Source organism: Chthonomonas calidirosea T49 (assembly GCF_000427095.1).
Classification (GTDB): Bacteria; Armatimonadota; Chthonomonadetes; order Chthonomonadales; family Chthonomonadaceae; genus Chthonomonas; species Chthonomonas calidirosea.
Genome location: NC_021487.1, coordinates 807,400 through 922,742, shown reverse-complemented (window position 1 = coordinate 922,742; position 115,343 = coordinate 807,400). Strand labels below are relative to the sequence as shown.

General features: G+C 53.4%; 85 protein-coding genes (2 of these 85 only partly in view). 54 read left to right on the top strand and 31 right to left on the bottom strand.

What is annotated here, in order from left to right:
• Window positions 1-692, bottom strand: partial view of a chorismate synthase gene (gene aroC / locus CCALI_RS03910; RefSeq protein ID WP_016482174.1) — the 5' portion only. The gene continues 499 nt to the left of window position 1, outside the view; the window shows 692 of its 1,191 coding nt (coding positions 1-692); it begins with the start codon at window positions 690-692; its stop codon lies off the left edge, out of view.
• A gap of 372 nt (window positions 693-1,064) precedes the next feature.
• On the opposite strand from aroC, the gene CCALI_RS03905 reads away from it, so the two are divergent.
• The 8 genes from CCALI_RS03905 to CCALI_RS03870 all read left to right on the top strand — a co-directional run bounded on the left by CCALI_RS03905 (window position 1,065) and on the right by CCALI_RS03870 (window position 8,710).
• The gene (locus CCALI_RS03905; protein ID WP_016482173.1) at window positions 1,065-1,373 is read left to right on the top strand and encodes a DUF167 domain-containing protein; all 309 of its coding nucleotides are present in this window, start codon (window positions 1,065-1,067) and stop codon (window positions 1,371-1,373) included.
• Between the two features lie 8 nt (window positions 1,374-1,381).
• On the top strand, window positions 1,382-1,645 hold the full coding sequence (gene purS, locus CCALI_RS03900; protein WP_016482172.1) for a phosphoribosylformylglycinamidine synthase subunit PurS: 264 nt from the start codon (window positions 1,382-1,384) through the stop codon (window positions 1,643-1,645).
• Complete coding sequence (gene purQ / locus CCALI_RS03895; protein WP_016482171.1) at window positions 1,642-2,373, top strand: phosphoribosylformylglycinamidine synthase subunit PurQ; 732 nt, start codon at window positions 1,642-1,644, stop codon at window positions 2,371-2,373. Before purS ends, purQ begins: the two co-directional genes overlap by 4 nt.
• A gap of 373 nt (window positions 2,374-2,746) precedes the next feature.
• Window positions 2,747-3,859, top strand: a complete 1,113-nt coding sequence (locus tag CCALI_RS14830; RefSeq protein ID WP_156415915.1) for a C40 family peptidase — start codon at window positions 2,747-2,749, stop codon at window positions 3,857-3,859.
• Window positions 3,860-3,996: 137 nt separating this feature from the next.
• Window positions 3,997-4,941: a DUF2231 domain-containing protein gene (locus tag CCALI_RS14825; RefSeq protein WP_016482169.1), complete on the top strand. Its 945-nt coding sequence runs from the start codon at window positions 3,997-3,999 to the stop codon at window positions 4,939-4,941.
• A 36-nt stretch (window positions 4,942-4,977) separates the two neighbouring features.
• Window positions 4,978-6,249 carry a Gfo/Idh/MocA family protein gene (locus CCALI_RS03880; protein WP_016482168.1) on the top strand — a complete coding sequence of 424 codons (1,272 nt, stop codon included), beginning with the start codon at window positions 4,978-4,980 and terminating at the stop codon, window positions 6,247-6,249.
• Between the two features lie 59 nt (window positions 6,250-6,308).
• On the top strand, window positions 6,309-7,643 hold the full coding sequence (locus CCALI_RS03875; RefSeq protein WP_016482167.1) for a Gfo/Idh/MocA family protein: 1,335 nt from the start codon (window positions 6,309-6,311) through the stop codon (window positions 7,641-7,643).
• 86 nt (window positions 7,644-7,729) lie between these two features.
• Window positions 7,730-8,710 carry an FAD:protein FMN transferase gene (locus CCALI_RS03870; RefSeq protein ID WP_016482166.1) on the top strand — a complete coding sequence of 327 codons (981 nt, stop codon included), beginning with the start codon at window positions 7,730-7,732 and terminating at the stop codon, window positions 8,708-8,710.
• A gap of 399 nt (window positions 8,711-9,109) precedes the next feature.
• Here CCALI_RS03870 and CCALI_RS03860 read toward each other — a convergent pair whose 3' ends face one another.
• From CCALI_RS03860 to CCALI_RS03845, 4 genes are all read right to left on the bottom strand, one after another.
• Complete coding sequence (locus CCALI_RS03860) at window positions 9,110-11,239, bottom strand: 4Fe-4S binding protein (protein ID WP_016482164.1); 2,130 nt, start codon at window positions 11,237-11,239, stop codon at window positions 9,110-9,112.
• Window positions 11,240-11,271: 32 nt separating this feature from the next.
• Window positions 11,272-12,306 (bottom strand): DUF362 domain-containing protein, encoded by a 1,035-nt coding sequence (locus CCALI_RS03855; RefSeq protein WP_016482163.1) that lies wholly within the window; start codon window positions 12,304-12,306, stop codon window positions 11,272-11,274.
• Window positions 12,307-12,329: 23 nt separating this feature from the next.
• Window positions 12,330-13,280 (bottom strand): DUF6599 family protein, encoded by a 951-nt coding sequence (locus tag CCALI_RS03850; RefSeq protein WP_016482162.1) that lies wholly within the window; start codon window positions 13,278-13,280, stop codon window positions 12,330-12,332.
• A 108-nt stretch (window positions 13,281-13,388) separates the two neighbouring features.
• Window positions 13,389-14,030 carry a hypothetical protein gene (locus tag CCALI_RS03845; protein WP_016482161.1) on the bottom strand — a complete coding sequence of 214 codons (642 nt, stop codon included), beginning with the start codon at window positions 14,028-14,030 and terminating at the stop codon, window positions 13,389-13,391.
• A gap of 286 nt (window positions 14,031-14,316) precedes the next feature.
• On the opposite strand from CCALI_RS03845, the gene CCALI_RS14820 reads away from it, so the two are divergent.
• From CCALI_RS14820 to CCALI_RS03830, 3 genes are all read left to right on the top strand, one after another.
• On the top strand, window positions 14,317-15,102 hold the full coding sequence (locus CCALI_RS14820) for a sugar phosphate isomerase/epimerase family protein (protein WP_016482160.1): 786 nt from the start codon (window positions 14,317-14,319) through the stop codon (window positions 15,100-15,102).
• A 122-nt stretch (window positions 15,103-15,224) separates the two neighbouring features.
• The gene (locus CCALI_RS03835; RefSeq protein ID WP_172636623.1) at window positions 15,225-16,256 is read left to right on the top strand and encodes a sugar-binding protein; all 1,032 of its coding nucleotides are present in this window, start codon (window positions 15,225-15,227) and stop codon (window positions 16,254-16,256) included.
• Window positions 16,257-16,271: 15 nt separating this feature from the next.
• The gene (locus CCALI_RS03830; protein WP_016482158.1) at window positions 16,272-17,291 is read left to right on the top strand and encodes an ABC transporter permease; all 1,020 of its coding nucleotides are present in this window, start codon (window positions 16,272-16,274) and stop codon (window positions 17,289-17,291) included.
• Between the two features lie 44 nt (window positions 17,292-17,335).
• Here the strand turns inward: CCALI_RS03830 and CCALI_RS03825 are convergent, their stop codons facing one another.
• Window positions 17,336-18,337 carry an isocitrate dehydrogenase (NAD(+)) gene (locus tag CCALI_RS03825; RefSeq protein WP_016482157.1) on the bottom strand — a complete coding sequence of 334 codons (1,002 nt, stop codon included), beginning with the start codon at window positions 18,335-18,337 and terminating at the stop codon, window positions 17,336-17,338.
• Between the two features lie 129 nt (window positions 18,338-18,466).
• On the opposite strand from CCALI_RS03825, the gene hemL reads away from it, so the two are divergent.
• From hemL to CCALI_RS03790, 7 genes are all read left to right on the top strand, one after another.
• Window positions 18,467-19,774 carry a glutamate-1-semialdehyde 2,1-aminomutase gene (gene hemL / locus CCALI_RS03820; protein WP_016482156.1) on the top strand — a complete coding sequence of 436 codons (1,308 nt, stop codon included), beginning with the start codon at window positions 18,467-18,469 and terminating at the stop codon, window positions 19,772-19,774.
• Window positions 19,771-20,289 (top strand): hypothetical protein, encoded by a 519-nt coding sequence (locus tag CCALI_RS03815; protein WP_044948838.1) that lies wholly within the window; start codon window positions 19,771-19,773, stop codon window positions 20,287-20,289. The genes hemL and CCALI_RS03815 overlap by 4 nt, the downstream gene beginning before the upstream one ends.
• A 271-nt stretch (window positions 20,290-20,560) precedes the next feature.
• Window positions 20,561-23,113 (top strand): DNA gyrase subunit A, encoded by a 2,553-nt coding sequence (gyrA, locus tag CCALI_RS03810; protein WP_231729998.1) that lies wholly within the window; start codon window positions 20,561-20,563, stop codon window positions 23,111-23,113.
• A 75-nt stretch (window positions 23,114-23,188) separates the two neighbouring features.
• Window positions 23,189-23,971 carry a serine O-acetyltransferase EpsC gene (gene epsC / locus CCALI_RS03805; RefSeq protein ID WP_016482153.1) on the top strand — a complete coding sequence of 261 codons (783 nt, stop codon included), beginning with the start codon at window positions 23,189-23,191 and terminating at the stop codon, window positions 23,969-23,971.
• Between the two features lie 40 nt (window positions 23,972-24,011).
• Window positions 24,012-25,547 carry a VanW family protein gene (locus CCALI_RS03800; protein ID WP_016482152.1) on the top strand — a complete coding sequence of 512 codons (1,536 nt, stop codon included), beginning with the start codon at window positions 24,012-24,014 and terminating at the stop codon, window positions 25,545-25,547.
• A 201-nt stretch (window positions 25,548-25,748) separates the two neighbouring features.
• The gene (locus CCALI_RS03795) at window positions 25,749-26,741 is read left to right on the top strand and encodes an ABC transporter ATP-binding protein (protein ID WP_016482151.1); all 993 of its coding nucleotides are present in this window, start codon (window positions 25,749-25,751) and stop codon (window positions 26,739-26,741) included.
• A 124-nt stretch (window positions 26,742-26,865) separates the two neighbouring features.
• The gene (locus CCALI_RS03790; RefSeq protein WP_016482150.1) at window positions 26,866-27,795 is read left to right on the top strand and encodes a cobalamin-binding protein; all 930 of its coding nucleotides are present in this window, start codon (window positions 26,866-26,868) and stop codon (window positions 27,793-27,795) included.
• On the opposite strand, the gene CCALI_RS03785 is transcribed toward CCALI_RS03790, so the two are convergent.
• Together CCALI_RS03785 and smc are read right to left on the bottom strand one after the other, a co-directional pair.
• Window positions 27,785-28,612: a twin-arginine translocation signal domain-containing protein gene (locus tag CCALI_RS03785; RefSeq protein WP_016482149.1), complete on the bottom strand. Its 828-nt coding sequence runs from the start codon at window positions 28,610-28,612 to the stop codon at window positions 27,785-27,787. The genes CCALI_RS03790 and CCALI_RS03785 overlap by 11 nt on opposite strands.
• Window positions 28,590-32,201 carry a chromosome segregation protein SMC gene (gene smc, locus CCALI_RS14815; RefSeq protein ID WP_016482148.1) on the bottom strand — a complete coding sequence of 1,204 codons (3,612 nt, stop codon included), beginning with the start codon at window positions 32,199-32,201 and terminating at the stop codon, window positions 28,590-28,592. The genes CCALI_RS03785 and smc overlap by 23 nt, the downstream gene beginning before the upstream one ends.
• A 303-nt stretch (window positions 32,202-32,504) precedes the next feature.
• Here smc and CCALI_RS03775 point away from each other — a divergent pair, with 303 nt between their 5' ends.
• Window positions 32,505-34,730 (top strand): hypothetical protein, encoded by a 2,226-nt coding sequence (locus CCALI_RS03775; protein ID WP_016482147.1) that lies wholly within the window; start codon window positions 32,505-32,507, stop codon window positions 34,728-34,730.
• A 253-nt stretch (window positions 34,731-34,983) separates the two neighbouring features.
• Here the strand turns inward: CCALI_RS03775 and CCALI_RS03770 are convergent, their stop codons facing one another.
• Window positions 34,984-37,596 carry a glycoside hydrolase family 3 C-terminal domain-containing protein gene (locus CCALI_RS03770; protein WP_016482146.1) on the bottom strand — a complete coding sequence of 871 codons (2,613 nt, stop codon included), beginning with the start codon at window positions 37,594-37,596 and terminating at the stop codon, window positions 34,984-34,986.
• A gap of 280 nt (window positions 37,597-37,876) precedes the next feature.
• Here CCALI_RS03770 and CCALI_RS03765 point away from each other — a divergent pair, with 280 nt between their 5' ends.
• The 3 genes from CCALI_RS03765 (at window position 37,877) to CCALI_RS03755 (ending at window position 43,279) form a co-directional block, all read left to right on the top strand.
• On the top strand, window positions 37,877-40,372 hold the full coding sequence (locus CCALI_RS03765; RefSeq protein WP_016482145.1) for a carboxylesterase family protein: 2,496 nt from the start codon (window positions 37,877-37,879) through the stop codon (window positions 40,370-40,372).
• Between the two features lie 162 nt (window positions 40,373-40,534).
• Window positions 40,535-42,178 carry a nitrite/sulfite reductase gene (locus CCALI_RS03760; protein WP_016482144.1) on the top strand — a complete coding sequence of 548 codons (1,644 nt, stop codon included), beginning with the start codon at window positions 40,535-40,537 and terminating at the stop codon, window positions 42,176-42,178.
• A 339-nt stretch (window positions 42,179-42,517) separates the two neighbouring features.
• Complete coding sequence (locus CCALI_RS03755; protein WP_016482143.1) at window positions 42,518-43,279, top strand: FliA/WhiG family RNA polymerase sigma factor; 762 nt, start codon at window positions 42,518-42,520, stop codon at window positions 43,277-43,279.
• On the opposite strand, the gene CCALI_RS03750 is transcribed toward CCALI_RS03755, so the two are convergent.
• A complete protein-coding gene (locus CCALI_RS03750) occupies window positions 43,272-46,385 on the bottom strand; it encodes an AfsR/SARP family transcriptional regulator (RefSeq protein WP_016482142.1) in 3,114 nt (1,037 codons plus the stop codon). The two genes, CCALI_RS03755 and CCALI_RS03750, sit on opposite strands and share 8 nt — an antisense overlap.
• 481 nt (window positions 46,386-46,866) lie before the next feature.
• On the opposite strand from CCALI_RS03750, the gene CCALI_RS03745 reads away from it, so the two are divergent.
• Complete coding sequence (locus CCALI_RS03745) at window positions 46,867-48,129, top strand: AI-2E family transporter (RefSeq protein WP_016482141.1); 1,263 nt, start codon at window positions 46,867-46,869, stop codon at window positions 48,127-48,129.
• A gap of 62 nt (window positions 48,130-48,191) precedes the next feature.
• Here CCALI_RS03745 and CCALI_RS03740 read toward each other — a convergent pair whose 3' ends face one another.
• Entirely contained in the window at window positions 48,192-48,443 is a 252-nt protein-coding gene (locus tag CCALI_RS03740) for a helix-turn-helix domain-containing protein (protein ID WP_052572323.1), read from the bottom strand.
• Between the two features lie 358 nt (window positions 48,444-48,801).
• Between CCALI_RS03740 and CCALI_RS03735 the strand changes: the two genes are divergently transcribed.
• Window positions 48,802-49,290, top strand: a complete 489-nt coding sequence (locus tag CCALI_RS03735) for a BlaI/MecI/CopY family transcriptional regulator (protein ID WP_016482140.1) — start codon at window positions 48,802-48,804, stop codon at window positions 49,288-49,290.
• A 59-nt stretch (window positions 49,291-49,349) separates the two neighbouring features.
• On the opposite strand, the gene CCALI_RS14810 is transcribed toward CCALI_RS03735, so the two are convergent.
• Window positions 49,350-50,054: a DUF1326 domain-containing protein gene (locus CCALI_RS14810; protein ID WP_016482139.1), complete on the bottom strand. Its 705-nt coding sequence runs from the start codon at window positions 50,052-50,054 to the stop codon at window positions 49,350-49,352.
• 385 nt (window positions 50,055-50,439) lie between these two features.
• On the opposite strand from CCALI_RS14810, the gene CCALI_RS14805 reads away from it, so the two are divergent.
• From CCALI_RS14805 to cysS, 11 genes are all read left to right on the top strand, one after another.
• Entirely contained in the window at window positions 50,440-51,600 is a 1,161-nt protein-coding gene (locus CCALI_RS14805; RefSeq protein ID WP_016482138.1) for a rhomboid family intramembrane serine protease, read from the top strand.
• Between the two features lie 393 nt (window positions 51,601-51,993).
• Window positions 51,994-57,132, top strand: a complete 5,139-nt coding sequence (locus CCALI_RS03720; RefSeq protein ID WP_016482136.1) for an FtsX-like permease family protein — start codon at window positions 51,994-51,996, stop codon at window positions 57,130-57,132.
• A gap of 54 nt (window positions 57,133-57,186) precedes the next feature.
• Window positions 57,187-59,229, top strand: coding sequence for an OPT family oligopeptide transporter (locus tag CCALI_RS03715; RefSeq protein ID WP_016482135.1), 2,043 nt, complete (start codon window positions 57,187-57,189; stop codon window positions 59,227-59,229).
• A gap of 42 nt (window positions 59,230-59,271) precedes the next feature.
• Entirely contained in the window at window positions 59,272-60,120 is an 849-nt protein-coding gene (locus CCALI_RS03710) for a hypothetical protein (protein WP_016482134.1), read from the top strand.
• 67 nt (window positions 60,121-60,187) lie between these two features.
• A complete protein-coding gene (locus CCALI_RS03705) occupies window positions 60,188-61,210 on the top strand; it encodes a hypothetical protein (RefSeq protein ID WP_016482133.1) in 1,023 nt (340 codons plus the stop codon).
• An 11-nt stretch (window positions 61,211-61,221) separates the two neighbouring features.
• Window positions 61,222-61,737, top strand: coding sequence for a PqqD family protein (locus tag CCALI_RS03700; RefSeq protein WP_016482132.1), 516 nt, complete (start codon window positions 61,222-61,224; stop codon window positions 61,735-61,737).
• A complete protein-coding gene (locus tag CCALI_RS03695) occupies window positions 61,734-62,357 on the top strand; it encodes an ABC transporter permease (protein WP_044948836.1) in 624 nt (207 codons plus the stop codon). Before CCALI_RS03700 ends, CCALI_RS03695 begins: the two co-directional genes overlap by 4 nt.
• Window positions 62,358-62,414: 57 nt before the next feature.
• Complete coding sequence (locus CCALI_RS03690; protein WP_016482131.1) at window positions 62,415-63,158, top strand: ABC transporter ATP-binding protein; 744 nt, start codon at window positions 62,415-62,417, stop codon at window positions 63,156-63,158.
• A gap of 13 nt (window positions 63,159-63,171) precedes the next feature.
• Window positions 63,172-64,386 carry a PEP-utilizing enzyme gene (locus CCALI_RS03685; protein WP_016482130.1) on the top strand — a complete coding sequence of 405 codons (1,215 nt, stop codon included), beginning with the start codon at window positions 63,172-63,174 and terminating at the stop codon, window positions 64,384-64,386.
• On the top strand, window positions 64,383-65,372 hold the full coding sequence (locus CCALI_RS03680; protein WP_016482129.1) for a D-2-hydroxyacid dehydrogenase: 990 nt from the start codon (window positions 64,383-64,385) through the stop codon (window positions 65,370-65,372). The genes CCALI_RS03685 and CCALI_RS03680 overlap by 4 nt, the downstream gene beginning before the upstream one ends.
• A 191-nt stretch (window positions 65,373-65,563) precedes the next feature.
• Window positions 65,564-66,934 carry a cysteine--tRNA ligase gene (gene cysS, locus CCALI_RS03675; RefSeq protein ID WP_016482128.1) on the top strand — a complete coding sequence of 457 codons (1,371 nt, stop codon included), beginning with the start codon at window positions 65,564-65,566 and terminating at the stop codon, window positions 66,932-66,934.
• Between the two features lie 113 nt (window positions 66,935-67,047).
• On the opposite strand, the gene CCALI_RS03670 is transcribed toward cysS, so the two are convergent.
• The 3 genes from CCALI_RS03670 to CCALI_RS16845 form a co-directional block, all read right to left on the bottom strand.
• Window positions 67,048-69,771, bottom strand: a complete 2,724-nt coding sequence (locus CCALI_RS03670; RefSeq protein ID WP_016482127.1) for a bifunctional YncE family protein/alkaline phosphatase family protein — start codon at window positions 69,769-69,771, stop codon at window positions 67,048-67,050.
• Between the two features lie 213 nt (window positions 69,772-69,984).
• The gene (locus CCALI_RS03665; protein WP_016482126.1) at window positions 69,985-71,403 is read right to left on the bottom strand and encodes an alpha/beta hydrolase family protein; all 1,419 of its coding nucleotides are present in this window, start codon (window positions 71,401-71,403) and stop codon (window positions 69,985-69,987) included.
• Between the two features lie 34 nt (window positions 71,404-71,437).
• Window positions 71,438-71,842, bottom strand: a complete 405-nt coding sequence (locus CCALI_RS16845; RefSeq protein ID WP_155850469.1) for an SdpI family protein — start codon at window positions 71,840-71,842, stop codon at window positions 71,438-71,440.
• A gap of 171 nt (window positions 71,843-72,013) precedes the next feature.
• On the opposite strand from CCALI_RS16845, the gene CCALI_RS03655 reads away from it, so the two are divergent.
• The 4 genes from CCALI_RS03655 (at window position 72,014) to CCALI_RS03640 (ending at window position 76,605) form a co-directional block, all read left to right on the top strand.
• Complete coding sequence (locus tag CCALI_RS03655; RefSeq protein WP_044948834.1) at window positions 72,014-72,772, top strand: HAD family hydrolase; 759 nt, start codon at window positions 72,014-72,016, stop codon at window positions 72,770-72,772.
• A 226-nt stretch (window positions 72,773-72,998) separates the two neighbouring features.
• Window positions 72,999-73,835 (top strand): homing endonuclease associated repeat-containing protein, encoded by an 837-nt coding sequence (locus CCALI_RS03650; RefSeq protein ID WP_052572322.1) that lies wholly within the window; start codon window positions 72,999-73,001, stop codon window positions 73,833-73,835.
• A gap of 36 nt (window positions 73,836-73,871) precedes the next feature.
• A complete protein-coding gene (locus tag CCALI_RS03645) occupies window positions 73,872-74,528 on the top strand; it encodes a hypothetical protein (protein ID WP_016482122.1) in 657 nt (218 codons plus the stop codon).
• A gap of 262 nt (window positions 74,529-74,790) precedes the next feature.
• A complete protein-coding gene (locus CCALI_RS03640) occupies window positions 74,791-76,605 on the top strand; it encodes a hypothetical protein (protein WP_155850468.1) in 1,815 nt (604 codons plus the stop codon).
• Between the two features lie 3 nt (window positions 76,606-76,608).
• Here the strand turns inward: CCALI_RS03640 and hflX are convergent, their stop codons facing one another.
• Entirely contained in the window at window positions 76,609-77,889 is a 1,281-nt protein-coding gene (gene hflX / locus CCALI_RS03635) for a GTPase HflX (RefSeq protein WP_016482120.1), read from the bottom strand.
• 158 nt (window positions 77,890-78,047) lie between these two features.
• On the opposite strand from hflX, the gene CCALI_RS03630 reads away from it, so the two are divergent.
• Window positions 78,048-79,583: a galactokinase gene (locus tag CCALI_RS03630; RefSeq protein WP_016482119.1), complete on the top strand. Its 1,536-nt coding sequence runs from the start codon at window positions 78,048-78,050 to the stop codon at window positions 79,581-79,583.
• 3 nt (window positions 79,584-79,586) lie between these two features.
• Window positions 79,587-80,660 (top strand): DUF3187 family protein, encoded by a 1,074-nt coding sequence (locus CCALI_RS03625; protein WP_016482118.1) that lies wholly within the window; start codon window positions 79,587-79,589, stop codon window positions 80,658-80,660.
• A 28-nt stretch (window positions 80,661-80,688) separates the two neighbouring features.
• Here the strand turns inward: CCALI_RS03625 and CCALI_RS03620 are convergent, their stop codons facing one another.
• A complete protein-coding gene (locus tag CCALI_RS03620) occupies window positions 80,689-81,411 on the bottom strand; it encodes a cysteine hydrolase family protein (RefSeq protein WP_016482117.1) in 723 nt (240 codons plus the stop codon).
• Between the two features lie 233 nt (window positions 81,412-81,644).
• Between CCALI_RS03620 and CCALI_RS03615 the strand changes: the two genes are divergently transcribed.
• Window positions 81,645-82,073, top strand: coding sequence for a heavy metal-responsive transcriptional regulator (locus CCALI_RS03615; RefSeq protein WP_016482116.1), 429 nt, complete (start codon window positions 81,645-81,647; stop codon window positions 82,071-82,073).
• Window positions 82,074-82,823: 750 nt separating this feature from the next.
• Here CCALI_RS03615 and CCALI_RS03610 read toward each other — a convergent pair.
• Both CCALI_RS03610 and CCALI_RS03605 read right to left on the bottom strand, forming a co-directional pair.
• Complete coding sequence (locus CCALI_RS03610; protein ID WP_016482115.1) at window positions 82,824-83,765, bottom strand: tetratricopeptide repeat protein; 942 nt, start codon at window positions 83,763-83,765, stop codon at window positions 82,824-82,826.
• Window positions 83,766-83,787: 22 nt separating this feature from the next.
• Complete coding sequence (locus CCALI_RS03605) at window positions 83,788-85,110, bottom strand: UDP-glucose dehydrogenase family protein (protein ID WP_016482114.1); 1,323 nt, start codon at window positions 85,108-85,110, stop codon at window positions 83,788-83,790.
• A gap of 389 nt (window positions 85,111-85,499) precedes the next feature.
• Between CCALI_RS03605 and motA the strand changes: the two genes are divergently transcribed.
• The 4 genes from motA to CCALI_RS03585 all read left to right on the top strand — a co-directional run bounded on the left by motA (window position 85,500) and on the right by CCALI_RS03585 (window position 90,730).
• Entirely contained in the window at window positions 85,500-86,378 is an 879-nt protein-coding gene (gene motA / locus CCALI_RS03600; RefSeq protein ID WP_016482113.1) for a flagellar motor stator protein MotA, read from the top strand.
• A 21-nt stretch (window positions 86,379-86,399) separates the two neighbouring features.
• Window positions 86,400-87,203: a flagellar motor protein MotB gene (locus tag CCALI_RS03595; RefSeq protein WP_016482112.1), complete on the top strand. Its 804-nt coding sequence runs from the start codon at window positions 86,400-86,402 to the stop codon at window positions 87,201-87,203.
• Between the two features lie 76 nt (window positions 87,204-87,279).
• Window positions 87,280-88,641 carry a dihydrolipoyl dehydrogenase family protein gene (locus CCALI_RS03590; protein ID WP_016482111.1) on the top strand — a complete coding sequence of 454 codons (1,362 nt, stop codon included), beginning with the start codon at window positions 87,280-87,282 and terminating at the stop codon, window positions 88,639-88,641.
• A gap of 259 nt (window positions 88,642-88,900) precedes the next feature.
• Complete coding sequence (locus CCALI_RS03585) at window positions 88,901-90,730, top strand: hypothetical protein (RefSeq protein ID WP_044948831.1); 1,830 nt, start codon at window positions 88,901-88,903, stop codon at window positions 90,728-90,730.
• On the opposite strand, the gene CCALI_RS03580 is transcribed toward CCALI_RS03585, so the two are convergent.
• Both CCALI_RS03580 and CCALI_RS03575 read right to left on the bottom strand, forming a co-directional pair.
• The gene (locus tag CCALI_RS03580) at window positions 90,727-92,487 is read right to left on the bottom strand and encodes an ArnT family glycosyltransferase (RefSeq protein WP_172636622.1); all 1,761 of its coding nucleotides are present in this window, start codon (window positions 92,485-92,487) and stop codon (window positions 90,727-90,729) included. The two genes, CCALI_RS03585 and CCALI_RS03580, sit on opposite strands and share 4 nt — an antisense overlap.
• A gap of 247 nt (window positions 92,488-92,734) precedes the next feature.
• Window positions 92,735-93,802, bottom strand: coding sequence for a Gfo/Idh/MocA family protein (locus tag CCALI_RS03575; RefSeq protein WP_016482108.1), 1,068 nt, complete (start codon window positions 93,800-93,802; stop codon window positions 92,735-92,737).
• A gap of 353 nt (window positions 93,803-94,155) precedes the next feature.
• On the opposite strand from CCALI_RS03575, the gene CCALI_RS03570 reads away from it, so the two are divergent.
• Window positions 94,156-94,407 carry a hypothetical protein gene (locus CCALI_RS03570; RefSeq protein ID WP_016482107.1) on the top strand — a complete coding sequence of 84 codons (252 nt, stop codon included), beginning with the start codon at window positions 94,156-94,158 and terminating at the stop codon, window positions 94,405-94,407.
• A gap of 220 nt (window positions 94,408-94,627) precedes the next feature.
• Here the strand turns inward: CCALI_RS03570 and CCALI_RS03560 are convergent, their stop codons facing one another.
• From CCALI_RS03560 to CCALI_RS03525, 8 genes are all read right to left on the bottom strand, one after another.
• Window positions 94,628-95,410: a biotin--[acetyl-CoA-carboxylase] ligase gene (locus CCALI_RS03560; RefSeq protein WP_016482106.1), complete on the bottom strand. Its 783-nt coding sequence runs from the start codon at window positions 95,408-95,410 to the stop codon at window positions 94,628-94,630.
• A 41-nt stretch (window positions 95,411-95,451) separates the two neighbouring features.
• Entirely contained in the window at window positions 95,452-96,345 is an 894-nt protein-coding gene (gene nadC / locus CCALI_RS03555) for a carboxylating nicotinate-nucleotide diphosphorylase (RefSeq protein ID WP_016482105.1), read from the bottom strand.
• On the bottom strand, window positions 96,342-97,142 hold the full coding sequence (locus tag CCALI_RS03550) for an STAS domain-containing protein (protein ID WP_016482104.1): 801 nt from the start codon (window positions 97,140-97,142) through the stop codon (window positions 96,342-96,344). The genes nadC and CCALI_RS03550 overlap by 4 nt, the downstream gene beginning before the upstream one ends.
• Window positions 97,139-99,232: an APC family permease gene (locus CCALI_RS03545; protein WP_016482103.1), complete on the bottom strand. Its 2,094-nt coding sequence runs from the start codon at window positions 99,230-99,232 to the stop codon at window positions 97,139-97,141. Before CCALI_RS03545 ends, CCALI_RS03550 begins: the two co-directional genes overlap by 4 nt.
• A 144-nt stretch (window positions 99,233-99,376) precedes the next feature.
• On the bottom strand, window positions 99,377-100,348 hold the full coding sequence (locus CCALI_RS03540; RefSeq protein ID WP_016482102.1) for a cation diffusion facilitator family transporter: 972 nt from the start codon (window positions 100,346-100,348) through the stop codon (window positions 99,377-99,379).
• 39 nt (window positions 100,349-100,387) lie between these two features.
• The gene (locus CCALI_RS03535; protein ID WP_016482101.1) at window positions 100,388-101,044 is read right to left on the bottom strand and encodes a hypothetical protein; all 657 of its coding nucleotides are present in this window, start codon (window positions 101,042-101,044) and stop codon (window positions 100,388-100,390) included.
• 128 nt (window positions 101,045-101,172) lie between these two features.
• Window positions 101,173-102,543 carry a flotillin family protein gene (locus tag CCALI_RS03530; protein ID WP_016482100.1) on the bottom strand — a complete coding sequence of 457 codons (1,371 nt, stop codon included), beginning with the start codon at window positions 102,541-102,543 and terminating at the stop codon, window positions 101,173-101,175.
• A 37-nt stretch (window positions 102,544-102,580) separates the two neighbouring features.
• Window positions 102,581-103,195, bottom strand: coding sequence for a hypothetical protein (locus CCALI_RS03525; protein ID WP_016482099.1), 615 nt, complete (start codon window positions 103,193-103,195; stop codon window positions 102,581-102,583).
• A gap of 346 nt (window positions 103,196-103,541) precedes the next feature.
• Here CCALI_RS03525 and CCALI_RS03520 point away from each other — a divergent pair, with 346 nt between their 5' ends.
• The 4 genes from CCALI_RS03520 to CCALI_RS03505 all read left to right on the top strand — a co-directional run bounded on the left by CCALI_RS03520 (window position 103,542) and on the right by CCALI_RS03505 (window position 110,299).
• The gene (locus CCALI_RS03520; protein ID WP_016482098.1) at window positions 103,542-104,663 is read left to right on the top strand and encodes a sugar phosphate isomerase/epimerase family protein; all 1,122 of its coding nucleotides are present in this window, start codon (window positions 103,542-103,544) and stop codon (window positions 104,661-104,663) included.
• A gap of 26 nt (window positions 104,664-104,689) precedes the next feature.
• On the top strand, window positions 104,690-106,009 hold the full coding sequence (locus CCALI_RS03515) for a TolB family protein (RefSeq protein ID WP_016482097.1): 1,320 nt from the start codon (window positions 104,690-104,692) through the stop codon (window positions 106,007-106,009).
• Between the two features lie 4 nt (window positions 106,010-106,013).
• The gene (locus CCALI_RS03510; RefSeq protein ID WP_016482096.1) at window positions 106,014-107,537 is read left to right on the top strand and encodes a M61 family metallopeptidase; all 1,524 of its coding nucleotides are present in this window, start codon (window positions 106,014-106,016) and stop codon (window positions 107,535-107,537) included.
• Between the two features lie 101 nt (window positions 107,538-107,638).
• Window positions 107,639-110,299 (top strand): MGH1-like glycoside hydrolase domain-containing protein, encoded by a 2,661-nt coding sequence (locus CCALI_RS03505; RefSeq protein WP_016482095.1) that lies wholly within the window; start codon window positions 107,639-107,641, stop codon window positions 110,297-110,299.
• Window positions 110,300-110,301: 2 nt separating this feature from the next.
• Here the strand turns inward: CCALI_RS03505 and CCALI_RS03500 are convergent, their stop codons facing one another.
• A complete protein-coding gene (locus CCALI_RS03500) occupies window positions 110,302-110,856 on the bottom strand; it encodes an HDIG domain-containing metalloprotein (RefSeq protein WP_016482094.1) in 555 nt (184 codons plus the stop codon).
• A gap of 153 nt (window positions 110,857-111,009) precedes the next feature.
• Between CCALI_RS03500 and cobA the strand changes: the two genes are divergently transcribed.
• From cobA to CCALI_RS14795, 3 genes are all read left to right on the top strand, one after another.
• The gene (cobA, locus tag CCALI_RS03495; RefSeq protein WP_016482093.1) at window positions 111,010-112,602 is read left to right on the top strand and encodes a uroporphyrinogen-III C-methyltransferase; all 1,593 of its coding nucleotides are present in this window, start codon (window positions 111,010-111,012) and stop codon (window positions 112,600-112,602) included.
• 3 nt (window positions 112,603-112,605) lie between these two features.
• A complete protein-coding gene (gene hemB / locus CCALI_RS03490; protein WP_016482092.1) occupies window positions 112,606-113,601 on the top strand; it encodes a porphobilinogen synthase in 996 nt (331 codons plus the stop codon).
• A gap of 138 nt (window positions 113,602-113,739) precedes the next feature.
• Window positions 113,740-115,089 carry a GAF domain-containing sensor histidine kinase gene (locus CCALI_RS14795; RefSeq protein ID WP_016482091.1) on the top strand — a complete coding sequence of 450 codons (1,350 nt, stop codon included), beginning with the start codon at window positions 113,740-113,742 and terminating at the stop codon, window positions 115,087-115,089.
• 95 nt (window positions 115,090-115,184) lie between these two features.
• Here CCALI_RS14795 and CCALI_RS03480 read toward each other — a convergent pair whose 3' ends face one another.
• Window positions 115,185-115,343, bottom strand: the 3' portion of a protein-coding gene (locus CCALI_RS03480) for a 3-keto-disaccharide hydrolase (protein ID WP_016482090.1). It continues 624 nt past the right edge of the window; 159 of the gene's 783 nt are visible here — the last part of the coding sequence; the start codon falls outside the window, past its right edge — the gene reads right to left on this strand; its stop codon occupies window positions 115,185-115,187.

Genomic DNA, 115,343 nt, shown 5'->3' with positions numbered 1-115,343 from the left:
CTACCCAATCCCGGAGGGCAGTTAAGAGCGACGACCTCAAAAATGCCGCCGAGCGTATCTCGCGATCCCTCCTGCATGCACTTATCAATAGCCGCGATCATTTGAGCCTCTGCTTCAGGGTCAGCGCATCGTACCGGCGACTCCTCGGCGCGTGCAGCTATCGCATGATAGTCTATTGGGGGAGAGAAGTGGGCATGGATGCCACCGATGGCCACAACGTGGCTCAGTACTTCGATGCCAGCGACGTCGAGCAAGGCACGACAAATGGCGCCTAGCGCTACAAGTGCGGCGGTGTTGCGGGCGCTGGAACGTTCAAGAATGGTTCGTAGGTCGTTGGAGTGGTATTTCAGCATACCGGCGAAGTCGGCATGGCCGGGGCGTGGTCGGGTGACGGGAGGGTCTGGATTTTCAACGGGAGTGATGGACATGCGTTCACGCCAGTTCTCCCAGTCGCGGTTGCGCACAAGCAGGGTTATTGGGCCACCCATCGTACGCCCGTAGCGTACTCCGGACAGGATTTCAACCGTGTCGCTCTCGATCTGTTGCCGCGCCCCACGGCCGTAGCCTCCTTGGCGGCGTTTTAGCTGCTTGTTGATCGCGTCGAGGTCAATAGGCAGATTGGCAGGCAACCCTTCAATAATAGCGGAAAGCGAAGGGCCATGCGATTCACCACCGGTCAGAAAGCGAAGCACAAGGACAATATCCTTTCAAATCACTAGTTCGTTTTTCTTCTGTGCAGAATCTACCCTATTCCTCAAAAAAGAGCAAGAGAAGAGAACATGACGCCTCCGCTGAGACCAAGTGTTACCCTCTACGCCCCATCGCAGCAGGTCCGTCGTGCTCGCTGTCGTCTCCTACCTGCTCTACTCCTATTCCGATTGGAGCGCTGCCAAAGGTAGGAGCGCTTGTCTCAAGGAAGGATGGCGTTGTGGAGTGTCGAAGGCGGCAAACAAGGGACGGAGTTAGGGTATAAACTGGCATACGATTTTTGTAGCCATCGCCTTGGCGATGGTTGAGGTGTTAAAGGGATGTCTCGTTAAACAGGGATAGAAAGATTTGCTTCGATGCCGACGGGAAAAGCCTCTAAAGGGTACACTATCTTAAAAATCCGCTTAACTCCTCGCAGCGACCGCAATGCGATAGAACGATACGAGGAGGGCAAGCTGTATGCTCGTGTAACGGCCTCACCAGTGAAAGGGGAAGCCAATCGTGCTTTGCTGCTTCTATTAGCCGAGGCACTAGAGGTTCCGAAGTCCCATATGGAACTCATCGCCGGCACGACAGCGCGAGAGAAAGTAGTGCGTATAGAGGGGATAGAGGCAGCAGAGCTTTACGAAAAGCTACAACGATGCCTAAAGAGCGAAACAGATTAGGAGAGAAGATGCCTCAGGTTAAAGTGATCGTAACGTTGAAGCCGACCCTGTTGGATGCACAGGGAAGGGTGGTGAAGGAGGCCCTTCATTCGCTAGGTTATACAGAGGTCGAGCAGGTTCGAATGGGCAAGTATTTGGAGCTTCAGGTTGACGCACAAGAGGCGAACGACCGGCGGGTATTGGAGAATCGCATCCGCGAGATGTGCGATAGGCTTCTGGCCAATCCGGTAACAGAGGACTATCGTTTTGAGATAGAGGAGGTTCCCGTATGACGACGGTCTCTTCTCCTGCACGCCGTCATGGCGTGAGAAGGGCAACACCACGCTTTGCTGTTGTGCAGTTTCCCGGATCGAACTGCGATCAGGATGCCTATTTCGCGATACGCGATGTGTTTGGCTGTCCGGTCGAATACGTGTGGCATGCGGAGCGCACATTGAGAGGGTTTGACGTGGTGATTCTGCCGGGAGGATTCTCGTATGGCGACTATTTACGTGCTGGAGCTATTGCGCGTTTTGCGCCCATTATGGAGGCGGTAAGGCGACATGCAGAGCGGGGAAAGCCGGTGTTGGGGATATGCAATGGTTTTCAGATTCTTTGTGAGGCCCATCTGTTGCCGGGGGCGCTTGTGAGGAATATCGGATGCCGTTTTGTTTGTAAATATGTAACGCTTCGAGTGGAGAACGTGAACACGCCCTTCACAAACGCCTATCGGGTAGGGCAGCAGGTCCGAATTCCCGTTGCCCACGGTGAAGGACGCTATGTATGCAGCCCAGAGACTTTAGAGGAGTTGAACCGCCAAGAGCGCGTTCTCTTTCGGTATGCGGGTTCGTTGGAGAACCCGAACGGTTCTATGGACAATATTGCTGGTATTGCGAACGAAACATTTAATGTGCTTGGGATGATGCCTCATCCCGAACGCGCTGTGGAGAGATTACTGGGTTCTGTGGACGGACGAGGGGTTTTCGAGTCGTTAATAGCGGCCGCCGTCGCTAGGGCATGACGGGCAGAATGCATAAGCTTGGCAGACGTCGGTAACCGGAGAGGGCTCGGCTTTCTTCCGTTGTGTGAAAAATGCGTCATTGGAGGGTTGACAGGAAAGGGAGTTTGGGTTAAAATAGCTCCATCGAAGCCACAAGCTAAGAGCGAAGAGGAGCCGTAGTCAGTGCTGCCTCTCTACGAGTGCGGTGCGTGATCCACTCGCACTGCGCAGCTATCTCCAAGAAGAACGTTCTCCGGGACGCCAAATTCCGCGCGAATTCGCGTGCCCTAACCACTGGGAGGAGGGTTTTGTGCCTTTTCTCTCGAGCGAATCGCCTCCCTAATGAAAGCGATTTCTACGGGGCGGCAATCTTCAAGAAAAGGAGTTCACGAGATTGAGCAGACGTCTGAGAAGAAGGATGCCGGCAGCCGTTTCGGCCACCGCACTTGTTGGTAGCCTTGCTGCCCATCCCGCTTTGGCGCTCCACCGTGAGCCGCTTCAGCACAATGAGACACTAACGGCCTTTGCCCACCGCCATCACTGTACCCTTCACGACCTCCTCGCTCTTAATCATATAAAGGACATGCGTCATGTGCCCGATGGGGCGATGCTATTAGTGCCTCCTCCAGAAAAGAGGGTTCATCTTGCAAGTCAACTTCATGCGGCGCGCCTTATTCATGGTGACCAGATATGTGTGCGGCTTGGACCGGGACGAAGCTATCTTCGCACCGCGCTGTTAGATAACAATGTGCCGGTTGTTGTGACAGCAAAGCGAAACGGTTGGGCACAGATCGCCTTTCATAATGGCTCTTGGGGATGGGTGGAGGCTCGGTATCTCCACGCTCCGGTAGGGGTTCAAATGGCGCGCTTACACCGTCATCCGGAACATACCCTTCAGAGGGAGCATTCCCATGAGGAGATCGCGCATGAATCCTCCAAAAGGCACCACCCACATCCGCTTCACGTAGCAAAGGTGCATTCCAAGCATCTGTCTCATTTGGCTGAGAGGCATATGCATCATCACACACAACAAATTGCCTATCATGAGATCTCCCATCGCCGACATCACAAACAGTCCTCATCGCACGGTTCTGACCATACGCTGCTCGCTCATGCCTCTCTTCGTGCGGGTCTAGTTCGTTCGGCTCTAGCTTATCGTGGCACACCCTACGTCTACGGTGGGTCGGGGAGAGGCGGCTTCGACTGCTCGGGCTTTGTACGCTACTTGTATCTCAAGCGAGGGATTGATCTCCCGCACAATGCGGCGGAGCAGTTTCATATGGGCAAACCGGTGAGCCGCAAAGATCTCAAGCCTGGGGATCTCGTGTTTTTCCACACGGTGACGCCGGGTATATCTCATGTTGGGATGTATATTGGCAACGGACGGTTCATTCACGCCTCTAGCCGTCGGGGTGGTGGCGGAGTGCGCATAGATAGCCTCGATGAGAGCTACTATGCCCATGCCTATCGTGGGGCGCGACGCATCATTCGCCACCATGGAGATTAGAATAGCTTGCAGATTTGCACGGATGGGCGTTCCTTAAGGCGGAACGCCCCTTTCACTTTTTTCCGTAACATTTTTCTGGAATTGGCATCTTACAGAAGGGAATAGAGCCGATTTTAGTCCTCAACTAGGAAAAATTGGTGGCGAATAGAGCACAAATACAAAAAGCCGCTTGGTGGCTTGCGCTGGTTCTCATAGAGCTGCTACTCTTTAGTGGATTTCCTCTTGTAAACGCGTGGGCGCGTCCTCAGTTTCCACCGATCGTCATCGAGACCTATCATCTGGTGCCAGGTAGCACAGATTATAACGCTGCAAAAAACTGCACGCTATGTCATGTCCCTTCCGGGCCTCCTGAACGCAATCCCTATGGAAAAGATGTGCAGCGGGCTCTTGAACGTGCCGGTGCTACCATGCTGACACCGGCCATTTTGCACTCTATTGACAATCTCGATTCGGATGGGGATGGCTACACGAACGCACAGGAGTTCGCTGCAGACACGCTGCCGGGTGATCCGAATAGTCATCCGAATGGTCCAGTGAGAGTCGGAACTTCAGCGAGCAACTCTGCACGGCATGTGCGGGGTAATATATCTAGTGATCGGGCAGATGCAACGTCACAGGAAGGCGCAACGGGGGCAGCATCGTCGGCGGGGAGCTGGGTGCAAAAGATACTCTTCCCGCCTCATGCGCACCATCCGGAACTGGTTCATTTCCCGATAGCCCTTTTCATTTTTGGTTTTTTGCTTGATCTGTTAGGGCTTAAAAGAAATAATGAGGCGCTTCATCGTGCCGCATTTTATAATCTTCTTGGAGCTGCGATCATGGCTCCAATCACGATGATCACGGGGTTGTTGGCATGGCAATTTGTGCTTAACGGAGAGCCTTTGAAAGGGACGGTATTATATCATCTTGTGTTCGCCTCAGTGACCACCCTTCTCCTTTGGGGATTGGTGGGCTTGCGGGTCAAGCAAAAAGCCACGGCTTCCTCCCCATCGGCCTTCTACTGGGTGATCGGGCTGATCGGGTTGATTTGTATCCTCATAACGGGATATTTAGGAGGAATTCTTTCCGGTGTTAACGGATAAGCATTGTAAAAGGAGATTAATCGAGGAAAGGACAAGATGAATCGGAGAGACTTTTTAAAAAGTTCGACCTTAACCACTCTGGCTATGGCCGGGCTCTCCTCGCAGCCTGTTGCGCTCTTTGCGCAGGAGGCCAATGCCGGTGCCGGCGATGCACCTTCAGGGCCGCCAATAGGATGTGGTGTCATCGGTTTAGGGGAGCGCGGTCGAGAGGTGGTTAATACCCTCAACCATTTGGCAACGTTGCCGCCTGTAGCCATCTGCGATATTTACGAGCCATTTTTGAAACGGACCCAAGAGGCAGCTCCAAAAGCTGCTGCCTATAGCGACTATCGGCAGTTACTGGAAGATAAAAACGTACAGGCGGTGGTCGTGGCAACCCCCACACATCAACATAAGCAGATCGTACTCGATGCGCTGCAGGCCGGCAAGCATGTCTACTGTGAGGCGCCTATCGCAAACACCCTAGACGATGCCAAAGCGATCGCTCAGGCAGGGCAGAGTGCCGCCCCAAAACTTATCTTCCAAGCGGGTCTTCAGCAGAGGGTTCACCCACAAAGTCTACACGTGTATAAGTTCATTCGATCGAACGCCCTAGGCACAATTGCGGCTTGTCGCTCCCAGTGGCATCAGAAAACAAGCTGGCGACGAGCTGCACCCGATCCACAGCGTCAGCAGGAGATCAACTGGCGTTTAGATAAGGCTATCTCACCGGGGCTTATGGGTGAGATCGGCATTCATGGTATCAACTTAACCAGCTGGTACGTGGGGGGGCTGCCTGTTGCGGCAACCGGTCGAGGTGGGGTGCTTTTTTGGAAAGACGGTCGCGAAGTTCCTGACACGGTGCAGGCCATCATCGAGTATCCAGGGGGTGTCAATCTCGTCTACGATATCACCCTTGTCAACTCGTTTGATGATAGCTACAATCTATTTATGGGATCCCAATCGGCCATCTTGGTTCGCGGCGACAAGGCATGGATGGTTAATGAGGCGGATGCCCCACTAGAAGGTTGGATCGTCTATGCCCGCAAGGAACCGGTAGGCGATGATGTAGGGGTGGTGCTTGTTGCAGATGCCACCAAACTGCTGGCGCTAGGGCAAATGCCTTCCCAGGCTAAGCAGGAGGATCCTACAAAAACCATGCTCTACCACGCTTTGGAGGCCTTTGTCAACAGCATCCATTCCGGCAAACCCTCTGAGGCGGGCCCGTTGGAAGGCTATCAGGCAACGGTAGCGGCGCTTAAGACCAACGAGGCCATCGTTAACGGGTCGCGGCTTGAGTTCAAGCAGGAATGGTTCCAACTAAGCTAGAAGTTATTCGTACAGAAAACTTCTTATGACCAAGTAAGTTAGATGGAGAGGATTAGTCTATGAAGAGTTCAGAAAGGACAGACGGTGCCACTTCGCGTCGCGATTTTCTCAAAACCGCCGTGGGGGCCGCTGTCGGAGGAGCTGTAGGAGTTCATGCGGTGAGTGCTGCGGCGGAGCCCGTAAAAACCTATATGCCCTCTACCGCTGCTGGGATGGCACGGGTTATTGGTGCCAACGACCGCATTCATATCGGCCACATCGGGCCGCACTGGGAAGGGCAAGGTGGAGTGCATGCCCGATTCCTAATGCAGCATGCGAAAGAGTGGAACGTGGAGTATGTGGCCATCGCTGACATCTACACGGTTCACCTACAGGAGGCACAACAACATATTGGTCTTAAGGATAACCAGTGCCACATTGACTATCGAGAGATGTTGGAAAAGCATCCAGAGATCGATGTGGTCTGGATAACGACCCCAGAGCACTGGCACGCTCAGCAGACGATAGACTGTCTGGAGGCGGGCAAGGATGTCTATGTGGAGAAACCGCTCTGTAAGGGTGTCGAGCCTGCTCTCAAGATCAAGGAGACGGTGGAGCGTACCAAGCGCGTTCTACAGATGGGCACGCAAGGGGCGACCGACCCGACCTACCATCGCATCGCGGAGCTGATCAACTCTGGGAAGTACGGCGAGGTTGTTTGGGCGCGCGGCTCGTATTGCCGCAACACGCCATCCGGTGAGTGGGATTACTATCCGTTAGAGCCGCAAGCTACCGAGGAGAACACCCACTGGCATATCTTCGAGCAGCCCTGCAAGCGTAAACACCCATTCAGCAAAGACCGTTTCTTCCGCTGGCGCAAATACTGGAGCTACTCTGCCGGCATTCAGAGTGACCTCTTTCCGCATGTCCTTGCGCCCTTCCTCATCGCTATCGGCAAGATCGAGTGGCCTCGGCGTGTCGTAGCCGCCGGTGATTTACTGCTTCAAAAAGACCGTGAAGTGCCGGATACCGTACATATGATCATCGAATATCCTTCACAATTCACCGTGGTTCTCTCCGGCTCTACGAACAACGACCATGGCTATACCCCGACGATCTGTACCAACAAGGCTACCATCGAGTTTGCGATGTTTGGAGGTGGCAACATCCAGATCATCCCGCAGCCGCCCTACGCCGATCAGGTAGACCCGCTCAACGAGCATGTGCCAGGGGCGAGCGAGGCGATAGATAACCATGAAAAGAACTTTCTCGATTGTGTACGCGATCGTACCAAAGTGCCCAACGCCAACGTGGATTTGGCGGCGAAGGTACAGGTTGCTATTGGAATGGGAGAGATAGCGTATCGTGAGAACCGCGAGGTGCTCTTCGATACCGAACGACTGCGCCTTATTTAACCAGACCTGTGTTTGCTAAAGAAAACGGATGCTGTCCATGGGTTGCAGTGCCCATGGACAGTATTTTCGGAGAAGGATTTGCGGCGATGCCCGAAGTGCGTTTGGCTTGCTATGCCATGGCCACACGGTTTGAGCTGATTTTGGTGGGAGAGGATGAGGTCTACCTAAGAGCTGCCGGAGAGGAGGCCCTCCGAGAGATCACTCGCATCGAGGAGCTTTTGAGCATTTATCGCCCAACAAGTGAGCTGGCGCGTGTTAATCGAATGGCAGCGGAGCGTGCGGTCTATGTGGTGCCGGAGGTATTTTCTCTTCTCAAGGCCGCGAAGCGACTGTCTCTGCTGACCTCCGGCGCCTTTGACATGACCATAGGGCCGCTTGTGCGTTTATGGCGTACGTGTGGAGAGGTAAAACGTATGCCTTCTGAGACGGAGATCGAGGAGACACGAGCAGCGGTAGGGATGCAGCTGGTGGAGCTAGATGAGGAGGCAGGCACCGTGCGCTTTCTTCGCCCTGGGGTCTCGCTTGATCCGGGAGCTATTGGCAAAGGCTATGCCGTAGATATTGCGGTTCGACGATTGAGAGAGAATGGGATCACCTGTGCTCTGCTTCATGGCGGCTCAAGCACGGTGTACGCGTTAGGAACTCCGAAGGGGGATAGTGGGTGGCGTGTCGCACTACGCGATCCTAACGGTACTGAACAGGCCGTGGTGGCTGTGGCAGAGTTAAGGGATGCAGCGCTCTCGGTGTCGGCGCCACATGGCAGGTGGTTCGAGGTAGATGGCAGGCGCTACGGGCATGTGATTGAGCCAAGCAGTGGACGACCCATTGAGGGAGTACAGCTGGCAGCTACCGTCACCGAATTTGCGATGGAGGGAGATGCGATCTCCACCGCTCTGCTTGTTTTGGGAAGCGCTGCATCTCCTCAGCTTCTTCAAGAGCCATTAGGCATCTATTCGGCCTTGCTGATAGAGATGACAAAAGAGCAAAGACGAATCTATCTGTTTGGCAGTCACTTTTCTGAAACGCAAACGGAAATTCCTCTGGAGCGAATGCCTATTTTCTCTTAGCTCGATCCCTGCTTTTTTCCTGGGTATAGCGAAGAGAGTGCTCGAATTCAGAGGAGGCAAGCATCGCGTTAAGTCGTTGAAAAAGTGGAAGCGGTGCATCACTTCTTTTTGGAGAAAGCGGTGCCGCAGTTACGAGGTCGAACTCAGATGGCCAAAGGCCGTCATTACCCTGCATTGTCACTAGAATATGCGCAACATGCAGCACCTTTTGCAGAGGGGTATAGTTCTCTTCAGACGTTGCGTCGAGGAGAGTTTGGAGAAGGAAAACCAACCGTTCCATTGTCATAATCCGTTGATCGGGCGCCTCAAGAGGAAAGCTATTGCAGAACCACTCTGGAGGCGCCCAAGAAACGATCAGATCAGAAGCAGCGCTATGCTTCATCTCTGCATGTACTACATCTACTGCCCTGGATTAGGGTTCGGATTATATTCTGCGTTTGGATTCGCCGAACCTTGCGGACCGGTAATCGCGATGTGCTTAGCGATCTCAGCTTTTGTGGCCGCATATTCGGCATCTTTCCCGATGTCTTTGCGTTTATCCCAGTCGCCGCGATAGAAACCGTCCCACCAGTTCTCTTTGGGTGGCTTGTAATCGCGGTCTTCTTGGAATGTGTAGACGACAATGGCATGGTTTGGAAGAACCGGACAGTGGTATTCACAAAGGCCACAGCCGGTGCAGAGCTTTTCATCTACGGTAGGTACGCGCTTGTAGCGGCCACGATTGTCCGGTTTTCCATCAGGCCCCACGTGATCGATGGGCAAGGAAGGATCGCGTGGTAGGGTATCGTCCCAGGTATCTCGGAAAACGACGGCAGAGTAGGGGCAGACTTCAGCGCAGACAATGCAGTCGCGCCCACCGTTCCATGCGACGCAGGTAGAGTGGTCTACATTGGCCAGACCCATCTTGATCTTATAACGCTTATCTTGCCAAGTGAATGGGCGAATCGCTCCGGTAGGGCAGACATCGCCGCACGCGGTACACTTCTCGGCGCAAGGGCCAATACTCGGCACAAGAATGGGCGTCCATAAACCCTCAAGCCCCGTGTCGAAGGTCGCCGGCTGCAGAGCGTTGGTAGGGCATACGCGCATGCATTCCGCACAGCGCGTGCAGGCAGCAAGAAACTCGCTTTCCGGCAGGGCTCCGGGCGGGCGCATCGCTTTGTTGTTGCGGTTATAGCGCCGCATTACCCCCTGATATTCGCTTGCATTGGACTTAACAGCGCTTCCCCAAAGGATACCCGCAGCGATGGCGGCGATAACGCCTCGACGCCCTAGGTCTATCTCGGTCTGCGGTTCAGGTCGGGGAGCGGTGCCTTTGGGAGCGAGATGGAGGGCTTCTTTAATGGAGGCCGGCACTTTTGCTTGAATCTGGATGACGTCAGTTGGACAGATCGTTTCACAGCGGAAGCACTGGATGCATTCACTGATGCTATGCATCACCGGCCCTTTGGCGTTCTTATCGAGGTTCTCGTAGGAGCCCATACGGGACTGGATTTCGCACTTTTTGCAGTGAATACAACCATCCATCTTAATATAGTGCCGCAGCCAAGAGATACGGGAGATGAGGGCAAGAAGTCCACCGTAGGGGCAGAGGTTGCGGCACCAGAAGCGCTCTTGGTAACCGGAAAGAGCGATGATGCCGATAAACATCAGCATAACGGGCACCACGTTGTAGTAATGCATGGTGGGGAGGCGCCACAAATCGGTATTGATGCCTAAATTATAGAGAACCGACCCCACATGCAGCGCATCGGCTGCGCTAAGGATGCCGTTCCAGATATAGGCAATCGGTGGATAGACGCAAAAGGTAAAGGTGCGGGTAATGAGAGAGATCGGGTCGCCGAAGGCAAGAATGTCTATGCCAAAGGTCACCGCACCGAGGCCAACCAGCAGATAGATATATTTCCAGTTACGGAAGCGGCGGGTATCGCTGCGCTTTTTGCTGTAGAAGAGGCGTCCTTTGCGATAGAGCAGTCGGTCGGCTATATCTATGCTAGTACCAAGCGGGCATATCCAACCGCAGAAGATACGACCACCCCAAAGGGTAAGCAAGAGAATGAACAGGCCAGGCCCAATGGCATAGATAGGAACTGTGTGGGAGGCCAGGCTGTTTTTAAGGGTATTGAGGAAATCCATCAGCATAAAGATGTTTTTGTTGATTCCCCACTTCCCTTCGCTGCCTTGGGTGGTCATGAAGAAGAAAAGCACGAACAGTAGGAACGTTGTTATTTGGACGGCCCGACGTATCAGCACGATGCGGTGGGCGGCTTTATTGCCGGGTTCCTGGCGCATCTTGCGCTTCTGCTCGGCGGTGAAGCGGGTGTAGGCAGCCTCGGTATTGCGTTGTACTACGGTGCCTTGTGGAACCGTTTCTTTAGGTTCGGCAACCTTTTGGGCGGCGCTCTCGCGTTTACGAAGGCCAATATCTATGCCGCGAATAAGGTTGTTGGTAGCCCGCTGTCCACTGCAGCCACAGCTGCCGCAGCTGCAACCACCCATTTTAGGAAACTCCTGAGGTATGTCGGCCATTTCCCCTATCTCCTGCGAAACAGCTAAGGTTTTTAGGCGCCTTTGGCGCCGGCAATTTCGCGAATGTTCAACTGGCTGGTATCTATCTGACCTAGTCCGAGGCTATTAGCGATGATCAGGTGCGGCACCATATCAGGCGTCACTCCCTTTACGGTGAGAAACCGGGTGCAGTAGGAGTCGAGCGCAACCGGGTCGAAGCCGGCGACCACAGTGTTAGGCTGTGTGGTTTCGCCAGGCCCCTTGGGCCCTCGTGTCTGCAGAACGCGCGTGGCATCGGTTACGATGAGCGTGGGGCGTAGGAAGCAGTTCAGCTCTGCGATGCAGTTATGGAGGCCATAACGGTGATAGTCTTTGCGGTTCCAGATGCAGCCCATGAGCTTTTTCATGGCGATGGTAATGACGGCGGCCTCATGGTCTTTCACCACTGGGTTCACGATGAAGCAATCGGCCTCTATGATGTCGCGTGGAATGCGTTGAAGGATCCGGTCGAAGTGATGAAGAGGATCGTAGTCGGCTCCATCCACAGTATGGGTAGGGACGGCAGAGGCGATGTCCACTTCTCGGTACATCGTTGGTTGGTCAGGGGAGAGTAGGCTTGCTTTCGTGCCCCTCACAGCATCTTCTGCACCGCAGATTTTGAAAGCGAGTTTCCAGTCATCCAAGGAGTAGTCTATGAGGGTAATACGAGAGGCTCCGGCCCGTTCACAAAGTTGTACAAGACGTCGAATGACATCCGGATGAGTAGTAGCGGCCTGATCGGGAGTCCGCATCCAACCCATATTGGGGCTGATAACCACCTTATCGCCTTTTTTAACGAACTGTTCGATCCCTCCGAGCTCATTGATAGCCCGCTCGGTGATATCCCCATAGGATTTAGGGTCACCTTCCACCGCGACGATGTCGGGGGTCGTGGGAGAGGGCTTTTTGGGAGGGCGTAGTTTAGCAAGTTTGGCGAAGCGCTCCTCTTGGAAGAAGGTTAGGCTATAAAGCCCTCCAAGAAAGGCCGTTCCTCCGGCGATCTCCAGAAGTTTGCGTCGAGAAAGCTTTTTTGCATCATCTGCCGACATGTTCGATACCTCCGTTAGGGAGCTTAATGTACTTTAGCTATGGCTTCACGCACCAGCTTTAGAGCGATGGTGGGATTAACCGCTTTATCTATTCCTACGATATAACGCCCTTTGTGGGCTGCGACGACATAGCCGCTAAATCGCGTTTTGACGGAAAAGGCACCTTCTCCTAAACCTTTCAGTAGTGTCACTTTTGACCCTGAGGCGATCATGAGTGGCTTATCAAGAGCTGACATATACTGATTATAGGCTTGCTGAGCAGCGGCAGGAGAGGGATAGGCACAAATAAAGAGCTCAGCATAGCGTCCTGCGGACGTATAGTTGGCGGAGACACCGTTTTGAAGAAAACGTTGACCAGCAATATCGCGTCGCTGGTACTTTTGGCTAAAGGGCACATAGCCGGCCGGTAACAGGCGAAGCATTTCAGGCATTTGCGTGGTACCGGAAAGTTTCGCTGCCACGGCGCGCGCTATGGCGATCTGAGCTGTACGGAAGGAAGCCGGTGCATTGGAGGCAGCGATATTGACGTTCACATAGAAGGGGCCTTTCCAGAAAGAGAGACCGCCACCGAGAAGATACCCCTGGGCGCCGATGGGGACGAACCGCACCATTTTGGCCGAGGGGCTGAGCTGATAGCTGTAGTAGCCGAACGCATCGAGTGGGCTACCCATCTGGTAGATATCCACCGTGATGACCTGTGCTCCTTTACCGCCCGGGGCATAGATAGCATAGTAACACTTTCGAAAGAGGTAGCGTTTAACCGATTGGGCTTGTCCGTCAATATGGTCTTCCAGTGTGTTCGGCGTAAAAATCTGAACGGGTCTGGTGAGGCGAAAGCCAGCGATAGCCGCAGGAATGGCCGAGCGCACATCCGCACGTGCCTCGAAGTTGGTCAATCCTACAGTAACGAGCGCCACCATGCTGGCCACACCTATCTGTTTTTGAAGCCACCTCAAGCCAGGTGCCACATGCATGAAACCTTACTCCTCTTTAGTATTAACGCAGCTTGAATAGTCTGCGCTTTGATAGTATACCGCCTATTGTTTTAGGACGCCCTATGGAGGCAAGAAGTTACAGAAATTCTACAATATCTTCATCTTGGTCGGCTCCTCAGAAGGTGGTGTTTCCGTCCACTCCTTGAGCCGCCGAGTTTTTCGCACGACGACAGCTTCGGCAGGGGAGGGAGAGGAGGTAGGAAGAACGGTTTGCTGGGGTTCGTCATCTCTACCTACAAGGCTAGCGATAAGGGCAGCTATGCCTGTAACAATAAGCAACAGGGAGCGCATCTCATGAGACCATAGGTAGGTGCGAATGCCCATGCCTGTGAAATAGAGGCCAACGGCTGCAAAGTAGCTTCGGCGTGCCCAAGAGGTATTTGAGCGAAAGGCTTCGAGGATGGCTGCGGTAAGAGCTAGGATCATAACGAGTTCGAGCATGAGAGCGCGAACCGTGAGAACCCATTCATAGTTGAGCCCTGGTGGCAAAGGGCGGGCGAGACGATAGGTGTAGTAGCTTAAAAAGGCGATGGCATAGCAGAAGGTGATGATCAGGATTCTTCGAAGTGCTGCAATGAGAAGCGCGCTAAGAACAAGCACTAAGACGATGGGTAAAAGCGTTGCATGGGTACGACTCCAGGCCATCAGCAGGACCTGATGCGATACCGCCCAGCCCGCCAACAGAGCCGGAATAATAGAAAGAGCTATTTTGCCTAAGAGTATTCGCATGGTTGACCCCTCCAACCCTATTTTCGGAGGTTGTCCGCTTCTCTTTCATTTTATCACAACTTTTACCGCGATGCCATCACAATCTTTTACGGACTTGCAGAGGATCTAACAACAGTACGGCGGCGATGCCAGAAAGTTTGGGCGGCAGGCAGGATTTTGGCGGGAAATGAAGTATATTAAAAAGCGACTAACCAAACGTTCGTTCAAACGTACGCAGAAAAGGAATTCCCTCTCCACTTGGTGAACCTTCTTCATCATAAAAATAAAAACCATGTGGGAGGAGAATGTGGAGACTTTAAAGCCTCAAGTAGCTGTACAGCTTATTGTCTTCGGAGAGAAAGCGCGAAATGACATCGAAGGAACACTGCGAGAGGTAGCTGCTGCCGGCTACACAGCCTTCGAGGGTGGTCACCTTTTTGCCATGTACGGCGAGGCGCGTATGCGAAGCCTGCTCGATACCTTGCACCTTGGCGTGTCGGGAGCGCATTTTGGCTATGGAGAGTATACAGACGATTCCAAGGTTGAAGGTATCATTTCCTACGCCAAGGCGCTTGGCATCGAAAACGTGATGTGTTCAGGGGTGGCCGCCGGCACGGTAGAGGGTTATCTTGCCTCTGCCAAGCGCTTCAATGAAGTTGGACGACGTTTGGCCGATGAGGGGATCGCTTTCAACTACCATAACCATGATTGGGAGTTTAAGGACCTCGGTGGGGGTACAACAGGCATGCAGATACTCGCCCAAGAGACCGATCCCCATCTCGTTCGTTTTAATCTCGACGTCTTCTGGCTTTACTATGCCGGGCAAAACCCAGCAGCGTTCATTCGCGAGCACGCCCAGCGTGCCGGCTATTTCCATTTCAAGGATGGACGGCGTTGCGTTGGAGCTGATGGAAAGATCACACCGGAGTTTCTAGAGCTTGGGAGGGGAGAGGTTCCTCTTGAGGAGGCCTATGCGGCGGCCCAAGAGGTGGGCGCTCGCTGGATTGTCGTTGAGCAAGATCGGTCGCAACTCCCTCCCCTAGAGGCGATCACGGTTAGTCGCAACTACCTGAGGGAGCGCTTCGGGATCTGAAGCCGCCTTCGCTCCGGTTCTGTAAGTATCAGCTTTCAATTACTTTACACTGTTCACTATTAAAAAGGATTGCAATCGAGATGACCGTTATCCATCAGAAGATGCGAACCAAGGAGGTTTTCATGTCAAAAACGTTGCGGTTTTTGGGGCGCTGGACGTCCGTTTTCCTTGTGTTGCCTCTATTATGCTTCACAGGGTGCGGGACGAACGGCCCTAAATACATGCTGATCACCAATGGCGTCTCCCCTTTCTGGGATGCCATGGTTAAGGGGATGCAGGAGGAGGCAAAGCAGCTACATGTCAATGCGGACTGGCGGGGGCCGAACCCTTCGGAAAATACCGTTCAGATCCAGATGTTCAACGACGCATTGGCCGCCCATGTGGATGGAATCGGCCTTTCTGCCATAGATCCCAACGGGATTACGCCCACCATCAACAAAGCGGTGGATTCCGGGTTGCCCGTTATCTGCTTCGACTCGGACGCACCCAACAGCAAGCGGCTTGCTTACCTAGGAACGAACAACTACGAGGCCGGTTACATCGCTGGCAAAGCCGCCCTCAAGCTGTTCCCGCACGGCGGCAAACTGGTGGCTTTCGTTGGTACCATGAGCCAAGATAACGCTCGCCAGCGTTACAACGGCTTTCTTGATGCCATCAAAGGCAGCAACGTGCAGTTCATCGCTCCACCCTATCAGGATAATCAGGATAAAGGAATGGCGCGCTCCAACGTTCAGGATGCGATCACCCGTTATATGAGCAAGGGACTTAACGGGCTGGTAGGGCTTTACTCTTACAACGGCCCCGCCATCATTGCAGCCCTGCAAGCACAGAATTTGCGCAGTAAGTTCAAAGTGATCTGCTTCGATGGAGACCCGGCCACGTTGAAAGGGCTACAGCAGGGCATGGTAGACCTCACAGTGGTGCAAAAACCGTTTCAGTTTGGGCGTCTCTCCATTGAGCTGCTGAACCTTTTACATCAGAACCACAATAACGTGGATTCCGCGCTGCATCAGATGATGCCCGAATTGGAGAGTTTGGGCATGAAAGTGGACATGCAAAAGCATACCATTGACACAGGTGTTACCGTGGTAACTCCGGAGAATGCAGAGTCCTTTATCAACGATCTGCATGCCCATGGGCTTTCATCAACTTAGGGATAGGGACACTTTATGGAGACGACCGAAGCATCACGTTTACGCGAGCCCCTGCTTAACTGGCGCCGCCTCTTACTTGCAAGAGAGAGCAGCGTGGTTATTGTGTTGGTGCTGCTGTGTATCGCGCTTATCTTCTCGCCCGCGCGCGATACCTTCTACAGTCGCCAAAACATCCAAAACATGCTGCTACAGATCGCCCTCTTAGCGATCTTCTCTATCGGGGAGACGTTGGTCATCATCACTGCGGGCATAGACCTCTCGCTAGGCTCTCTTATCGCCTTTAGCGGCATGGTGTTGGCCATGACGGCAACGCATTTGCCACCCACCATTGCCGTGCCAACGGCGATTGTGGTGGCACTTGCTGTTTCCCTGCTAATAGGAGCGGTTCACGCTTTGCTGATAGGGAAGCTGCGCTTACCGGCCTTCGTGGTGACTCTGGCCTCTCTTACGATATTGAGGAGTCAGGCGCAATTAATGAACGGCCAGCTACCGGTGCCCATTTCAAAATATCCGTTTCTCATCAATTTGGCAAACGGGCAGCTGTTTAAAGGCACCCTCTTTGCCGTGCCGATCCCTGCGGTGTTGCTGCTGATCATCGCCATTGCAGCACACTTCATTCTCACCCGTACCCGCGTAGGGCGCTATCTCTATAGCCTTGGAGGTAACGAACAGGCCACAAGGCTCTCCGGAGTAAATATTCTTGGTGTCCTTCTCTTTGCCTACTGCGCGAGCGCTTTTTTGGGAGGGGTGGCTGGGATCCTCTATGCTGGTTACGGGCAGCAAGGCGACCCTCAAAACGGGCTTGGCTATGAGCTTAACGCTGTGGCAGCTGCCGTTATCGGCGGGGCTAACCTTATGGGTGGAGAAGGGAGCGTGATAGGGACAGTGCTTGGTGCCTGTCTTCTGCAGATGATTCTAAGCGCTATCAACCTCACGATCAATAACCCTACCCTATGGCAGGGAACGGTCGTGGGCGGGGTTTTGTTGGTTGCCGTGCTTGTTACGGCCATACAACAACGCAAGAGTCGCTCCTGAAAAAGCATGGGGCAGAGAGACCCTTTGCCCCATGGTATCTTGCTTCAAAGCGCAGCGATAATCGCATCGGTGATCTGGTCGGTGGTGGCGTCGCCACCCATATCGCGCGTGCGCACTTTTCCTTCCGCCATCACTTTCATAACAGCGTTTTCGATACGGTTAGCAGCCGCCTGTTCCCCGAGATGGCGAAGCATCATGACCGCGGAAAGGATAAGGGCGATCGGGTTGGCGATATGGCGGCCGGCGATGTCGGGAGCAGAGCCGTGTACAGCCTCGAAGAGGGCGATGCCACCTTCGCCAATATTGGCTGAACCGGCAAACCCAAGGCCGCCGATGAGCCCAGAGGCAAGGTCGGAGAGGATATCCCCATAGAGATTTTCCATGACCATCACGTCGAAACGCTCCGGCCGCATCACCATGTTCATGCAGGTCGCATCTACGATCATCTCCTCGTATTCAATTTCAGGAAACTCACGTGAGATGCGCCGGAGACATTCGAGGAAGAGGCCGTCGGCGAGTTTCATGATATTCGCTTTATGCACCGCAGTAACCTTGCGGCGACCGTGGCTTTTGGCATATTCGAAGGCATAGCGCCCAATGCGCAGGCTAGCCGCCTCGGTGATGATCTTAAGGCTCTCCACCACCCCGGGCACCACAATGTGTTCAAGACCAGAGTAGAGGTCTTCACTGTTTTCACGGATGATCACAAGGTCTACGTGATCGTAGCGCGATGGGACGCCCGGAATGGTGCGTGCGGGTCGCACATTGGCGTAGAGATTGAGCCGTTTACGTAGAGTGACATTGGCGCTGGGAAAGCCCACGCCTACCGGGGTGGTGATCGGCCCTTTAAGGGCAACTCGGTTCTTGAGAATGGAATGAATGACTTCGTCGGGCACCGGTGTGCCATATTTCGCGACCACCTCAGCGCCGGCCTCCATGCGCTCCCATTCGCATTCCACTCCGGCAGCCTCTACCACACGTACGGCGGCCTCAGTGACTTCAGGCCCAATGCCATCGCCGGGGATAAGGGTTATCGTATGTTTCACTCGCCTTTCTCCTCTCGAAAAGCTCTCCTATTCACTTTACTCTATTTTCGGTTCTCTGCTTAAGGTTCTGCGCAGCAAGATCTTGGAAAAAGTGGGTAGAATGGAGAGAGACCACAGGAAAAAGAAAAGATGAAGACTCATCAACGTTCCAAGGAGCTTTACGAGCGCGCGGTAAAAGTTATCCCCGGTGGTGTGAACTCGCCAGTACGCGCCTTTCGGGCTGTGGGAGGCGATCCGATTTTTATTCACCGCGGTGAGGGGGCCTACCTCTACGACGTAGATGGTAATCGCTATCTCGACTGTGTTGGCTCGTGGGGCCCACTGATCTTAGGGCATGCGCACCCCGATATTTTGAGTGCCATTAGCGCGCAGTTGCCCAATGGCACCACCTTCGGCGCTCCCACCGAGTTAGAGGTTCTGTTTGCCGAGGAGCTTTGCGAGGCCGTACCTTCCCTGGAGAAGGTACGGCTCGTTTCGTCGGGCACGGAGGCCACGATGAGCGCCATTCGCGCTGCGAGAGGCTACACAGGACGCGATATTATTGTGAAGTTCGAGGGATGTTACCATGGCCATGCCGATTTCTTATTGGCCAAGGCCGGCTCCGGTGTGGCTACGTTGGGGTTGCCAGAATGTGCGGGGGTGCCTGCGGCCGTTACCGCCAACACGCTAACCCTTCCTTATAACGACATTGAAGCTTTGCACGCCACCTTTAGAGAATACGGCTTCTCTATTGCGGGAGTGATTGTGGAGCCCGTGGCTGGAAATATGGGATGTGTACCGCCCATATCTGGTTTTTTAGAGGCTTTACGGGAAGTAACACAACGATACGGTGCGCTCCTGCTCTTCGACGAGGTAATGACCGGGTTTCGACTCGCCTATGGCGGTGCACAGGAGCGATTCGGCATTCTGCCAGACCTCACGATGTTGGGCAAAATTGCCGGAGGCGGCCTACCATTGGGGGCTTTTGGAGGGCGTGCCGAGATCATGGATGTGATCGCACCGGTGGGGCCGGTCTATCAGGCTGGTACCCTTTCGGGCAACCCTGTGGCCGTGGCAGCGGGTTTGGCTACGGTTCAAACCCTGAAAAAGCAGCGCCATGTTCTCTACGAGCGGCTCGATAGGATAGGGGGTAAGCTTGCCGATGCGTTCCGGTACGCTGCGGAGGAGGCAGGTGTTACCGTTGTTGTTAACCAGATAGGGAGCATGATCACCGTCTTCTTTACAGATCTACCAGCGGTTAACAACTATGCACAGGCTAAAACCTCCAATACACAACGCTTCGCCCGATGGTTTCGAACGCTTTTAGAAGAGGGCATCTATTGGCCACCCTCTCAGTTCGAGTCGGCTTTTCTCTCGGATGCCATGAGTGATGAGGACGTTTACCAACTTATTGAGACAGCCCGAGCTGGCTTTTATAAAGCAAGAGAGGCTGCATGATGGCGAAGGGGCGCAGAAGGTATCGCCCAACGGGCGTGGAGTTACTGGTTCGAATCTCTCTTAACTTGCCGTTCGTCTTTGCGGTGGAGTGGGTGCTGCTTACTTTGCTGCAAGTTCGTTCCTTCTTCCCGCCCGGCAACGATGGCCTTCTGGCACGGCTTTGGATGGCGGCCGAGTTGACCCCGCCGATGGCCGTTGGATTTGGTCTTTTCTGGTATTGGCTCGTGCTTGTGAGGCGTTCTCGACAGGGACATTGGGGGGCAGCCGTGCTTTATAGCCCTCTGATCAGCATTTCGTCGGTTGTCGTTGGGGGTGCCCTCGCAGGTTATCTAGTGGGGGTGCCGTTTTGGGGAATGTTATTGGCTCTTGCTGCGCTCATCCTTAACCCACCGTTGCTCTTTGCACAGCTCTTTGCGGGCATCGCGGTCGGTTTATGGACAGGATATTGCGTAGAGAGCTGGTTCTCTAAAAACCGCTCTCCATCTGACGAGAGTTCCCCAAAAGACGATGCCTAGATACGCGGATGTGGTGCTTGACATATTTGCCGATGTTATGATGGTTGGTGCCTAGCATCTTCACTTTCTTCTCTATAGGTGTCTCCAGATATCGGTGTTGAACCGATGTGCAATGCAACGATCTACCTACTTTCCTATAAGTCGGAGGATTCGTTGTCGGCCTGTCGTTTTCTGTTATTCGGAGAATAGGATACATAGTTCTACATAAATAGGGTATAATAGGCCATGTGCGGGTATAATATGTACCTGTACCTCTAAAAAGCAGAGGGGTTTGGAGGCAACTTTGGCGGACGATAAGCTATCTACAGAAGGACAAAACGGGGTCGAGCATAGACTGATCGAGGTGGATATAGAACAGGAGCTACGACGCTCTTACTTAGGCTATGCCATCTCGACCTTGGTATCTAGGGCTTTGCCAGATGCAAGAGATGGTTTTAAACCGGTACAACGCCGCATTCTCTATGCGATGCGTGAGCTTGGAATAGGGCCGGGTTCTGCTAGGGTGAAATCGGCCAAGGTGGTGGGCGAATGCATGGGAAACTACCATCCACATGGGGATGCGGCCATCTACGCCACACTTGTCCGTATGGCACAAGATTTTAGCTATCGCTATCCCCTGATCGACCCACAGGGGAATTTCGGCTCTATTGACGGCGACCCTCCTGCTGCCATGCGTTATACCGAATGTCGCCTCACCCCACTGGCCGTGGAGATGATGGAGGACATCGATCGAGATACGGTGGATTTCATGCCTAACTACGATCAGTCTCGGCAAGAGCCCATCGTCTTCCCCGCCAAGTTTCCAAATCTGCTTTGCAACGGTGCGGAGGGCATTGCGGTTGGAATGTCCACAAGCATTCCGCCGCACAATCTTCGGGAGGTTGTAGAAGCCTCTATCTACATGCTCGATCATCCCGATGCTACACCCGATGACCTGTTTCGTTTCATCCCCGGCCCCGATTTTCCCACAGGAGGGCTGGTTTTGGGCACTAGAGGAGTGCGGGAGGCCTACCGTACCGGCCGAGGGCGTATTATCATGCAGGCAAATCTCCAGATCGAGCCAATGGATGGGGGGCGTAACGCCATCGTTGTAACCGAATTGCCTTATCAGGTAAATAAGGCGCGGCTCATCGAGCACATCGCGGAGTTGGTACGACATAAGCGAGTGGACGGCATAACCGACATCAACGATTTTAGCGATCGTAACGGAATGCGCATCGTGATCGAGCTGCGCCGCGATGTGGTGCCCAACCGCATTGTGAACTTTCTCTTGAAGCACACGGCGCTACGCCAAACCTTCGGCGCTATAATGCTGGCCCTTGTAAACGAACAGCCTCGTATTCTCAATCTTGCCCAGATCATTCGGGCGCACCTAGAGCATCGGCGCGAGGTTATCGTTAGACGCACGCGTTATGAGTTGGCACGTGCACGTCATCAGGCACACATTCGAGAAGGACTTCAGATCGCGCTGAATTTCCTCGACGAGATCATCGCTCTTATTCGGCGGTCGCAGAGCAGCGAAGAAGCCCGTGCTGAGATGTGCGCTCGCTTCAACCTCACCCAGATTCAGGCCGATGCTATTCTCAGTATGCAACTGCGCCAGCTCGCTCGTCTTGAGCGCCAGAAAATCGAGAACGAATATCGTCAGCTGCTGAAAGAGATCGCAGGCCTAGAGGATATTTTGGAAACGCCCGCCCGTGTCACCAAGATGATCAAGGATGAGCTGAGAGCATTACGCGATAAGTACGGTGATGACCGGCGAACCCGCATCCTTCAGACCGAAGCGGAGGAGATCACCGAAGAGGATCTCATTCCTGAGGAGAAGACTCTGGTAACCATCTCGCGGGATGGCTATATCAAACGCGTGCCGCTCGATACCTATCGGACACAGAGGCGGGGTGGAAAGGGAGTGCAGGCCGCCAAGCTTAAAGAGGAAGACCAGATATCGCACCTCTTTGTGGCTACGACCACTCACTACATTCTGTTTTTCACGGATAAGGGGCGCGTCTACCGTTTGAAGGCCTATGAGGTGCCTCAAGTGAGCCGGCAAGCGCGCGGGCAGCATATCAACAACTTCATCCAAACGGAGGCTGGCGAGCAGATAACCGCAATACTACCCATTAAAGACATTAACGGACCTGGCTATCTCCTCATGGTCACTCAAAACGGCGAGGTGAAGCGTACCGCCCTTACGGAGTTCGCAAACCTACGCGCTAATGGCTTGATCTGCTTTGATATCGAGGAGGGCGACAGCCTAAGATGGGTTCGCCATACAAGTGGCAACGACGAAATCATTTTGGTGACACGTGAGGGGCTTGCTATTCGCTTTCCTGAAACAGATGTGCCGGAGCGTGGCCGTGCCGCAGGCGGTGTGCGCGGGATCGAGTTGCGCGATCCTGCTACCAAAACGTTGCGTGACGTTGTAGTGGCCGTTGCTGTTGTAGGTGCGGAGGACCGCGATGCGCAGTTGCTGGTGGCCAGTGAAAACGGCTTTGGCAAGCGCACTGACCTCGCTTCCTATCGGGTCCAATCGCGAGGGGGACGGGGAATCATCACCATGAACGTTACCCCGCGAACGGGCAAGATCGTGGATGCGGTGATCGTGCGCCCCGAAGACAAGCTCATCTTATTGACAGAAAAGGGGGTGGCAATTCGCATAGATGTAGCCAGTATTCGGCTGGCCGGTCGAAGCACTCAGGGCGTAAAGCTGATCGATCTGGCGGAGGGGGATCGCGTAGCTACCATCGAGCGCCTCCTGGAAACGGATTTAGCCGATGAGGAAGGCGAAGATGAGGAGGTCGCTTCGTCTACTGCGGGGCAATAGGGCCTAGAGCGGTATTGAAGCCATTTCGATTGCACAAGTATACTCTTTGTGTTCCTTTATGGAAGGAACACCCTCATGAAAGGGGTACTGCCGACCATGTTCTCTCGGATGCGTGAAGATATACAAACCGTTCTAAGAAAAGACCCCGCAGCGCGTAACGTATTAGAAGCCTTGCTCTACCCTGGCCTGCACGCCATCTGGGCTCATCGAATCGCGCACTGGCTGTGGAACCATCGTTGTCGTTGGCTAGCACGCCTCCTTTCGCAGATAACGCGCTTCTTCACACACATCGAAATCCATCCGGGGGCAAAGATCGGGCGGAGGTTGTTTATTGACCATGGGGACGGTGTGGTGATCGGAGAGACGGCAGAGATCGGAGATGACGTTTTGCTTTATCATAATGTGACCCTCGGTGGAACAAGCCTCGAACGCAAAAAGCGCCATCCAACCTTGGGAAATAATGTGTTGGTGGGCATGGGTGCTGCTATTTTGGGGCCAGTGACGATCGGTGATAACTGCCGTATCGGTGCGAACGCGGTTGTCAACAAGGACATTCCACCGAACTGCACGGTGGTGGGCATTCCGGGGCGCATTGTGCGTCGTGACGGCATTCGCGTTAACGATTCCGAGAGTCCTGTGATGGACAACGTTATTAACCGTGTGGATCCTCAGGATGCGGTTATTCAGGAATTGCATAGGCGATTGGAGCTCCTTGAACAACATAATGAGCGGCTGGAGGAGCTTATTCTGCGTATGGAAAAACAGCTTGCCGGCCACAGCGAGGTTGCCTACAGACCTACCCAGGAGGTAGCCTCGTGCTGCTGCCCCTGCCATGAGGGAGAACGGAACGAGCCGTGACCGCGCTCGATTCGGAACTGTTGAATGGGAGGTTGTTGTGATGTCCCGATCGGATCGGCATCTGTTGCAACGCATATCTGCATGGCGGCAAGAAAAGGGGCTGTTGCGACTTTTCGTTCTCCTACCGCTTCCTTTGTTGGCGATCGGCAGCTCTCTACTTCTGCTCTATTCCCATCATCTCCATTCCGAGGATGTCATTGCCTCGGGGGTTCACCTCTTTACGCTCGACCTCAGCGGCAAGACGCCGGAGGCTGCGAGAGGTGAGATACTACAATGGGCGCAAGATCGGGCCGCGACGCTCCTTACTCTGCATGCTCAGGGAATAGCTAATCACTCGTCGGTCTCAATACGGGCAAGAACCCTAGGGCTTGGCATTGACGTCGACTCCACGCTCCAGACTGCTGAAGACGCCGGACGGACCGGATGGCTGTCGAAAATCGTCTCCCTTATAAGGTCATCCAAACCAGACTACCCTATTGCGCCCACAGTCACGGTTGACCAGAAACAGCTGCACGAGGCGTTGACGCATGTGGCGCATCTCACTCAAGTTCCACCCATCAACGCCAGGATCGTGCTCCTCCCGAAGGGAGGGTTTGGACTGAAACATGAAGTATCGGGGCGCGCCATAGATGTGGATGCTGCCGCCTCCATCGTAACGCGTGCCTGGCAGCAGTTCAACACGCCACCTGCTCCAAGCACGGATACCACCGACAGGGATGGTGCGGCGACAACAGGCAACCTTGAGGATCGACTTGAGCTCAACTTGCCAACTCAAGTGATACAACCTCGCATTACTTATAACATTCTGCATACAATAGATAGCAAGCTTTCATCTTATAGCACTTGGTATGCCGAAGGGAAGCGGGGGCATAACATCGAAGTTGCGACAGAAAAGATAGACGGAACTCTGTTATTGCCCGGCCAAATCTTTTCCTTCAATAATACGGTTGGGCCGAGGGTGCTTGCAAGCGGCTTTGAGGTAGCCCCTGTTATTATTCATGGGCAGTTGCAACCCGGAGTGGGGGGCGGAATCTGCCAAGTTTCGGGCACCCTTTACAATGCTGCCTTAAAGGCTGGGTTAAAAACTGTTTTGCGAAATCACCACTCGTTCCCCGTTTCCGATGGGGGTATTCCCACCGGTCGTGATGCGACCGTCGCCTATGGGGAGCTGGATATGCGCTTTCAGAACAGTTTGCCCTATCCCGTCTATATCGTCGGCCGGGCGCATGGAGGCTTGCTAACCTTCGATATTTTTGGACATGCCGATCCGGATCGCACCGTGCAGCTCGTGCGTGGGCGCCTTCATGAGGGCGATGTGCCTGTGGAGATCATTCATGATCCCAACCTGCCTCCAGGCCGTCGGGTTGTGGAGCAGAAGGGGCGCCCTGACGTGCGCACTGTGTGGTATCAGATCGTCCGTGTCAACGGCAAGGTAGTAAGTCGAGATGTGATTCCTTCACACTATGAAGGGCAGCCGGAGATCGTGCGTATTGGCGTCAAAGCCTCCCCCGCTGCCCGGCAGCCGAAGGCGCATCCTCCTACTGTACAGCCCGCGCAACCCCCTGCTCCTGGCTAACTTCCAAAGAGTGTCGTGACCGGTGACGCTGCGGCAGCTGATGGGGGCGGAGCCGTTTCATCTGCTACAGCCACTCGAACTATTAGCAGGAAGAAATGGTGCATTTAGAAAAACTCTTGTCTGCTGCAAATAGCTAAAGACTTAGGTACATTATTCCTAGTTGAGAGGCCTTCAAGACTGAGAGGTAGATCGTGTAGAAAAATGGATGAAGACGACGTGCTGTTGCAAGTGGACGACCTGCGGAAGACCTACGACGACATTACGGCAGTAGATGGTGTGAGTTTTTCCGTTAAAAGGGGGGAGATATTCGGCCTCTTAGGGCCTAACGGGGCGGGCAAAACGACCACCATTAACATGCTTGCAGGGATTCTGCTGCCTACCGCGGGACAAATTCTTTTCGAAGGTGTGCCTTATCGAGCTGCTCCTGAAGAACGCAGTCGGTTGGGAGTGGTTCCACAAGAGTTAGCGATCTATACCAAACTCACTGGCAGAGAGAATCTTTTCTTCTTCGGAAGGCTCTATGGTCTGCAAGGTTCGGTGCTCGCTCGCCGTGTGGCGGAAGTGCTCGAGCTTGTGGGGCTTGCAGAGCACGCCGATCGGCTTGTAGAAAAGTATTCGGGAGGAATGAAACGTCGGCTCAATTTGGCTGCGGGGCTTCTGCATGCACCTCAGCTCCTCTTGCTAGATGAGCCCACCGTTGGAGTCGATCCGCAGTCACGTAATCACATCTTTGAGGGAATCCGTGCGCTGAATCGAAACGGTCTCACTATCCTCTACACAAGCCACTACATGGAGGAGGTGCAGATGCTTTGCCACCGAGTGGGCATTATAGATAGAGGAAAGCTTATCGCCTGCGACACCGTGGCTAACCTTATTGCTCGCGAAGGTGGCTCTGCGATCGAGCTGATCATTGAGGGGAAAGAGGCCAGCCTTGATATACAGAAGATAGACGACGAGCTGAAAGCGGCCCTTTCCTTAGTGCCCTTTGTAGATGTCATCGAAGTAAAAGAGCTTTCTCAGGAAGGCTTCGGTCAACCTGTTATCATGGTATACAGCGCAAAACCCTATCAGGTTCTCCCCGAATTAGTGCGTCTCCTGAATTCCTACCAACTTCCTATCGCCTCTATCAACATCAAACAGCCCACCTTAGAGGACGTTTTTCTCTCGCTCACCGGGAAGCATCTACGGGATTAGGCGCATAAATCCGTAAGGGCGCATAAACTCCATAAGCCGTGCTTGTTTCCGATAGATCTCGCTTATCTAACTTAGAAGAAGGAGTGGGTAAAATGTTGCAGTCATTGAAAAAGGAGGTCGTCGGATGCGAATCGTGTCGTTATTGCCAAGTGCAACGGAGATCGTCTGTGCGCTCGGGTTAGGGGAACAGCTAGTAGGCGTCACTCACGAGTGCGACTATCCGCCGTTTGTGCAGCAGTTGCCAAAGGTTACCAAAACGCTTATCCCCCATACCGCTACCAGCGCCGAGATAGATGCGTTGGTGCGAGAGCGCCTTAAAACGGATAAGGCCCTCTATACCTTGAACATGGAGGTGTTGGAGAAACTGCACCCCGACCTCATCATCACGCAGGCCCTATGCGATGTTTGTGCTGTGGCGGAGGCCGAAGTACGCGCGGCAGCCTGCCAACTTCCTGGAGCACCCCGCGTGGTAAACCTTGAGCCGGCATGTTTGGACGACCTGTATGAGGCCATTCGTAGCGTGGGTGAGGCAACCGGGCATGAGGATTCTGCCGAACAGCTTATTCGTTCTCTTAAGGCGCGTGTGATGGCTGTACGAGAGAGAACGGAGCGTATCTCCTATAAACCGCGCGTAACGCTTTTGGAATGGATTGATCCCCCCTTTACCTGTGGGCATTGGAGCCCAGAGTTGGTGGAGCTTGCTGGAGGCATTGAGGGCCTTGGAAAAGCGGGTCTCCCTTCTCGAACCATGCACTGGGAGGAGCTGGTTGCTTGGCAACCTGAAGTGCTCGTGATCGCCTGTTGTGGGTACACTGTCGAGCGGACGCTGCAGGATATGCCTCTTTTGGAGGGCAGGCCTCGTTGGCAGGAGCTACCCTGTGTACGTTCAGGACGGGTGTACATCATCAACGGTTCGCACTACTTCAGCCGTCCCGGCCCGCGGCTTGTGGATAGCTTAGAGATTTTGGCGCATGCGCTTCATCCGGATGTACATCCTTTGCCGGAAGGATTGCCTCCAGCCCTTCCGTGGCGCGTACCTATCTTTAGCTACTGACCGTGATAGACCAATAGATGATATCTATGGCATCGTTCTTGGTACCCGCCGGATAGACATCACCTGCCGGCTCTGGTGAGAGCAAGGTTGTGGTATCTTGAGAGGTATAAGTACGGTTCTGACTGAGGTCAATGGTGAGGAAGCTGCTCTCTTGGGTCGGATCGAGCGTATTGCCCATGGCATCCACCTCTTTTATACCGCTGGAGTTTTGGTCGGTCGGCACATAGTTGGTGGCTACGATATTCACCTGAAGATAGCGGATAGCCGCCGCCTCCTGCACTTTTTGGTTGGGGTCGGAAGTATCGGTGATCAGTTGAGAGAGTTGAAGTCGGAAAGAGAGGGTGGAAGCGCCCGCAATATCTGAAAGATTGGTGAGATCGGGGAGGGTATACTGAGCGGGCATGCCTTGGTAGATGGCGGCGTTGGGGATGTTGGGGTCGCCGGGGAAGTGGTAGACTCCGATACCGCCAGGCTGATTCTGGTTGTAGAGCACGTAGTCCGTAAGACCGTAGTCTGGTGGGGTACCAAGATTGCCTGGAGAGCCGGTGGCGAAGCCGTTGCCGTAGCCCACAAGGCCGCCTTGGCCGGGGGCATAGACAGCGACCGGCCCTCGGGCGCTGAGGCTTCCGGTGGCTCCATAGCGGTTGATGAGAAAGAAGTAGTAGAAAGCGGGATTCATGGGGCCAGCGAAGCGCATGGTGACGGTGAGACTTTTGCCCCCTACCGCTCCCGTTCCAGGTACGGGGGCTGCACAGCCCCCGGCAGCGAGAGCAATACCGCTCCCCAGCAGCGTTTTAAGAAAATGTCTTCTCTCCATTAGGACTTCCCACCTCCGACAGCTGCGTTGGATCGCTTTCCTTCAGTTGAGGCACGCGATAGCTTATAATACTACTTACTCCCGGCTCGCGCATCGTGACACCATACCAGATCGGAGCTGCCTCCATGGTGACGGGGTTGTGGGTGATCACCAGAAACTGGCTTCGTTCGCTAAATTCACGCACAAGCTGAACAAACTTCTCCACGTTGGCGCCATCGAGAGGGGCATCCACTTCATCGAGGATGACAAAGGGGCTGGGCCGCACGGACAAAAAGGCAAACAGCAAGGCGATAGCGGTTAACGCCCGCTCTCCGCCGGAGAGAAGGGAAAGATTTTGAGCCTTTTTGCCGGGAGGTTGGGCGATGATCTCGATGCCGGTTTCTAACAGATCGTTGGGGTTCGTAAGAAGAAGCTGGGCCCTACCTCCACCGAAAAGCCGCTTAAAAAGTCGGTCGAACTCTTCGCGCACGGCCTCGAAGGTCTGCAGAAAGATATCACGTGTGCTAGCATCAATCTCTGAGATTGTGTCCAATAGTCCTGCTCGGCTTTTTTCTAAATCTGCCTGTTGTGTGGTGAGAAAGTCGCAGCGTTCTGTCAGTCGCTCGAACTCCTCAATGGCTCCTGTATTGACGTGGCCCATCGCCCGTATTTCACGACGTAGACGCGCAACCTCTCGCACGGTATTCTCATCTAGCGCAACCGTCTCTTGATAACAGAGAGCCTGTTCTATAGGGAGGTTATACTCTTGAAGTAGCCTTTCTGCTGCTTGAGAGAGCTGCATTTCGAGGCGCGCGATGCGCAGTTCTGTTTCATGCAGACGCACTGTGATCTCCCTATGGCGTTGAGTCGCTTCGCGCAGCGCTTCGTTTGTTTTGGTGTGGGCATCGAGTTTCTGCTGGCGACTAGTGAGACACTGCTGTACCGATTTTTCGGCCTCTTGCAGCTGGCGCAGGATCTGTTGTCGTTGTTCGGCTAGGCGCGTCGTCTCCTCTGCGACTTTGGCTTCTTCCTGCTGTATCTGAGCATGTAGGCTTTTGCGTTGCTCTATGCGACGTTGTAACTCTTCAAGCGCTTGGCGATTCTCTTGTTGTGAGCGCTTTAGTCCCTGAAGTTGTGTACGAAGTTCGGTGGTTTCTACCTCCAGTCGAGCGGCGTTGCTGCGAAGGGCATCCCGCTTAGCGATACGAATTTCGACCTCCTTCTGCAGGGCGATGAGGGCGTTTTCGGCATCCGTGTCGTCCTCATGGCGCGAGAGAATGAGGTTTTCAAGCCTTTCTTGCTCCTTTTCCAGCTCGCCGATGCGGGTTTTAAGCAGTTGCTGGGCTTGTTGATGCTCTACCTCCTGGCGTTGAAGACGCGCAAGCTCTCTTTCAGCTGCGGCCTGGGTGCCGGCGGCGATGGCGATGGCCTGATCGAGGTTGGCAAGCTCCTGCATGAGGTTGGCATGCTCTTTGGCGGTCTCCTGTTGTTTTTGAAGCAGCTCTTTATGTTGGGTGGCGAGACGATCCACCTCGGCTTGAAGGTCGGGTAAGCGAGTTTTTAGGTCATCTATCTCTCCTTTACGTCCTACAAGGTGGGCCCCCAATCCTTGTAGGGAGCCGCCGGTGAGCGCCCCTCCTGGAGTGAGCAGCTCTCCTTCCAGAGTAACCATGCGCGACCAGCCGGAAAGACGACGAGACAGCGTAATCGCTGTATCTAGATTGCGCACAACCACCACGCGTCCGAGAAGAAGCTGAATCGCCGGAACGTAGCGGTTATCGAAACCAACGAGATTGACGGCCACACCTTCGATTCCTTCCTCTGCAGGAAGAGGGTCGAGAGGACGGCCTGGGCGCAACAGAGTAAGGGGAAGAAAGGTAACACGCCCGGCTCGATGTTGCTTAAGCCAGGCGATGCCGGCTTTAGCCTCTTCTGCCGAAGGGGTAACGATGTCTTGTAAACTACTACCTAGCGCAACTTCAATAGCGATACGGTAGGGTTTTGGAACGGTGAGGAGGTCTACCACAGGGCGATAGTCCCCTCGAACGGCACCCGCCCGAGCGGCTTGAAGCAGAGCCCGCACTCCATAATAGAAGCCTTCATAGCTTTCCTGCAGCTCTATGAGGGTAGAGAGGCGTGCAGCCTGCTCGGAGTAGGCACGTCGAGCTGCTTCCCAGCGATTGCGGCACGCATCGGCCTCCGCCTGCAACCCTTTTTGTTGGGTCTCTAGATGCTCTTGGGTTTGGTATAGCTCATCCCTTTGGGCTCTTCTTTGCGCCTGCTCTACGGTAAGTTGGCGCAGGCGCTCCTCAGCCTGTAGTCGCTGCTCTTGTAGCAGGGTCGCTTCTTTCAGCAGGGCATCGAGCTGTTGGCGGGTTTCGTCAAGGCGAGCTTTTACTCCGTCTAGTGCAGCGAGGCGGCCAGCCCGCTCTTCAGCGCGTCGTAGTTGCTGGCTTCGCTGCGCCTCCAACTCGCGTAAAATCTCGGCGACGGCCTGTTCAACTGCTTGGAGGGCCGCTTGCTCGGCAGCCCACGCCTGTTCACGTTCCGCCAGTTCGGCTTGCAGGCGCGCGCTCTCTTCGGCCTCTGAAGCGATCAAATTTTCCAGTAGCTCTTTCTGAGTATTCAGCTCGGCGATCTCTTGAAGAGCTTGTTCTTTGGTGCGAACGGCGGCGCGGGCGCGCTCCTCTAAAACGGCCATACGGCTCTGGAGACGTTCCGCCATGGAGAGCAGGTTTTGGTGGTTTGTGCGCGCGATCTCCAAATTCTCTTCCACCTGAACCACTTGCTCTGTTAGCTCGGCAAGATGCTGCTCGAACTGAGCCTGTTGTATTTCGATGCGATGCAGTTCTGCACGATCCAGCTCTTGCTCTTGACGGATGCCATAGAGCTCATAATCCGCCTGTTTCGCCTCGGCAACAAGCAGGCCGACCTCAATTTCGCGTAAGCGCTCTTGGTAGCCGAGATAGCGGCGGGCGGCGATGACTTGGCGCTCCAGGGGTTCTTTTTGCGCTTCCAGCTCACGAAGGATATCGCGCACGCGTTGGAGGTTGGCCTCGGCCGCCTCCAGTTTACGTAGAGCCTCCCGCTTTTTGACACGATACTTTTTGATGCCTGCGGCCTCCTCAAACAGCTCACGCCGATCTTCTGGGCGGGCTGAAAGGACAGCGTCCACTTCCTGTTGCCCAACAACGGCGTAGGCGCCTTTGCCGGCGCCGGTATCTAGAAACAGCTCCACAATGTCTTTCATGCGGCAGGGAGCGCCGTTAATGAAGTATTGGCTTTCGCCGGAGCGATAGATACGTCGGGAAATGCTGACTTCAGAAAAGGAGATGGGCAAGAAGTGATCGGAATTGTCGAGCAGAAGGCGCACCTCTGCCATGCCAAGAGGTTTGCGTTTATCGGAGCCACTGAAGATAACATCCTGAGCGCGTTCGGCGCGAAGGAGACGAGGGTTCTGTTCGCCTAGCACCCAGAGGATGGCATCTACGATGTTGGATTTACCCGAGCCGTTCGGCCCCACAATGGCGGTGAGCCCAGGGCCGATCTGGAGCTCGATACGGTCGGCAAAGGTTTTAAAGCCAAGTAGCTGAAGCTGTTTAAGTTGCACCTATCTTCCTAACGAGGTGGTGTTACGCTTGCACAAGATTTTACCTTTTCCGTGGCCTTCAAAAGATGAAGACGAGTGGGGCTCCTTTAGAGAAACTTAGCGTCGGTCTTCCCGCTCCTAGGATTGGGGATGAGGGGTAGCAAAGAAGCTTGTCGCGTTTGCCCCTATCTTGTCCTTTCTCTCTATTCCCTCTTTGTCGAAGTGGGGAGAGGAGTTTGGACACTTTATGGGTAAACTAGAGAGCACCTGTGCTTGCTTCAGCAAAAGAACCTTTCAACAAACTTTCAAGGAGTTTTCCTGCCGATGGTCTCTGGTTTTCCAATAGGTTTTCTGGTGGGTGGAATCGTTTTGCTTATGGCGCAGATGCCGACGGGTTCTGCAGCACGTCCTGTAGACCCTTTGCAGAAAGAGGAGCGCACCTGTTTCCAGACGGGAGCGCACTGGGACCCCGGGCTTCAGTTGGATTCCGACTTAGCCCTCTGTTACGGGGTAGGTCCTGATATCGGTGCCCGCATTGCCGAGTGGAAAGCACAGGGCTATCGCGTAGGGGTTATGACGGGAGTGTCGTGGGGAAACTACCAAGACTACCTCTACGGGCGCTTTGATGGGATCAACCATGTAGATGAGGCGCAGACCGATCGCTATGGGAACGTGATTTCTCATGGGGGCGATGTGTACTATATGTGCCCCGGCAAAAACTACGGTAAGTTTCTTTGTTTGGGGGTGCAACGCGCTTTAGATGCTGGCGCCGAGTCGATCTTTTTGGAGGAGCCAGAGTTTTGGGTTCGTGCCGGCTATAGTGCAGGGTTTAAGAGGGAGTGGCAAGACTACTATAAGACCCCTTGGGTACCACCCCATAGCAGTCCAGACGCTCAGTTTCGAGCGTCCTTGTTAAAATACTATCTTTACCGTCGTGCTTTGAAACAGATATTCGACTACGTCCATGCCTACAATAGGCGAACAGGCAAGCAGGTTCGATGCTATGTGCCCACACACAGTCTCATCAACTACGCGCACTGGCGTATCGTAAGCCCAGAATCTAGTCTGCGTTTGGTAGGAGCGGACGGTTACATTGCTCAGGTATGGACGGGCACGGCGCGCACACCCAATAATTACGATGGAGTGCTCCGCGAGAGAACTTTTGAGACAGCGTTTTTTGAGTATGGTGCGATGATGAACGTGGTGCGGGCTGGTGGGGGGCGCGTTTGGTTTCTGAACGACCCAGTGGAGGACGACCCAAACCATTCTTGGGATGACTACCAGAAGAACTGGGAGGCTACGGTAACGGCCTCACTGATGTGGCCGCAGGTTTGGCGCTATGAGGTGATGCCTTGGCCCGAGCGTGTTTGGCATGGCAAATATCCTCTGCTTTCGGCCCAGCAGCGGTCGGCGGGGCAACCGGAGGAGCGCGTGCCGATTCCGCCGTCCTATGCCACCGAGCTGCTCACGGTGATCAATGCGATGAACGATATGAAACAGACCGATGTGCATTGGGATTGTGGCACGCAAGGAATTGGGGTGATGGTATCGGATAGCATGATGTTTGAGCGCGGCGAACCGGTCTCTTCCGATGACCATCTAGGGTCTTTCTTTGGTTTAGCTCTGCCGTTGTTAAAGCGGGGCATTCCGGCAGCTCCAGTGCAGTTGGAGACCTGTGGCCGCAAAGGAGCGCTCAGTCCCTATCGTGTGTTGTTTATGACCTATGAGGGCATGAAGCCTCTCTCGCCAGATGTGCATACAGCGCTGGCTAAATGGGTTCAATCGGGCGGAGTACTGGTATTTGTGGACAACGATGACGACCCTTACAATGCCATTCACTTTTGGTGGAATGAGGGAGGACTACACTATACGACACCGCGAGAGGCACTTTTCGATCGACTTGGGGTCTCGTATAAAGGAACATCCGATTCGGTGCTCGCAAGCCCTCAGCTCACACCTATTCATCGGGTAGGGAAGGGAGCGTTAATCTGGTGGTACCAAAGCCCTGCGGCGCTTACCCATTCGTCGGACGGCAGTGCACGCTTCCAGATAGTGCTAGAACGTGCCTGTAAGGCTGCCCATCTTGCCTATCATGTGACAAACTATGTAGTGTTGCGTCGAGGGCCTTATGTGGTGGCCGCAGGGCTCGACGAGTCGCTGCCTGAGCCACCTCACGTGCTGGATGGGCATTTCCTGGATCTCTTTGACCCCCATCTGGCGTTGACGAACAAGGTGGTGTTGACGCCGGGCAGTCGGCATTTGCTAATGGATATAGGGCGCGTAGAGCCGGGGAGCACGCCGAAAGTGCTTGCTGGGGCCAGCAAGATATTAGGCGCCGGTGAGGCTGGAGGGTGGTTCCATTTTCATGCTGAGGGACCGGAGGGCACTACAGCGGTTGTCTGTGTACGCTTCCCACACCGCCCTAAGCAGATATTGGTAGATGCACAGGTGGTTCCTACAAGCGATTGGGACTGGGAGCCAGCATTTCATCTGCTTCGCCTTCGCTTCCAAAACGCCGCCGAGGGGCGTGTAATTCAAGTAAAGATGTAGACTTCTCGGCGATCTTATAAGGTGTGCGTGTGGAGGAGGCGCACCCTCCATCGTTGTTTAGTAGGGGCGCAGGCCCGGCACCCCTACATTTGGGGCCCTACATTTGCACGCGGAGATGGCAGGGTACGACGCCTGCGTCGCCCCTACATTCGCCTCTATCCGGCGTGCGGGCACTGTGTAAAAGAGAAACGCAAAGCATCTACATCTGAGGGAGAACCCCGCTCATCTTGTCGTGATGAGCGGGGAATCGTTTTCAGACCAGTTCGATGGTCGTTGTATGGGCGATGTGGGCGGAGGAGTTACCGACCATGAGCGTGACGGTGCCAGGTTGGAGGACGAATTTGGACTGAGCGACATCCCAATACCAGAGTGCAGGAGATTCGTAGGGAAGGCTCAGCTCCACGCGTTTGGTCTCACCAGGACGGAGCTCCACTCGCTTAAAGTCCACGAGCTGCTTGTTGGGTCGCTTGACAGGCGATTTAGGCGGTCGAACATAGAGCTGAACCACCTCGGTGCCTGCTCGCTTTCCTATATTGGTGACGTCCACCGATACGGTGATAGAGCCGCCTGACGTGAGACGCGGATGAGATACTTGGATATTTCCAATCTGGAAGGTGGTATAGCTAAGGCCATAGCCAAAGGGGTAGAGCGGCTCGCCCTCAAAGTACATGTAGGTACGCTTAGTGATATCGAAGTCGTGGAAGTCTGGCAGGTCTTCGACGCTTTTGTACCAGGTGGTAGCGAGCTTACCGCTGGGGTTGTAGTTACCGAAGAGCACGTCGGCAATGGCCGTTCCTTGGGCCTGACCGGCGAAAATGGCGGCCACGATGGCCGGAAGGTTTTCTTGTTCCCAGGTAACCGCCACAGGGGCGTTAGTAGAAAGAACAAGAATCGTTTTTGGATTGGCCTGATAGACGGCCTGAATGAGCTCATGCTGTGCACCGGTAAGCCGAATGTCGTCACGATCATGCCCCTCTGCATCTACCTCTTGATTCACACCGGCCACAACGATAGCCACATCGGCCTGGCGTGCGGCTTCGACAGCTTTCTGGAACATGGTGTCGTTACGGGCACCGGTAATGGTGCAGCCTTGCTGATAGGTTAAGGCGATACCGTTTGGATTGTGGGTTTCCGGAGGAGAAGGCGGATTAAGTCGATACCAGGCCACATTCAGCAAGTAGCCATCGCCACCTTTGAAGAGGAAGAAGAGCTTATGCTTGCCTATCACCCCATTGATAGGTGCTTTAAGACTGATCCAGTTTTGCCAGCCGCCAGTGTGTGGAACCTGTAGGGTACAAAGGAGTGGCCCGTTAAGACGATCGAGGTGAATCTCGATGGTACCGCCCTGGGTATCGCTGGCAACTCGAACCTCGATCTCGTTTTTACCGGCGAAGTCAGTAGCGGGAAACTCCACCCAAGAGCCGTTTTTAATGAAGCCGATGTCGGTACCGCCCTGCTCCACAGAGGATTCGAGCTGCGGTCCTCCTTCAAGCCGAACCGCTTGATAGGCATAAACCTCATCGAAATGGATGCCGATGCCGAGGGCTTGGGCGATGCCGCTAAGAGGAGAGACTCGGAGGAAGGGCGCCCCGCTGTAGCCGCCCAAGTGCGCGATGGCTGCCGTAGGCCCGATAACCGCCACCGATTTTAGAGCGGTTTTGTCTAACGGGAGAATGCCGTCGTTTTTGAGAAGCACAATGGATTGACGCGCAGCTTCGAGGGCAAGGGCGCGATGTTTGGGCGAGTCCACCACACTGAAAGGAATTTTGTTGTAAGGGCATCTCGGTTCGGGGTCGAGGTCGCCGAAAAGAAAGCGTGCGGTAAGGAGACGCGTAACGGCTTTGTCGAGGTCGGCCTCCTCGAGCAGGTGCTGTTCGAATGCTTCCCCGAGGTGGCGTGGATAGGTGTCTCCACAATCGAGATCGCAGCCGGCTTTAATGCCCATGGCACAGGCTTCAGCCAGCGATGTGGCGTAGTGATGAGGGTCGTAGATATTGTAGATGGCGTCGCAGTCGGAAGTGACATAGCCTTGAAAACCCCATCGCTCGCGCAGAATTCCGGTGAGAAGGTTCTTGTCGGCACAGCAGGGAATGCCGTTGACCGCGTTGTAAGCGCCCATCACGGAGAAAACCTTCCCATCTACCACACAGGCATAGAAGGGGCGTACATAGTACTCCCAGAAACTGCGGGGATCTACCGTTTCTGAGACAGCGGTGCGGTCGTTGTCGGTTTCATTGGCAATATAGTGTTTGGCGCATGCCACAGTCTTGAGATAGTTGGGGTCATCGCCCTGCATACCACGAACCGCCTGTACCGCCATGAGGCTCATGAGATGGGGGTCTTCTCCTAAAGTCTCCTCAATGCGCCCCCAGCGAGGGTCTTTTGCTGTGTTGATGGTTTGCGGAGAATAGTAGGCAAGGCCAACGCCGTCGCGATTGTGGTAGGCGCGCGCTTCATCGGAGACGGCCGTGTAGACTTGGTACTGCAATTCGGGATTCCAGGTGTTTGCGAGGGCAAGCGGGAGGGGAAAAGAGGTTACTGGGCCTCCTCGCACGAGGCCGTGGAGAGCTTCGCCGGAGTAGTAGTTATAGGCCGGCAGACCTAAACGAGGGATAGCCGGCACATTGTTGCCCACCTGGCTGATCTTCTCCTCTCGCGTCATCTGTGCTACCAAGGCAGCGGCCTTTTTTTGCGCCCATTCGAATCGCTCTCGGCGTATGCCGTAAACCAGGTCTTTTTCCCTCTCTTTCTGCGCGAAGGCTAGCAGATCACCATCTGGCAGACTGATAGCTGCGAGGAGGGTTGCGGCTCCAAGAGTGAAGAAATCGCGTCGGTTCACCTTCAGGGAACGCTTTGTTTTGCCCATGATTTTCTCCTTGAAACTGTTGGAAGTAATAGAAAGTTCGTTTATATGCTCGAAAATTCGCTGTTTGAGCGTTCGATTCCTGCTCATGGGTATACCGCGCGATTGAACAAATGTTTGGTGAGGTTAAGCAATTTGGAGATGGAAAAGATATTAGTAATCCTAAACAATGCTAAAACCGTTTTATTTGGATGTAGTATTGACAAATATCACGTGTGGGGTAGGATAAAATGGACATCCTGAATGCATGCGTGCGCCTGTGCGCTGGAAAGGAATTTGGTGGATGCACAAAGCATTTTCCTCGAAATCGCTCTATTTTCTTTGGTTGCTTCCTATGCTTGGCTGCCCACTTGTGGCTAAAGCAGAAGGCCTGGCGATCACTCAGGCATTTACACTAAGCGCTGTTGGCCATTATGGGCGCTCGATTGTGCATACCGATGCGCTCGAAGCGGAGATTGTAGCAGGTAAGCCTATAAAGCCGACAGTAGGAGAAGCTGTCACTTTACCAGATGGCTCGGTAAAGGTTTGGCAGCAGGCCTCTGTAGACAAGAAGGGTATTTTGTCCCAAAAAGAGCTTCGAGGTGGCTATGCCGACCTCGTGGTAGAGTGTCAAAAACATCAGATCGCCATCCTCTCAGCAATGGGAGACGCTATGGTCTATGTGAACGGCATTCCTTTCCCTGGTGATCCTTACGAGATCGGAATCGTGCACCTGCCGATTGAGCTGCAGCCTGGACGGAACGACCTGCTTTTCCTTTGCACGAGCGACACGCTGAAGGTTCAGCTCACGTCACCTCGTTCGCCGGTGATGCTCGACCCCTCCGATACCACCTTGCCCGATCTCATCGTTGGGCGCAAAGCCACGATATGGGGCGCTTTGGTGTTACTAAATGCAACCGAGCGAGAGCAAAAGGGCCTTTGGTTAGCCGTTTCGGTTGGGCACGGAAAGGTCGTTGAAACGATGGTACCAACGCTATCGCCGCTGAGCGTCCGCAAGGTGGGGTTTCGAATAGTGGCATCGGCGTTCGCACAGGATGGGAAAGTACCATTAAGCGTGACATTGCTGGCAAAGGATGGCCGGACGGTGCTGGATAAAACATCACTTTCTCTAAGGATACGTCAGCCCTATCAAACCTATAAAGTTACCTTTCGCAGCGGCATTGATGGCAGTGTGCAGTACTATGCCGTGAACCCTGCAAACCCTCTTCCGGGGCAGAAAGCTTTGCCGGCGTTGGTGTTGACTTTGCATGGGGCTGGTGTGGAGGCGATCGGTCAGGCGGATGCCTACGAGTCAAAGTCCTGGGCGACGTTGGTAGCACCTACGAACCGTCGCCCGTTTGGCTTTGACTGGGAAGATTGGGGGCGCATGGATGCGCTAGAGGTGTTGGCTCATGCGGAGCGAACGCTACCGTACGATCCGGAGCGTGTCTATTTAACCGGACACTCTATGGGCGGGCACGGCACATGGCAGATCGGTGCCTGGTTCCCAGACAAGTTTGCCGCCATAGGGCCTTGCTCGGGGTGGTGCAGCTTTTTTAGCTATGTCCATTTACCACGTTATCCAGACGATCCCCGCATCGGTACTATGTTGAACCGGGCCAACAACGTGAGCGACACGCTGTTACTAGGTCATAATTACGCTCAGGAGGGCGTCTATATTCTGCATGGCGCAGATGATACGACGGTGCCGGTAACCGAAGCTCGGAATATGGCAAAGTATCTCTCTACATTTCATAAAGACTACCGCTATCACGAGCAACCTGGGGTCGGACATTGGTGGGATATTTCACCAGAGCCGGGGGCTGACTGCGAGGATTGGGCTCCGCTGTTCGACTTTTTTGCCCATCATGCGTTGCCGCCGGTAGATGGGGTTCGGCGTATTTCGTTTACCACCCTCAATCCGGGTATTTCGTCTTGGGATGAATGGCTAGCGATTGAGCAACAGCAGCACGCCTTAGAGCCTTCATCGGTGCAGATGCAGGTAAACCCTGGTCTGCGGCAGTTTGTAGGTACGACCGACAACGTGGCCTGCCTCTGTTTAGCACTTGATAAGGTTTTGCCTCCTAGCAAAGCGGTGACGGTGGAGTTGGACGATCAGAAGCTGGAATCGATTCCGTGGCCTTTAGGGGGCAAGCTTTTCCTCTATCGTTCTACAACCCGGTGGTATGTTGGAAAGGCGCCGGCACTTACCGACAAAAACCCTCTGCGCTACGGGCCTTTTAAGGAGGCCTTCTCTCACAACATGGTTTTCGTCTATGGAACGCACGGAACGCCGGAGGAGAACGCCTTGCTTTATGCCAAGGCGCGATTTGATGCGGAAACGTTTTGGTACCGAGGAAACGGCTCGGTGGATGTGGTGCCGGACACGGAGTTTCAAACCTCTGCCGAGCCCAACCGCAGCGTGATTCTCTATGGGAACGCGCAGACCAATCGCGCTTGGCAAGCGCTGTTAGGGGATAGCCCTCTTCAAGTAACGGAGGGTGAGGTACGCATGGGAGAGCACGTTTGGAAAGGCGATGATCTGGCTTGCCTGTTTGTGAGGCCGCGTCCTGGCAGTGCGGTGGCCTCGGTAGCCGTTTTTGCTGCCACGGGCTCTGTTGGCTTGCGGCTTTTGCAGAGGCTGCCTGTTTTTCTTTCTGGGGTTGCTTGGCCGGATGCTACCGTGCTGAGTGCGCAAATGCTTACGGAGGGGTTGAGGGGTGTGCTGGCCGCCGGCTATTTCGGTAACGACTGGGGCCTTGCCGATGGAGACATCTTTATCCTTTTCCCCCACCCCTGAAGATAACGGTCTTCTCCTAAAGTCTCCTCAATGCGCCTCCAGCCGAAAAAATTTTTCTCCAACGTTGACATACCTATGAAAGACATGGTACACTCTATGAAAAGCCAACTATTCCAACTAGAATAGTCAAGTTTAGGCGATTCGGATAGGGAGAAAAGGGAAATGGCGAAGGCCGATGTGGAAGCGATCAAGAAGGCTAAAGACGGTTTGGACGTTTGGGACGATATTTTTCGCTACGCCAAACTCGGCTACGATGCTATTCCACCAGACGATCTGCAGCGTTTTCGATGGTATGGCATCTACCCGCAAAAACCGAATGTTGGCCATTTCATGTTGCGCGTGAAGGTACCTGGTGGAGATTTAAATGTTGAGCAGCTTCGCACCATTGCCTCCATCACGCGCGATTTTGCACGTGGCTTTGCGGACATAACAACGCGCCAAAATTTCCAGTTTCACTGGCTAACCATCCAGGACCTGCCCACTGTTTTTGAGCGCCTCCATGCGGTTGGGCTTACCACTACAGGGGCGTGTGGCGACATTACGCGCAATATTGCTGGGTGCCCCGTATCGGGTTTGGACCCACAAGAGCTTTATGACACTCGCCCTCTCATTCGAGAGGTCACCAACTACTTTTTAGGCAACAAAGAGTTCTCGGATCTGCCCCGCAAGTACAAGATCGTTATATCGGGCTGTTCCATTCACTGTGCCCAGCCTCAGATTAACGATGTGGGCTTGCAGGCCGTACGTCGCTTTCACAGAGGTAAGTCGGAGGTTGGTTTTCACCTGTATGTCGGTGGAGGACTTTCCACCCAACCGCATTTCGCCAAAAAGCTTGATGTTTTCATCAAGCCAGAGCAGGTGCTTGAGGTCTGTATTGCCGTTACCAAAATCTTTCGTGATGATGGCTATCGGCAGCGCCGCAACCATGCTCGTTTGAAGTTCCTTGTGGCCGATTGGGGGCCAGAGCGGTTCAGAGAGGAGTTGATCAAGCGTCTCGGATGGACTCCAGAACCTGCTGTGCCCGTGTTGGAACCTATTGGCCCGGTGCAGCAGGACCACTTAGGAGTTCACCGTCAGAAGCAGGCCGATCGCTACTGGGTCGGCACCTCTGTTCTTACCGGTCGGGTTACCGATGCACAGCTGTTTGCCGCAGCCGACATTGCCGAACGTTATTGTGAGGGAAACATTCGCACAACCAACCAACAGAACTTGCTCTTCCCTAACATCAAGTTCGAAGATTTAAATGCCGCGATACAGGCCATCCAAGAGGCTGGTTTCCTGGTGGAAGCCTCCGAGTTTCATAAGGGAGCGGTATGTTGTACCGGTAATGAGTTTTGCAACCTGGCCATTACAGAGACGAAACATCGCCTTCGGGAGATCATCTCCTACCTGGAGAGCCGCATGGTGTGGGATGAACCGATACGTATTCATCTTAACGGTTGTCCAAATTCGTGTGGACAGCACCATATCGGCGACATTGGCTTGCAGGGCTGTTTAGCGCGTCTAAACGATGGGACACAGGTAGAAGCCTACGATGTGTGTCTTGGTGGCAGACTGGGGGGCGACGCAAAATTCGTTCGCCCTATATCACGGAAAGTGCCGGCGGATAAAGTGAAGTACGCTATTGAGAACCTCTTGGTAAGCTTCCGATGCACGCGCAAGGAAGGGGAGAGCTTTGGACAGTGGGTGGATAGGCACACGAACGAGGAACTGGCCGAGTTCCTGGGCCTACACCTTTTAGCCCAAGACGATCCCACGTGGACTCCGCCGCCTCCGCGCGCTCATGCCCCTGTGGAAGTTGAGTAGCAGTTAAAAAGAGCTCCATTCATCAGGGCGAGCAACCACGTTGGGTGCTCGCCCTTTTTGCTTTACCGACGATCTTGTGGTGGATAGGAGCCGTCTCCTCATTCGTCCCCGCTGCGCCATTGCCCCTATTCGAAAGAAGATGGCTGGTCGCTACTTGAAGAAAAGCCTTCTGAGTGATCGCCGGTTGACGTGGAAAAGAAGATGGGCTAAAGGTTTACTGGCAACTAGCCGAAAATAGCAGGGTAATTCTAGGGTCGAGGGGTTATGGAGGATCCCCGGCTCGAAGGCTCTCTTCTATGGGGGAAGAGAGAAACTGACAAAGGTCACGGAGGTCCACAGATGGGCGAAGTTCCTACGTCCGCGCTTTGGCGTGCGTTGAAAGAAGAGGGCAGCCAAGAGGCGCGGGAAGCTCTCATTCAGCGCTACGCGCACCTCGTTACAATTACGGCGGGGCGTCTTTTCGGTCCTTTACCGGCAGGGATCGAGAAAGACGATCTCATTAGTGCCGGAGCGATTGGCCTCATCAAGGCGGTAGATCAGTTCGATCCTAGCCGAGGCATCAAGTTTGAAACCTATGCGATCACCCTTATTCGAGGTGCCATTCTTGAAATGCTCCGCAGCGATGATTGGGTACCTCGACTAGTGCGCGACCAGCAAAAGCAGCTCAAACAGGCCTACATGCGGTTAGAGAGCCGCTTGGGGCGTCCGGCCACAGAAGAAGAGGTGGCTGAAGAGCTTGGCATTACGCTGGATCAGCTCGATAAGTTGTTTACCAACATCGGTAGAACCACCCTTCTTTCCCTAGACGATCTGAGAATAGGCACCGAGCAGCAGCGCCTAGCGGATCTCTTGCCAGCCGAAGGACCCAGCCCGCTTGAGGCGGTAACCATCCGGGAGCGCAAGCGCGTTCTCGCGGCCGCCGTGGAACGGTTGCCGGAACGGGAAAAGCTTGTGATGTCGCTCTACTATAAGGAGGGACTTACGTTCAAGGAGATCGGTATGGTGCTTTCTGTCTCCGAATCACGTGCCTACCAGTTACATGCCCAGGCTGTGACACGACTGCGGAGCTATTTGGAGCAAGAGGCGGAGCTTTTTACTTAGATTCCGGTGAATCTGTTGAGATAGATAGTTTTCCAAGTGCTCCTAGTAGCTCCTCTGTTAGGGAAAGTGTTTGCTCTATATTCAACGAACGTCCGATAGTGTGGTAGGCGTCAAACTGCTGGTTGGAGAGCTGTGACTGGACTTGATGGCGGATATGCGCGACTCGTTTGCGGTCGGATGGAAGCAGGGGAGCACCGATCTGTTGGCGCAGGGCCTCTGCGGCTCCCAACAGTTTTGCGGCTAGTTCAGCGCGTTTCCAGCTAACAGCGAGCCAGGCACAGCTCTCGAAGGAGTAGGCTAGTCCCCGCTTATCTTGGAGAGCACAGCGAGTCTGCAAGCTTTTTGCCTGATAGGCTCGCGCTTTAGCAGGTTGTCCCAAAGCAAGCAGCGTGTTGCTGAGGTTGTTAAGGATAATGGCCTCAACGTATGGACTCTTTAACTCACGCGCTTTTGCAAGGGCATCCTCGAAGATGAGGCGGGCTGTTTCAAAATGGCCCCGATCATAGGCGACAAGCGCCAAATTGTTGAGCGAGTCGATCACTCCTTGATGGTCACCTAGCGTGCGTTTGGTTTGCAAGCTCTGCTCCAGCAGCTTAACGGCCTCGTCGTATCGTTCCTGTTCTTGAGCAATAAGGGCGATGTTGTTGAGGGTGGTGGCGATCAACTGATGATTCTCGAGTTGCTGCCAGAGTTGAAGCGAAACAGCATAGGCTGTTTGCGCGTCGTCTAATTTTCCTTGTTCATAAGCTAAAGCTCCGATCTGCCCATAGGCTTCTGCTTGAGCGCGAAGGTCTCCTGTTTGAGTAGCTTCGGTGAGGGCGATCTGGTAAAAGGAGGCGGCCTCTGTGTAGTCGGCTTGATGTTTGGCAAGAAGTCCAAGGCCAGACAGGATGCGCAGTCGGATATGCGGATCGGCATTGGGAGGCATAACGGCAAGTATCTGCTGGAGCCATTTACGACCTTCTGTGAACGAGTTCGTCACCAGCCAATAGTACCACAGGACTGCGCCGATATTAGCGGCAAGTTCTGCGCTATTTGCGATGGTCCATTCCAACGTGGCACGAAAATTGTCGGTTTCCGCCTCTAAAGCGGCCTGTATCATGAGACGCTGTGGACCAGCTAACAACGGAATGCTCTCTTTTGCAAATTGGAAATAGAACTGAGCATGGCGCAAAGAGAGAGCGTGAATCTGCTGAGGAGAGAGGTACGTTAAGGCAAACTCACGCATGATCTCAAGGAGGGTATAGCGCGTTTCACCCGCTGGGGTCTCACTAAGCGAAAGGAGGGAGCGCTCGGCAAGTTCGTTTAGCATCGACTCTGCATCTGGGCTGTTCAAAATAGCAGAGCATGCTTTGGCAGTGAAACCCCCGTGAAAAACAGATAGTTTTATAAAGAACTCTTTTTGACTTTCTGAGAGAAGCTCCAAACTCCACGCGAGGGCTGTCTGTAGGGCACTATGGCGTATTGTAGGGATTCGGCGGCGAGTTATTAGGATGTCTAAGGGGTTATCTAAGCGCTGTACGATCTGCTGTAGGGAGAGTTGTGTTGACCAAGAAGCGGCTAGCTCTAAAGCCAGCGGAATGCCTTCGAGTTTCTGAACAATGGTGTAAATCGGTAGGGCCGTTCGTTGGGTTAATTGGAAGTCTGGCTTGACCGCCTGCGCCCGATCCACAAAAAGCTGGATACTAGGATAGGAAGCAAGCTCTTCGGGAGAAGGCGCGAACAGGGCTATTGGAATAGGTAACGGCCCAACACCGTAGCGCTCTTCGCCCTCAAGCCCAATGGGTTGGCGAGAGGTGGCAAGACATTTGAGGAGGGGAAGCCGATCGAAAAGCTCGTAAAGGAAGCTACGAATCTGTTCTGCCTGCTCCGCTAAAAGCTGTTCACAGTTGTCAAGGACGAGAAGGAGAGCGTGTTCACGATATTGTGAGTACAGGGACTCTAAAGGGGACTGTTGAGAAGCGACGGGCAAGCGAAGGGTTTGGGCGAGCACGTTTGGGAGTACAGAAGGATCTCGAATTTCCGTTAGGGGTACATGGCAGACAGAGACGAGGTAGCGCTTATGGATATGTTCCGCTGCTTCGAGAGCTAGGCGCGTCTTTCCACAACCGCCCGGCCCTAGCAAAGTAATGAGGTGAGGAGGCTCCTCGTTAGGGTTTAGCACGGTTTCTAGATGAGCGAGCTCCTCCTCTCTACCAAAGAAGCGATTGAGACGGGCCGGCATAATGTAAAGGGGTTCTAGTGCGGGAGCGTTTCTAGGAAACGATGACTGAGGTGGTTTAACGGGTGCTTTTAGCTTATCCGAGGAGGGGGAGAGAAGGAAAACGCTTGGCTCTTGGGTTTGTCCTGTGGCGAGCATCTCTTGTGCGTGGTCAGCCAGTTTACGCGCGGCAGCTGACGGCAGTTCACCTAGCTGTTGACGCCAGGTAGAGGCCATCGTCTGATAATGTGCCAGGGCTTTGTCCGGTAACTTTGAAGCGATAAGCAGACGCATAAGAGTGAGGTGACCCTTTTCATTGAGGGGATCTATCTCTACGATGCGACAAGCTGCAGTGTACGCACTTTGAAGATCGTTTTGTTGTGTGTAGAGCTCAGCCAGACGGTGGAGCGCCCCCAAAACAGCTTCCGAGAGGTGCTCACGTTCGACAAAAATCCACTCTTCGTCGTAACCGGTTAATAGCTCTGCCTTATATAGCCTAACCGCTTGTTCTAGAAGGTCACAGCTGATGTTGACATTTGGAGCACTTTGGGCCAGCTTAAGAAGATTTTGAAATTCATCCACGTCCGTGTGCACAAGTGTGGAGTTTATCTGAAGGGTGAGACGACCGCCGGCAGTCAGGAGAATTGTATCTGGCAGCAGGCCAGGCGGTTCCATCTGACGGCGTAGGGCCGCGATAGCTTGTCGCAGGCGCGGGCTTGCCTGGGCAAAGTCCGTATCGGGCCAAAGAATGCTGGCTAAATGTTCGCGCGAATAGGCGCGATTCGGGTAATAGGCAAGATAGGCAAGAAGGGCACCGACCTTGCGCGTTATGAAACGAGATATTCGAAGGTCACCACAGGATGCTCTTAGCGGCCCTAGCATCTCGATATACCAATATTGTTGCAACGCTATCTCCTTAAACAAGAAATCACAAAACGTGATAGGGTTTAAGGTGCCATGACCTTCTTGTTATATCAGTGCAGCGATGAACGCTTTTTATCTCGTTAAGTGGATACTAAGTCGCTCCTTATACAAGTATCGTATTTCTAGCCATTAAATACTAGTGAAGCAAGATATATACTTGCTATATTAGAATTAACACTTCTGACTCTGCGGCAGCGGGATAGACCGATGAGACTAGATTTTGATAGATCTTGTTGCCTTTTCTAGAATACCCAAAGTTGAATGAAAATGCCATATGTTCGTGGCAGATTTCCTGGGGTGGGTCTAGAATATAAGAACCAAGATAGGATGGTACTGATGGTTTTACATGACCAAAGGTGCTATTATAGCAAGAGGAGCAGAGGGAACCCAGAAAGGTTTTTAGCTATCGAAACTGTTAAAGCCATAGTAGTACCATATAGTGTGAGCAGGAGGAAGGAGAGACATGGAGACTGAGAAGGCATCAACGCTGCCAAAGGAGACGGTAGAGGACCAGCATTTTAGCAGAAACGTGCACATGGATCATTGGCTGCGACTGCTGGTTGTGTTAGCTACCATCCTGCTGCTGATTGCTTTCGTTGCAGTAGTGGTGCGTCTACTAGGCGCTGTTAAGCACACGCTTCTGCTGTTTGCTCTTGGGGGATTATTGGCCTATGCCCTAGACCCCATTGTGGAATGGATACGCCGTCGCAAGTCTATGTCACGTGGAGCGGCGGTAGGTGTAGTTTGCGGGGGCTTTGTTCTGTTGATGTTGCTTGCAGCAGCGCTGTTAGGTACAGCCTTGGTGCATCAGATCAATATCATTGTGCGCGACCACAACACCTATCAACAGGGTATGGCGGCCGATGCAACTCCGCAGCAGCGCGACCTAGCGGCCCAGACCTATGAAGCGAAGATTCACGAGGAGATCGCACGGTTCAATGACTGGCTAGCCGCTCGTGGGGTTCATTATGATCTGCAGAGGGCTCTCAAACATCCCCTACCTAATAGTGGTACGTTTACCAGCGGACTTTTTGAGCGAGTCATCAAGACCTTAGGAGATATTGGTCGGACGCTATTTGAGGCAGCCATTGTAGGGTTAATAGCCATCTATCTATTAGTCTATTGTGAGGAGATGCGTCACCGTTTTACCATGGCGCTTCCGGCACCGTTACGCTCTTATGCCGAGATATGGCAAGACGATGTAAACCATGTGTTGGGTGGGTTTGTACGAGGCCAGCTGCTGTTGGCGTTGATCATAGGCACTGCGGCGGGAATTTTGTACTTAGCGCTTGGCATAAGGCTGTGGCTTCTGCTGGCGCTTTTTGTGATGGTGGCCTCTCTGATTCCGGTGATAGGGCCCTACATTGGTGCCGCGCCGGCAGTTCTTGCGGCGCTCATAACGCCGGAAAGCCACGGTCTAACGCCTATGATTCGGGTTATCACGGTTATTGTAGTTCTGATCGTGATCAACGAGGTAGGTTCAAAGATCCTCTATCCACGTTTGGTAGGGGCGGCGCTTGGGCTGCATGAGGTGCTGGTGTTGTTCCTTATATTGAGTGGATTGGAGGTGGCAGGGATTACCGGCATGTTCTTTGCCGCTCCGCTCACCGCACTCATTGTGACCACGCTGCCTCAGCTCTACAGGTTTTGGCAAGGGCTGCCGCCTATCTCGTTAACTGGGAAAGCCAGGGCACGAACTGGGGAATTGGAAGCAGAACATTTGTGAAAGCATGGGAGGTCTCCCACCGCACCCAAAGTACGAGGGAGGCCTCCATGGAGACAATGCCTTTATCGGGTAGCGCGAGCGTCGAAGGAGATAAGCCCCAAGCGGGCTGCTCTGCGGAAGGCCTGTACGCGATTATTCACCTGGAGTTTATTGTAGATGTTGGCCAGATGAAAATCTATGGTACGTTTGCTCACAAAAAGCAGATCGGCCACCTCTTTGCTCGATTTTCCTTCGATGATCAAAGTAAGCACTTCAAGCTCGCGTCGGGTCAAGCGCGTGGTTTCAGGACAAGAGGTTTCATTGGTTTTGTTCATGTTGTAATCACTCCTCAAAGACAAAGTTGCAAAGTTTCAATGTTTCAAAGCAGGTTCGCTGTGATGCGACACCGGCAATCTTATCGTTCCATTAAAGCGCACAAAACGTGAAGAGGAGGCGTCATTATCTATAAAAATCCCGTAGTCCTACGGGGGTTGTAAGGCATGAAAGACCAGATGTCGCGTTATGGGAACTAAATTCGCCGATGAATTCGCTATAATATTGATCACGCAACTAGCCACAGTAGAGAAAGAAGCAAAATCAGAGTTTCAGTTAGCGTGCGTGTAATTAAAAGGCGCACCCTAAGCTCGATGTGGCTTTGTGATAGCGACAGCAAAACCTTAAGGAGAGAGAAGTATGGACGATATGGAACTCGCTCACCGTCGCAAATACGTGGGTGTAGGCGGTGACGATGTACCTTCCCTCGGTGTGCTTGAGGGAGACATCTTGCGTCTGCTATGGGACGCCGGTGAGCCTCAATCCTCGGTGCAGGTGTACGAAGCCATGCACTTCGCCCGGCGTCGGGAGCAGCGCGAGATGCAGTCACCCTCTACTATTGCGGTGACCCTTAGCCGCATGGTCGAGAAAGGGCTGCTGAAGGTAGAGCGACCTCGCCGGAGCGGTAAAGGCTACTACGGCCCCACACGCTCACGCGCTGAGATCGTGCCGAAGGTGCTCGATGATGTGTGCCGACGTCTAACTGGCCACTCCATCGGCTATGTGCTTGCGCACCTCAGCAAGCCCGGCTCAAGCGATATTGAGGACGTTATTTCCGCGTTGCGGAAAGCTCGCGACGATTACGAGGCCTCTGGCCAAGAAGAGAAGAAGGTGGTTGAGCACGTGTAAGCGTCCTCAACTTATTTAAAGAAAAGGTAAAGGCTCTGGTACCACCCAGAGCCTTTTTCTCATGGCATGGGCTTTTGGGATATGGATCCCTCTAGGACGAAGTGTCCTAGATTGGCATTAACGTTCTGATACTGCATCTGGTTACCTAGGGCATCGCGGTAGCTCATCTGAGTTGTTTTGCCCTTTGCAAACCGCATCACAGGCCATGTGGTGTTGTTTTCCACAACGATAGGATTTTTGCCATCTCTGCCAATAAGAATCTGCGCTTGGAACCCGCCTGCTTCGCCAAACTGTATTCGGAAAAGGCGAGGGGTTATTTCTGTGGTAATAGAAGCGATAATCCATTTCCGTTGCCCCGCCCAAGGGCCTCCTTTAGCAAAAACCGCCTCTGCCAGCTGCTTCAGAGCCGCCTGTTGCTCTGGTGTGGCGCGGCTGTCGAGATAGCCCACAGCACTTTTAGGGCCATCGCAGCCGCCAAAGCTAAGTCCATCAAGCACAATAGGGCCGTAATGGGCGTGATCGAGACGATAGACAAAGAGTGCATTGCAGCTGTTATGGGAGGGAGGCTGTCCGAAATTGCAGGGACAGGGGACGTTGCAGGTGCAGGATTCAAGGAGCTGGCCCTCAGCCTGCCAAGTCTGAACGTTGGAAGACAGTTCTTTTGAAGAAGGCGTCTGCGGTATAGGTTGAGCAGCAACAAAGTAGATCAGGAAGAGCATGCTCGTACCGGTCAAAGTGGTGCGCATAAATGCCGTTTTATCCATGAAGCCCTCCGTATAACCTCCGACTTATTTGAGAGCAGAGTAGGGTACAGTATAAGATCGAAATCGTAAAAGGTCAAGTATCTCAGCCCTAGTAGGGAGGATGTGCTCCGAGCGCACCCATGCCCAGACAAACGGGGGGCATGTTAGCCGCCTCGTAGAGGAGGAAGCTCGAAGTCGTCACTACCTAAGCCAGCTGCGTGCCTAGCTCTTTAGGAGAAAGTGTACCCCCTGGAGCCGATTCGCAATCAACAACGTTTGCAAGCAGAAAGTTTTGGCCTCGCTCCCCGCGTATAAATAGGGAGTATTTTTCTGCTTCTTTTCGAGAAGAGGCGATATTTACCTTGCTCATACGCTGAGAGGACATAGTAGGGTTAGAGAGAAACCATTGGAAGTTGAGCCAACATCTCAAGTAGAAGCATCTCCGACGGCTAAAGCGGAGCGTATAGCCCGTTTAGAGGCCATGCCGTGGGTAACCTACACACTTCTAGGGGTTATTATTGCTGTTTATATTGCTATGTTGATCGTAGGGCATGGCAATGTAGATCGTGTGGCGCTTCTTTTTGGAGATAAAGAGGACGATCTCATTCGCCAAGGGCAGTGGTGGCGGTTGGTGACAGCTATCTTTTTGCATGGCAGTTGGGTTCATATCGGGGTAAATGGTCTCTCCCTCTATTGGCTTGGAAATCAGATAGAGCGCCTTTATGGGCGCCGACGCTTCTTCGTGCTGTTCATTTTTAGCGGTATCTGCGGCAACCTCTTAAGTTTTCTGAAGCAACCAGCGCCATCGCTGGGCGCATCGGGAGCTCTGTTCGGGTTGATCGGAGCTGGAATTATTTTTCCTATTCGCTATCCTAAACTTATTTCACCCAAGGCACGTAAAGCGATTCTCACGCAACTGATTTGGATTACCGTTCTCAACTTAGGGCTCAGTTTAGCTCCTGGCATCGATCTTTGGGCACATGTGGGGGGATTGATAGGTGGGGGATTTTTAGCCCTCTTTCTCATGCCAGCACTGCTTGACCCACGACCAGTTAACCTTTGGCGCGAGCGGGTGCTTTCTCTGATCACAGCGGGCACGGTGCTGCTCTGTCTACTTAGCGGTGGGTTGGAATGGCGCGTGGCTACGAAGTTGTCCCAACGCGAGTCGCTTGTAACCTATGTGTCGTCCTCTAACAACCCTTGGTGGAGTTTTAGAGTACCCAAAAGTTGGCGGCCGATCGCGCTGCAGCAAGGCTCTAAGACCGTTCTGGTATCCCCGCAGGGCGAGCAGCTCTTGGTGACCGAGAGGCTTGGCGCCTCGCCCGTGCAAGATTTCATGGCGTTATGGCCGCAGCAGGTGCAGCCACAAAGCGGACAGGTGGCCGGAAAGCCCGCTTGGCTTGCTTTCTTGCAGTCAGGTAGTACGTATTTTGACATTTGCGTAATACAGCCGTATCCAACCGCTTTTGTGCGTTTAGTGCTCGTAGCCCCTAGTGCGATGGCTTCAAAAGCTCATGCAGACTTCCTCCGAATTCTTAAAACGGTGGAGTTTCACCATCAGCCTTGAATGCTGCGGTCAACAGACATCCCCTGGAGGTTGAAATGGCATCAACAGCCCTCGCTTGGTTACAAGGGAGGGTCGTTAAGAGAAAAGCGACAGGAAGTGTAACATCAAAGTCTGACAGGCGTCCTATACAAGCAGATAGGAAATTCTATTTGTGGGAGTTACAATGTCTCTCAGGTTATAGGTGGCTTGATTTTTGTGGGAAGGTGTGTTATTATGTGATAACCAATTGAGCCCCCAGTTTCGATGCGTGCCCCTCGCTTTAGCATTGAATAGCATTTAGGCTATCCTGAATAGTGAGGTGTTAAGACGTGTCGGAAGCGTCAGGGAACAACGGCTGTGGGGTTATGGGACCGTCGTCGGTCTTATAGAATTCAAGAAGGAATCAGTGAAGGAATGCTCGAACTCGGGGTAAGGAACCCGTCGCGATACACTGTTTTACGTTGGATTGTCACGCTTAGTGGTCTGCTCTTTGCGTTGAGCGGGAATGGCACAAGATCGGCTCATGCCGATACGGTGCCCGCCTACGATCAACAGGCATACCATCTGTTTTACTCTTCGGTGAACCCCGCCAATTTGCAGCAGACGGTGGATACGTTGGCGAGTTTTGGCTCGCGCGTGGCGGGCTATCCAGGAGAGAAAAAGGCAGAGGATTACGTTTACCACCAGTTTGTGAGCATTCTTGGAGCGAACAACGTTCACACAGATACCTTTCGCGTGACGATCCCCTACGATCCTGGGGCGGAAGATCCTGCAAAGGGCGCCTATGCTCAGCTTGTGTCAAAGCCTGGCTCTCCCAAGCTGCCGATGTACCCCCTTTGGCCTAATCTTGTGCGTACCTCCACGCTGCCTGCTGGAGGGCTAAAAGCGCCCCTTATCTATGTAGGGAATGGCGACCTGAGCAATTTTAACGGCAAGGATGTCGAAGGCTCCGTGGTGATGGTGGACTTTAACTGCGGGCAGAAGTGGCTTAACGCCCCGCGGTTGGGAGCAAAGGCCGTTATCTTTATCGCACCTGACAATACCTTGCGTGGTGAGGCTGAGGCCAAGTTCATCGGAATCCCCATCGCCATTCCCCGCTTCTACATGCGAAAGCACGATGCAGCCGTGCTGTTGGCTGCTTGTGCTGCTGGGCGGCCACCGTTGGTACAACTGCACTGTGATATGCCCTGGCGCATGGAGACGGTGCGTAATTTTACCGGCATTCTGCCTGGAACAGACCCCAAACTTCGCAACCAGATTATCGTTGTTGAGAGTTTTTACGACTCTACCTCCATCGTTCCGGCTTTGGCACCGGGGGCAGAAAGTGCCTGTAGCATGGCCTCTCTGCTAGAGTTGATGCGTGCCTTTAAGGCGCACCCACCCAAGAGAACAATGTGGTTTGTTGCTACCAGTGCCCATTTTCAGGCGCTTCAAGGCATCCGTGAATATCTGAACCAACATATGGATGCTTGGATGCCGCCAGGCATTGTGCAGTCGGCATTGGCGCAGCCAAACGCGTTAAAAGTGCGGCTTTGGTTAGGTGCTTTTCTGGTTCTGTTTCTTGTTTTATTGGTGCTAGCATGGCGAAACCGTCCGCAGACTGGACCGAAAGTCACGCCGATGCTCATCACAAACGGCATCTCCCTCCTGGTGATGATAGGCCTGAATATCGGTTACTACCTAGCGCCCCATGCGCCAACGTTGCCTAATCCGCCACGAATCTACCTGTGGGCAGGTCTCGATATGTCGAGCCAAAGCCCCTCTTTCGGCATCTTCTACAAGGGCTGGTTCTACGACTATCGGGAGGATATTCAGGGTCGCTTTAGCGACATTGCCCGCGTGTGTCGTGAAAATGCCGACAAAGTGGGGCAAACCATGGGATTCGACTCAACCCAGTTCTTCAACGACGGGGTAAACCCGGTGAATGGGAAGAACTGGCGCAACTATATTCCTGGTCAGCCGGCGTTCGATTCAGAAGTAGTAACGATGGCTGGGGGGAATGGGGTAACCTTTGCGACCACAAATGACAGTCGTGCTTTGGTGGATACTCCCTTCGATACGCCCGATCATGTGAATATCGCCAATTTGGCGACCCAGCAAAGGTTGCTGGAGTGTTTGATGTGGCATATTGTTACCGACCCTAACAACATCAGCGATGTAGATGCCCAGCGAATGCCGATAACCGATCCCTCTCAATGGTCTCGCCTAGCGCTCCAGGGCGGGTTTGCCACTCTTGAGGGACGTGTGCAGATATTTGACCCCCATAAGTCGTTTATTGCGACTTCAGCTAAGCGGCTTTTAGGCTCGCTGGTTGTCGTTCGAAGCAACACAAAGAGCTTTATGGGCGTGCGCGGCAACATGATTCAGATGGTGCAGTGGACGACGCCCGACAAGATGGCCGATATCCCTACCGATAGTGAGGGAAACCCGCTACGTTACGCGCCTAATGGCGATGCCCTGGATGCTCAAGGACATCCCGTGCCCTGTCAAGACTTCTTCGCCTTTCACGGAGTCGCGCCGCTTACAGCCTATGGTTATAACCGCACGGTGTCGCTTGCGGCCTATCATATTGATGAGGCGAGCACGGTTTCTGATCCGAACAATCCATCCGTGCAGATTCCCAACCCTGATCGTGGCAATATAGATTTTGCGCCGGATATGGGGCCGGAGGGAGCTGAGCAGGTGCCCCTGGATGTTGCTATTACAACGGCAACGCGTTCCACACCGATCATCGTTTTCCATTGTGTTCCGACGGCCATCTACGATTTGGTGGATCAGCAGTCTTTGCAGGCTTTAACGGGCATTAACATATACGATGGGGCTACGAACGGAACGCCGCGCATGTACGGTTATGCGATTAACCCACAGTCCAACGGAACGGCGACCTCTTACGTAGAGGATGTTGCCGTGATCTTTGCCCAGCCGGGAGAGCGTCTAAAGATTACGATGACCAGCGGACCTGGGGATATTCGTTTGTTGTTGATCAACTCTCTTTATGATCCCACAGACCCGTTCAATGAACACGGACGTTCGCCTGCACCGGAGGGAATAGGTTACTTGGTAGCGGGGAATCCTGCTGACCAAGAGGGGGCAGGGGCACTGCCTGATTCGGCTTCGCCGGATATGGCCGAGCAGGGGGAGGAGATCGCACGTTCCGGCGCCATTTACGATACAGCGCTTCATGTGGCGGAGGATATGTGGAAGTTGGATGACTTCCGTATGAGGCGCCTAGCCCGATTCCGCATTTTGGATATGAAGAGCATGGAGGGCACGCCGGGCCTGCACAATATGGCTTATAAAACGCTACAGGAGGCCAAGCTTGCCCGCGATAAGAAAGATTGGGAAGATTTCGATGCCCTTTCACGCGAGGCCTGGGGGTTAGAAAGCCGTGCCTATCCCGATGTACAGCACACGGCGATGGATGTGGTGGAGGGGGTACTTTTCTACTTGGCTCTCCTCATGCCGTTTGCCTATTTCTGTGAGCGGCTGTTCTTTGGCTTCTTCGATCTCAAGCGCCAACTGCTAACGGCATCCGCTATCTTCTTACTTATTTTCGCCATCTTCCGCTATATTCACCCGGCGTTTGAGATCACGATGAACCCTGTCATCGTGCTGCTTGCGTTTGTGATGCTAGCTCTATCAGCCATTGTCATTGCCTTCGTCACCGGCAAGTTTGAGGAACAGCTCAAGCAGATGAGCAAGAGCGTTAGTGGGGTGCATCGCGCCGATATTGGGCGTGTGTCAGTGGCTTTTGCAGCATTTAACCTTGGCGTCTCCAACATGCGGCGTCGAAAGACCCGCACGTTCCTTACCTGTACTACGCTCGTATTGCTCACTTTTACCGTGCTTTCGTTTACTTCGGTGGTGCAGGTGATGCGGTTTAACAAGGTGCGCGCCCCTAGCGACTACGGCCCGCGCTACAACGGCATTATGATCCGTACGCCTATGTGGGACCCTCTGCAGGAGCCAGCCTACCGTATTTTGGCGGATGAGTACGGGAAGAAGTACGCGGTCGCTCCGAGGGCTTGGTTCTACGGTACTTCAATGGGAGAACAGTCGTTCTTAACACTTCAGCGGGCCGATCTCTCCTACGATGCTCGTGCCCTATGCGGGTTATCGCCGCAAGAGGCTCAAATTATGCGGCCTCAAGATGCTCTCTTGAAAGATGCCAACGGTAACACTGTGGGACGATGGTTTAGGCCAGGCGATCGGTACGCTATCATCTTGCCAGACGGAATCGCTGAGGCGCTCCACATTAGCTTAAAAGATGTGGGCACGGCCACAGTAAACTTTAGCGGTCTCCAGTTCCGCGTTATCGGCATCCTCAATTCGCAGAAATTGAAGCGCTATTACGACCTCGATAACGAGATGCTGACCCCTGTAGATTGGATCGCGATGAACAAGCAGTCCCAGTCGAACAGCGGGGGCAGTGCTGCAAGCCAGGGGTTTCAGGAGTACATTCATCTTGACCCCGATATGGTGTTTTTCATACCCTATCAGACGGCTATCGATCTGGGCGCCCAGTTGCGCTCGATCGCCATAGATTTCAACAATCCCGAACAGGTGATTCATCAGCTGGAGCCGCTTATGCGTCGGCTTGAGCTGAACCTGTATGCCGGCCAAGTTACCGACCCGAACAATCCCGATCCTGCCAAGCGAGGAATTATCTATCGCTACTCTTCCATTGCAACCACCTCCTCACGCGGACTGGAGCTGGTGGTTATTCCCATCATCATTGCGGCTCTTATCGTGCTCAATACCATGTTAAACTCGGTCTATGAGCGCATTCGAGAGATCTATATCTTCTCCTCTATTGGGCTTGCCCCCACGCATATCGGCATGTTGTTCATTGCCGAGGCGATGGTCTACGCTATTCTCGGCTCGGTTGCCGGGTATCTTTTGGGGCAGTTAACGAGCATTCTCTTGGTGAAAACGGGATGGTTGCCAGGGCTCTATCTCAACTTTTCGAGTGTGAGCGCTGTGGGCACAACCCTTATTGTTGTAGGTGTGGTGCTGCTTTCCACTATCTATCCCGCCCGGAAGGCTGCTGAGGTGGCCACACCGGCAGTGGATCGCTCGTGGAAGGTGCCCAATCCCGATGGCGACCACTGGGTAATTCCATTGCCATTTGCAGTTACCGGCGATCAGGCCACCGCGCTCAACTCCTTCCTTAGCGAGTGGCTTCAAGCTTACGAGGAGTACAGTATCGGCGATTTCGTGACGCAGGGAGTGCAGACGGAAGAGAGCCCTCACGTGTACGGTACGCAGTACAGCATACGCTGTATGGTGTGGTTAGCACCGTTTGACTTGGGCGTCTCTCAACGTATCACCATTGAAACGACGCCTACGGAGACCCCCGATGTCTTTGAGATACATCTTATCATCGATCGAGTATCAGGTGACATATCGAACTGGAAACGGGTCAATAGGCGATTCCTGAACACCTTGCGCAAGCAGTTTCTTATTTGGCGTACCCTCAAGCAGGCTGAGCGCGAGCGCTATCTACAGGGAAATGTAATGGGGGCGGAGAGTGAGGCCTCCCAGCCAGCTTAAGGCCTTTGTGAAAATATCGTGTAGGAAATACTGTTTCGGAGGAATACAACAGGCGTGGCGGAACAGAGCGAGTTCGCTCAACTTCGACATCAGATAGAGGTCGAATCGAGTGAGGAAGGAAGTACCGGCGAGATAAAGTTTGAAGAAGGCTATACGTGGAAGGTCTTCTTTGGCACTCTCTTTGTGGCGTTTGTGATGTTGCCGGGAGCCATCTATTTAGGGCTTGTTGCGGGGCAAGGGCTCGGCCCTGCTGCCGAGTGGGTCACGATCGTGCTCTTCTCTGAGATCATGCGCCGCTCCTTCCTCCCCATGAAGCGGCAAGAGATATATATTCTCTACTATGTTGCGGCCTCCTTAACCGGTCTCGATCCCAACCTAAGCATATCCGGCGGTCCTTTTGGCTACCTTGTTTGGAATCAGTATTTTGAGCAGTCGCCGCAAGCGGCCCCTATTGCCCACGACATACCGCGTTGGGTCGTTCCGCCTATCGGGTCTCCGGCGCTTATTCATCGCACCTTTTTAGATACGGCATGGTTGGTGCCTATTGTGCTGTTGTTGATTGGTCAGGTGCTTGGCCGGTTCCAATGGATGAGCGCAGGGTACTATCTGTTTCGTATCACCTCCGATATCGAGCGGCTTCCTTTCCCTATGGCTCCAGTAGCAGCGTCAGGGGCTACGGCGCTAGCCGACGCAGCCAGCAAGGAGGAGTCGTGGCGCTGGCGCATCTTCTCCATCGGTACCATGGTGGGGTTAGTTTTCGGATTTCTCTATATCGCTATTCCCGTGTTTAGCAGTGTGGCCTTTGGAAAAGCGTTTCAGTTGCTGCCCATTCCTTTCTTCGATTTCACCACCAACACGGAAAACATTCTTCCTGCGGCCATCACGGGGATAACTGCGGACCTGGGCTCTGCGATGGCCGGCTTCGTTATCCCGTATCCCATCGTATTTGGCAGTTTTTGGGGCTCGATCATCTGTCGTATTGTGTTGGCGCCCGTTCTCTACCACTTTGGTCTCTTTGGTAACGCCACCAATAGTGGCTGGACTCCTGGCATGAATGCCATTATCACCATGCAGGTTACCAACATCAAATTCTGGATATCCGTTGGTATCGGCCTAAACGCGGCGGTGGCGGTCATAGGGATCTGGAGTGTTGGAAAAGCCGTTATCGAGGCGCAGAGAGAGCGTAAAAATCGCGGCCTGCAGCAACGTAGCTTTGCTATTCCCAAAGGGCGTGGCGATGAGAAGTTGCCCATGTGGCTGCCGTTGGTGATCTGGATTGGAATTACGATCTTTTATATCTTCTTGGTGGAGTATCTGCTCAGTCTCGATTCTAAGCCTGGGCAACCTCACTTCATCAATCCCCTCTGGCTGGTCTTTTTTGGACTTATCTGGTCGCCGTTCAACTCCTACATCTCGGCACGCATGATAGGTCTGACCGGTTCGGGAGTTTCGGTGCCTTATCTGCAGCAGGTGGCAATTCTTAAGTCGGGCTATCCCTATGTGGATATCTGGTATGCCCCCATTCCGTTGAACGATTTTGGTGGCATTGCGCAACGCTTCCGCGAACTTGAGCTCACAGGTACTCGCTTCACTAGCCTCTTCTATGCTGAAATGGTGATGTTGGTAGTTATTCTTTCAGCGAGCTTTATCTTCTGGGCTTTCTTGTGGCATACCAGCCAAATTCCCTCCTCTCAGTTTCCTTATGCGGCTAAGTTCTGGCCCATCAATGCGACGTTCCAGGCCATTTTCCAGCAGATTAACTTGAAACATGGGGCTATGGCCTATGTGCGCGAGGCGATCGATTTACCGACGCATTGGATACGGGTTCCTTGCGGGAATGGCGCTCTTCGGCCTCTTTCGGCTGTTTGGGTGGTCTACGCTCACTTACTATGGCTTTATTGGAGGCAGTGGAGCCTACCCCAACTACGCTATTATGACCTTCTTAGGAGCATGGTTGGGAAAACGCTATTTTGCCAAACGGTTTGGAGTGACGCAGTGGCAGATGTACACGCCCGTGCTGTTGGCAGGTTTCGCTTGCGGTACGGGTCTGGTCGCTATGGCGGCCATTGCCTTAGCGCTCATCGCCAAATCGGTTAACTACCTGCCCTTCTAGCAGGAATCGCGAGGAAGGGAGCAGGGATGCAGGTAGGGCAGATTTTAGGCATCATCGGTCTGTTGATCACAATTGGGGTTGTGGTAGCAGCTGCCGTGGGATTTGCGGTGGGCTATCAAAGCCGCGATATGCAGCGCACGCTGCGCAATAGCGCGCTGTTTGGGCTTGCGGTGGTACTCGCGCTTTGGTTAGGCACACGGCCCCTCGCTGCCCAGCACGGGCCTATTATAACGCACCAAGCGCTCGTGCTGGGGCTAGGAATAGGCGGAGGGGTTGTTTTAGGAGCCCTATGTGGGCTAGCTTTTCAGCGAGCCAAAGGGGAACGACGTAAAGTAGGCAATGCGCTGGTATCGGTGGTGTTGGTTCTAGTGTTCACTGCTGGCATACGCAGCGCTTTTCTGCAGCGCTTGCAACAGTTGGTTCATATCTGGCAGGAGATCGCTCCACCGTCAGAGGCGACAGACAAGCAGAGTGCTGAGAGCTGCCCCGATCACCTAAGGGCGCTGTGGAACGCTTTCAACCTGTATGCACAGGATTGGGATGCGCTGCCACCAGCAGCAGGGTGGATGGATAACCAAGAGATCGTCTCTAAGGTGCCGCATAATGCGGATTTTCACTGCCCGGCCGTGTCGAATGGGCATGATGATCGATATGGCTACGCCTACAACGAAGAGATTGCAGGTCAATCGTTGGGGCAGAAGACGAGTCTGAAACAGCTATCGAATGCTGCCAACACGCCTTTAATCTACGACTCAACCGATTTGGCAAAAAATGCTACCGATCGTTTCACAAGTCTGCCCAAACCGGGGCGCCATAATGGCATAGATTACGTGCTCTACTTAGATGGACATGTCGGTGCGGTGAAACCGAAGTAGGGCTATACGGTAGGTCGTTTTTTACGTACTGATAATAGAGGATATGGCTAGTCAAGGCGTTTCGTCGTTGAGGGAAGAAGAACAACCTGCAGCCACAGTGATCGGGTGGCAGGGAATACGGTGTGTGCTGCCGCCAGATTGGAATCTGGTTAGTTTTTCTTTAGAGCGCGATAGCGGCTACCTGCGTGTGGATGCTCCGGCTGATAACGCACTAACGGTGCAGATTCGCTGGTTAGATGCCGGACGCTCCCAAGAACCGAACTCGATCTATGGCTATCTAATGCGGTTTTTGCAAAAGCGTGGACGTCCCACGCCGCGTGCCACCGCCGGTCCAGACCTTAAAGCGAGCCTAGAAAGGTTATTGAAGGAGACTGAGAAACGTGCGCGGAAAGAGCATGTACGTTTTGAGTGTCACCTGAAACCGGAGCATATCGAAGGAGATCGGAGGGCAATTAACTTTCAGTGGATAGGTGATGGACGTGGACAGGGCAAAATTTGGTACTGTGCTCAGTGTAACCGCGTGGTAATGGCGCAGGTTGCCGGTCTTAATAAGGACCACGCGGCGATCGCTTCTGTGGCTGCCAAACTTTTTGGGACGCTGCAAGACCACAGTGTGGACGGACGAGACCTTTGGGCCCTTTACGATCTGCAGGTTGAGGTGCCAAATACGTTTCGTCTGAAGGAACAACAGCTCTATGCAGGCCATCTTAAGCTCGTCTTTAGCCGCCATGGAGAGCGTTTAGTGGTAGAGCGATGGGGGCTAGCAAGCACAACTTTGAGGCGCTTTACACTCAACGAATGGTTTTGCAACCAGGCGCTCATTGGACTAAAAAAACAACAGCCTCTTTCAGTAGGGCTTCCGATGGGGCATGAGGCCGTATTTTACCATTTCCGGTTGCCGATGCTAAATCGAATCGGGGGGTTAAAAAGCGCTATGGGGAAGCCCTTGCGCGCTGCGACGCACTATGCAGGAGGAGGTTGGGTTTGCGAGGCTACGAATCGCATCTACAGCCTACAGTTATTTTATAATGAACGTGTCAATAGAGATTTGTGGTATGAGGTAGCTTCGCGCTGCCTATGCCATCGTTGAGGAGGACCGATTTGAGTTTACCGCTGACACAGCGCATAAAGTATGGTGTGGGGCGTTATCTGCCGTTTTTAAAGATAGGACCACCTAAGCCGGAGCGCAAGGCGGTGATGACGCTGCGTCCCTGTCAGAACAGCGTCATTACGTGGGAGAAGCAAGAGGATGGAAGTGTGTTGCTGCATGTTCCCATCAATCAAAACCCTGGTAGGTTAGGGGCTGTGATGATGAAACTTTTGCGCCCACCCAAAGAACGCAAGGTAGAGCTAGATGAAGTGGGCGGTTTTGTATGGGAGCTATGTAATGGCCAACACACGATTGAGATGATCGTGCAAAAGACGGCCAAACAGTTCAAAATGAACCGTCGCGAAGCTGAAGTTTCGGTAACGATGTTTTTACAGATGCTGCACGAGCGCAACTTTATCGGTTTCTATAAGCTTGTACGTCGTGGGGGCACCCCGACGCCGAAGGACGTAGGTATGGCAGAGAAGCCAGAAGCAGAACTCACGAAGCACACAGCGGAGGGAAGATGAGCATACAGATTGCCAGTATGGAAGGGACGGTACAAAAGCAGGTTCATCTGCCGTTTAGTACGGCATGGCATATCAGTTTACAATCCATTCGTACCCGTTTGGGACGCACGATGATCACGGCTAGTGGTATTCTCCTAGGGATAGCGTTCTTCAGTGCGGTGATCACGGGGCGTCTTTTCCCAATGCACGAGCAGGGAGCTGCTGCCGTTGCCGCACGCGACCGCCAAATATGGTTGGCTATCATGGCGCTTTTAGTCTGTTTTGTAGGGATCATGAACAGCATGTTGATGTCGGTGACGGAGCGCTTTAAAGAGATCGGCACAATGAAGTGTCTTGGCGCCCTCAATCGGTTCATTATTACCATTTTCATGATCGAAGCGGCCTTAATGGGCATAGGCGCTTCCGTTCTAGGGTGGTTTCTCGGCTGGGTTTCCATTGTTTTAGTGCACCTTGTGACGGATGGCGTGCACGCGTTTGGCATGGGCTTTTGGAGCGGCACTGTAAAGCAGGCCCTGCTAACCATCGCGCTTGGAGTGGGTATTACGCTCGTCGCGGCCATATGGCCCTCAGTGCGTGCAGCTGGAATGCCTCCGGCGGTGGCTTTACGCACAGAAGTTTAGTTTGGCAAGTTTCTTTATAGGCTGTCAAAAACTACAACAGATAGAGGATCGGGAATCATGGCACATGAGTATGTCGTGCGAACACGAGGTTTGGTGAAAGAGTTTCGTATGGGCGATGAGGTAGTTAGGGCGCTGAATGGCGTGGACCTCGATATTCGACGAGGGGAGTATCTCTCCATTATGGGGCCTTCAGGGTCCGGTAAATCCACGCTATTTAACGCGATAGGAGGGTTGGATAAGCCCGATAGCGGCTCTGTTTTTATCAACGACGTGGATATGGCCCAATTAGACGCCCGCGAGCTAGCCTACTTACGCTGCCACACGATAGGTTATATTTTTCAGACATTTAACTTGCTTCCTTCTATGACCGCCTTGGAGAATGTTGCTCTACCCACCGTGTTTGCGGGTATGACCACTGATGAGGGCATCGAACGGGCCATTGAGATGCTTAACAAGGTGGGGCTAGGGCATCGTTTGCACCACAGGCCTTCACAGCTATCGGGTGGCCAGCAGCAGCGTGTTGCCATTGCGCGTGCCTTGGTGAACAACCCCTCCATTGTTCTAGCCGACGAGCCAACGGGCAATCTTGACCTAAAGACGGGAGAGGAGATCATTCATCTATTACGGGAGCTGAACCAAAAAGAAGGGGTAACGATCATCTCGGCGACACATGACTATAAAATGATAGATGTTTCCGATAGAATCGTCTGGATTAGGGACGGTAAAATATCTAAGATCGAGGAACGCGCTGACGTGAAAGTGAGCGTTGGAGAGCTAGAGGGCGTGGGCCAGGAGCTTTAAGAGGAACGCTAAAATGGGATATCTGAGAGGGGTCGGCATAGGAACGGGGGTGGCTTTAGGCACTTCGGCGGTTGTGCGCATGCGTAACGGGTTTCCCCAAGTGCCCACCATACCCCAGCGCATTATGGAGCTTCTCGCCAAGAAGCGCCTCAACGAGACCCCTGATGTGGTTTTGGTAGCCGATGACCTCGATATGGCGCTCACGGTCGCTCGGTCGCTGCGATGGGGGCGAGTGGTGGGAATAGTCGCCTCAAGTCCAATTACGGAGGCGCGGGCCACTGTTGTACCGGCTGTGGTGGATATTCCGGGGGTGGTGGATGCCATTCCCGACGATATGTTGGTATTAGTGGATGCGGAGCAGGGCGTCGTGATCGCCGACCCGGATGGGGCGGTGATCGCTCAGTACCAAGCCGAGCGAGAGCATCTCGCGCCGCGCATCCGCCTCTACCTCGATGAATCGCATCTGCCCGCAGAGACCCTAGATGGCCACATGGTCCTTGTGATCGCAGTAGCGGGCTCCGAAGAGGAGCTAACCGACGCGTTGGAGGCCGGAGCCGACATGCTCTATGTTCCGCTGGACGCAGAGCTACTACCCCTCAATACCGAACCCCAAGAACAGCGTTCGGCTTTGCTCGACCTCACGTTGCGATGCGCTGGAAAAGCTTTGCTCATTGCAGATGATTATGCGTTACCTCCTATGCTACTGCTAGAAGCCTGCTTGCGTGCAGATATCACTTTAGCGGAGCCCGTACGGGACTATCTCAACGGGTTGGGCATAGGGGAGTTTATGGAGGAGTTGCAGGAGGCACACGCGGAGTGTTTGATCAACCAGGCGCGTTGTGCCTTGCCACGTTTAGCGGCTCGACTTAGCGAAGAGGCTATTCCGCCTCTCGAGCCGGAGCGCCTAGCTATCTTCGCCGATAAGCTGGCGATGTATGGGGCGACGCGCATTCTCATTGACTGTCCGCGCTTTGGAGGAGGAATAGGTTCCATAAACCTTCCTTTTCTCGATACCTTCGTGGCAGTAGCTACGGCGGCGATGCTGCCGGTGTTTGTAAGAATGGATCGCTTAGAGCTGAATGAGATAGAGCTGTTGTTAGGCTCTGGTGTGGCAGGAATGGTGGTCTCTCCGGCAGAGGTACAGTCTACTAAAGCGTTGCTCCGCACGCTCACCTACTCGGAGTGCCGTGAAAATCTCAGTGAACTGTTGAAGCAGAACCTCGAGTGAGCCGAACCCTCATTTGGATCTATTTAGAGCCTGATGATGCCGATGCACAGGCCTTTTGGCACGCCTTGGAGCCCTATTCCGATATCCAAAAGAGAATAGAGCTTGTCTTTGGACGCACGAACGTGCCAGAGTCGGTGGTGCATGAGGCAGAGGTGTTTGTTTGCGGCGGAGTTCCAGAAGATACTCTAAAACGTGCAGAGCGATTGCGTTGGGTGAGTTTTTGGAGTGCTGGACTCGACGGCAAAGTACCTTCATGGTTGTTAAAACGCGGGGTGCAGATTACCAATGCGAGCGGCGTGCACGGCCCTAACATCGCTGAGCATGTTCTGGGCATGATGATCTACTTTACGCGTCGCTTCGATTTTTACCTCCGCGCCCAATGGTCTCGACGTTGGGAGCGAACTCCACCCAATAGGCTACCGGGGGAACTGAGTGGGCAGACACTGGGCATTCTAGGGTTTGGGCGTATCGGAGAGGCGCTAGCAGTACGTGCCCATGCCTTTGGAATGCGGGTTATAGCGGTAAAACGCGATCCGAACAGGCGTTATGATGCCACAGTCCAGCCAGATAGGCTGTATGGGCTAGAAGGGCTTCCCGAAGTGCTCTCCGAGGCCGATCACGTTTGTGTGGCTTTGCCTTATACAGAGCAGACGCATCACTTAATAGATCGGGAGCGATTGTCGCAGATGCGCTCCTCAGCCTACCTATACAATATCGCTCGGGGAAAGATCGTAGACGAGGTCGCTTTGATCGAGGCGTTACAACAGGGCACTATTGCGGGAGCTGGGTTAGATGTGTTTGAAGAAGAGCCACTCCCTGCAGATAGCCCTTTGTGGACGATGGCGAACGTGTTCCTTACTCCCCATGTAAGCGGAGTAACTCCCCACTACTTCGTGCGTTTTGCCCAACTGTTTGTGGCGAATTTGGAGCGCTATCTGGAAGGCAAGTCGCTGTTGAACGGATACGAACCGCAGCGTGGATACTAGATTAGGGAACTTACTGTGTATCGGCGTTATCCTTCTGCTGATGAGAAGGGATAGAGGAAGTCGTTACCGATAAAAGCCTTATCCCAGAGACACAATCTGTGGTTTCGTCTCATCTTTGAGGTAGAACAGCGGGGTATAATCTCCTAACAAACGCACAGAAACGTTTGGAAGTGACCAAGTCAAGAAAGGCGATGAAACTGTTTTTGTTTAACACCATGTCGCGGCGAAAGGAGGAGTTTATCCCCATTGCGCCGCCCAAAGTAGGTATGTATTGTTGTGGCCCTACGGTCTACAACTACGCCCATATCGGTAACTTGCGCACCTATATCTTCGAAGATATTTTGCGGCGCACCTTGGAATTCAACGGCTATCAGGTACTCCATGTGATGAACATCACTGATGTGGGGCATATGACCACCGATGCCGATGCCGGAGATGATAAGATGGAGGTGGCGGCTCGGCGCGAGAACCGCTCTCCCTGGGAGATCGCCCGATTTTATGAGGCAGCCTTTTTTAAGGACACAGAGCGACTTAATATCCTGCGACCCCACATTACTCCACGCGCTACCGAGCATATCCCTGAAATGATCGCACTCATTCAGCGTCTAGAGGCCGCCGGTTACACCTATCGCACAAAGGAAGGAGTCTACTTTGACACCTCCAAATGCCCCGACTACGGCAAATTGGCTCGCCTAGACCTCAGCAGCCAGCGGACAGCACGGCCTGAAGTAGTAGAGGACGAAACGAAACGAAATCCCTCTGATTTTATGCTCTGGTTTACGAATAAGCCTAATCATATTATGCAGTGGGAAAGCCCTTGGGGAAGAGGATATCCGGGGTGGCATATCGAGTGCTCGGCAATGTCTATGAAGTATCTTGGTGAAGAGTTCGACATTCATTGTGGGGGAGTAGACCATATCCCTGTGCATCATACGAATGAGATCGCCCAAAGCGAGTGCGCTACCGGGCATACCTTTGTTCACTACTGGCTTCATGGTGAGTTTTTGTTGATGAATCGGGAGAAGATATCTAAATCCAAGGGGGGCTCTATCAACACGCTGCAATCACTGATTGATGAGGGCTACGATCCACTGGTCTATCGTTACTTCTGCTTACAGGCTCATTATCGAGCTGAGTTAAACTTTTCGTTGGAGGCTCTCGATGCTGCCCGTTCCGGGCTGCGACGCATCTACTCTCTCCGTCCCGACGATGACCCGTTGCGCAACGATGAGGCAGCTTTTGAGGAGGCTAAACAGCGGGTACATGAGGCCATCAACGACGACCTTGGGATACCAGAAGCGGTGGGCCTATTGAACACGTACGATAGCTACCGGCTTTGGACTACGTTTGATGCGATTCTCGGCTTGAAAATAGCCGAGCGTGCGCAACGTGGCGAGGAGGAGCTTCCGGAAGAGGTCAAGCAGCTCATCGAACAGCGGAATGCGGCACGTAGAGAGAAACGCTGGGCTGAATCCGACGCCATTCGAGCGAAGCTGATCGCCATGGGCTACGAAGTAGGGGATGGCCCTCAAGGCACCACGGTGCGGAAACGGCCGGTTTAAACCGTTCTTTCCTTAGCGGAGACATCCATTCCATTAGGGGCAACTCCATGAGTTGCCCCTACGTAGTTACCCCTACATATTGGATGGCATCCTCTCTTGCAGATTTTCCTTGTCTATTTATCTTCATCACGGCCGAGCTGTTGTCGGATAAGAGGCAGCGGCAATGTGTAGCGGGGAGGTGGCATAGGACTCTTGAGGCCACGCACGCTAACCCAGATCATTTTATTAAGCTGTTGCACCGGCGCTGCATCGGCATGGGAAAGATCGAGATGATCGGCTTCTGCAACTAGCCGATAGAGCACGCTTCCGGGTTTAAGGGCGCTTTTGGAGGGATTGTGCTCGGCGATGATTCGCTTTGGCGGCAAGAGAGCCGTGTAGGGCGCATTGTTGTGGGGAGCTGTATCCCAGTCGAGAATGGGATTGGCCAAGGCATCGTACTCGCTCATAGGTTGCAAACCGAGCAGCAACTCAATAGTGCGAAGCACGCTGTCGGTGTTGTAGAAACGATGGTCTACTGAGTGTGCTTTTATCCAGGGGCTAATGACCAAACAAGGGGAGCGGTGCGCATCCACATGGTCAGGGCCGTCTTGGGCATCGTCTTCAATAATGAAAATAGCCGACGATTGCCAGATAGGGCTGTGACTGATCGTCTCCACAAGTTCGCCGACCGCATAGTCGTTATCGGCAACATCGGAGGCCGGGGAGTGAGCACCGCTGCGAAGTCCTGCAGTATGATCCATCATAAGGCGAATGGTCATGAAGGCCGGTACGGCCTTACCAGTCGGGTCTTTCGCCAACATCTGGTGGAACTCTCGTTTCCATTCTGCGATGCGGCTAGGCATGCTATATTTGCCGTAAGCTCTTTCTGGATAGAGGCAATTGGGGTCGTGCGTGCGGTTGTACCAGATTTCAGGAGCGTCGCTATCCGGGTAATCGAGGTCGAAGCGACGGTAATCCGCATCGGTTTTACCAGCTAGATCATGTCCGGGCGGCTGTAAGCCGGCCACATCAGGGTAGTTATCCGGTAGAACCTGTCCAAAGCCGGGAAGTTTTGGGCCTTCAGAAAGAAAGAATCCGTAGTTTCGATAAGAAAGGCCCGCTTGGCGCACCCTATCCCAGATTCTACCGGTTGGGATGCCGGCCACGTCGGGAACAGGTTTCGCCCCTTTGGGAAAGAGAAGGTCGGGTAGAGGTTTACCGTCAGGTCCTAGCGCCGGATGGCCACCCACCAAGTAGCCGTTGTTCTGTCCCTCATAGTCATAGAGCCGTCCTCGTCCGCTGTAAGTATAGGGCACGTTGCGCTGTACGTATTCATTACTCATTCCTTGGGTAGACCATGTCCAGCCCGAACCGGAGACCTCGCCGCAACAGTAGAAGTTATCTAGCAGCACGAAACGTTGGGCGAGGGCGTGCATGTTGGGAGTGATCTCTTTCCCAAAGAGGCAGAGGTTTGGGTCACCGTTGGCGTTTGGCAGGTCGCCAAGCACCTGGTCGAAGGTACGGTTTTCTTTAATGACATAGATCACATGTTGGATTTTACCGGCTTGGAGGCTAATGGCCGCTAACGGATTTGTTTGGGGGGACCTGGAGGGAATATGGGCGTCGGCCAAAACGGTACGTGTGAGCGTAGTGAGCATCCTAGGCGTAGGAACGGGGATTCGCTGAACAGAGCCGTGAATGAGATTGAGAATATAGTAGTCGTCGGCATCAGGGCGTCCGCTGATATGTAATGGATTCGGGTTTTGAGCGGTGTTGCCCATGCCGTTCGCCACCACCAGATGTTTGCCGTCGGTCGAGGTGGCGATGGACGTGGGGTACCAGCCGGTGGGTATAAGCCCTAAAAGGCGGTTTGAGTGTGTGGAGATGACGGCCACGGCATCGAGGTCAGCGAGAGTTGCATAGAGGATGGTCTCGTCTGGGCTGAGCGCAAGCCCTGTGGGCGTTATGCCAGGGAGGCCGCGAAGGCTTTCCGGGCGGAGGGAGATCGTAGCTAGCACTCGGCAGGAGGCCACATCGAGTACGGAGATGGTATCGCTGTGTGCGTTGGCTACGTAGCATCGTGTTGCTTTGTGATTAAGGCATAAGGCATCGGGGTGGTCTCCGGTGATAATCTTTTTCAGGAGCATCGGGTGGGTAGGTCGAGAGGCGTTGAACACGTAGACGGCGCTGTCACGTTCGCTGCTCACGAAAACCCTATCTCCTCGCGGGGTAACTGCCACCGCAAGAGGGAAATTGGACAGTTGGGTATTGAGGTTCGTGGTACTAACCCATTGATGTGTTTTGAGATTATAGATAGCGAGTTGGCCTGGGTTCCTCATCAGGCGGGGATCGTTTTGTCCCCAAAACATGTTGACGGCCACATAGAGATAGCCTCTTTGATCAAGCGCGATTCCTGCGGGAACGTCACCTTTGACGGGCATGTCCAGAGTTTTTATGAGGCTAAGGCTGCCGTCGGTTTTCAATTTCACCACCGCGATGGCACTGTTGCAACCTTCTGAGAGATAGAGAGTGTTGTCGGGTGTACCGGCAAGGCCATAGTAGAGGCCGTAAGTAGACGGAAAAGGGGGTGTATTGGGAAAGGCGAGGTGCGACATGATTCTACCGTCTGAAAGGCGCAGACACCAAAGTCCCGCTTCGTGGCCAATACAGTTGCAGAGAACGTAGCGCCCGTCAGAGCTGAGAATCAGGTTCGCCGGCATGTTCCCAACAGGCGTATAGTATGCTGAAGGAGGGAGCTTTCGACCGTTGGGAAGCGGTTGTTGAGCGTATATGAGAAGGCAGGAAAGCAGGAGGAGGTTTAAGATCGTCAATGGCAAAAGAATGAGCCTGTGCTGCACCGTGATAACTCCTCTAGCATTGGAGTAAGATCTCACTGCATAAATTTCGCCGCACAGTCTCATTTTCCTTGTATCTATTCATAAGGAGCAAAGCCATTTCTTCTCATCTGGAGAACGGCTCCAAGGCGATGGGCTCTCTGCTTACGCATAGGCTGTAATTATAAAAGCCCCGATTCCCAAAAAGGGACGGGGCTGCTTTTTACCGATCTTATCTTAGGGTGAGGAGCGTAGACCCAGTTGTTGCTGTATCCAGTGGGAGATGTAAGCGAGCACTTTAGGGTCGAAAGTCGTCTCGATTTCAGCATATTCCAGAGGAGAGCCGGTTTGACAAGGTTGGAAGAGATGGTTCAGTCCAGGAAAGACTTTTGTAGTAACTTGTCGGTTTCCACCTTGCCGGAGGGCTTTCTGAATCAATGGAAGATCCTCTTTCGCGGGAACTTGCAAGTCTTTATCACCACCAACAGCCAGTACAGGGCAGTGCACTTGGCGCAACGCTTTTGCGGGGTCGTAAGCGAGAAAGCTGCGCATCCACGGGGTATTGAGAGAGGCTATGATCTGATCCATAGCCTGCTGTTGCATTTTAGGCTGCGCTTTGTGGAGGACGTTCTGCATAAGGGTTTGGGCTTTTTGAGGGTCTTTCTCCTCCAAGACGATCTGGTAGAGCTGCCTATTGATCTCTAGCATCTTGTGGATCTCGGCTGAAGGGACTCCCTGAACCTGGGCGATTCGTTCTTCTTGGAGAGCAAGCAGATCGGCTCCTTTTATTCCGGGGCCAGCCAATAGCACAACATAGGCGATATTCGGCATCTGAGAGGCCACGAGAGGTGCCACAATTCCTCCTTCACTATGCCCTATCAGTCCGACCTGTTTGGGGTCTATGCCGGGCTGGTGCATTAGGAACTTTACTGCGGCGAGGGCATCCGAGGCAAAGTCCTGGAGGGTAGCGGTCTTAAAATTACCTGTGGATTGACCAACTCCACGTTTATCGTAGCGCAACACGGCAATGTGGTGACGCGTTAGATAGTCGGCGAGAACGAGGAAGATCTTATGCCCAAAGACGTCCTCATCGCGATCGTGAGGGCCTGAGCCTGCGATCAGTAGGGCTGCGGGAAAGGGGCCGTTTCCTTTTGGCAAAGTTAAGGTGCCAGCGAGTATCACGCTGGGCGCATTTGGGTTAGGGATAGAGACATTGTGTACCTCGTAGGGATAGGGTGGTTTGGGCTCTTGAGGGCGTTTTGGAGTGATGGAAGTGGGCTTATCTGTTTTGTTAAGGGTGAGCGGTAAGTCTGCACCACTTTGTTGCCAATGCCCTACAATCTGCTTATTGTCGGAGCTGAGCGTGCCAGTAAAGTGAGCTTGGATAACGTCGAAGTCAATTTCTACGTTTGTGCCTTGCAAAGCGACGCGACTTGCCGAGACACCATAGGCGGCCTGCTGGGGCACATCCATTTTAGCAACAAGCTGTTGAGTGTTATCGGCGGAGATGTGGAGGATAATCGTGAGCTTTTGGTTGTTCGGCAGGGCAATTTGTCCCTCCCAATTGCCGACGAGGGGATTTGGCGGTGGCATTTGCATGGCGCCGAAAGCAGGGTAGATCGCGAGAAGCCCTACAAGTAGATAGAAAAGAGACATCTTCAAGGTTCTTTTCCCCCTTTGATGTAAGCTTCTAAAGTCTGTTAAGATAGCAAAAATCAAAATAAAGTATAACCCCTATTCCAAGCAGAGCGACCATCGTTATAAAGAGGATATAGAGCTTTGGCTGCCAAAGATAGATCGGTGAGAGCACAAGGCTAGTGAGAGAGAGTGTCAGGCCATAAAGAAGAAGAGTTTTTCCCGCATACGCGTTTGCCTGGTACCAGATGGATTCATTGCGAAGGGTTTTTGGGGTGCGAAAGCCATACAGACGGTTCGGTGGGACGCGGCGTTGGATCAGAGGGATAGCGAGCGCCGCGCATAGAATACCGAGAAAAAAGTTAATAGCGACTATCACAGAGGCTACTGTCTCCTTACTATGGTCTATGTGGAAAGCGGTTATCAAAAGTAATACGGAAGGTGGAGCGGACGGTTTCATGCTTTGTCGTTGTAACACCGACCGACCACCATATCCGCCATAGATATTTTGGCGAATTATCGTGGTTCGTAATTTTCAACAGCATCAGAAGATGCAGTGATGCGAGTTGAAAAATCTATTTTAGTGCGGTGTCGTTCTCGAAGATGTTTTAAGTCATAATGTGGCCTAGCGATGAAAAACTTCAGCCAAAGGCCCTCTGTGGTGCTGTTTGATTTCGACGATACCCTAAGCGAGCATAGGCTATTTAGCCAAAGGCTTGTTGGCACGATGGCTTTCGCGATGTGGACTTTCCATGGCGGGGTTGTAGAGCGCTGGGCAGAAAGCGTTCAGAGGATGATGATGCGTTTGGAGAATAGCTATATCGCCCAATTTTGCCCACCGGTAGGTATGTCACCCTTTGGCTATAGGAGGTGGTTTCAGGAGGCACAGACAAGGGCAGTTCATTGGCTTTATGAAGAAGCAGGTTTAGAGCCGCCGGCCAACGCGCGTCAACTTGCGCTGAAAGGGCAGAAGGTTGCCTTGCATAGGAGCGCAGCTCTCTTCCCAAGAGCACGTGAGGTGGTGAGAGGGCTACAACTGCGGGGATTCCGTATGTCCATCGCCTCGGGCAACGATTCTCGAACCCTTCACCATGCTTTGGTGGGATGCGGTTTAAGACCCTATTTCGAGAAGCTATACGGAGCCGATCTTGTGGATTGCGCGAAAGAGGGGCCGGAGTTCTATCGTGCGATCTTTGAAGATCTCGGCATTGAGCCATCTCAGGCGCTTGTTATTGATAATGACGCTGCGAGCATTCAATGGGCTTGGAAAGCGGGTGCTCGATCGATTCAGGTACGGTTGCGACGCTCTTTAGCGGAGCCTATAGCAGAGGAGGCGCTGGCTGTATTTGACAGCCTTGGGGACTTACTGACCTTTCCGTTGTTACGCTAAGAGACCACCAATAGTGTAGGTTATTTCCTTCAGGCAATGGAAGGGGTAACACGCCGGCTACCAAACGCCTCAGCTTGACGTGATCGCACATGATAAGGAAATTTTGGAAGGTTCACTTAGGGATTGGTAGTCTTTAGAGGCCAAGCATTGGATGTCTCGATCTGCATCTGATGGGCACCAATCCGATTGCAGAGGCATTACTGTAGCCGCAGTAAAGAGTAAAAGCTTGACAAAACAGAGTTCGATTCGCTATTATTTAGGCAAGAAGGATGTGCGCTATGGACGTTCGGCGTTTCCGAATCCAGAATCGTGCCCCAAAGAGAGTGGCCGAATAGGTATTCCCTCCGTGGGTGCCAACTTCCCCGTGAAGCCGTTCGTTAAGCGCGCTCCCTTCAGCACACTCGAGAAGGAAGGTACACTAGTGCGAAAGTGGAGCAAAGAGTCTATAGCGCAAGAGATACGCGCTCTTCATGAGGCAGGTGAAGATCTAAACTATTCTGCCGTTTTCAAGTATCATTTAGCCCTGTTACGGGCCGCTATGCGCTACTTCGGTTCCTGGCGAGAGGCCATCGAGTATGCAGGTCTTAGCTACGAGGATGTACGGCGCTATCGCACCTGGGACAAAGAGCGCATTATCGAGCGAATTCGCGAGCTGTATGAGATGGGCGAGGATTTAAGTTGGCGCCATGTCAGTCTCACGCTTGATCCGCAGCTGGCGGCTGCCGCCACGAAGCCAAAGCATTTCGGTTCCTGGCGCAGTGCCATTGAAGCTGCAGGGCTCGACTACAGTATGATCAGACGCTATCAAGAGTGGAATGAAGAGCGGATTCTGCAGCGCCTGCGCGATCTGCATGCTAAAGGAGTGCCTCTCAATGCAAAGAGCGTTGAGGCGCACGACATCACGCTCATCACTGCCGCTCGACGTCGCTTCGAAAGCTGGGATAAGGCGCTTACGGCTGCCGGTCTCGACTACAAGCAGATCGTGCTGAGAGCTCCCTTCAAGCGCCGTACAAAAGCCACTTCGACAGACTCCAACGAGAATCCGCCTACCAAACAGCAATAAACGACCGAGTGAGGCAACTATTCTCTTGGAGGAGGAATGACAACGGATATCGGAATGACATCTGCAGCCCTTACAACCCTTTGGGCAAACTGTGTGGAACGGCTCAAAGACCGCATCAATAACCGCTCCTACTGGGAAGCCCTCGAGAACGCCCGTCCCATCACTATCGAGAACAATACACTTGTTCTCGGTTTTGAAGAGACGAGATACAACCTTGCAAATCATATTCAGCAACCAGGGCACCTGCAGCCGACCCTAGAAGTGGTGCGTGCTCTCTTCAACCAGCCGCTGAATATCCGAATTATCGAGGGGACCACCTTGGCGGACTGGGAAGCCACAAAGGAGCGCGATGCCCGAGTCGCTGCCATGCAACATGCTACCACGCAACGGCAGATCGCGCAGGCCGCTGTGAGCGAGGGATGGGATGGCGTGTATGAATATATCGCGCGTCTCTATGTACAGACCCCGCTGCGTGCGCTTCCTCAAGGAAAAGCACGCTACCTAAGCGATGCGCTCTATGTGCTCGCCGAGGCGATGGATAAGCTCTACCCAGAGGAGCCGGATGAGGTCACCGAGCGTAGTCTAGCCCGTATTATCGATCGCATCGCGAGCGCTGCAGATGTCCCTGCTGCCATGGTAGCGTTTGAATTGGAGAGGCTTCGAACCTACCTCAAATCGGCAGAGGAGACCTAACGCATCTCAAGAAAACTTTTGGTATACTTATAGGCGCATCCTCACTTTACTAGGGTGCGCTTTTTTGTTCTCAGCAAAGGAGTTCTGATCTATGAGCTGCCACGTTTTGCTCAGACGGCTGATGTTGTTTCTCACAATCTTCTGTTCCCCTATGCTCCTAAAAGCAGATCCTCCGAAGGTCGATCCCTACATCTCTAGAAGCTACTTCACCTCCATCCCTTTTGGTGCTCACTCCTACTGGTTACAGCCTTGGCGCGCCTATATGGAAACAGTGCCAGCGGTGGATTTTGTGAAGGGGGTTGGTATTAATCTTGGTGGCTCAGTGAAAAATCCCGATTTAATCGCGGAGATGCTAGCCAAATACGGCTTTCGCCATCTGCGAATCGAGATCGGCTGGTCGAGCCTCGACTACGATACGGAGCAGATACCCCCAGCGGTTGCTAACAACTATCGGAAGATATTGCTCGCTTGCAAAAAGTACAATATCCGTCCTCTGATACTTCTCAACGGCAATAGTGGTGCTCCTTGCCCGGTACGTTTCTTCAAGAAGGTGCTTGCAGCACCAGCCCATAAAGGAGATCGGGAGGTTCAGGTGACCGATGTGGATGGGATAATGCCGGGCTATAGCGGCATTAGCAACCTGACCGGTTATTGGGCAGCGGAGGCTTTAGTGACCGAGATCCATGGCCACACGCTGGTGCTGTCAAAACCGCTACCGAAAGATCTCGGTGATAGCGGGGCGTCTATTTCTATGGCCACGCTGAAATACCGTCCGTTTTCGGTTCCGGGAAGCGATGACGATAGAAGGACGTTGGCGGGATGGCAGCACTATGTTGGAACGGTGGCTCGATTTGTCGCTCAGACGCTTGGAACGGTGGGTACCAAAGACCTCGGTTTCGACATGGAGATATGGAATGAATTGAGTTTTGGTTCGAATTTTCTTTATATCAATCAGTATTATGATCCACCGATTTATCATTATAACGAAGGTGCTGTTTGGGGGGACGTGGTAAGAGCAACGGCGGACTACGCCGAGCAGCACCCTGCAGAGTTTCAGGGCGTCGCCTTATGCGATGGATTTTCCAACACGATTCCCTGGCCGGCCTCATCGCAGGAGCCGGCTCGCGTGATAGCGCTTTCAAAACATCCCTATCATGGACGAAGCACCTATCCTCAGGATGAACAGCACGGTGTACTGGTCAATGCGCTCGGCCAACAGGAGCCTGTCGGTGCTTTTAAACCCCACTTTTCCGCACTGTTCCCAGAATACTTTGCTACGGCGTTGCAAACGGAGTGTTTGGAGCGTGATGCGGGACCGATTACCAACGATATCTATCGTGTCGCCCATGGGCGCTACGCGCGCGTGATAGACGGCCATATTGTGCCTTGTTATACCTGGATCACCGAGGTCAACATGGCGCCAAATGAGCAAGGGATAACAGACCGTCGTCAAGCTTTGATGCTGAAAGCCAAAACCACAGCGCGATACCTCTGTTTCCTACTAAATAAGGGGATACAGCGAATCTATTTTTTCGCCGCATTAGGAGGCGACTTAGGTTTAGGTCTGCTGCAGGACAATTTTCTCGCTTACGCCAACACCCATACGGCCTATCCGGCAGACGACAGGGCCTATGTATCGCCTGCATTGCAAGTGGTTCATCGAATCGTTATGAAAATGCAAGAGGGTTTAGACCCTTCTCTTGTGAAAACTCGTCCTCTTGCGGTGCTCTCGTGGAAGGGCGGGGAGCAACAAAAAGTGTTTGTCGGGGATGGCAGTCCTGCACACCCGGATCTAACCTATCATGATCTGTTTACTTTCTTGCCTTATCAGGTGAATCAGCATCGTTTTGTGATCCCTTACTATGTCATGACTTATGATGTCGTTGCACCCTTTAAACAGGAGACATTTGTCGTAAAGATTGGTGGAGTAGAAGGAGTACAGACACAAGCTTTTGTCTATGATCCTTTTTCCGATAACACCATTCCCGTGCACGTGATAGCGCGTGATGTAAGCAGCATCACAGTGGCCATGCCTGCAGAGGACTATCCGCGCCTGCTGATTCTACAGGAGCGTTGAAGCTCAGGTCGGATTGGAAAGGATGTAGGGCTGTAGGCGCCCCTGCATCTCTTTCGTAACGCAGGCGTTTAAGTAGATACCATCAGTGCCATACTCTACGGAGGTGACACGGCCAAAAGAGTAGCATTCAGCGAGGAGGTCACCTTTGTCAAAGGGTAGTTTGGCGTGTACCGGTACGAGAAGGCTTTGAATGGTTTTGAAGATAAGGGCGATAAGATGCTCCAACCCCTCTCGTTTTTGGGCGGAGATGTAGACAGCATGAGGGGTCTGCGACACAAGTTTGCGCAAAGCAAACTGATCGCCTACTAAGTCGGCCTTGTTAAAGACCGTAAGAAGTGGCTTTTCGTCTAACTCAAGCTCTTCGAGTGTCTGAAGAACGGCCTGTATCTGAATGTCCCGGTGGGGGTGGCTCGCATCCACAACATGGATGAGAAAGTCGGCCTCGGCAACCTCTTCGAGTGTCGCCCGAAAGGCTGCGATGAGGTGTGCGGGCAGGTTGCGAATGAAGCCAACGGTGTCGGTAAGTAGAATGCCCCAGCCGTCAGGTAGTTCCATGCGCCGGGTGGTGGGGTCAAGTGTGGCAAACAGCATGGGGTCGGCGTAGACATCGCTACCGGAGAGCACATTTAGCAGGGTGGATTTACCGGCGCTTGTGTAGCCTACAAGAGCTGCGGTAGGGAAAGGCAGGCGTCGGCGATGGGCGCGTTGATTCTGACGATTTTTGCGAATTTCGGCAAGGCGTGCTTGAAGATCACGAATGGTATCGCGCACACGACGCCTATCGGTTTCAAGCTTGGTTTCTCCGGGGCCTCCACGTACCCCAATACCACCCTGCTGACGCTCGAAACGCGTGTAGAGGTCTGACAGACGTGGTAGTAAGTAGGTAAGCTGTGCCAGCTCTACCTGCAACTTTCCCTCTCGGCTGCGTGCTCGTTGGGCAAAGATGTCGAGGATAAGCTGGGTGCGGTCAATAACGCGGCAGTGCAGGGCCTCCTCAAGGTTGCGAGCTTGCACAGGGGAAAGCTCGCTATCTACGATCACAAGGTTGGCCTGGCTCGCATGAATGCCGGCGAGCAGCTCTTCCACTTTGCCCGGGCCGATGAAGAAGGCGGCATCAGGTCGGAGGCGTCGTTGGTAGAACTCACCAACGACTTCAGCACCGGCGGTGCGCGCGAGTGCTGCCAGTTCCGCCAGTGCGTAGGGGCGCAGCACTTCATCCGGTTCGACGGAGACTAGCACTGCGCGTTCAAGTTGGCTAGAGGATGTCAGAGTTCTTGTGGGCATATGCTACATTATTGTCCTATAACCTTGTGGTGTAAGTCAAGCGATTCGTTGCTATATCGGTTGAAGGAAAGCCAAACTTAAAAATATTAGGAGAAAGTGTCTACTCTATTTGACGTGAGCGCTGCAAAGAGATTAAACTAATAGCATGAGGAGAACGGATGGAAACAGATAGAATGAACATAGCGTCCTACTCTTTTACTCCACCGGCGGATGCGGAGACAAGATGGGCGGAGTTCGAGCGTCTCGTTCGTGAAGAAGAGGCCGATTTTTTTGATGGCGTCGGGCCGATTGCGGGCGCACGTGCCCCTGGCCGCCTCGATGTAATGGGCGGGGTTGGAGATTACTCGGGCGGCACCGTGTTGGAGATGCCGATAGCCCAAGCGGCCTACGCAGCATGGCAGTGGCGATCGGATAGGCTTTTACGTATTCGCAGCTTGGGGATAGAGCAGGAGGGTTTAAAACCAGAAGTAACGCTCTCCCTGGATCTCTTGGTAGACGAACAGGGGCGGCCGCGACCAGTGGAGGAGGTTCATGCAGCACTTACCCACGATCCAGAGACGAAGTGGGCGGCCTACATTGCCGGTTGTTTCTACATTATGCTGGCAGCCTACAGCAAGTTTACGGAAGGTGTGGTAGATGAGCGTCTGGGGCTGCAAGGGGCCAACATTTTGATTCAGAGCGATGTGCCGCCTGGAGCTGGAGTCTCCTCTTCGGCGGCCATCGAAGTGGCCACCATGCATGCTCTCAGCGAGGCGACAGGTATCCATCCCAGCGATCTCACACTAGCGGCCTGGTGTCAGCGCGTTGAGAATCTGGTTGTGGGGGCACCTTGCGGCATTATGGATCAGGTGACATCGGCTCTGGGACGGGAGAACGCGCTGCTCGTGCTGCGATGTCAGCCACACGACCTATTGGGCAATCAACAGATACCTCCAGGATGGCGCTTTGTGGGGATCGATTCGCGGGTAAAGCATTCTGTGGGCGGCGATCACTATGTACGTGCTCGCGTAGGAGCCTTCATGGGGTTGAAGATCATCCAGTTGGAGAGCGGGGGTAAGCTTTTGGAGAACTATTTGGTACGCATGTCTTCGGAAGAGTTTGCCCGATACCGAGACCTAATACCAGAAACGCTGACTGGAGCGGAGTTTCAAAGGCTTTACGGCATGTTGCCCGATCGTGTAACGCGGGTAGATCCTGAGCAGACCTATCATCCACGGGCCTGTGCAGAGCATCCGATTTTAGATAATGAGCGAGTTCACGCCTTTATTGCGATTATGCACCTTGCCTCGCTTCGGTATGAGGAGAGACGGAAGTGGGTAGAGAGGCATGGGAAGGGCGAAGAGGAGGCAACCCCTAAGGTAGAAACCTATCTCATGGAAGAAGCCGGCAAGCTTATGTATGCCACTCATGAGTCCTACAGCACTCGTCTCGATCTCGGCTCACCGGAGACAGACCTACTTGTGGAGTTGGTACGCGAGCGCGGGCCAGAGCGTGGACTTTATGGGGCGCGAGTGAGCGGCGGTGGGTCAGGCGGTACTGTCGTGGTGCTATGTCGTGAGGGGTCTGAGGTTGACAAGGCGCTGCAAGAGGTCTGCGAGGAGTACCAGAGGAAGACGGGGCTTATTCCACGGCCTATTGTGGGTAGCTCGCATGGTGCCGTGATGTTTGGAGCGAGACAGATCATGAGAGGATAGGCATTGGGAAATCTTAGAAAGCTGATCTCCCTGCCTCCCGTGCTGCTACTACTGTGGGGAGCCTGTATCGGGCGGAGTGCGGCTCAGTCTGGCCCACAGAATCCGGACTACGGACAACCACAAGGGCCTATTCCCCTCCGAGATCCTCGTCCAGCAAATCTGCTCTTTCTTCAGTTTTTGCCCGACAACGCGGTGCCGCTGCGCAACGGTGAGGTCCGGATAGGGTTACAGCTTGACCTCATCAATAATCTATTGATTCCCAGTCCACGCTTTGGGGCGACGGTAGTTGAGGACAACGAGTATCAACGCCTCCTGTTTTCTTGGCATCGTGGGTATTTCCATAACACCGAGCTGTCGGTTTATATACCCGTAGAGTGGCGCAATGGGGGCATTTTGGATGGAATCATCCGCGCTTATCATCGTCTCTTTGGGTTACCGGCCAACGCCGAAGATGATCCGCTCGGACGCGATCACTGGCCAATGTACCGAAGCATTTGGCAGATCATAGATGCGCAAGGCCATGTGCTGTTGAATCAGGGAAATGCCTTCGGGTTAGGAGAGACCACGTTCATTGTAAAGAGAGGTCTTTTGCCTGTTACGTCGCGTGGCACCATGGCGATGCGATTCGGGATAAAGCTGCCCACGGGTAACACGGCTCTGCTTTTAGGAAGTGGCAACGTGGATGTAGGTCTCTCTTTGGATGCCCGCTACATTTTAGGGAGAAACGCCATTGTCTATATGAACATGGGCGGGGTTCTTCTAGGGCATCCTCGGCATCTCCCGCATCCGCTTGGTGGGGTGGGGCAGGGCGCGATTGCCATTGAGTATCGTGCGAACAATAGGGATAGCTTTGTGTTGCAGATAGATGCGTCAAGCCCTGTTATGCGAACCGGTAACACGTTTGTGGATCAGGCCAATGTTACTGCCACGTTTGGATACCGACGGATTATGGATCGCCACACCGAGTTTTACGCCTCGTATTCCGAAAACGGCGACATTCATAACTACACTCTGCCTTGGCTCAGCAACATCGGCCCCGACATCTCTTTTTCCTTTGGGGTGCGTTGGGTGCCATGAAGCTAGGGGGGGCAGTTACAAGCGGCCTCTAAGCGATTTCGGAGACGACCTGAACGCCGTTAGAGGCCATATTGTAAAGGAAGATAAGGTGCAGAAGATCGCCGGGGTGCGCGGGTATCTTTTCTTTTTTAGCCACTTCCACAGGAATATCGTAGGTTTGGACACAGTTGGCCGGAAGAATCACGGGGTCGAGACGATTGGCCGCGTTTGCACGAAGTTTAAGGTGCATGGCAAGTTGGTAGGTACAGAGATCAGTGCAGTCGCCTACGACGATGCGATGGGTTACTTGGGGATGAGTGTCGAGCCAGTCGTCCAGACCGGTTCCGATAGCCGAACTGATGGAGTTTTTGGGAAGAAGACGGTAGTGGGATGCGCAGGGAAGCTTCATAAGCTCTGCTACGATCTCCGATTCGCTGGTACCGCGGATACAGTGAGGTGGGTAGTCGTTGAACTCCACGGCGGCCGGATCGTGAGCATCGTGAGTGAGCACGTAGTTACGCACGCCCATGGTGTAGGCCTTTTGAAAGAGAGCGACGATAGGAGGAACGATAGAGGCAATGCGATCGCTATGAAGAGGGCCTTCATAGCAAAAGCCGTTGATCACGTCCACACAGAAAATGCCGACATGTTCAGGGCCTTTGGCCTCTTGGACGATCTGTTCAAAGGGAACGATGGCCAGTTGGGTATGCCATGTCTCGAGATAGTCGGCATACTCCTGCACAGTCTCTGCCAAGCGGACATCTAAGTCCATCTTGCGATACCCCCCTTTTCGCGTTCTCTTGTTGACTATTGTACCCTCTTTTGACATTGGGAAAGTTGCTATGACCACGATTTGCAAAAAGCATCGTGCCCAGAGCGTATTAGTATCGGAGATCACCATCTTTAACGCATGTGAACAGGTTGAATGTAACAATAGTTGCGCGGTTTCGAAGTTGACTCTAAAGTCGGCTTCAAACTGTAGACTGAAGGTCTGAGGTGGGTAGAATGAGAATTGGTGAATTAGCCAAACGAACTGGCAAAAGCGTCACGGCCATACGCTACTATGAGAAGATTGGTTTACTAGCCGAACCGAGGAGAACAGAATCAGGTTACCGTGATTTTGATACGGATGTGATAGAACGTATCCGTTTTATTGTTCGGGCTAAGGAGTTGGGTTTCTCTCTAAAGGAGATCCGTGTTGTATTAGCGCTGCACGACAGGGGTATTGCTCCATGCGACAGAGTTAGTAAGATGATACAGAAAAAGATTGAGCGCCTCGATAATCGAATCGCTCAACTGCAGGCACGTCGAACCGCGTTACAAGAAGGTCTGTTCTTGTGGCAGAATCACGGACGTACTGATGCTTCCTTCTGTTCTATTATCTCACATAGCACTCTGGTACAAACGTCAGAAAGCAACATGGATAGAGTGTAAATGGATAGAATGATGAAGATTATCACCAGATAAGCTGTGTTGACACGCTCACAGAAGCAGAGGTTACTGCAGTCTTGCATCGTTGGAAACACAAGGTTTGCGTTAGGCTATACCTATCCAGCCTTAGAAACGGTAGCTCTGTCAAAAGAAATGAGATGAGTTCAGTTGCATATAATGTTTGTTTCTCCTGGAAAATTCATGCGACTAACTAAGATTATAAAATCATCATGTTGCTGATAGGCTTTGGGGCGAGTGGTGTAGGGTCGCTCTTGCGCCAGCGTACGTCGTCGATCCATTCCATCACGAACATGGAAGGCTCGGTTGCAGGGTTTCGATGTTGACTCTGAAGTCGACTTTAGGTTGTACACTGGGGTTGGAGGCAGACGAAGGAGAGGAATGCTCCTAAGCCGTTCTCCTCCTGAATTGCTCTATTTAAGGAAAGGAGGTGAGGAAAATGGCCCTACAAAAAGCGTTCGTTGCCCTGACGGTATTGTTGCCTGTAGCTGTACTGGCAGAGCCAACACACGCACGGACGGCGAGGCCAGCGATTAAAAAAGCAGCTGTGACAGCACAAGGCAACAAAAGCTGCCCCTTATGTCCATCGCCTTGTGTACGGCCGTGTCCGTGCTGTACACCCACAGCAAAGCGCCCAAGCTAAACTCCTTGCGGGGCGTGAAGTAAACAACACGAGGGAGAGAGTGCCTTGTCCCACTCTCTCCCTGTTCTCCGTAGCAGGATATCTATGAAAAGCTAGGCTGCTTTCACGACCATTGCGAGTTCCTTTAGATTCTCGGCTGCAATGGGGTTATCCGGCTCAAGGTCGAGTGCTTTGCGGAAATGTGTGAAAGCCTCTTGGCTTTGGCCGACCTCACGAAGGGTTAAACCTAGGTTGATATGTGCGTCTACGAAGCGAGGGTTGAGGCGAAGGGCATAACGGAACTCGGCCATTGCCTCTTGATAAAGCCCTGAGGCTTTGTAGGCCATGCCAAGATGATGACGTATATCCGCATAGTCGGGGTTAAGGGTAAGCGCTTTTTGGTATTCTGCAATGGCTTCCTGATAGAGCGCTTTACGATAGAGGTCGTCTCCGAGTTGGAAGTGAAAGAGAATGTCATCAATTTGGGTGTGATGAACCTGTTCAAACCATTGGAGGGCGGCGAGGGTGTCTCCTCGTTCGTGACAGGCGATCCCATTACGGTAGGCCTCAGAATGAAATGCTGGCTCTAGGAGGGTTGCCTGACAAATGGCCTCTAAACCCTCTTGATGGCACCCCTGTTCATACCGAATGAGCCCCATAAGCAGATGAGCACGCGCGTAGCGCGGGTTGATGGTGAGCGCTTTTTGGAGAGCCTCGAGTGCCTCTTGTTTGTTGCCCATAGCACGGAGAGCTTGTGCGAGCTGAAAATGAAGGTCGGCATAGTTTGGGTGAATGGCGAGCGCCTTTGAAAAGTGGTCGGCTGCGGTCGCCCATTGCCCCTGTCGCATTCGCTCTTGGCCTAAATGGGTATGGGTCTCCGCGATATAAAAGTTGGTAAGGCGGCTTAATAGGGTAGAGGGACGTTTATGGAGATCGTCGCGTGCTCTCTCAAACGCTTCGAGCGCTTTTTCGTAACGCGCCTCATCGAAGAGGCGGAGGCCCTCATCGTAGTGTTCGTTGCGGCCAAGGCCAAGCACTTTTCTTAACAGCGACATAGCTTTTCACTCCTTACAACACTTAATGGCGGTGGTTAGGGATAGTGGCTCGGGTGCGCCCAACGCACTGATATTCGAAACCGAGACGCCTCATGCGAATGGGATCATAGATGTTGCGTCCATCGAAGAGGATAGGACGTCGCATGGAGCTTTTAATTCGCTCCATGTCGAGCAGCTTAAACTCGTTCCATTCGGTAACGATCACGAGAGCATCGGCATCTTGCGCCACATCATAGGCGTTCTTCCCATAACAGATCTGCGGAAAAATACGCCTTGCGTTATCCATGGCGATAGGATCGTAGGCCTTAACCTCAGCGTTTTCGGCAAGCAGGCGGGCGATGATCTCCACGCTTTTCGCGTCGCGCATGTCGTCAGTATTGGGTTTAAAAGCCAGCCCTAAAATACCAATGGTCTTGCCATCAAAACTGCCATCGAGGGCAGCCCGCAGCCTATCGAGAAAGCGAATGGGTTGCTCGGCGTTAACATCCATAACCGCACGAAGGATTTTAAAGTCAACGCCTACCTTCTCGGCAGTACGTACGAGGGCAGCGGTGTCCTTTGGAAAGCAGGAGCCGCCATAGCCAAGCCCAGGGTTTAGAAAAGCTGGCCCGATTCGGCTATCGAGACCCATTCCTTTCACCACTTGCGCTACGTCGGCCCCCACCTGATCGCAGATATTGGCGATGGTGTTAGCGAAACTGATTTTCGTGGCGAGGAAGGCGTTGGAGGCGTATTTGATCATCTCGGCGCTGGCGACATCCGTGATAATCATGGGGCGCTCGAGAGGCGCATAAAGCTCCAGTATCTTCATGGCGACCACGTGGTTTGGGGCGCCGATGACGATGCGGTCAGGCTCAAGGGTATCCTTTATGGCGCTGCCTTCTCGCAGAAATTCGGGATTGGATACCACATCGAAGTCCACATTTCGAACCCGGTTGGTTTCGATGATTTCACGCACCATATCGCCAGTTCCTACCGGCACTGTGGATTTATTTACGATGACTTTATAGCGGTTGAGGGCACGGGCGATGCCGCGAGCGACCTCCTGAATGGCACGCATATCGGGGTCACCGGTTTCCGTTGGCGGCGTTCCCACACAGATGAAAACGACATCCGATCGCTCAACGGCATAGGTGAGATCGGTAGTGAAGAAAAGCCGGTGGTCTTCTCGGTTTCGTTTCACCATCTCTTCGAGCCCAGGCTCATAGATGGGCATTTCGCCGCGCTCGAGCATGGCGATCTTTTCCGCATTGTTATCAACGCAGATCACCTCGTTACCGAGGTCGCTGAAAACGGAGCCGGTTACCAGCCCCACATAGCCAGTGCCTACAACGCAGATGTTCATAAAAGTTCCTTTCCTCCCTGACGATAGGTTCGTCTTTCCTAGCAGTAGCGAGAACGTTCAGAGGAGGGTGTCCGTTTCTTCTGCATTATCGGCCGGGTTTCCGCAAAAGCTTATATTGAGTAGAACCCCTCCTCATTTACATTTTACCTGTTGGCATAGCAAGCACGGCATTTCAGGAAATTTAGGCCTTTCTGCTCGCCTGTGCCCTCTGTAATGACGTGCGAGTACAGGGCGAAGGTGCGATCTCGGTAAAAATACCTGTTTTCGGTGATTTGCGCACCTCTGTTCTCACGAAATGCCGTTCTCCATCCAAAAATCAGAGCGCTTGGGCTCTGTAGGTTACACAGGGATAACCGGTACGGAGACTACCTTTTGGCGAAGGAGATGCGATGTTCGTTCTAGTGGGGATCGGCTTGCTCTTTGCGAGCATTCTTGTTGGGTTTATCATGGATGGGGGGAAGATAGGGGCTTTGATCCAGCCGAACGAGCTGGTCATTATAGGAGGAGCTGCCTTAAGTAGCCTGCTCATTGCAAACCCTTTTTCCATGGTAATGACCATCTTGCGGAGCGTGCTCTCCTTGCTCAAGCCAAGTCCATTTACGCGAGAGCGTTACATGGAGCTGCTCAAGATGCTCTACGACCTCTTTATGATGGCTCGCAAGGAGGGGTTGGTGGCGTTAGATAAACACGTGGAGCATCCAGAGGAGAGCGAGTTTTTTGCACAGTACCCCAATTTCATGGCAAATCACCATGCGCTTCTGTTTTTGGCCGATACCATGAAAGTGATCGTCACCGGAACGGTGGCCAGTCATGATTTGGCCGAAATGATGGATATTGATTTGGAGACCGCTCATGAGGAGCTCGTTCAGCCGGCGCATATTTTGGCCAAACTAGGCGATGCGATGCCCGGATTTGGAATTGTGGCGGCGGTGCTTGGAGTCGTTGTAACGATGGCTGCGATAGGAGGGCCTCCGGAGGAGATAGGGCATAAAGTGGCGGCTGCTCTGGTGGGCACTTTCATGGGCATCCTTTTGGCCTATGGCATCTTCGCACCTCTCTCTGCGGCGTTAGAGGCGCGTGTTCGAGGTGAGAGTGCCTATATGGCCTGTATTAAATGCGCCCTGTTGTCGTTTGCGCGCGGCGATGCACCACTAACGGCGGTGGAGTTTGCGCGACGCAACATCGAGCCGTCCTTACGCCCCTCCTTCACGGAGATGGAGCAGTATGTGAAGAATTTGGGCGGCGAAGAGCAGCGCTTGGCCGCCTAAGGCTGGAAACGGAGATGCAACATGGCCTTGAATGAGAACGACGCCAATCCCATTGTCATTCGCATTGTGAAGAAAAAACGCAGTGGAGGGCATCACGGAGGGGCATGGAAGGTGGCCTACGCCGACTTTGTAACGGCCATGATGGCTTTCTTCCTCGTGATGTGGATTGTAGGACTTAGTAAGCCTATTCGGGACGCCATCGCCGCCTATTTTCGTGACCCTACCGGCTTTATGAAAACGGCACACGGCGGCAAAAGCCCTTTGGCCGATCAGACGCAAATAAAACAGGGCAAACCGGCACCGCTCATCCCGCAGGATGGTGGGTTCGCGGCGAATGCAACCGTTAATGTAGATTTTCAAAAAGTAAAACAGGCCATCCTGAGCCAGATCATGCGTACGCCTGAACTAAAAGGATTGCGAGATAGCATCGAAATTCATCTGACTCCAGAAGGGTTGCGCATCGAGTTAATGGAGAAGACCCCTGCGCTCTTTTTCGACACGGGCAGCGCCCGCTTAAAGCCCCGAACCATAGAGCTGCTGCGAATTATCGCCCATCAGTTGCGGAAGCTCAGCAATCCGATCATCGTTGAGGGGCATACCGACGCACGCCCCTACGGCACACCCTACGGCTACTCAAACTGGGAGCTTTCCACTGATAGAGCTAATGCGGCCCGCCGTGCTATGGAGGAAAATGGATTGCGTCCTCGGCAGGTTTTGGCCGTAAGGGGCTATGCCGACCGCAAGTTGCTAGACCCAGCGCACCCTTACAGTTACGTGAATCGACGAGTTTCGATTCTCGTGGCGTATACAGCGAAGGGTGTCTAACAGGACTGGTTAGCCATTCGCCTCGCCTTGCACGTATAATAACTAAAGCAGAGAGTTGGGTTGGAAAGGAACGAGCTTGGAATCGTACGATTTGGTCGTTATTGGAGGCGGTTCTGCAGGGCTGAAGGCGGCGCGCCTTGCGGCACAGATGGGTAAACACGTTGCGGTTGCCGAAGCGCGTGAGACCGGTGGTGAGTGTTTTTGGGCTGGATGCGTTCCCACAAAAGCGCTGCTTCGGGCGGCACAGGTTTGGAAGCAAGTTACTCAAACTGCGCCTTACGGCATTCATGTGACCGTAGATCGAGCCGACTTTGCGGAAGCAATGGCCTACAAAGCCCGCAAGATGCGCGAGGTTGGCGGAAATGGGCCACCAGATGCTGGACTTTCTAAGTGGGGTGCAGCCTTTTTCCCAGAGTACGCCTCCTTTGAAGAACCTCACAAAATTCGCGTAGGGAAAAAGGTGATTCATGCGGAGCAGGTGCTTATCGCGACCGGAACCGTTCCCGCCATTCCACCGATATCGGGCCTGAAAGAAGCCGGCTTCATCACCAATCGAGAGGCTGTGATGTTAACGAGCCTGCCAAAGCGGCTCGCTGTCATTGGGGCAGGGCCGATCGGTCTTGAGTTTGCTCTTCTCTTCAGAAGATTCGGGGCCGAGGTCACCGTGCTGGAACGTCTGCCTCAGGTGTTGCCACGGGAAGATGTCGAGATTGCAGAACGCGTAGCGGCTTCGATGCAGCAGGAGGGGATTCGCCTGATTCTATCGGCTCACGTGGAGTGCGTTGAACGATGTAACGGTTCCAAATGCCTGCATCTTTCCTCCCCAAGCGGTGTGGAAAAGATAGCTTGTGATGAGATTCTCGTGGCAGCTGGACGATGGCCCGCTGTCGGGGAGCTGAACTTGGAGGCCGCCGGGCTTGCGATTGAGCGAAACGCTTTGCCCGTAGATGCCTATTTACGAACTCGCGTTCCCTCTATTTGGGCGGCAGGCGATGTCACTGGAAGCCCTCTATTTACCCATGTGGCTAGCTATGCGGGGGGTGTAATGGTGCGCAACGCATTTGCCAATGCGAACGAACCGGTAGACTATTCGGTGACTCCACGCTGTACCTACATTGATCCTGAGGTGGCGAGCGTTGGCCTCACCGAACAAGAGGCTCTTGCTGCTGGTTTGAAGATCAGAGTGAGCCGCTATGACTATGCTGATCTCGATCGGGCCGTTTTGAGTAATGCGCCTGAGGGCTTGGTGAAACTCATTGTTGAGGAGGCAAGTGGACGTATTTTAGGTGGGCATATCTTCGGAGAGCACGCATCAAGCGTGATCGCTGAAATCGCCGTTTGCATGCGCAACCACCTGCCGATTCAGGCCATCACCCAAACGATGCACGCCTATCCCAGCTTCCCTGAGGCGATTGAGGCAGCCGCCGCGCAGTTCTAGAGCGGTACATAGGCTATGATGTAACTTTTGGGGTCACAGAGCGTCTCAAAAAAGCGTATTAATTTTATAGAAAACTCCGTTGCCTCCACTTAGAGCCATGTGCCGATTCGTCCTAAAACTGCACTTACCGTTCACAATACAAAGTTTAAGGCGAACTGTTGTTGCTGCCTTGGCTAGTGGGGTTTGCCTGGCGGTAGTAGGGTCAAAGGCGTTTGCCCAAACCTCTATCCCACCAACGAGCCCTCTCTCGGTTCGGATTATGGATGCTTCAGGAGCCATTCTGCCTGCAGGTTCTCAGTTTGATGCGAAAAACGATCTGCAGACCGACCTTATTGTTGGGCAAAACACCGTAGGGCCTTACCGGCTCTCTTGGCGGAATGCGGTGCAAGGCTCCGAGATGGTGGTTGTCGATGGTCGCCTGTTACAGGCGGGGCGTGACTATACCATAGACTGGTCTTCAGGGGTCATTCGCTTTAGCGTGCCGTTGCCGAGTGGAGAGCTTGCGAGGGTAAGTTATAGCGTGAACACGCCGACAGCAGAACGCGTGCTTTCGGCGAGTTATGTGCCGCTGCAGTGGAATTTCTGGCAAAACGACAACGGGTTTCTTCGAATCTCTTCCTTGCTACGTGCTTCCGATAGCCCCACATCGCCAAATGCTTCTGACCCTCGGACTTACAGTGCTCTGCAGTTTCAAGATCGTTTTCATCTTCTGCCCACCTCTGATCTCACAACAGGCCTATTTTTAGACATGCACGGGCAAGATTGGCTTCGTCGTAGCGGATTTCTACTCGATAGCATGGCCACCATGCGTGGGGCCTCTTTCGGGCTTTCTTACCATCGTGCAGGAACCCTTTTTGCGCAACAGGGGATTGCCGGTTTGAGCCCAGGGCAAGAGATCATAGGGTTAACCGGTACGCTGACACCGCTGCAATCGCTGGCCATTCAGTTGGTGGCTCGTCAGACTGATCAACTTACTGCCCAAAATGCAAACAGCCTGACAGATCGTGTTGGTACTACCGATCGAACGCTCTCTGCCACCCTAAGTGCTAAACTCCCACAAAATGGCCAGCTGACGGCGGGGAGCGCTTTAGAAACTGTGGCGAACCCTCAAGGGGGAACCGCAACTCAGCACGATATGGTGTCGCTATCTCATCCTCTGGCACCGCATATAGACGCAACCCTTAATTTCGATGCCCTCGCGACGGCTCCGTTAAAGGAATCGGGCGACACAACCTATACGCAAAGTGCAGGGATAGATGTTACGGGGAGCCTGAATCCCGGAATCCATTTTGACACTGCTTTTACCAATCGGTTAACCCCTGCAGGCTTTGCCAACGATCAAAAGATGAGCCTAACCGCAAGCATACCGATTGACAAGAGCCAAGCGGTCAAAGTAGACACGCTCTACGAGGATGTTTTAGGGAACATGGGGGCACAACGCAATCGCTCTCTCTTGTTCCAAACCCCACTGCAAGGGCTGCGTGCACAGCTTTCTAGCGGGGTACAGTATGCGGGCACTCCTACAAACAGGGCGCTAGTTGGGCTGTTCGATCTCTCTACGCAACCTACAAAGGGATTACAGTTAACCGGAACGGTGCGTCTAAGGGATATGCGCCTCAACACAGGGGCTCCAGCGCCCGACGATGTGAACACCTATGGAGTTCAGTTGAGCTATGCACCCCTTCCTCAGCTACAGTTTACCAGCGATCTCTACTACAATCCAGAGCAGAACGGGCAGCTACAGAAGGTTCAGCGCGAAGATTTTGGTTTGCAGACGCGAGTCGGTCTCTTGATGTTGCAGGCACAACTAGGTCTATTGCACAATCTACTGAGTCCGAGCCGTTCCGATACGGCCAACTTCAGTTTAGGTTTCAACTTCACCCCTTGGGATAGTCTAACGACGGGTTTGCAAGCTCAGAACCTTTTCGGGGGGCCGAATTGGACACGCACCTATCTGCTAAGTTTCACACATCACTTCAACTCGGTATTCGATTTCTCCCTCTCCGGCTCTATCTCTTACAATGGTGCGTTAGGGACACAGCCACAGCCACAATATACCGCTCAGGCGCAGCTCGGCATCCATTTCTAAACTCCGGTTAACACACTGTCCGATCCCTTTCCTTCTCTAACCTTCCCCATTTTGGAGGCGACGATATGCAGTTGAAGCAGTAACCATCCTCCCGGTGGGCCGCCACGCCACTTCAAAATGTGTACAGGGATCTTGTATTGCTGCAGTTCGGGTTGTAGATGATGTTGCCATGTGTCGGCGGAGGTGATCACATCCACCCACCCCTTGTTTAACGGCACCGTTTTTGTGAGCCATGGGAGAAGGGGTAACTCTTTGTGCTCATAGGGCGAGTAGTTGGCATAGAAAAGCATGGAGGGACGTCTGGGGATAATGTGATAGTAGACAATGGGAATGCCGAGGATGGCATCTTTGTTGGCGTCTTTGGCGAGTTGCTGGTAGGGGTCTTGAACATAACGCGCGGCATCTTGGTAGCCCACCGTGTAGCCTAGTAACACCATGAGCGTGGTGGTAAGCGCGAGAGCTGTAATACCGAGGCGATAGGCCTGCTTACGAAAGCACAAAAGAGCGAGAAGAGCTCCTATCATCCATAGGGCGGTTAGCTGCCGCGCAAGCGTTGCAATTGGAGGTGCTATGGGGGCATTGCGAGGAACGAAGTGAGGGCCCAAGAAGGCAACGATGAAGAGAACGAAGGTGGTAATGAAGGCGGCTGCAGCACCACGTCGGAGAGTTTTAGCAAAAGAGGCGTTTGGGTATGCGAAGCCAATATCGAACCACCTCCCAGTGAGAATGGCCGCTGCCGGGTAGAGGGGAGCGATATAAGAGGGGAGTTTAGCGGAAGCAAGGGAAAAGAGGACGAACACCGCCCAGAACCAGACGATGAGGAAGCGCTCGTGTCGTCGGTACGGAGCCCATAGATCGTGAATAGAGAAAGCGGCCGGTGCAAAACAGGCCCAGGGGAAAAAACCAATGAGGAAAAAGACGAAGTAGGTTGGCAACGGCATGTCATGCACTTTATCAAGGCCACGGAAGCGCCCTAGATGTTGTCGCAAAATATACTCTTGAAACCAGGTGTGTCCAAGTTCGTCCCTGCCGCCAGCTTTCCAGATAAGGTAGTGCCATGGAGCGGCTATCGCGAAACAGAGAAGGATACCGAGGAGGGGACACAAGCAACGCCATGCAGTAAGGAGCGTATGAGGCGACTCGAACTGCGAGGAGAGATAGAATCGAAAGCCTCCTCGTGCCTTGATACGTAGTGTAAGGCGTTTAAGGAGAAGGAAGATGGCTAGAACAAAAAGAGGCAGAGCGCCTGCCGCCCCCTTGGTGAGCACAGAGAAGGCAAGAGATACCCAAAAGACCATGGCGAGGCCAAACCGAGTTTTTGGGGTGATTGAAGAGGGCGGTTCAAGGCAGAGATAAGCGCTTAACATCATGGTGGTAAACCAGAAAGTGAGCAGGGCATCGGTAGTGAGTTGGCGAGCATCGAGGAGGGTGAGAGGAGCCAGCATATAGGTAAGAGCCGCTAGCGCAGCAGCACGGCGTCCAAAGGTAATTTTAGCAAACCACCAGACGAGGAGCGTTGTAAGCAGACTTGCAAGAGCCGAAGGAAGTCGGGCAGCGAACGGTGTAAGCCCAAAGAGGCGCATGGAGAGCGCTCCAAGCCAATAGATGAGAATAGGTTTTTCGAAAAAGGGGGTTGTGGATGCAGCAGGGTTTAGGGGAGGGTGGCTATTAAGGCGTGGGGTAATCCAGTCTCCATGCAGAACCATTTGGCGGGCACACGCCACATAGAGGCCCTCGTCGAGATCAAAGAGAGGCACAGAACCAAGTCGCCAGAAGAAGAGGAGCAGGCAAAAAAGAAGCAAACCTATTTCAGCAAGCGGGAACGAGCCGATTTTGTGTGGGGGGGCTTTTGTGGAGATTTCCGTGTGCACCATGTTCTCGAAGGGAGTTTACCTATTCTGTTAGAATATACGCAAGAGAGGTGGAGCGATGTTGACGGGGGAGAGGTGTAAAAGCACAAAAAAGCTTCTACACCTCTTGGCGCGGAGGTATGAGGGCATTGATCTAACCGGAAAAGGGGAAGAAGACCCGTTGGCCTGTCTCTGCCGCTTTATAGGCTGCGAGGCACATCTCTACCGAGAGGCGCCCTTCCTGCGCCGTGCAGAGGGGCTTACCTCGTTTGAAGGCGTCTATAAATGGACGCGCTACGCCCGCGATCCGCTCCCCTTGAGAGGCTGGAATGGGAAGCCCAAGGTCTTGCCAACCAAGCTCAGCCTTATCTCGCTGATAGAGTTTCACTCCGATGGGATGCGGGGGCTTGATCATTGCGGAGGGGGCATCGCCGTGGTTTTGAATAATGACTCCTCTGTCACCATATATCTCGGTGGTATTCTCTCCTGCGAGAGTCACACTTGAGTTATAGACCTCGGCAAATAACCCATCCTCATAGCGGTAGATGGCCACTCCCGTGTCGTCAGGGGCTACGTTGGTGAGCACGTTATCTATTTCGGCGATGACGGAAACAGGACGTTTCCCCAACATCCAGACAAGCCAATCTAGGGCGTGAATAGCGTCATCGAAAAACATCCCAAAGTTGGTTTCGCGCATGATATGCCAGCGAGTGGGGCCTTCCACAAAGTTTTTGTCGAAGAGCACCGGTATGCAGTGACGACGTCGGATGGTTCCGACACGGCCAACCGCTCCTTCCTCAACAAGCTGTTTCATGCGGATGTTTTGAGGGTCGCAGCGCATTTGGAAGGCCATACTAAACCAGCACCCCGTCCGCTCGACGGCGGCGATGATCCGATCACAATCTGCTAAAGTAATGGCCATCGGTTTCTGCAGAAACACCGCTTTGCCCGCTTCGAGGGCCGCGATGGCCAGATCGGCATGCCGATTGGTTTCAGAAGCGATGATCACGCAGTCAATATCTTTGCGATGGAGCACATCTTCCAGATGCGGAGAGAAGGGGATGCCAAAGTGAGCTGCTTGGCGCTCTCCTCGGGCCTCGTCGCTATCCCAGCAGGCAATGAGTTGAGCGTCGTCAAATTGACGGATGCGTTCTGCATAGGCGTTCACGTGCCCGTGAGCAAAAGAGAGAATGCCGATGCCAACGCGAGACGGGGTTCCCATAAACGATAGATCTCCTTACGCAGTCATCGTGGTGGCTACAATAGCCTGTTTCCCAAAAGGTTCTAGCTTTTAGTCGTGCCGTGTTTGGCATTATACCCTCTATGGAGGGCTATTGTTCGCCGGCAGGATGCCCTACATTCCTCTAGAGATATTGCAACTCTCAGTCGCTGTAACATAGCCCTCATGAAGTAGATAAAAATAACGCAAGAGCTACCTTACTGCAAACAGGAAGCTCCTAGCAGATGAAACACAGGCGACGTCGTTCTGACCTCGTCTAGTGATCTGCTCTTCCTCGAAGGCCTAATTGTCGCTCTACACGCTTGTTCGGGAAGACAAGGTTCTATGGTGGAAGAGTGGCCGCCCTGTTCGCATATCCGGTGGGGCAGAAGCCCTGTTACTATCTAACGGGTGAGTACGATCGTCCGCTTGAGTTTGAGTTCGAAGGTAAAAAGCTGACTGGCGACGCAGTTGACCTGGAAGACCGACGACTTAAGCCAGGCGACGAGTGGGAGGAACCGCAGCCCCGTATTCTCTATGTGCTTAAGGCCGGTGGAATGGACATCTACTACGAGTGGAGATTCGACCGCAAGTTGCACGGGAAGTGACCCTAAGCGCTACGATTGGGGCGGATCGCGCGGGGAGGTTGGCGAGCAAGATCCGAAATCTTAAGGGATGGAACGGCGGACGTTTCTACGTGAATGAGTGGTGCAACATGTTCGCACCTGTTTCGCAGGGTGACAACTGGAGATATGTGGATCTCGGCCCACGGGTCATGGAGGGCGGCTGGTTCCAGAAACCTGTTCCGACGTAGAGGGGGCAGTAGCGCTATGCCTCTCTACTTTCGATGGTATGACTTGCCGTAAAACAGGGATAGAGTGTTCCATCCTCAAGCTGAAGCAGGAGAGCGCCGTCGGAGGCGACCCCAACAGCGGTGCCACGAACCGGTTGGCCACTTATGATAACGGTGTAGAGAGTGCCTTTCGTTCGATCGTAGTGGCGCCACCGGCGCATCACGCTCTCTGGCCCTCCTGTGGCATAGCGTTCAGCCCACAGCTTGAGAGAGGTCGCTATCTGGGCACCCAACCACGTAGGGGTTATGCCTTGAATGCCTTCCCGTAGAAGGGAGGTGGCGCGTGAGGAGAGCTCCGGTGGGAACTCCATCACTTGCAGATTTATGCCCACGCCGATAAGAGGAATATGTTCGCCTGTCGGCAGTTGCGCTAGCTCTATCAAAATCCCTCCGGTCTTTTTATGGTTGAGGAGTAGATCGTTAGGCCATTTAAGGCCAACATCGGGTTTGGGCGGAGCAGGTCGGCCGGACAGCGGGATGCCTAGTACCTTAAGAAGAGCGCGATAGATCGACTCGGCAACAGCGACACCGGCCAATAATGAGAGCATGGCAACGACTTGAAGTGGTTCTTCTTGAGGGCGAGAGGGCATGATGAGCTTCTGAGGAAAGAAGTAGGTTGCACAAAGGCTCTCGCCAGCACGGGCAAACCAGGTACGACCACGTTGGCCGCGCCCTTGGGTCTGTTCGTCGGCCAGAACGCCATCCCAACGCTGTAGGGCGGCGGGATCGGAGAGAAGCAGTTCCCGTGCAGCATCCATCGTGGAGGGAACGCTTGAAAGATGGTATAGAGCCATGGTGATTAGAGACTAGTCACGATGAAGTCCATGCCGATGTCGAGGGCAGGCGCAGAGTGCGTGAGGGCGCCGATTGAGATGATGTCCACCCCTGTGGCGGCCACTTCTGCGACGTTTTCCAGGGTGATTCCACCACTAGCCTCGATCATCGCCTGACCGTTAACAAGTGAGACCGCTTCACGCAGTTGGTCTGGTGACATGTTATCCAGGAGAATGACGTCGGCACCGGCTGCAAGTGCCTCTCTCACCTGATCGAGCGTATCGCATTCTACGGTAACGCTCATAACGTGAGGGGCACTGCTGAGAGCGGTGCGCACAGCTTCGGTGATGGAACCGCAAGCGGCGATATGGTTATCTTTAATTAGGACGGCATCGTAGAGGCCAAAACGATGGTTATGACCGCCTCCCACTCGCACCGCATACTTTTCTAAGAGACGAAGCCCAGGCGTCGTCTTCCGTGTGTCTACAATTCGAACGTCCTCTCGGCGGGCGGCCGCCACGAACTTGGCGGTAAGTGTGGCGATACCGCTAAGACGTTGGAGGAAATTAAGCGCCACTCGCTCGCCGGTGAGAAGGCTTTGGGCGCTGCCGGAGAGGGTCGCAAGCGGGGTATTTGCCTCTACCGAGTCGCCATCCTGTACGATAGGCTGTACCTGCACGGTCGGATCGAGCTGCCGATAGACCTCCTGTACGACGGGTAGGCCTGCGATAACGCCTGGAACCCGTGTGGTGATATTGGCCTTTGCACGGGCAGTGGAGGGGATAACGATTTGCGTGGTGATATCTCCCGTGCCTATATCTTCCCTAAGAGCCTGTTGCACGATGGAGGTTAGGCCTGGCAGGTCTCTGAACACAGTATAGGAAGGAGCACTCTTGGGGTTAGTGGAAAAGGCGTTCATAGGATCTTTTCTGCCTTCAATCGTCCGACGATCACTTCACTGGGGGCTCGATGCAGCAGCGCATCTACAAGGCGGTAAAAGGTCTCTTCATTGCCTGTATCGAGGCTTTGTTGGCTTGTGGCAAACACGACACGTTCTACCTCATACTGCCGAATCATCGCAAGGGCGCCGTCAATGAGATCGCGAACGCGTTCAATATGGGGGGTAGCGGTGACACCGGCATTTTTTGCGAATCCCATAGCGACCTCTAAGGCGTGTTGTGCTTCATCCTCTTGTTCTCCAAGGGGGGTGTTAAGTGGCAGGTCACGAGGTACTTCTAGAAGAAAGACAAATGCGACCTCCGAACGACGTGCGCGTGCCATTTGAGTAGCAAGCCATGCTCCAGGAGTTAGGTCAATTCCCGGAACAAGTAGCACCAGAAGTGACCGGCCTTTTGGTGCTAGGGCTGTTGGGGAAACATTTTGAGGCAATCTGTGCAAGGAGGCACGCGCCTCCTCAACCGAGTTCGCGATGGGGAGTTGGGAGCGGATGCCGGGCACGCTTTTGATAACGTTCAGCACGTGTTCCGGAAGATTTGCCACAATAATGCGTTTTCCGGCAGCCTCGATATCGCGCATGGCCTCTAGAAAAGTCTTGGCGCCTTCCTCAGAGATATCTTGAAGGTTAGCGCAATCTATGATAATTCCTTCCGGGTGGTCGTGAAGTAACATGCCAGCCACGGCTCGGATGGTCGGCCATTGATTTTGGCGAAGCGAGCCCGAAAGGCGCACAACGTCGTCCTGCGTTTCGATAATCATTTCACGACCCCTGTCTGGTGTTGAGGGAGCGGTGCTTGGTTATGCTGCATTTTTGCCGGTGTACTTTCTTCGCATGGATGAAGGAAGTAGCGAACATTGGTCACCACAACGTCCTCTCTGCCTAGCAGGGCTAGCTTGAGACGGGCTGCTGACTGCCCATGTAAAAACGCATGCCACCATTTTGGGGGAACGAACTCTGGGATAACGACGGTGATGGTGGTATTGGGGCGTTCGAGGTGAATGGCGTCGAGATAACGCATAATCGGTTCTATGAGGGTGCGGTAGGGCGAGTTGAGGATCACCAGAGGCACGTCATGAACCCACTGCTCCCAACGCTGAATGAGTCGCGGAGTCTCTTCAGGGTCTATGCAGACATGGACAGCACGACAGTCGCTCGAAATAGAACGTGCATATTCTAGGGCTTGCATAACGCCACGATGCAGGGTGGGGACGAGCACAAGAACGATGTTTTTCTGCGGTTCTTTTGGAGGGCAGTAGTTATCTAGGGTCAACAGTTTGGCAACTTCTTCGTAGTGGACATGGATCCTTTTGAAAAGATAGACCATAATGGGCACAAGGACGACAACGATCCAGGCACCCTCGCGCGATTTTTCGATGATAAGGTCAATAAAAACCAAACCGGTAGCGATAGCTCCGAGACCATTGAAAAACGCCTTCACTTGCCAACCTCGCACGACCTTGCGAAGATGGTACCAGTGTACGACCATACCAGCTTGAGAGAGGGTGAAGGCAGTGAAGACGCCGATGGCGTAGAGGGGAATAAGAGCGTCTACATTCCCGCCTTTCCAGATAATGAGCAAGGCAGCAAAGAGGCCTAAAAGCAGGATGCCATTGGTGAAGACCAGCTTATCGCCAAGATTAGACATCTGTTTGGGCATATAGCGGTCGCGAGCGAGAATGGAGGAGAGACGTGGGAAATCGGCAAAGCTTGTGTTGGCTGCTAGCACCAAAATGGCCGCTGTGAAGACCTGGGTCGCCCAATAGAGGAACTGCCAGCGTCCTGTTTTGCCAAAAACGGTGCCGGATATCTGGTCTATGACGGCTGGTGCGGTTTGGCCCGCATGTTCCCAGTAGACCACGTGAAAATTCACGGCCAGGTAAGAGATGCCCAGAAGAATGCTGCCGAGAATAATGCCCATATAGACCAGTGTCCAAGCTGCGTTATGCGATTTAGGTTCACGGAAGGCTGGGATGCCGTTGCTAACCGCCTCGGTGCCGGTCATAGCAGAACATCCGTTCGCAAAGGCGTTCAGCAGCAAGAAGAGGCCTATGGTGCCCACAGTGTGCGCTCCTGGTGATTGTGCGGTAGAGCCATCCCACCAGCGTTGGTTGGCATACTCGGTATGCATATGCCAACCGAAGAAAGCATGCCCAAACACCCCAAGAAAGATCATGAGGTAACACATGATCACAAACCCATAGGTGAAGATGGCAAACATCGAGCCAGATTCTTTGAGCCCACGGAGATTGGCCAAAGTGAGCAGGCCAATGAAGAGCAGGCACCAAAGAACGAGATGATCGAAATGCAGCCATTGTAGCCATGGTGGGAGAGGGAGGCTTTCGAGGTTTTGAACGCCAGAAGCAATGGAGACTGCAACGGTGAGGACATAGTCTATGAGGAGGGCGGAGGCCGCAATGAGACCCGGCAGATCGGGCATAAAGCGGGGTTTGAGGTTATCTTTAGCAACGATATAGGAGCCTCCACCATTAGGATAACCATGGATGGTTTGCCAGTAGGAGGCAACGACGATCGCTAGGAGAACGACGATGAGGGTAGTGATCAGCATGGTGTAGTGTGAATAGCGAGATTGGGCACTGCTGATCCAAAGCCCGGCACCACCGAGCACAAGAAGAATCTCCTGCGTAGCGTAGGCCACGGAGGAGATCGCGTCGGAGGAAAACACCGGAAGAGCAAGAAACTTCGGCAGTAAGGTATGCTCCATTTGAGAGGAACTGAGTGGGCGTCCAAGCAGAACACGTATAAACCGTTTGAGCAGCGATGGCTGCGGGGGAGGCACCGGTTCTAACGGTGGTGTTGGCTCTTTTGAACTTGTTTGTAGGTCTGACATGAATGTCCTCACTGCACGACTTAATAGATTTATCTATCTTCGTACTCTACTGGCACGAAACATGCTTATTTAGCCCAAACATCAAAATATACCCTATAATTGGCAAGAAGAAGCACATTGTGCTGGACACAACCGTGGTTACAATTAGTGCGTGTGATCGCATTCATGATGGTCATGGGCGTTCTCACCGTGCATCGTTTCAAGGCGGCAGTAGGGTTCAGCTGGCTGTCCACATCCCCCGCATTCCGTCTCGATGGTAGCATGGCCTACCGAATAGCGCGAGGCCAACATCTGTTTGGTCTCACGAACTACATCGGGAGCTTGATCGATCTTCTCCTTATCCACAATGAGATGACAAGAAAGGGCTGTCATGCCATCGCCGATAGTCCAAACATGGAGATCATGCACATCGCTGACGCCAGGCACGGCCAGCATCTGCTGGGTCATCTCTTCCACATCTAACCCACGCGGGGTACCTTCCAGAAGCACGTTTAGGCTGTCACGAATGATGCCCCATGAAGACCAGGCAATAAACCCTGAAATACCTATGGAGACCAGCGGGTCAATCACAGTCCATTTTGTTAGGGCGATCAGGGCACCGGCCAAGATCACACCGATAGAGGCCACAGCATCTCCCACCATATGCAGAAAGGCGCTACGCACATTGAGGCTCCGTTGGGACGCACGATGGAGGCCCACGGCGATGACGGTGTTCACGAAAAGTGCAATAGTCGCCACAATAATGATAGGTATTCCGGCCACCGGCTCCGGATGAAGTAGACGTAGAAAAGCCTCTTTAAGGAGCCAAACGGCAAGCACAAACAGCGTAACGGAGTTGATAAAGGCTGCCAGGATGCCCACGCGGTGATAGCCGTAGGTTCGCATGGCATTGGCAGGACGACGTGCCACACGAAGCCCATACCAGGATAGGGCCAGCGCCATGGCGTCGGTAAAGTTATGACCCGCATCAGAGATAAGCGCTAAGCTGTTAGCCCACAAGCCAACACCGATCTCGATACCGACAAAAAGAATCGTCCCTATAAGAGAGAAGGCAAGCCGTCTCTCTCCGATACCCGCAGCGCTATGATGCGTGCATCCGCCATTTCCATGTGTCATCTGTGTATGGTTCCTATGACTATATTATGCTCCACGAGATTATTTTAGAAAATTGACCATGATTCCTAGCAGAATGAGCACACATCCAATGATGAGGCCCTCATAGTGTTCGAGTGGTTCGAGGTTTAGGTGTTTTATCCCCTGTAGAGTAAGCCAGATAAGAGTGAGCATAACTCCTACAGTGATTCCTACGAAAAGCAGACTCATAAAGCTCAAAACGGCTACAGAGTAGTTCGCCCCGACCACATAGAGAGGAAGCAGATCGAGACAGGGAGATAGCACCATGCCCATAAAGAGGGTTGCGATAATGGCATTATCATCTGAAGGTGTCGCTGGTATCTTTGCATGATGATGGCCTTTATGAGGCGCAAGCGTTTGGAGCGCGAAGACGACTCCCAAGCTGATGATAACGATCGAGATGGCTGTTTTCTCTAGCTCCGGCGGCAGATGGAGATGAGCCCAAACCTGCTTGCCAGAGAGCGCGAGCAAAAAGCCGAGAACGACCGTTACTAAGAGATGCGCAAACCCAGTGGCTGCAGCGACACCAAGCGTGCGACGCCCAGACCAACGCCGTAGGCGCCCCACGGCTACAAACGTAAGCCAATGGGAGGGTAAAAACCCATGTAAAACCGCCAGCACACAAGCCCCCAACAGGAGCGCCTGTGCTGACGGATAGTCAAAATTAGCAGGATGCATAAACTCTCTTGCTTACAGTAAAAGCCAGGTATACCAGTGCAGCAAGAGTCTCTCTTGACTTTCTACGGTTACCTCCTTTTTAGTTTACCTTATTTGAGCGACGATTGTTTTTGGGCATTGTTCCTGGATCATCCGTTGGGTTGATTCGGTTTCTGATCGGGCTTAATGGCAGGTTGAGCGGCCGGCCTTATAGAGGGCGTAGAAGACTGTGACGGAGGAAGGGAAGTGGGTGCGGCCGTCTCCTCAGTTTTATGATTTCCGCCGAAATTGCTGTTGGCGATGACCTGGGCGGCCATAAGCGTCTGCACCACGCGCATCACGTCGTCAGAGGCCGTAGTGGCTGCCGTATGGCCGTCGTTTCCGGCGGTTCCGAAGTTGATGAACTGCCCATTAGCGAGAGCGGCGGATATCTGGCGCGTTAGTTCGGGAGCCAGTTCAAGCCGTCGCAACTCAAGGTAGGCAGGGCCGGCCTCGGCGAGAGCTTTCGCTTTCATTTGAATGGATTCGGCCTCCGCTGCCGCCACGGCACGAATCCGAGCTGCTTGGGCACGGCCTTCCGCCTCCTGTTTAATGACCGTCTGCTCGGCATCGGCGCGAGCCTGAGTGATCTGGGTGGCGGCAAGTTCGGCCTCGCGCTGGGCACGCACGGCCTGCATACGTTCGGCCTCGGCGCGGGCTACCGCGGCACCGTTGGCGGCGATCTGCATGTTCAGCTCACGCTCCTGATCGTTGATCTTCTGCTGAGCAACTAGTTGGGCAATGCGCGCGCGTTGTTCCTCCTGAGCCTGCACCACGTCGGCGCTCGCTTTGGCACGTGCTGCCGATTCTCGCCTGCGCGCTTCGGCTACGTCGCTGAGCACGGCCTTAATGTTGAGGCTGTTGAACGTGAGCCCGAGGTCTTGAAGTTCACGAGAGCAGGCTTCCTTGATGATCACGGCCAAGGCGTCGTCCTCTCCGCGTGCCAAGACATCGCTGACGCCCGCGGGCACAAGCGAGGAGTTTGCCACTGGGGAGGGTGCGGTTCGAGCGTTAAAAAGCTGGTCGAGCGTCAGCAGGTTGATGGCACGCCGCCCAGCAGAGGAGAGCACATCGGTGAGAGTAGAGAGCTGGTCTGCTGGTGGTTTCGAGAAGAACTTATTTGCCGCCGTAATCACCATCGAATCGCTCTCACCGACGCTGACAATGGCGGAAGCTTTCACGTTCACCTTCACAGGGGCTGGCCTGCCATTGGCATCCACATCAGCGGTTTGGTCGGTGATGTCAATATCCACATTGATGGCTTGGGCTGGGATCACCTGGGTCGCGGTGAGTAGGGGGATGACCCAGGCCTTGCAGGGGCCGCGATGAACACGCGGAGGTCCTCCTCCAGGTCGGCTTACCAGCAGTATCTGGCCAGCTTCCACGGTGCGGTAGAAGGCGTTCACGATGATGGGGACAAGAATGATCACCGCTAAGAGAACGACACAGGCGATGATAATCCACATTGTTGAGTTATCCATAGGTTCTATCTCCATTTCAAAGGGTGAAGAAGTCTTTTCATTGCGACAACGAGACGATGAGGAGCTCTTTCTTTTCATCCACCGACTCCACGCGCAAGCGGTCTCCAACATGCACGGGCATGCGGCACTGTTCTGGGATGAGATAGGCCATCATCTGCACGGCGCGGCCATCGTGTTCTACTTGCACAATGCCTCGGCCGTTTTGAAAATTGGACACGGCCACCGCCTCGGTGAGCACCAGCGCAGTTAAAGGAGAGGCTGGTGCGGCCCCAAAGCTGGTGAGCCAGTTCCAGTAAGGCCGAAGAATAAACCGTTCAAAGGCAATAGCGGGTAAAACAGCGCTCCATGCGGCCAACGTGCTCGAGAGATGGAGACCAGCCATGAAGAGCACACCGAAAGCGCCATAGGCTGCTAGAAGGGAAAAGATGGCCCTTGGAGATGGAACGAGGCGTAGCCAGTTGGAATTGCCCATTTTACCTGCGATTTTGGCGACAGCTGGTGCATGCAGGTGAACTCCATGGTGGGCACCTGCCGATACATGCGATGTATGGATGGCATGAGAGAGCTGGCCGCCGTGGTGAAGGAACCCCGGAAGCGCCATGAACACAAGCCCGATCAAGCCCGTAAACATGAGCACAATAAAGGTAAACATGGGCCTTTCCTCGCTGTCAAGAGCGCTCGCACTGATTAGCGTCCTTCACTTAGAATATCGCAAAAACGCTCTTTCGGTTTCACAAGGTTAAAATATGACGATCGCCCTTTACAAAACACTATTTCACCATCGGCATGGTGAGATTCCTGCTTTCTTCTTACCCCCTACTGCGTTGTACCATGAAGCTGATTATCGAGCGAGCCGACGTCATCTTCCGGCTTGCCCTTAACGGGAGCAAGCTTGGTTGCGATCTGCTTGAACGAAGGCTCGAAGGGCTAAGCAGGAACTCTTCTTGCAGAGCGCGAAACATACAAAAATCTAGAATCCATAGAAGGGAACTTCCACGATGCGCGTTAACAGTGAGAACCTTGCATTGCTCTCTTCTCAATTCCGTGGCTATCTCGAAGGTGAGCGGGTAGACCAGTTTTTTGAGACCTATGGTATTCAGTTTTCGGCCGGCCATTGGTGTGCTGGCGGGTTCAGCGATCGGTTCTGCCGTTCCTATGCCGAAACCCCTCTCGATGAGAGCGCGGTCGGGCAGATCGCGCGTGTAGCGGAAGCCGGCATTAAGGGGATTGAGCTGAACAATGAGATGTTCCTGGATGAGCACCTGCAGATTGACGATAACGCCATCCGTACCGTTCAACAGGCGTTGCAAGCACATGGCCTGATCGCGACCAACATGAACACAAATATCTGGACAAGAGCGCGTTTCCGGATGGGTAGCATTACGAACCCCGATCCCGGACGTCGTCGTGAGGCGCTGGAATATTGCCTGCAGACGGTGGAGATCGCCAAGCGAGTCGGCACGCGCAGCGTGCAGCTGTGGCCCGGTTCGGATGGATGGGACTACCATTTTGAGGTGAACTACGGAAAACAGCTCGATTGGTTTATCGAAGGGTGCGTGGAGATCGCACGAAAAGCCAACAGCTACGGTCTGCTATTCGGCACCGAGGCCAAGCAAAAAGAGCCGCGCGAAGGCAACATGATCCTCAATACCACTGCGAAAGCAGCGCTCGTAGCTAAGACCGTGAACGAGACTTTGGGGACAACCGCTATGGGGGTGGTGATAGACTATGGCCATGAGCAGATGGTGGGTAACCAGCCCGCCGATAGCCTCTATCTGTTGAAGCGTATGGCAGTGCCCATCGCCAACTTCCATATCAATGCCGCAAAGTACAATTCGAACGACGAGGATCGCGTAACGGGCACCGACGATATCTGGCGCCTTGCCGAGTTCTGCTATGCTGCAGTGGATACGGGCTATGAGGGTTGGTTTGGTGAGGATCAATTTACCTACCGCATGGATCCCGTTCGAGCGATGCGGCTTTCCAAGGAGCTGTTTGCGAACGCCATGAAGAAGGCGCTTGCCATCTATTCCATACGTGATAAATTACAGCAAGCGCAGGAATCGGGGGAGGTGGCGAATGTGATTGATGTGGTAAAGCGCATCCTTACCTGCGAATAGTTGAGACAGTTATGGGATGGCTAACGATGCAGAGATATTCTCTGTTACAGAGAGGAGGCAGACAGCTCATTTGGCTCTGCCTCCTCATCAGTTGGGTGGGATGTGGCGTTACGAAATCTCCTAGCCAAAAGGCAAAGCTAAGCTCTTTGGGTTTCCGCGACATCGCACCCCGTTGGTCACACGACGGACGGTACATCGCCTTTTTGCGAGCTCTAACGAATGGGCAGTACCAGTTGTGCGTGGTGGATGCTAGGCTACACCATGTCGTTCCGTTATTGCGGCCGGAGATTATCAATCCCGACCGACCTTTTAATGCAAGTAGGGAGAGCTACAGCAGCCCCGATGGGCTTGCATGGTCGCCTGATGACCGTCGGCTGGCCATAGAGCGCACGGAGTGGTTCCGATTTGAGGATGGTGAACGGATGCCTGGCACTGGGTTGTGGTTGCTGGATATTGCGAGTGGTGCCCTTACCCCACTTGCATTGCATAAAACACCTTATCACTCCCTGTTCTACTTCTACCATACCCCCGTATGGTCGCCCGATGGCCGTTATATGGCGTTTGTTGGGGAGGGGGTCAACGGACAGAGAGCCATTTTCGTGCATCCGCTCCACGCCCATCAGCTACCGCAGGAGATTCCCCCACGTTTCGACGCCTATACCCAAAGCGATTGGCCTGTTTGGCGCCCAATGCTGCCCTCGCATGCCAACTCCCAACCTGTTTTGGCCTTTCGTCAAGGGATCGTGCATGCCCTTGCCGCGCCCAACACGGAAACGATACGCCGGCTTCAGCCCGGAAGTGCTCAGCTAGGTGCGGCTGCAGAGATCGTGAGAGTGCGCGCACGAGACTATCTGGCTACACTGCCAGCGAAGCAACGTTTTCCCAATATTGCTCTGCGGATCAGCGGCATCGTGTGGAGGCCAGACGGACGTGCGCTAGCTTTTGCGCTTACTCCTGACGCTCTGGATTTCCATCGGTATGAGATATGGACGGTAGATGCACAAGGTCGTCATCTAAGGCGCATTAGCCCACGCGATGGCAGGGGCTATTTTGCGCCCGAGTGGATCGGGCTCAACAAGGTGGGAGCGCTGTCACCGCATGGCTCACGCTTTGACGTGGTCGTATTTGATCTCAGTACAGGACAGCACTGGGTTGTAGGAACGATAGACAGCGCCGACATGGATTGGTCACCCGATCGGGCCTATATTGTCTATGCCACTGCACAAAACCGTCTGTTAGGTGAGAGAGGAACGACGTTGAAACTGCTAGAAACTGGGCTATATGCTGCGACGCAAGTGGCTTCGACGCGCGTTCCGCTAGGGAGGCTTTTGATCAAGAAGGAGTAGAGCGATGCGCATCCGTCGGCTTATCGGGGGGATTTTACTGTGCTATGGGCTGGTAGGAGGGATGAATGCGAGCGCTTATGCGGCGGCACCTTCCTCCCCTCGGGTAACCCTTACCTACTGCCTAAGGCCGATTTTAGATAACAACCCCTACTTGGAGGTCACTCTTCGTGTGCCCAAAGCACAAAATCCCTGTTTGCAGATGCCTGTGTGGTGTCCGGGAGACTATCATGTGCAGAATTTTGCCCAGTACGTTTCTCATCTACAGGCAGAGGATGAGCATGGTAACGCCTTAACGGTAAGACGGAGCGACGAAAACACCTGGCAGGTGCAAACCAACGGCGTGGAAGATACTGTTATCTCCTATCGGGTTTCCCAAGAGCCACCCGGCATTTTTTGTGAGAACGTGCAGATAAAGCCCGACCAAGTTTTTGTTAGTGGAACAGCGGCGTTTCTCTACGTGGTGGGAGAGAAAGAGTATCCTACACGGCTCGAGGTGGAGGCGCCAAAAGGATGGCAGGTGATCGTGCCGCTTGTATCTGATGAGACAGCTGAAGGGATTGTCTACTGTGCAGAGGACTATGATGCGCTTGCCGATTCGCCGATTCTCCTCGCTACGCCTGCTGACCTGCTTGTGCAGCAGTTCGTGGTGGATGGCATTGTCCATCGCGTGGTCTTTTTTGACCATCCACAGGAGGTGTCGGAGCCTCAGACGCTCACCAGGATTTTGCAACGCATCGTGCAAGCGGAAGGGGAGATAATGGGAGGTCTTCCTTATGCACAATACATTTTCTACTTCGATGTAGATGGGCGCGGGGGAGGATTAGAGCATCGAAACTCGGCGCGCTTAGTCTACTATCCTGAGGAGACCCTAACCGATTTCGCTGCTTTCGCCGCCCATGAGTTTTTCCATTTATGGAACGTCAAGCGGATTCGTCCGCGAGTGCTGGGCCCGTTCGACTACATACATCCACCCCACACGCGCAGCCTCTGGTTTGTAGAGGGCGTAACGGACTATTTCGCCTGGCTATCCATTTTACGCGCAGGCCTCATAACGCCCCAACAGTTTTTGGCCCATTGGCGGCGGGCTATTCAAAGCTATCTGGCCAATCCGGCTCATCTACAGGTAAGCGCTGAACAGGCAAGTTGGCATGTCTGGGATGCCGGGAACAGTGAAGGCTACGAGGGGCTATCCTACTATGATAAGGGTGCACTCATAGGTCTCTGTCTCGATCTTGAGTTGCGTTATGTGACGCACAACGATCGGAGCCTAGCCGATGTAATGCGACTGCTTTTATGTCGCTATGCTCCTCCGCACGCTGGCTATACGGCAGACGAACTGCGCGACGCTGTCAACGAAGTGGCTAGAACGGACTTATCTAACTTCTATAATAAGTTGACTCAAACGACTGAGGAGATGCCCTTTGGAACGTGCCTTGCTTATGCGGGGTTAGATACGGATTGTGAACCGATCTTGGGTGCTACGGAAGCAGCCGTCCAGCTTCGTGACGACTGGCTAAAGGGGCGTTAAAGATTTATTACGGCCGATCGCTGTCGGCATCGGTAGGAAATAGGGAACGGTTTGACGAAACATCCCAGAAGAATTAAAAAGCGTATTAGGAGTTCAGAAGTTTGAAACGATATGGGGTTGTTTGCTTTATTGTACTGCTTCTGATTGGCGGTTTTGGGTGGGAAGCAGAAGCCAGCGTTCCGTCAAAGCCTTTAGCTCACCGCGTATTTCCTACCAGCCGTTTTTCGATCGATAAGATTTTAGCGCGGCCTTACGATAGCACGGTTCCCTTCGGAGCCTCTGGGGATCGTGTTTGGGCTACAAGCCCGCAAGGATGGGCGTTTCGTGATGGGGTTCATCTTCTCTACATCACCAACTTAGACGCTTTTGACCTCGATATAGCCGCCGACGGTCAATCGTACATCGTACAAAAGGCGGCTTACGCTCCGAGCCATGTGCATATGGTGGGAGCCGTTGGGCAGTTGCTGAAAGCAAAGGCCTCGTTCACTTATATTATTGACAATGCGCAGAATCCGTTAACCCCGCCCTTCGTGCCGGAAAAGCGATGGACTTGCTGGTCGAGTGGGCACCGGGTAGACACCTATACGGTAGATCTAGGAGGCTTACGAAAGCTTACAAGCTTAGACCTCTACTTTTACAACGACGTCCCGCAAGGTGGCGGGTGTGCGCCGCCCGCACAGATGGAGGTCTTATTCTATCGGCATGGGCAATGGATTCCATGGGGGCACCTGCTGACCGATCTGAAGCCGGATAAAAACACCCTGCATTTCGACCCACCCCAGCTTGCTGAAAGGGTGGAACTGGTGTTTCATCATCGGGGAACGAACTGGTACACGGGACTATATGGTTTTGATCCACACTATGCACCAGACACGAAGCGACAGGCGTCTCGCCCTGTATTGCATATCGAGGGGGATAAGTGGATCACTCAGAACGATCTGCTCGTTGCCGAAATTCGGGTGACAAACCCTTCAGCAGCAGCGCATTCTGTATCCATCGTGATGTCATCCGGCTTAAAATCGGGCCCAGATCGCTTCCAAGAGGAGCGAAAAATAGATGGCTATCCGGTATGGTTGGAGGCCGTTGGGTTCGATGGAAGGCGAGAGGGGATTCGTTTTGCGGAGAAAATCCCCGCTAAAAAAACTCAACGTTTTCTTTTTGTCTGTGCGCTTGCAACTTCGCCCGCTGGTGCGCATGAGAAGCTAGAGGCTGAATTACACGCCCTTCATCCTTTAGCACAGCAAGTGGCAGCGTATCAGGGATGGTTTGACAACAATATCGCCTACTTTGCTTGTAGCGACCCACTCATAACAAAAATGTATTACCATCGTTGGTACTTGCTGAAGAAGAACAGCATGAACCCGCGCATGGGACACCTGATGTATCGTGCCTTCTCGGAAGGACGTTGGACTTCCGATTGGTACGCCAATGTGATCTCTTACGGAGCTGGGCACCAGATGTATGAGGCGCGCTGGTTGCGTGACCCCTCCTACTGTTGGGGACATCTGTTGACCTTTGTAAGCAATCCACGGCCAGATGGCATCTACCCAAGCCATGTAACCTTACAAGGGCAGCAGGGAGGGCAATACACCGACTGGATCACCTCTTGTGCTTGGGGACTGAATAAGGTGCATCCGAATAAGGCGCTTCTGGAGCGGATCGCCCCCATGCTAGAGCGCAATGTAGAGGGATGGCAAAAGGTTTACGGTTGGGGCGGCAGTCCGCTCTTAGTGGTGGATAGTCATTGGTGGACGGGAATGGAGTGGCAGCCAGCCTTCTTTTCGTTTGCCCACTATGAGACTGGGGGCGGAGCGGGCACCGACCCTAAATACATGACTCCGCTGCGTCGGGTAGACCTTACGGCTTACAACTACGGGAACGCAGTAGCGGTAGCCAAGATTGACCGATTGTTGGGGCGTAATGCGCAGGCAGAGAGGATGGAGCAGTTGGCGGATTCCATTCGTAAGGCTGTCATCGAAAAGATGTGGGATTCGAAAGACCATTGGTTTGTAGACCTACGGGCCTCAGATGATGCGCCTTCGTCGGCTTTGGAAGTGATCGGGCTGTATCCGTTTGCATTTGATCTTCCTCCAGCGGGTAAAGGCTATGAATCGGTTTGGGAAACGGCGTTGAACCCCAATCTCTTTTGGACGCCATGGCCGATCGCCTCTACGGCAAAGAGTTGTCCGGCCTACTCTCAAGATGGCTGGCCGGTTGGGCCTGGAGGAAGTGGGTGCATGTGGAACGGGCCAACATGGCCTCACGCCAATAGTCTAGTGATGCGGGCTATGGCCAATACTTTGCGCCACTATGCCCCTTGTGCACTTACACGCCAGAAGCTTTACGAGCTTTTCTACTCGTTTACAAGGGCGCAGTATAAAAACCAGAACCCTCTCTACCCATGGACGGGCGAGTTCTACAATGGGGAGACGGGGCAATGGAAGACCGATCAGCGGGATTACTTCCATTCCACTTGGCTTGATCCGTTGATTAGCGACCTTATTGGGCTTGTTCCGCGTGCGGATGAGGTTCTTGAAATTGACCCTCTATTGCCGCAGGGAGCGTGGAGTTGGTGGGTATTAGATGGACAGGCCTATAAAGGGCACGATGTTACCATCGCCTACGATGCGGAGGGGGGCCATATTGCAAGAGACTTTCGTGGGTTTGCCGTCTATTTAGACGGCAAGCAGATACTGCATACGGCCCAGCCGGTGCATTGTCTTTACGACATGCAGCGGCACAAGCTGTTATCACCTCCTTAGTCTCACAGTCCCAAGGTGGGAGCGATAGCTTGAAGAGCCTCAATGCAGTTGGCGATATGCTCCTCAAGGGGAATGCCAAGTTCGTCTGCTCCCCGCACGATATCTTCTCGGCTGACGTTTCGGGCAAAGCCGCTCTGGCGCATCTTTTTGAGCACGGAGCTCACTTCGACTTCGGCCAGAGTGCGGGAGGGACGAGTGTAGGCTACGGCTAGAATGAAGCCGCAAAGCTCATCTACGGCGTAGAGCGTTTTAGCTAGGAGGGTGTTACGAGGAATGTTCAGATACTCCGCATGGCCCCCGATTGCCTCGATCATCTCCGGCGGCCAACCCTGTTCGGCAAGCACTTTCATGCCGACGGTGGGATGATCGGGCGGATCAGGGTTTTTTTCATAGTCGAAATCGTGCAGAAGTCCGGTATTGCCCCAAAGTTCCTCATCCTCGCCGAATTTGCGTGCATAAAAGCGCATGGCGGCTTCTACAGCAAGCATATGTTTGCGAAGGCTTTCGCTCTGCGTCCATTCCGTCACAAGTTGCCAAGCGGCCTGTCGGTCATGCATAAAAAGTGATTCCTCCCTCTGCGAATGGTGGTTTGTTCAGATGATTATACTACCTGCTTCCATCAGAGAGAGGGGAATGCTCCACTTCGATGAGGCCACCTTCCTTCGAGCGAGAGAGGTATACTGCTTATAGTCCTACAAAGGAATTGAGGGGTGTTAGAGGCAGAAGAGAACCAAGGAGTTGTTTATCTGATTGGGGCAGGGCCTGGAGACCCTGGTTTATTGACGCTGCGCGGACGAGAGCTATTGATGCAGGCGGATATAGTAGTTTACGACAGATTAGTACATCCGGCTGTGTTGGATTATGCGCGGCCGGAAGCGTTGCGAATCTATGTGGGGAAGGCCAGTGCAAGGCATACCCTAACTCAGGAAGAGATTAACGCGTTGCTGATTCGTCATGCCCAGGAAGGCAAGCGAGTGGCTCGTTTGAAGGGGGGCGATCCTTTTGTCTTTGGGCGCGGTGGAGAGGAGGCGGAGGCTTGTCGAGCGGCAGGAGTTCCGTATATTGTGGTACCTGGAATCACTTCGGCCATTGCGGCGCCTGCCTATGCCGGAATTCCTGTAACGCATCGGGATGCTGCCTCCTCTTTCTGTGTGATCACTGGCCATGAAAGGGATGACGGTAAGGAATCAGGCCGACGCACGACAGGTTCTGCTGAAGGACGTAGGGACTGGGCGCGTCTGGCGCATGCCGCGGACACTCTTATTTTTTTAATGGGGGTCGAGGCGCTACCCGAGATCGTGGCGCGCTTGCAGGAGCATGGACGAGACCCACAGACTCCTGTTGCGCTGGTACAATGGGGAACTTGGCCCCAGCAAAGAGTAGTGAGCGGAACGCTAGCAGACATTGTGGATCGCATCCGTGAAGCGGGCTTAGGACCTCCGGCCGTTTGTGTGGTGGGTGAGGTGGTGCGTCTACGCGAGCGACTGCGGTGGTTTGACGATCCGCAGCGACAACCTCTTTTCGGTAAGCGGATCTTGGTTACCAGAGCACGGGAACAGGCAAGTAGCCTTGTGGAGCTGTTGAGGATACGCGGCGCCGAGGTGTTGGAATATCCTACTATTCGTATCGAAAGATTAAAGGATACGAACGAACTGGATAAGGCCCTGCAGAGCTTAAACGGCTATGCCTGGATAGTTATCACCAGCGTGAACACGGTTCCGGTGATCGCCGAGCGCCTTGAGGCGTTGCAGCTAGATGCACGTGCTTTCTCGATGACTAAAGTCGCTGCGATCGGGCCGGCGACGGCGAACGCTTTACGTGAGAAGTTGGGAATACGTGCCGATTTCGTGCCCACGGAAGCGGTGGCTGAGGCGCTGATAGACCAGTGGCCCGATTCGGAGATGAGAGGCAAGAGAGTGTTGTTGCCACGGGCACGAGAGGCGCGAGAGGTACTGCCAGAGCGGCTGCGTGCCATGGGAGCTATTGTGGATGTTATTCCCGTCTATGAGACGGTAGCTGTGAAGCTAGCTGAGGCTGTTGTGGAGAATTTAATGACGGGGAGTATAGACGCTATAACCTTCACCGCCTCTTCAACCGTAAAGAATCTCATGCAGGCCCTCTCTAGAGGGGCGGATGACCTCGAAGTCAGAGCGCGTTTACGTTCGGTATGCCTGGCAGCGATCGGCCCAGTGACCGGACAGACGTTGAAAGAGTATGGCTTTGAACCGACAATAGTAGCTGAAGAGCACACAATAGCAGGGCTTGTGAAAGCTTTAGAGAGCTACTTTGCACAGAGGGACTAGAAGATGGATAGACTGATCGAGCGTCCACGTCGGCTACGACGCACGGAGGCCTTGCGACAGCTTGTGCGGGAAACGTGGGTACAGCCAAGCGACCTTCTCTTCCCGATGTTTGTTACAGAGGAGTCGGAGAGCCGAGAAATACCTTCGATGCCTGGCATTTGGCGGTACACCGTAGACGACGTTTGTCGAAAAGTCGAAGAAGTAGTTCGTGTAGGTCTTAAAGCTGTGATGCTATTTGGCATTCCTTTGCAGAAGGATGAGGTAGGAAGCCAAGCTTATCAGCCGACAGGTGTTGTACCGCGTGCCATTGGTGCTTTGCGCAAAAATTTTGGCGATTCTCTTCTTATTGTGCCCGACGTATGCCTTTGTGAGTATACGTCGCATGGACATTGTGGGGTGGTTAAAGAGGGTGAAGTGCAAAACGACGCCACACTGGAGTTGTTAGCGCGTGCAGCCGTATGCTATGCGGAAGCCGGTGCGGATATCGTTGCCCCCTCAGATATGATGGATGGTCGTGTGGCTGCGATTCGTGAGGCGCTTGATGCGAACGGTTTTACGCAGGTAGGGATCATGGCCTATAGCGCGAAGTATGCAAGTGGATTCTATGGTCCCTTTCGTGAGGCTGCAGGAAGCGCTCCACAGTTTGGAGATCGACGCAGCTATCAGATGGACCCACCCAACCTTCGCGAGGCAATGCGGGAGATAGCGCTGGATATTCGAGAAGGCGCCGATATCGTGATGGTGAAGCCTGGGCTGGCCTATCTTGATGTGCTGCATGTCGCACGCGAGCGTTTCGATGTGCCTCTGGCCGTCTACAATGTTTCAGGAGAGTATAGCCTTGTGAAAGCGGCGGCGATGAACGGTTGGATAGAGGAGGAGCGCATTGTAGAGGAGATTCTAACGGCTTTCAAACGCGCCGGGGCCGACATCATCTTGACCTATCATGCGCTGGATTATGCCCGACGCTGGCACAAAATACATGGTGAAACCAAGTTGTAGGTAGGTTCCGTAGTAAGCTAGAGCGATCTTTTTCTCTTACGGCGTTCACAAAGAGATGGAACGTTTCTGGGGACGAATACGGTTTCTTAACTTAGTAGTCTTATTCGTTGGGGACAGGCAAAATAAGGAGTGAGTGAAATGGCGGAGACAACAGCGAAATCGCCTTCACAGGAGGGCTATTTAGAGAAGCTACTTGAGCTTGGTCAACTCATGAACTCAACTCTCGAGCTCAAGCAGGTTCTCGATATAGCGATGGAACAGGTGATCAAGTTTGTCGGGGCAGAAAGAGGGTTTATTCTTTTGGTAGATGTGGCCACCGGAAGGGTGTGGGGAGAGGCCATGCACCAGATTGATCGGTCGGCGCTTGAGGCTGCTTTTTCTGGGAGAGAAGGAGGCGACCAGGCGGAGATCAGCAAAACCATCGTCGAAAGCGTTCTAACGACACGACAGCCGGTGATCTCTTACAACGCGATGGAGGATCCGCGCTTTGCATCTCGTCAAAGCGTACAGTTTCACAACTTGCGCTCTGTGCTTTGCGTGCCTCTGCTGGTACGTGACAAGCTGCTCGGTGTTATTTATCTAGACAATCGTTTGAAAACGGGGGTATTTTCCGAAGAACATCTTCATATGTTGCAGGCTTTTTCCAACCAAGCGGCCACTGCTCTAGAAAATGCTCGCCTGTACGAAAATCTGCGCCGTTCCTTAGAAGAGCGCTTGCGCTTGCAGGACGAGCTCCATAAACAAGAGACTCGACGTTTGGCGATGGAAGAGGCCAATCGGCTGAAATCGGATTTCATCGGCTTCGTGGCGCATGAGCTTCGTAACCCTCTGACCACTATTCGTGGCTACATCCAGACCATTTTGGCAGACACCGATCACTCGCTGGATGAGGAGACCAAACAGGAGTTTTATCGAGCTATTGAGGCAGATGCCGATCGTTTGTTAGATATGATCAATGAGCTGCTCGACGTATCTCGTCTTGAAGCAGGCCGACCGCTGACCCTAGCGATTCGCGAGGTAGATATTCGCGCCATTCTAGAGCGATTGGTGAACCGTTATCGCTATTATAAGTTCTATACCGATCGTCATCAGCTTGTTCTCGATGTTGCTGAGGATGTGCCTCGTACCATTGAGGCAGACGAAGACAAACTCACCATGATCTTTTCGAATCTCATCAGTAACGCCCTCAAATACTCTCCCAACGGTGGTGAGGTGCGTGTTGCGGGGAGAAGAGAAGGGGATATGCTCGTAGTGCGGGTGAGCGATCAGGGGGTCGGCATGACGCGAGAAGAGTGCGCTCGACTCTTCCGTCCCTACGAGCGCCTTGAGCGAGAGGAGATTCGCAACATTCAGGGAACCGGTTTAGGGCTTTACTTGGTAAAGCACCTCGTAGACCTGCACAAGGGTACGATCTCGGTGGAGAGCGCACCTGGGCAAGGAAGTACCTTCACTGTACGTCTACCTATACAAGCCCAACAGGTTTCTTAGACTCTCTTCCATTTCAACGAAGGCATGGGGAGACAAGAGAAACCCCCTCCCTTGCACCGATAAGGGAGGGGGTTTAGACGTTTTGATGGTCCTGATTAATAGTGGGTTGCTCCATGCTCCGGGAGAGGAATGACCCAGACGTTGCGAAAACGCACTGGTGAACCATGGTCTTGAAGTAAAATGGGCCCTGGGCCGGGGTGCTCCTTGCGCCCGTAGGCAATGCCTGTCGGTTCTGGAATGATTGTGTTATTTTG

Coding starts and splice junctions, on each gene's coding strand:
- CCALI_RS03905 (WP_016482173.1), top strand. CDS start 1,065: ATGCCGACGGGAAAAGCCTCTAAAGGGTACACTATCTTAAAAATCCGC.
- purS (WP_016482172.1), top strand. CDS start 1,382: ATGCCTCAGGTTAAAGTGATCGTAACGTTGAAGCCGACCCTGTTGGAT.
- purQ (WP_016482171.1), top strand. CDS start 1,642: ATGACGACGGTCTCTTCTCCTGCACGCCGTCATGGCGTGAGAAGGGCA.
- CCALI_RS03880 (WP_016482168.1), top strand. CDS start 4,978: ATGAATCGGAGAGACTTTTTAAAAAGTTCGACCTTAACCACTCTGGCT.
- CCALI_RS03875 (WP_016482167.1), top strand. CDS start 6,309: ATGAAGAGTTCAGAAAGGACAGACGGTGCCACTTCGCGTCGCGATTTT.
- CCALI_RS03870 (WP_016482166.1), top strand. CDS start 7,730: ATGCCCGAAGTGCGTTTGGCTTGCTATGCCATGGCCACACGGTTTGAG.
- CCALI_RS03860 (WP_016482164.1), bottom strand. CDS start 11,239: ATGGCCGACATACCTCAGGAGTTTCCTAAAATGGGTGGTTGCAGCTGC.
- CCALI_RS03855 (WP_016482163.1), bottom strand. CDS start 12,306: ATGTCGGCAGATGATGCAAAAAAGCTTTCTCGACGCAAACTTCTGGAG.
- CCALI_RS03850 (WP_016482162.1), bottom strand. CDS start 13,280: ATGCATGTGGCACCTGGCTTGAGGTGGCTTCAAAAACAGATAGGTGTG.
- CCALI_RS03845 (WP_016482161.1), bottom strand. CDS start 14,030: ATGCGAATACTCTTAGGCAAAATAGCTCTTTCTATTATTCCGGCTCTG.
- CCALI_RS03835 (WP_172636623.1), top strand. CDS start 15,225: ATGTCAAAAACGTTGCGGTTTTTGGGGCGCTGGACGTCCGTTTTCCTT.
- CCALI_RS03830 (WP_016482158.1), top strand. CDS start 16,272: ATGGAGACGACCGAAGCATCACGTTTACGCGAGCCCCTGCTTAACTGG.
- hemL (WP_016482156.1), top strand. CDS start 18,467: ATGAAGACTCATCAACGTTCCAAGGAGCTTTACGAGCGCGCGGTAAAA.
- CCALI_RS03815 (WP_044948838.1), top strand. CDS start 19,771: ATGATGGCGAAGGGGCGCAGAAGGTATCGCCCAACGGGCGTGGAGTTA.
- epsC (WP_016482153.1), top strand. CDS start 23,189: ATGAAAGGGGTACTGCCGACCATGTTCTCTCGGATGCGTGAAGATATA.
- CCALI_RS03800 (WP_016482152.1), top strand. CDS start 24,012: ATGTCCCGATCGGATCGGCATCTGTTGCAACGCATATCTGCATGGCGG.
- CCALI_RS03795 (WP_016482151.1), top strand. CDS start 25,749: ATGGATGAAGACGACGTGCTGTTGCAAGTGGACGACCTGCGGAAGACC.
- CCALI_RS03790 (WP_016482150.1), top strand. CDS start 26,866: ATGCGAATCGTGTCGTTATTGCCAAGTGCAACGGAGATCGTCTGTGCG.
- CCALI_RS03785 (WP_016482149.1), bottom strand. CDS start 28,612: ATGGAGAGAAGACATTTTCTTAAAACGCTGCTGGGGAGCGGTATTGCT.
- CCALI_RS03775 (WP_016482147.1), top strand. CDS start 32,505: ATGGTCTCTGGTTTTCCAATAGGTTTTCTGGTGGGTGGAATCGTTTTG.
- CCALI_RS03770 (WP_016482146.1), bottom strand. CDS start 37,596: ATGGGCAAAACAAAGCGTTCCCTGAAGGTGAACCGACGCGATTTCTTC.
- CCALI_RS03765 (WP_016482145.1), top strand. CDS start 37,877: ATGCACAAAGCATTTTCCTCGAAATCGCTCTATTTTCTTTGGTTGCTT.
- CCALI_RS03760 (WP_016482144.1), top strand. CDS start 40,535: ATGGCGAAGGCCGATGTGGAAGCGATCAAGAAGGCTAAAGACGGTTTG.
- CCALI_RS03755 (WP_016482143.1), top strand. CDS start 42,518: ATGGGCGAAGTTCCTACGTCCGCGCTTTGGCGTGCGTTGAAAGAAGAG.
- CCALI_RS03745 (WP_016482141.1), top strand. CDS start 46,867: ATGGAGACTGAGAAGGCATCAACGCTGCCAAAGGAGACGGTAGAGGAC.
- CCALI_RS03740 (WP_052572323.1), bottom strand. CDS start 48,443: ATGAACAAAACCAATGAAACCTCTTGTCCTGAAACCACGCGCTTGACC.
- CCALI_RS03735 (WP_016482140.1), top strand. CDS start 48,802: ATGGACGATATGGAACTCGCTCACCGTCGCAAATACGTGGGTGTAGGC.
- CCALI_RS14810 (WP_016482139.1), bottom strand. CDS start 50,054: ATGGATAAAACGGCATTTATGCGCACCACTTTGACCGGTACGAGCATG.
- CCALI_RS03720 (WP_016482136.1), top strand. CDS start 51,994: ATGCTCGAACTCGGGGTAAGGAACCCGTCGCGATACACTGTTTTACGT.
- CCALI_RS03710 (WP_016482134.1), top strand. CDS start 59,272: ATGCAGGTAGGGCAGATTTTAGGCATCATCGGTCTGTTGATCACAATT.
- CCALI_RS03695 (WP_044948836.1), top strand. CDS start 61,734: ATGAGCATACAGATTGCCAGTATGGAAGGGACGGTACAAAAGCAGGTT.
- CCALI_RS03690 (WP_016482131.1), top strand. CDS start 62,415: ATGGCACATGAGTATGTCGTGCGAACACGAGGTTTGGTGAAAGAGTTT.
- CCALI_RS03685 (WP_016482130.1), top strand. CDS start 63,172: ATGGGATATCTGAGAGGGGTCGGCATAGGAACGGGGGTGGCTTTAGGC.
- cysS (WP_016482128.1), top strand. CDS start 65,564: ATGAAACTGTTTTTGTTTAACACCATGTCGCGGCGAAAGGAGGAGTTT.
- CCALI_RS03665 (WP_016482126.1), bottom strand. CDS start 71,403: ATGTCTCTTTTCTATCTACTTGTAGGGCTTCTCGCGATCTACCCTGCT.
- CCALI_RS16845 (WP_155850469.1), bottom strand. CDS start 71,842: ATGAAACCGTCCGCTCCACCTTCCGTATTACTTTTGATAACCGCTTTC.
- CCALI_RS03655 (WP_044948834.1), top strand. CDS start 72,014: ATGAAAAACTTCAGCCAAAGGCCCTCTGTGGTGCTGTTTGATTTCGAC.
- CCALI_RS03645 (WP_016482122.1), top strand. CDS start 73,872: ATGACAACGGATATCGGAATGACATCTGCAGCCCTTACAACCCTTTGG.
- CCALI_RS03640 (WP_155850468.1), top strand. CDS start 74,791: ATGGAAACAGTGCCAGCGGTGGATTTTGTGAAGGGGGTTGGTATTAAT.
- hflX (WP_016482120.1), bottom strand. CDS start 77,889: ATGCCCACAAGAACTCTGACATCCTCTAGCCAACTTGAACGCGCAGTG.
- CCALI_RS03630 (WP_016482119.1), top strand. CDS start 78,048: ATGGAAACAGATAGAATGAACATAGCGTCCTACTCTTTTACTCCACCG.
- CCALI_RS03620 (WP_016482117.1), bottom strand. CDS start 81,411: ATGGACTTAGATGTCCGCTTGGCAGAGACTGTGCAGGAGTATGCCGAC.
- CCALI_RS03615 (WP_016482116.1), top strand. CDS start 81,645: ATGAGAATTGGTGAATTAGCCAAACGAACTGGCAAAAGCGTCACGGCC.
- CCALI_RS03610 (WP_016482115.1), bottom strand. CDS start 83,765: ATGTCGCTGTTAAGAAAAGTGCTTGGCCTTGGCCGCAACGAACACTAC.
- CCALI_RS03605 (WP_016482114.1), bottom strand. CDS start 85,110: ATGAACATCTGCGTTGTAGGCACTGGCTATGTGGGGCTGGTAACCGGC.
- motA (WP_016482113.1), top strand. CDS start 85,500: ATGTTCGTTCTAGTGGGGATCGGCTTGCTCTTTGCGAGCATTCTTGTT.
- CCALI_RS03595 (WP_016482112.1), top strand. CDS start 86,400: ATGGCCTTGAATGAGAACGACGCCAATCCCATTGTCATTCGCATTGTG.
- CCALI_RS03585 (WP_044948831.1), top strand. CDS start 88,901: ATGGATGCTTCAGGAGCCATTCTGCCTGCAGGTTCTCAGTTTGATGCG.
- CCALI_RS03575 (WP_016482108.1), bottom strand. CDS start 93,802: ATGGGAACCCCGTCTCGCGTTGGCATCGGCATTCTCTCTTTTGCTCAC.
- CCALI_RS03560 (WP_016482106.1), bottom strand. CDS start 95,410: ATGGATGCTGCACGGGAACTGCTTCTCTCCGATCCCGCCGCCCTACAG.
- nadC (WP_016482105.1), bottom strand. CDS start 96,345: ATGAACGCCTTTTCCACTAACCCCAAGAGTGCTCCTTCCTATACTGTG.
- CCALI_RS03550 (WP_016482104.1), bottom strand. CDS start 97,142: ATGATTATCGAAACGCAGGACGACGTTGTGCGCCTTTCGGGCTCGCTT.
- CCALI_RS03545 (WP_016482103.1), bottom strand. CDS start 99,232: ATGTCAGACCTACAAACAAGTTCAAAAGAGCCAACACCACCGTTAGAA.
- CCALI_RS03540 (WP_016482102.1), bottom strand. CDS start 100,348: ATGACACATGGAAATGGCGGATGCACGCATCATAGCGCTGCGGGTATC.
- CCALI_RS03535 (WP_016482101.1), bottom strand. CDS start 101,044: ATGCATCCTGCTAATTTTGACTATCCGTCAGCACAGGCGCTCCTGTTG.
- CCALI_RS03530 (WP_016482100.1), bottom strand. CDS start 102,543: ATGGATAACTCAACAATGTGGATTATCATCGCCTGTGTCGTTCTCTTA.
- CCALI_RS03525 (WP_016482099.1), bottom strand. CDS start 103,195: ATGTTTACCTTTATTGTGCTCATGTTTACGGGCTTGATCGGGCTTGTG.
- CCALI_RS03520 (WP_016482098.1), top strand. CDS start 103,542: ATGCGCGTTAACAGTGAGAACCTTGCATTGCTCTCTTCTCAATTCCGT.
- CCALI_RS03515 (WP_016482097.1), top strand. CDS start 104,690: ATGCAGAGATATTCTCTGTTACAGAGAGGAGGCAGACAGCTCATTTGG.
- CCALI_RS03510 (WP_016482096.1), top strand. CDS start 106,014: ATGCGCATCCGTCGGCTTATCGGGGGGATTTTACTGTGCTATGGGCTG.
- CCALI_RS03500 (WP_016482094.1), bottom strand. CDS start 110,856: ATGCATGACCGACAGGCCGCTTGGCAACTTGTGACGGAATGGACGCAG.
- hemB (WP_016482092.1), top strand. CDS start 112,606: ATGGATAGACTGATCGAGCGTCCACGTCGGCTACGACGCACGGAGGCC.
- CCALI_RS14795 (WP_016482091.1), top strand. CDS start 113,740: ATGGCGGAGACAACAGCGAAATCGCCTTCACAGGAGGGCTATTTAGAG.